Below are 115,343 nucleotides of genomic sequence, written 5' to 3'. Positions count from 1 at the left end.
GCGGGTAGCTGATAATTTCCCGCGTTTCGCCGCCGCCGTTGCGCCAGGGGGTGACCGGCAGGCTGGCGCTGTTAAATAAGTGGATCATCGCAGCGCCTCCAGCACCTGACGAAACTCAGCGTCAATCGACTCCTGCTGCGCGTGCTGGCCGTGACGGATACGCTGCACGCCCGCCACGAATACATCCTGGATCTGACCGTGATGCCCGGCAAACAGCCAGCGGTTGAGCAGGGCCTCATCGCCGGTTGCCCCCAATAGTGCATCGTCACTCAGTACCAGCCAGTCTGCGCGGTAGCCGGTTTGCAGGCTGCCCGTTTTTACGCCGCAGGCCTGAGCGCCTCCCGCCAGCGCCTGCCGATACAGCAGATCGCCCACCGACGGCTGATTGGCAGTAACAATACGGTTGCGGCGGCGATCGCGCAGCCGCTGGGCATATTCCAGCCAGCGTAATTCTTCTACGACGTCCAGCGAGACGTGGCTGTCGGAACCTATCCCCCAGCGGCCACCCCGGGCGATAAACTCGGTGGCCGGGAAGATGCCGTCGCCGAGGTTGGCTTCGGTGGTCGGGCAGAGACCGGCTACCGCCTGGCTTGCCGCAAGGCGCGAAATCTCGCTGTCGTCAAGATGGGTGGCGTGGATCAGGCACCAGCGCGGGTCCACCTGGAAGCGATCCAGCAGCCAGCTAACCGGCCGCTCGCCGCTCCAGGCCAGCGAATCGTTGACCTCTTTTTCCTGTTCGGCAACGTGAAGATGTACCGGCAGATGTGCAGGGCTGGCCGCCAGTACCTCATGCATCTGCGCTTCGCTGACCGCCCGCAGAGAGTGGAAACAGAGACCGTGGTTAATCAGCGGTTTGCCGTCAATCAGCTTCACCAGACGCTGCTGCTGAGCGAGATAGGCGGCGGTATCCTGAATAAAGCGCTTCTGGCCCGGCTGCGCGGGCTGGCTGCCAAATCCGGCGTAGCTGTAGAGCACCGGCAGCAGAGTCTGACCAATACCGCTGCGCTCGGCGGCGGCAATCAGCTCGGTCAGCATCTCATCCTGCGGATAAGGCTGGCCGTCCGGCTGGTGGTGCAGATAGTGAAACTCCGCCACCTGGCAATATCCGCCTTTAAGCATCTCAACGTACAGTGCTGCTGCAACGGCACCGACCTGCTGCGGCGACAGGCGCTGTACCATGCGGTACATCAGATCGCGCCATGTCCAGAAACTGTCCTGCGGGTCGCCAGCGACTTCGGCCAGCCCGGCCATCGCGCGTTGAAATGCATGCGAGTGCAAATTTGCCATAGCCGGTATGACAATACCGTCCAGGCGCTGCGCATCCTGCGGCTGGCTGTTGGCAGTCAGAGAGGCAATCTTGCCGTGGCTGTCGACGTCAATCAGTACATTATGCTGCCAGCCATCTTCAAGCAGGGCGCGGGGCGCAAAATAGCGAGTCATCGGTTGCTTCCTGTGCGTTGAGGTTGTATATACATATACATACTTATAGGTGAGCAGTAAAGCACACAACGTGGGAGAGGTGATGAACCAGCAACGTAACTGTGAGCATTTGTGGTACGGCGCAGATATTGTCACCATGCGCGACGGCCAGTACAACATCATCAAAGACGGTGCGATTGCCGTGGACGGGCAGCAGATCGTCTGGATCGGGCCCTACCAGGAGGCCGGGCAGTTTACTCCGCAGCGGTCCACCGATTTCGGCGGCGGCATCGTGACTCCGGGACTGGTGGACTGCCACACGCATCTGGTGTTTGGCGGCGATCGCAGCCACGAGTTTGAGCAGCGCCTGAACGGCGTCAGCTACAGTGAGATTGCTGCTGCGGGCGGCGGTATCCTCTCAACGGTCCGCGCCACGCGGGAGTCGTCGCTGGCACAGTTGGTCAGCAGCGCCCGGCATCGCCTTGACGTGCTGCTGGCGGAAGGGGTGACTACCGTAGAAATTAAATCCGGCTACGGGCTGGAAATCGCCAGCGAGCTGCGCATGCTGCAGGCGATCCGCCAGCTCGGGCAGCAGGTTCCGGCGCAAATCAAGGCGACCTGCCTTGCCGCACACGCGGTGCCGCCGGAGTATAAGCAGACGCCGGATGAGTGGGTTGACGTCATCTGCCGCGAGCTGCTGCCGCAGGTGGCTGCCGGACAGCTGGCGGATGCGGTGGATGCGTTCTGCGAGTATCTGGCGTTCACCCCCGCGCAGGTTGAGAAAGTCTTCCTTGCCGCACAGCAGTTGGGCCTGCCGGTTAAACTGCATGCCGAACAGCTCTCGTCCCTGGGCGGCGGTGCGCTGGCCGCGCGGTTTAACGCGCTGTCTGCGGACCATCTGGAATACGCCACCGAGAGTGATATTGCGGCGATGGCGCAGAGCGGCACGGTGGCGGTATTGCTACCGGGCGCATTCTATCTGCTGCGGGAAACTCAGCGTCCGCCGGTCGCGCTGTTCCGCCAATACGGCGTGCCGATGGCGCTGGCCAGCGATGCGAACCCGGGTACTTCACCTGCACTCTCCCTGAGGCTGATGCTCAATATGGGCTGTACGCTGTTTGGCATGACGCCGGAAGAAGCGCTGGCCGGGGTTACGCTTCGCGGCGCGCAGGCGCTGGGCCTTGCAGCCTCTCTGGGGTCGCTGGAGCCGGGCAAGCTGGCTGATTTTGTCCACTGGCCGCTGGAACGCCCGGCGGAGCTGGTTTACTGGCTGGGTGGGCAATTGCCCTGCCGGGTTATTTTCCGAGGAGAAGAACGATGAACGCTTTTGAATTTAGCGCCGGTAAGCTGCCGCTGCTGCTGAGCATTCCCCATGCCGGTACGGCGCTGACGCCGGAAGTTGAGGCCGGGCTGAGCGATGCAGCCAAAGGGCTGCCGGACACCGACTGGCATATTCCACAGCTGTATGAGTTTGCCCGTGAAATGGGTGCCAGCGTGCTGGTCGGCAATTATTCGCGCTTTGTGATTGACCTGAACCGTCCGCCGGATAATCAGGCGCTGTACACCACCGCGACCACCGGCCTGTATCCGGAAACGCTGTTCGACGGTACGCCGACCTTTAAGCCGGGTATGACGCCAACGGCGGCACAGCGGGCGGGCTATCTGCAAAACATCTGGCAGCCTTACCACGACCAGATCCGTCTGGAGCTGGAGCGTATCCGTCGCCAGTTTGGGTATGCGCTGTTGTTTGATGCGCATTCGATCGCATCAAGGGTGCCGCGACTGTTTGAAGGGCAGCTGCCGGACCTCAACCTGGGCACCAATGATGGCGCGAGCTGTAGCCCGGAGATTGCGGGGCATCTTACGGCTGTCTGTGATGACCAGTCTCGCTTCAGCTGGGTGATCAACGGCCGTTTCAAAGGCGGCTACATTACTCGCGCCTACGGTAAACCGGCGGAGAATCAGCATGCGGTTCAGCTGGAACTGGCACAGTGTAACTATATGGATGAGCAGCCGCCGTTTGCCTGGCGAGGTGATAAGGCCCGGCATTTGCAGGTGGTGCTGAAGCAGATTGTGGATACGCTATTGCGTGAAGGTAAACAGTAATCCCGCCCAATAGACCGGTATGCAGAAGATTTCTGAAGGGGGATTTTCAGCAGGTCGGTTCGAAAATACCGCCGCATAAACATGTGGCGGTTCACTCTTATTCTGACGTGGTTGCTGCCTGGATTCTTTAACGCCTGAATCCTGTTAGCGACAGAAATGTCTGCCTTTGACTACAGCAGCAGTGCTTCAACGTCGCGCCAGCTGTCCACGCGCCGGTAGCCGGTAACGTGCCTGTTGTGCGGGGCCGTGTAAAGAATGCCTTCTCCGCAGAAGTCGACAAAGTTAATCGCATTATCATCAATCATGTAGTCGGCGTTAATTATGCTTTTATTACCGCAGAACACGATATGGCTCGGCTTGATGGCGGGAAAATGGGTGTTCAGCCAGCGGAATTTTGCATTAAATGAGGCCGGGACCTGCATGGCCGCGGTGGTAATAAAAATCTCGTAGTGCTTGCTGAGGCTGGCAATAACGCGCTGGCTGTCGGGGATCACCGCCAGATCGGCAAAAAAATCCGGATGCCCGGCCAGTTCAAAGATCTCTTCCAGCTTTTCCGGATCGTCCTGATGCAGGTCAAAGAGGTTGAGTTCTTCAGTGGTCAGCTCCTGCGAAAAATGGCGGTTCCAGGTGTGCAGGATTTTAGAATGAAAGTCAGCGATAACCTCATCCATATCAATAGCAATGCGTTTCATAATCACTCCATGATGGGGTCTGAAGGCATAGCATATCAAAAAAAAGCCAGAAGCAGGGCTTCTGGCTAAAAAAGACTCAGGCACGGTCAGGAGGGTAATTTCGCAGTGTTCCTGCCGTGGCGACATCATACGCGGGCGGTGAAAAGAGAAAACCGCATAAGCTTGATGAAGACCTTCAAAAAATATGATGGATTTCGCCGATTTACCCTCATTTCAATTGTGGACAACCCCGATTTCGACTTGACCAATATCAGGTACATTTCGGGTCACTGTTATGTTGTTGAAATATTTATACACATCTATTTCCCTTTTTTTACTTAATCTCCACGAGATTTGGTCCCTGAAATTTGCTGCAATACTTAGTCGTAAGTGATAATCATTATTATTGTCTTTCTCTTTTCGTTTGTTGGCAGTGAAAATGAATTTTTACTTATAAAACAATAAGTAATTTTAAAAAGAAATCAGGGCATTAAGGGATGAGTATGGAATTCAATAGTAAAAAATTGAGCCTTATCAGTGTCGCTGTCGGACTGGCGCTGCTGCCGTTAAAGGGTTTCTCCGCAGAAGCCGTGGCCGCAGATGCGCAACAAATCAGCGATAGCGCTGAGGCAAAAACCAGCAAAAAAACCGAAAAAGATGCGACTTCCGGCGACCAGACGATGGTCGTTTCCGCCCGAGTACAGACCTTACAGGCACCGGGCGTTTCCACTATCAACGCGGAAGAAATCAAAAAACACCCACCGGAGCGCGATGTTTCTGAACTGATTCGCACCATGCCGGGCGTGAACCTGACCGGCAACTCCACCAGTGGCCAGCGCGGTAACAATCGCCAGGTCGATATTCGCGGTATGGGCCCGGAAAATACCATGATCCTGATCGACGGGATGCCGGTATCAAGCAAGAATTCGGTGCGCTACGGCTGGCGCGGCGAACGTGATTCCCGCGGCGATACTGCCTGGGTGCCACCGGAAATGATTGAACGCATTGATGTCCTGCGCGGCCCGGCGGCGGCGCTGTACGGCAGCGGTGCAGCGGGCGGGGTGATCAATATCATCACTAAACCGGCAACCAAAGACTGGCATGGTAGTTTTAATACTTACTACAACGTACCGGAGCATAAGGCTGAAGGTGCCACGCGCCGCTTTAACGGCAGCCTGACCGGTGAGCTGTTGGATAATCTGACCTTCAAACTGTACGGCGGCTGGGCCAAAACTCAGGCCGATGCGCAGTACATTAACTCTGGTCATGAAGCTCAGCGCACTGGCGCTTATATCGGCAGCGTGCCTGCTGGCCGTGAAGGATTGAAAAACGAAGATATTAACGGCTCTCTGCGCTGGGAATTTATTCCGGGCCAGGCGCTGGAACTGGGGGCTGGTTTCAGCCGCCAGGGCAATATCTACGCCGGAGATACGCAGAACACCAACACCAACACGCTGGTACAGAAGTACTACGGCAAAGAAACCAACATCCTGTATCGCCAGAATGTCAGCCTGAAGCATACCGGCTCGTGGGATAACGGCGTCACCACCACCAACTACATTCAGTACGAGCGCACGCGCAATACCCGTCTTAAGGAAGGTCTGGCAGGAGGAACGGAGGGGATCTTTAATACCACTGATGAAGGTTTCTCAACGATTAATCTTGCCGATACCAATGCGCATACTGAGGTAAACCTGCCGCTGGATCTGTTATTCCAGCAGACGGTAACCCTTGGCGCTGAGTGGAATCATCAGCAGATGAAAGATCCGACCTCGAATACGCAGAATGCCGCTACGGCAGGCAGCGTGTCGGGTGTGTCTGCAACCGATCGCAGCATTTATACTTCAGCCGATCTTTACTCAGTATTTGCTGACGACAATATTGAGCTGACCGACACCACGATGCTGACGCCGGGCCTTCGCTTTAACTACCACTCGATTACCGGTAGCAACTTCAGCCCGTCGCTGAACCTGTCTCAGGAACTGGGTAGTGATTTTACGCTGAAAATGGGCATCGCCCGTGCCTACAAGGCGCCGAACCTGTATCAGACCAACCCGAACTATATCCTGTACAGCAACGGCCAGGGTTGTTACGCCAGTACTGCAGCCTGTTATTTGCAGGGTAATGACGATCTGAAGGCGGAAACCAGCATCAATAAAGAGATCGGGCTTGAGTTCCATCACGACGATTATCAGGCGGGCCTGACCTACTTCCATAATGATTACCGCAATAAGATTGAAGCGGGTTACGCGCCGGAGTACAGCGTCGGTACGACCGATGTGTACAAGTGGGAGAACGTGCCGCGCGCGCTGATCCAGGGTCTGGAAGGTACGCTGAACTTCCCGATTACTGACAGCGTCTCAATGAAGAATAACTTCACCTACATCATTGAGAACAAGAACAAGAAAACTGGCGACTATCTGTCGATTATCCCAGAGTACACCATCAACTCGACGCTGGAATGGCAGGCGATGAACGATTTGTCCCTGCGCGGCACCATGGCCTGGTACGGCGTACAGAAGCCGAAGAAGTACAACTACAAGGGCGTGGCGGCAACGGGTAGCGAAACCAATGAGTTAAGCCCGTATGCACTCTTTGGTCTGAGCGCGACTTATACCGTGAATAAGTATGTGGATGTGACGGCGGGGATTGATAACCTGCTGGATAAACGCCACTACCGTGCGGGTAATGCATCGACTACTGGTAATGCGACGACCGGCGCGTATCTGTATGGTGCGGGTGCTGAGACGTACAATGAGTCGGGCAGAACGTACTTTATGTCGTTGAATACGCACTTCTGATAACAGCGGTGGGCGAGGGTTTCTCGTTCGCTGGCTGTGTGTGTTAAGGCCGCTATCCGTTTGGATGGCGGTTTTTTTCGCCCAGCCTCTGCGGTTGTCGGATGGTCCTTGCACCTGATGGCGTTTGCAGCAGTGGTGCTCTTCGCTGGCTGGCTGTTCCCCCGCCCGGACGGTCCTCACGCCGCTTCGCGGTCCCTTCTCTGTGTTCGTCAGCCGATCGGACCGGCTCAGACGGCACATCCGTGTGCCGACCGAGCCTTGCGCCCGCGTCCTGCGGGCTTATCCTGGCTTCCTTTCTCCGTTCAGCGCTGCGGATTATCCGGGCGGCGGAACAGCCAGCCTGCTGTATATCTTCTGTGTAATATGCAAAAAAAAGCAGCCGCAGAGGCAGGGCGACCTCCAACGATAGCACTCATTGTTTTTGAATCATTGAATACTGTGAAGAAGCCGATTTAGACAAGAGATCGTTAAGCAGTTTTTTTAGACAGGTAACTCAATGATTAACTCACAAACTGGTGGCTTCCCCGATTGTGAAATCCACCGAGCGGAGTGAAGGAAGGGAGTCAATATTTAATGGCAATGCAGGGTTAGTGTGACTTACCACAATTGGAGTTCAAAGCAGCTGCACGAAAAAACGATCGATTGAAGAAAGGTTTTGAACAGGCAACACAATGATTAACCAGCAGACTGGCGGCTTCCCCGAGCGGGCAATCCACAGCGCTGAACGAAGAGAGGAAAGCCAGGATTCTCCAGCAGGGAAGCTGGAGAAAGGTGCAGCCGGGCCATGGAGGGCCCGTCTGCACCGGTCCGACGGGCTGACGATTGTAGTGAGGGAACCACGCGGCGCGTGGCGCGAGGACCGCCCGAGCGGGGAAGCCGCCAGTCAGCGCAATCACCGCACTGACAGCAATCCCGGCAATCACCGCACTGACAGCAGTCCCAGCAGTCCCGGCAATCGCTCACCCCACAGAACACCCTCAGCCAGCTATTTATCAGAAACTGAATACCGGCCAAAGTGCGATCAGCTCCCGCCGCCCAGCGACTGCCACAGCGTAATCCGGTTATCATAATCCGTTTGCTGAAGCGCAATCAGCTCCAGCTGCGCCGACCACAGCGTACGCTGATTAGTTAACACGGTCAGATAATCCCCGCTGCCGGCCTGATAACCGTGCAGTGACAAATCTAGACTGCGCTGCGCTGCCGCCACGTACTCGCGCTGGGCATCCATCTGTTCGTTGAGCGTGGCACGGCGCGCCAGCGCATCGGCAACGTCTTTAAACCCGCTCTGAATCGCCTTTTCATACGCCGCAATCAGCCCCTGCTTCTCCGCCTCGGCATACTTCAGCGCCGCCACGTTGGTACCACCGGCAAACAGCGGCAGCGACAGGCTCGGTGCAAACGACCAGACGTTGGCACCGTGGCTGAACAGGCTGGAAAGCGACCCGCTCGCCACGCCCGCGCTGGACGTCAGCGACAGGGTCGGGAAGAAGTTGGCGCGTGCGGCACCGATATCCGCATTGGCGCTCTTCAAGCTGTGCTCGGCTTCCTGTACGTCCGGGCGGCGCAGCAGCAGCGAAGAGGACACGCCCGCAGGCACCAGCGCAATGGCATTATCGTTCAGCTTATCCAGCGGACCGGGCAGCAACGAATCCGGCAGGCTTTCACCCGCCAGCAGCGTCAGGGCGTTGCGATCCTGAGCAACCAGCGTCTGATAGCTGGCCACGCTGGCGCGCGCCGACTGATAAACGGTCATCGCTTCGTTCATATCCGTGCCGTCCGCCACGCCGGCAGCCTGGCGGCGTTTAGTGATCTCCAGCGTTTTACCGGCACTGGCCATCGTCTCCTGCGCGAGCTGCAAGTTGCTGTTATCCGCTGCCAGCGTCACCCAGGCGGTGGCGGTTTCGGCAATCAGCGTCAGGCGGGTGTTCTGCGCGGTAAATTCACTGGCCAGCCAGGTTTCCTTCGCCGCGCGGCTCAGGCTGCGGTTATGGCCAAACAGATCGATCTCGAAGCTGCTGACGCTGCCGCTGGCCTCCGCGCTGCCGGTTACACCCGCATCGGTGGTCCGGCTGCGGGTGCTGGTCAGCCCGGCATTCAGCGTCGGGAACAGGCTGGCGCGCTCTTCGCCGTACAGCGCCTTCGCCTGCTCGATATCGCTGATCGCTTTGCGCAGATCGCGGTTGCTGGCTAAGGCGCGTGCCACCACGGTTTTCAGTCGGCTGTCGCCCATGACCTGCTGCCAGTTGCTGAGCACGGCCGGTGCGCTGCCGTCCGCATTCTGCCCCGGCCAGGTGGCCGGAACCGGCGCGGCGGGGCGCTGATAATCGGGATCGAGAGACAGACAGCCCGCCAGCATCATCGACAGGGCTATCACGCTAATTCGGTACATCATTGTTTACTCCCGTGGCGTGAGGTGAACAGATGCTTCACCAGCACGAAGAACAGCGGTACAAAGAAAATCGCCAGAATGGTCGCGGCCAGCGTTCCGCCGATAATCCCGGTACCAATCGCAATACGGCTGTTGGCTCCGGCTCCGGTTGCCACCGCCAGCGGCAGCACCCCGGCAATAAAGGCCAGCGAGGTCATCACAATGGGCCGCAGGCGGATACGGGCGGCAGAAATCGCCGCTGCGCTCAGCGAGCTTCCCTGTTTTAGCGCCGCCTCGGCGAATTCCACGATAAGGATGGCGTTCTTCGCCGACAGCCCGATGGTGGTCAGCAGGGCAACCTGGAAGTAGATATCGTTGCTCAGCCCGCGCAGGCTGGCGGCCAGCGCGGCACCGAAGATACCCAGTGGGATCACCAGCAGCACCGAGAACGGCACAGACCAGCTCTCGTACAGCGCCGCCAGGCAGAGGAATACCACCAGAATCGAGATGGCGTACAGGCTCATGGCCTGGCCGCTGGCGAGTTTTTCCTGCAGTGACAGGCCGCTCCATGCCCAGCTGGAACCCGGTGCCAGCTGATTAGCCAGCTCTTCCATTTTGTCCATCGCCGCACCCGAGCTGTAGCCCGCGCTGTTTTCACCGGCAATTTCAAAGGCGGCCGAGCCGTTATAGCGTGACAGGCTTTCCGGGCCGTAGATCCAGTGCGTGGTGGCGAAGGCGGAGAACGGCGTCATGCTGCTGTCGCTGCCGCGCACAAACCATTTCGCCAGGTCCTCCGGCTTCGAGCGGAACTGGCTGTCGCCTTCGATATACACCTCTTTCACCCTGCCGCGATCGATAAAATCGTTCACGTAGGTGCCACCCCAGGCGCTGCTCAGCGTGTCGGTTACATCGGACAGTGACAGGCCGAGTGCCACCGCTTTGTTATTGTCGATATCCACCTGTAGCTGCGGCATTTGCGGCAGATCGCTGGCGCGCACCGATTGCAGCTCGGGGCTGCTGTTCGCCGCTTTCAGCAGGTCGCTGCGCAGCTTCAGCAGGGTGTTACGGTCGGTTGCGCCGCTGGCCAGCAGTTCAAAGGTAAAGCCGTTGCTCTGCCCCAGCCCCTGCACCGACGGCGGGGTCATGGCGAAGACTTTCGCGTCGCGGATATCACCCAGCGCCGCCATGGCTTCACGGGCGATGCCCTGCGCGCTGTTTTTCTCTCCGGAGCGCAGGCTCCAGTCTTTCAGTGAAACGAAGGCCATACCGGCATTCTGGCCGCTGCCGCTGAAGTTAAAGCCGTTAACGGTAAAGATAACGTTGGTATTGTCCTTCTGCTGGTTAAGGAACCAGTCGGTGACGCGCTTGTTGACCGCATCGGTACGGCTGATGGTGGCACCGGCGGGCAGGGTGTACTGCACCATGATTTCGCCCTGGTCTTCTTCCGGCAGGAAGCTGCCCGGCAGACGCCACAGCAGCAGCGCCATCAGTCCGGCAAACACGGCGTAAACCAGCATCAGTCGCACCGGACGGCCAAGGAGCCACAGTACGCGCTTGCGATAGCGCTTCTCACCGTTCTGATACAGGCGGTTAAAGCGGGCGAAGAAGCCGCGCTGCGGAGGCTGGGTATGCTTCAGCAGCATGCCGCACAGCGCCGGGGTCAGCGTCAGAGCGACCACCACCGACAGCATCATGGCGGCGATAATCGTCACCGAGAACTGACGGTAAATCACCCCGGTGGAGCCGCCGAAGAAGGCCATGGGCAGGAATACCGCCGACAGTACCAGCGCAATCGCCACCAGCGCACCGGCGATTTCACCCATTGATTTCTCGGTGGCTTCACGGGCGTTCAGTCCTTCGTTGCGCATGATGCGCTCGACGTTTTCCACCACCACGATGGCGTCATCCACCAGCAGCCCGATGGCCAGCACCATGGCAAACAGCGTCAGGGTATTAATGGAGTAGCCGAACAGCGCCAGCACGCCAAAAGTACCGAGCAGCACCACCGGCACCGCCAGCGCGGGGATCAGCGTGGCGCGCAGGTTTTGCAGGAACAGCATCATCACCGTCACCACCAGAACAATGGCGATCAGCAGGGTTTCGATCACATCCTGTACCGAGATTTTAATAAATTCGGTGCTGTCTTTCGGGTAGGCGATTTCATAACCCGCAGGCATATTGTGATGATATTCTTCGATTTTCGCTTTCACCAGGCTGGCGGTATCCAGCGCGTTGGCTCCGGGAGCCAGCATCACCGCCACACCGGCCGCCGGGTGGCCGTTCAGTTTCGAGCTGGCGCTGTAGTCTTCGCTGCCCATTTCCACGCGTGCGACGTCGCCGATGCGCACCACGGCACCGCCGGTGGCGCTTTTAATGATGATATTACGGAACTGATCGACGGTTTGCAGACGCGACTGCGCGCGCACCGTAGCCGTCAGCTGCTGGTTGCTGGCGGCGGGCAGGGCACCGAGTTTACCGGCGGTCACCTGTACGTTCTGCGCTTCAATCGCGCTCTGCACGTCCGACGGCATCAGGCTGTAGGAAGCGAGTTTGGCGGGGTCGAGCCAGATGCGCATGGCGTATTCGGCACCGAAAACCTGCAGGCTGCCGACGCCGCTGACGCGGGCCAGCGGGTCCTGCAGGTTGCTCACCAGCCAGTCGGCGATATCGGAGCTGCTGGCGCGGTCGTTTTTATCGTACAGCGCCATAATCAGCAGGAAGTTGGACTGCGTTTTGGTGACGGTAATCCCGGCGCTTTGCACTTCGCTCTGCAGGCGGGATTCGGCCTGCTGCACCTTGTTCTGCACCTGCACCTGCGCGGTATCCGGGTCGGTGCCCTGCTGGAAGGTGACGTTGATATCCACCGAACCGTCCGAGCTGCTGGACGAGGTGAAGTAGAGCAGGTTATCCAGACCGGTCATCTGCTGTTCGATCACCTGGGTGACGCTGTTTTCCAGTGTCTCCGCCGAGGCACCGGTATAGGTGGCTTTGATCTTGATCGACGGTGGAGCAACGTCGGGGTACTGGGCTACCGGCAGGGTGCGGATAGCCATAATCCCCGCCAGCATAATGAGTATCGCAATGACCCAGGCAAATACCGGACGGCGAACAAAGAAACGCGAAAACATCAGTTCGCTCCCTCGCTGCGGGTCACTTCTTCCGGCTTAACGCTGTCCCCGGCGGCGACTTTAGCGCTGCCTTCTACCAGCAGACGATCGCCCGCCTGCAGGCCTTTGGTTATCAGCCAGTTGGTTCCGGTGGCATCGGCGGTCACCACTTCGCGCTGTTCTACTTTGTTCTCTGCGTTGACGACCAGTGCGGTGGCGTTGCCTTTGGCATCGCGCGTAATCCCCTGCTGCGGAGCGAGAATCGCGTTTTCCACCACGCCTTCATCCACCAGGGCATGAACGAACATGCCCGGCAGCAGCACGTGCTGTGGGTTCGGGAACACGGCGCGCAGCGTGACCGATCCGGTGGCTTCATCCACCGCCACTTCGGTCAGTTCCAGGCGACCCTTTTCCGGGTAGGTGGTGCCGTCTTCCAGCGTCAGGGTGACGTTCAGCGTGTTGTTATCGCTGGCCAGCGCGCGCTTGCGCAGGTTGAGCAGTTCCACGCTGGAGCGGGTTAGATCAACGTACATGCTGTCGAGACTGCGGATGGTGGCCAGTACGGTGTCCTGCCCGGCGGTCACCAATGCGCCGGGCGTAACGGCGGAGATGCCGATGCGGCCTGCGATTGGCGCGGTGACGGTGGTCCAGTCAAGGTTGACGCGCGCGCTGTCCAGCGCGGCCTGTTTTTCCGCTACGCTGGCGCGGTCCTGGTCGCAGGTGGATTTCGCATCGTCGGCGTCCTGCTGTGAAACGCCCTGATACTGCACCAGTCCGGCATAGCGTTTGGCTTTCTGGCAGTCACCGATCACCAGCGCCTGGGCACTTTTCAGCGCGGCGGCAGCCTGTTGCCAGGTCGCTTTATAGCTGGCGGCATCAAGCTGATACAGCGGCTGTCCGGCTTTCACTTCGGCCCCTTCGGTAAACAGGCGCTTCTGGATCAGCCCACCCACCTGCGGCCTGACTTCTGCCGTCTGGGTAGCGGTGGTGCGGCCGGTAAGATCGCTGGTCAGGGTAAAACTGCTGGCTTTCAGCGTGACGACGCCGACTTCGGTCAGACCGGGGGCCGGGGCGCTGGAGGTGACGTTATCGCAGCCGGTCAGGCAAAAAAGGGTCAGCAGCGAGACTATGCGTAATTGCATATGGCTATTCCACTCAAATAAAAAAAGAAAATGGCACATCGGTGAGCCATCATTATTTAGCAATGGCTCAGGATACGTTTAATAAAATTTAGGTACTGCTGTTAATCGGTAAAGTAATTGCAATGAAATCGTTTTGATGATTGCGAAGCATGTTGCGATCTTCACTGTATCGTCATGTTTTAAAACCAGACGGGGTCATTGTTATTCTTTTTTTCTGGCATGTATACCCGGGCCTTCTCCATCAGCCCTTGTGCGGTAAGGCGCTTAGCTGAGTTGGTGTAAAGTTTTGTCTTCCTGTTCGCATTAAGTCGAAAGAAACTTATCGATTAATGACCATTCGGTTTTACGCCGAAGTGAATTAATTTCCATAACGAATTTTTTTATTAAGCCATCATGGAAGTGAGCTTATTTGTCCATGGCTTTTAAATTCGGCGTATTTTTTCGCTGGCTTCAATAATAGCGTCGACAATAGCCGCACGTTCTTCAATGTTAATGGTTCTGTTTGTCGTCAGCCTGCGCAGGCTGAATTTCAGCTTCTCAAACGCCTCTTCGATCAGCGGATCTTTCTGCGTCTGGCTGACCACCATCTTTTTCATTTTTATCAGCGTGTCGCGCAGCGCCTCATGATGCTGGGCGAGATAGGCTTCGCCCGCCGCCGTCAGCGAGTACTGCTTTTTACCGCCGCCGCTTTCAATGGTCGTGGCGTACTTCTCTTCTTCTATCGAGGTCAGAATCGGATAGATCACGCCGGGGCTGGGGCGGTATACGCCCTGCGAATAGTCCCTGATTGAGGTGATGACTTCATATCCGTGTGTCGGATTCAGCCGTATCAGATGCAGCACCAGCAGGACCAGTTCGGTGCGGTTAAAGGCTTTGCCGCGGCGAACCTGATTTTTGCCGGAGTCGCTCCCTTTTTTTGACTCATCGGCAGGTGATTCAGTGGGATGAAGCATCTCTTTCATGGTGACATTGCAGGTTAATGGCTGACCAAAATAAGATATATCTTGAGCAATAAACGCATCAAGATATATCTTGAGAGGATTCCGCCAGCAAAGAGTAAAAGTTTCGTTAAGACCCTATTTTATGCGCGCATCCGGGCGAACAAGGTCAAAACGCTGGGCTTCGCTGATGCCGTAATAGGCGCTGGGGCCACCGGCGCGCAGGATCGGTTCCGCACGGGCGGTCTGATAGATGCCGTTGTCCAGCAGATCGCTGTCGATATGAATGGCGATGGCTTCTCCCAGCACCAGCCAGTTGTCCAGCAGCCCGCCCTGTGCATTCTGCAACTGGATGCACTGGGTGAGCCTGCACTCGAAGTTGACCGGGCTTTCCGCCACCATACTGACGTTGACCAGGCTGGCGGGCAGGGTGGTCAGTCCGGCGTGGATAAATTCATCCTCGCCGCGCGGCAGCGAAGCCGAGCTTTCATTCATCGCTTCCGCCAGCGATCGCGTGGCCAGATTCCAGACGAATTCGCCGGTCTCAACGATGTTTGCCACACTGTTCTTCCAGCCGCTGCTGGCAAAGCCGATAATCGGCGGGCGATAGCTGAAGCAGTTAAAGAAGCTGTAGGGCGCAAGGTTGCGCTGCCCGGCGGCATTCTGTGAGCTGATCCAGCCGATCGGGCGCGGGCCGATAATGGCGTTGAGCGGATCGTGGGGCAGGCCGTGCCCCTCTTCCGGTCGGTAGGAATGGCGTGTTCGCGACATAAATCGTCCTTATCTGAGTAAAGTCAGCGGGAAATGTTTACCATTAATAGCACAGAGGGTATCTTACGCCGCTGCTGACAAGAGAGTTACTGATGAAAACCCCTGCCGAGAAAAATGTTCTCCACCCGCGTAACCGCCATCGCGGACGCTATGATTTCGCCGCGCTGATCGCCTGTCATCCGGCGCTGGCGCAGTTTGTTGCCGTGAATAACTGGGGCAGCGAGTCGATTGATTTCGCCAACCCGGAAGCGGTGAAAACCCTGAACCAGGCGCTGTTGCACCATTTCTACGGGCTGGCTCACTGGGATATCCCGGAAGGCTTCCTCTGCCCGCCGGTGCCTGGCCGCGCTGACTATGTTCACCATCTGGCCGATCTGCTGGCTGAAGATAACAGCCGCGTCGTGCCGCGCGAGATCAACGTGCTGGATATCGGCTGCGGTGCCAACCTGATCTATCCGATTATCGGCCACAGCGAGTACCAGTGGCGCTTTACCGGCACCGAGGTGAACCCGCAGGCGATGACCGTCGCCAACGGCATTATCGCCGCGAATCCGGGCATGAATCGTGCTATTCGCCTGCGTCGCCAGAAGGACAGTTCGGCGATCTTCAGCGGTATTATCCATAAAAATGACGTGTATCACGCCACGATGTGTAATCCGCCGTTCCACGCCTCTGCCGCCGACGCGCATGAAGGAAGCCAGCGTAAGCTGCGGAATCTTGGGCTGGATCGCAATGCGCCGCTGAACTTTGGCGGGCAGCAGGATGAGCTGTGGTGTGAGGGCGGTGAAAAGGCGTTTATCGGCCGGATGATCACGGAAAGCGCTAACTTCGCCCGCCAGTGCGTCTGGTTCACCTCGCTGGTTTCCCGCCGTGAGAACCTGCCGGAGCTGTGGCGCGCGCTGGAAGAGGCCGACGTGGCCGCCGTGCGCACCATCGATATGGCCCAGGGGCAAAAGCAAAGCCGCTTTATCGCCTGGACCTTTATGGAACAGCCGCAGCGCACGCGCCTGCTGGGCAAGTAAGCTGACTGTTGCTGCGCAGGCGTCATCAGTGCCCTGAACGCACGGGCCAGGACAATCGTGGAGCAGGGCGCGCTGCACTTAATCCCCGCTTTTCGGTGCAGAGTTGCGGGTAAGGTGGCTTCAAATGGCCTGGTCTGGAGCAGGCAGCGCAGCCTGCACCCCAGCGGCCCCGGTCACATCGTTGCCGCTCTGCATCACCTGCACCGTCTGGTAAGGCACTTTGATCCCTGCGGCATCAAAGTGCTTTTTCACCATGCCGTCCAGCGCGAATCGCACCGTCCATTGCTTCAGCGGTTGGGTGGTGAACGACACGCGTACGGTGAACGCCTGATTGGTTAAGCCGACCAGCCCGGCAAACGACGGTTCGCCGATCACCATGCCCCGAATGGTTTTATCCTCCAGAAGCTCCCTGACCGCCGCCTGTAGCGTGGCATTGACTCGATCGGTATCTTCTCGTCGATCGACGTCGTAGTTCGCCACAAACGAGCCGATGCCGCGCACGAAGTTGGCAAAGGTGGTGATCGAGGACCACGGGATGATGTGGTAAGCCCCGGTATCCTGCCGTACCCCAACGGAACGAATCGACATCCGCTCCACCGTGCCGGTAATCGGCCCGATGGTCACCAGATCGCCGGTGTTCATGCCGTTTTCAAACTGGATAAACACGCCGGTAATAATATCTTTCACCAGCGTCTGCGAACCAAACGACACCGCCAGCCCCAGCGCCCCGGCACCGGCCAGCAGCGGAGCGATATTCACACCGATCTCGGAAAGTACGATCATAATGGTGATGGTGCTGATCACCACTGCCAGCGCGTTGCGGAACAGCGTCAGCAGGGTGCGGGTGCGCGCACTGGGCATGGGTCTGCCGTGCGAATCCGAAGCCAGGCGGCTCTCAATAAGGCTGGCCAGCAGCGTCCAGCCCACCGCCGAGAAGAACAGGATCACCACGATGCGGATCAGAATATCCACCAGCTTTTCGCCTGCGCCGACGGTGAGCCAGTGCCAGAGGTCAAACAGGTGCCAGGCATTCAGCAGCATCAGGGTGACGGCAAACACGCTGATCACCCGTGCCAGCTTAAGCATCGCCGACAGCCAGCCGTTTACCCGCTGCTGAAGCTCAGGGTAGTTACGGCGCAGTTCCGGGGAGAGCACGATGGTTTTATTAATCCAGCGGGTCAGCATGCCGGACACCAGCGCGCCGATGGCAACGATCGCCAGCGATCGCACGCTGGCGGACATCATGAACTTCAGGCTGTTGCCGGGATCGAACAGCGAAAACAGGAACAGGGCGATAAAATAGGCGCTGGCCAGCCAGTGCCACACCAGCGCAAAGGCGCGGATAAACAGCGCGAAAAACGCCAGCGAGCGGTCCGCCAGCCGCGTCAGCTCCTGCTGAATATTGCGGCGGTTGTGGAAAATCAGATACAGCGCCCACACCGTGACCAGACCCATCACCAGCATGTTGATGACTGCCCCGACCTGCACATTCACCTGATTGGAGACGATCGGCACGATCACCAGCAGACCGTAGCCGATCAGCCCACTCAGCCAGCTGATACGCGTACTCCAGTAGGCGGCGCGGTCGTCGCTGAGGTGAAAGAAGCGCAGCTGCGGATAGCGCGGGCAAAACATCAGCCGCAGTATCGCTTTGAAAAACTCGATCAGCGCAAAGGCGTTAAGGAACAGCCCCTGCTGATAGGCGATGGTGCGGCTGCCGCCATTCATGTTGTCGCTGAGTATCTGCCCGACAAAGAGCGCCAGCGCCAGCAGCAGCAGGTCGATAACAAAGGCACCGGCAATCATCGCGGGCAGATGCAGCCAACTGGTGCGCTCGCTGTTTTTCCGCCGCCCCCAGGCACCCATCCGGCGATAGACTGGAGAGACTGCCCAGCGAACCAGCCAGTAAAAGGCGAACAGCGCGGCCGCCAGCATAACAAAGTGGCTCAGGGCGTTAAAAAAGGTCTGCTGGTTAAACGGTTTGTGTGGGGCATCGACGATGTTGCGCTGCAGGGTTTGCAGCCTGGAGGCGAACTCGCCGCCGAACTGACGGCTTACGTCGGTGACGCTTTGCAGGACGGTTTTATCTTCCTCTTCTTCCGGCGGTGTCAGAACCGGATCTGCTGGTGCTGCCGGGGGTTCTGAGGCTTTACGCAGCTGCTCAATCAGCTGCTGACGCGACTGGTCGTTATCCAGAATGTTGGCCAGTGCGGCCCACGCGGCGCGCTTTTCATCGGCATCGGGCGGTGTGGTATCAGCGGCGGCTGTCGTCTGCTGAGACTGGGCGGCAACGGCCGCAGCGGGTAAGGTCACTGCCTGAGCGGTGGAAAGAAATGTGCTGCACAGCATCAGCAGCAAAGCCTGTAACAGATAGCGCAGTGGGGAAGTGAGTCCGGGCATCCTGTTCTCCTGTTGTGACGCCAGCGTCAGCGGCAACAGAAAAGTATAGACGTCTGCTCAGGGCTGGCGGGTCACAAAGGGGATTTTAGGAATCAGACGAAAGCGGGGCGGCGGATGCCGCCCCGGCAGGATTACGATACGTGCTGCAGGAATTCGCGCAGACGGGCGCTCGGCGGGTTGGTGATCAACTCGTCCGGGTTGCCGTCTTCGGCGATGCGGCCTTTATCGATAAAGATCAGACGCGAAGCCACTTTCTGGGCAAAACCCACTTCGTGGGTGACGATGACCATGGTCATTCCCTCTTCCGCCAGGTCCTGCATCACTTTCAGGACTTCGTGGCGCAGTTCCGGGTCAAGGGCTGAGGTTGGCTCATCAAACAGCATCATCTTCGGCTTCACCGCCAGCGCGCGGGCAATGGCCACACGCTGCTGCTGGCCACCGGACAGCTCGGAAGGGAAGTGGTTCGCGCGCTCGGCAAGGCCCACTTTGCCCAGCAGCTCTTTTGCCAGCCGCTGTGCATCTTCCTTCTTCGCGCCACGAACGCGGATCGGGCCAAAGGCGACGTTGTCCAGCGCGCTCATCTGCGGGAACAGATGGAACTGCTGGAACACCATGCCGGCTTCCTGGCGGATCAGGCGGTCATCAACTTTTGGATCGTTAACCTTCAGGCCGTCAACGATCAGCTCGCCGCTGGTGATCTCTTCCAGCTTGTTGATGCAGCGCAGCAGGGTGGATTTACCGGAACCCGATGGGCCGATAATCACGACCACTTCGCCTTTTTCGATTTTCAGGTCGATATCGTGCAGGACCTGAGTGGCACCGAAGTGCTTGGAAACGTTCTTAAATTCAATCACAGGATTTTCATCCTTTTCTCAATGCGACGCAGAACAAAGCTCAGCACCAGCGTAATAATCAGATAGATAACGGCAACGGCGCTCCAGATTTCCAGCGCGCGGAAGTTACCGGCAATAATTTCCTGCCCCTGACGGGTCAGTTCGGCTACGCCGATAACGATGAACAGGGAGGTGTCCTTGATGCTGACAATCCACTGGTTACCCAACGGTGGCAGCATGCGGCGCAGGGCCAGCGGCATAATCACGTAGCGCAGCGTCTCGCGGCTGGACAGGCCCAGTGCCAGACCGGCTTCACGGAAGCCACGGTTAATGGACAGCACCGCACCACGGGTGATTTCAGCAATGTAGGCACCGGAGTTGATCATGATAGTGACCACGGCCGCGCTGAACGGGTCGATCCGCAGATCGTTAAATGCCATGGGCAGTGCAAAATAGATGAACATCACCTGCACCACGATTGGGGTGCCGCGAATCAGTTCGATAAATACCAGCGCGATGTTGCGTGACAGCCAGCCGCCGTAGGCGCGGGCAAAACCGGCAACCAGGCCGATAATCACACCGCCAATCAGACCGAGGACCGAAATCCACAGGGTCAGTTTGGCACCTTCAAGCAGGATTGGAATAGCAGGCCAGATGGCGCTCCAGTCAAACTGCATGTTTATTCTCCGGATCTAAAACCATTTTTGTTGATGTGGAAAAATGCGGGAACGCATCGGCTCCCGCATTAAGTACAGCCGTTCGACTCTTATTATTTAGGTTCGCTGCCGAACCATTTTTTGTACAGCGTGTTGTAAGTACCGTTCTCTTTCAGCGTTTTCAGCGCGCCGTTGACTTTCTCACGCAGGTCGTCGCTGCCTTTCGGGAAGGCAATACCGTACTGCTGAGCTTCAACCGGCTCGCCAACTGCTTTGAACTGGCCTTTGCCCGCGGTATGGATGAAGTACAGGATGTTTGGCGTGTCGTGCAGCACGGCGTCAGCACGGTTGGTGCCGAGCTCCATGTAGGCGTTATCGATGTTCGGGAACTGGCGCAGATCTTTAGTTTTGATGTGCTCTTTCGCATAGTCCACGGAACCGGTACCGCTCTTCACTGCCACAACTTTGCCGTTCAGGTCTTCAATACCCTTCACGCTGTCGTTGTTCGCTTTCACCATCACCTGCAGGCCGCTTTTGTAGTAGCCGTCAGAGAATTCGATCGCTTTCTTACGCTCGTCGGTAATCGTGATACCGGCCAGTGCCAGGTCAACGTTACGCGTTTGCAGCGCAGGGATGATACCGGCGAAATCCATCGGTTTCAGGGTGTATTCAAGATTCAGCTGTTTTGCAATTGCATCCCACAGGTCGATGTCGAAGCCGACATATTTATCACCCTGTTTAAATTCGAAAGGAACAAAAGCGGTATCTGTTGCTACGATCAGTTTCTTATCTGCAGCTGTGGAAGACACGGCGAACGCCATGGTCAGCGCAGCCAGAGTGACCTTAAAAATTGACTTCATCATTTTATCCTTATCGCTTCCCGGACGTCCCGGGTAAATGCCAGCAGCCCTATGAAAGAATCATGCCAGGTTTGCAATGATATGGAAAACAGCAGGTTAATGCGAGTTTTCCGAAAGGTGCCGACACGATACAGTGTGTTGCACTTGTTTGGGGCGTCATTTTGGTGCATCTCGTCCAGTGTGGTGCAATGGGCCGCCCCGCTTGCATTAGCAGTTGTAGCAAATTGCCGGATAAAAACAACAGATAGTGTCGTAGGGGATTAATTAATTGCCAGTGGGCTCTGATTTTTTGTGGGATTAGCGTCAGGTGTGCGCCGATGTGTGGGGATAAAAAAAGAGCAGACGGCGTGGCCATCTGCTCTTGTCGGTGGAAGGTATCAACGACGGTGTTTCAGGTTTATTCGATATTGGATTCGATAAACCACAGGAATTTATCCAGATCGCGGGACGCGGCGGTGAAGATATCGGCGCTGTCTTCATCAGACACTTCGCTGATGGCTTTACGCACATCGTTAGCCACTACCGCATAGCGGTCAGCCAGCGCTTTAAGGTGCTCTTGTACGCTGTGAATGTTAAGCGGGTAGCTTTTCAGCGGGGTTCTGTCGTGAACAATCTGCGTGGTGCCAAGGGCAACGCCGCCCAGTTGAACCACGCGTTCGGCGATAGTATCCTGGTGATCGGTAATCGCGGTGCGGAATCCATCCAGCATTTCGTGAACGGCGATAAAGTTGGCGCCGCGCATGTTCCAGTGTGCCTGCTTGGTGATCAGGGACAGGTCGATGAATTCGGTAACCAGACGATTAAGCACCTCAATGGTGGCTTTTTTCTCGTCATCGGCCACATCGTTACGGGTGTAAATCAGATCAGAAGATTTTGCTTTAACCAGTTTAGCGGTACTCATCATTAATATCCTCTTAATAGTCAGGTTGTCCTGTTAATTGACGGGAATAAGTATAGCACCGTTTTTTAAAGCTGCATTAAAGGTGGTTCCTATCGCTTTAATAGTGCGTGATGAGTTGATTTGGCGGGTATTTATTTGTTTTTTTCAGGGCGGATAATATTAACAAGAATGATTTTTATTTTCTTTTTTTATGCAGGTCGTTGAATTACATGGCTGTTTTTGTTTTTCATCTAAATGGTCATTCTTTGTAATTAATAATTAACGATTATTTTCATGTTAATTTATTGTTACTTTACAAAATAATATATCGATGAATTTCCCGCTTCGTTCTGGCAAAGCGGGAACATGTTCATTATTCGCGGTTCTCATTGACCGGCACGATTTTCGCCTTTGCCGGACGCAGAGTCATGGTCGAACCTGCCGATGCCACGATGATCGCCAGCAGCGCCAGCCACTGTACCAGGCTCAGTACTTCCCCCAGGAAAAGAATGCCGGAGATCGCTGCCATTGCCGGTTCCAGACTCATCAGAGTGCCAAACGTGCGTGCAGGCATGCGGGTCAGCGCCACCATCTCAAGCGAGTAGGGCAGCGCGCTGGAAAGGACGGCAATCGCCAGGCCAATCGGGATCAGCGACAGCGCCCAGCCGCCGCTGTTGGCAAAGGTAATGCCTAGCGGAACAAACACCAGTGCGCCGATCAGCGAACCCATAGCGGCGGTAGCCGGTCCGTGCTGGCTGCCCGCACGCTTGCCGGTAATGATATATACCGCCCACAGCGCACCTGCGCCGAGGGCAAGCAGCGCGCCGACGGGATCGACGCTGCTGACGTTTTCACCCAGCGGCAGCAGGAAAACCAGTCCCAGCAGCGCCAGTACCACCCAAAGGAAATCCAGCGGGCGGCGCGAGCTGGCCAGCGCCAGTGCCAGCGGCCCGGTAAACTCCAGCGCCACAGCAATGCCCAGCGGTACCGTGCGGATCGATAAGTAAAACAGATAGTTCATGCCGCCCAGCGACAGGCCGTAAATAATCAGCGGCAGGATCTGGCTGCGCTGGAAGCGCAGACGCCAGGGTTTAAATACGATGCAGAGGATTAACGTACCCAGCCCGAGGCGAAGTGCGGTAATACCCGGTGCGCCAACCAGCGGGAAAAGTGATTTTGCCAGTGCTGCCCCACCCTGAATTGACGTCATTGCGATCAGTAAAAGCAGGACCGGAAGCCAGATGGAATTTTTTAACTGTTGAGGGGACATCCTTAATCTCAGTCCTTATGTTCCGTTGTTAGTTGTTAACAGATGTAGAACGACAGTCTACTTGAATGACGACGATAATCTCAGCTTGCCGCGCTAAAAAATAAACGGAAGCTAAAGAAAACAAAAGAGTTAGGTAAAGAACTGTCAGGTTTCAATTAGGATTACTCTCAATGAACCTTTTTTTACAGGGGATAAAATAGCGAGCTGTGTCGCATAAATATAAGAAAAATGAATAACATATAAACTTTCATTAACTTTCTGTTACACCAAATATTCCGTTAGACAATGAAAATAGGGCGGAGTTTCTCACTATATTTTGTTATATTTTTAGCGTTGTCAGGATAGAAGTACTTTTTACATTTGAGGTGGTTATGAAAAAAATTGCATGTCTTTCCGCACTGGCTTGCGTTCTGGCAGTATCTGCTGGTTCAGCAATGGCACAAAGCACCGTTACCGCTGGTTATGCACAGAGCGACTACCAGGGAATTGCTAACAAAGCGAACGGTTTCAACCTGAAATACCGCTACGAAAACGGCAGCGATCCGCTGGGTTGGATTGGTTCTTTCACTTACACCGAGAAAGACCGTACTGACGCAGGCGATTACATCAAAGGCCAGTACTACGGCTTCACCGGTGGCCCGGCTTACCGTCTGAACGACTGGGCAAGCATCTACGGCGTTGTAGGTATCGGCTACGGTAAATACCAGTACAACGAACCAAACCGCGAAAAATATGATTCAAGCGACGTAGGCTTCTCCTACGGTGCAGGCCTGCAGTTCAACCCAATCCAGAACGTTGCTCTGGACGTGGGCTACGAGCAGAGCCGTATCCGCAGCGTTGACGTGGGTACCTGGACTGCTGGCGTAGGCTACAGCTTCTAAGTTGCCTTTGCCCGATTTGCTTCGGCGAATCTGCGCTGATAAATCCGCCCTTCGGGGCGGATTTTTTTTGGCTGCTATTTGGCGAAAGGGTCCTGCTTCAGCTGGCTGAACGGCAGGCGCTTGAGGGCAAAGTTGGTAACCTGAATCGCCGGGCCCTTGTCGTTAGAAATAAACCGATAGGTGGGGGTTATCTCTTTGGCACTGATGCCGGCCCACTGCGAAAACAGCAGCAAAAAGTCATTCGCCGAACGCGGCTGGCTGATGACCTGGTGGCGGCTGTCGTTGCTGGAGCTGATAAACATCGGCACCTCAAAATTCTGCCGGTACTTGTCATCGTGCGTCAGATACTCGTTGCGCGTGCCTTTTTCCTTAAACGCCAGACCGTGGTCGGAGAAATACATCAGCGAGAAACTCAGCCCGCTGCCGTGCAGCTGTTGCCACAGCTGGCTGAGAAAACCGTCGGTCTGCGTGATGCTGTACAGGTAGCAGGAGGTTTCACTGGAGTGCAGATGCTCCACGAAGCGCCCGCGAGTGCGATCGCAGGCTTTCGGGTGCGATCCTACCAGGTGGTACACCAGCAGGCGCGGTTTTTCCACCGGCCTGGCCAGCGCCGCGGCGGTAAAGCCCAGCAGATCTTCATCCCGCGTATTTTTATCCGCTTCAAAATCGCCCTGCTTGAGGAAATGCACCGTCTTCGCGCGGCGGGCGATACTGGCAATCGGCGTATCAAACTGCCCAATCTGCCCCTGATTCGACAGCCACCAGGTATCAAAGCCCGCACGGTTCGCCAGGCTGATAATATTGTTCTGGTACTGCGGCTGGCCGTTGACGACCTGATTCAGCGTCAGCCCCAGCGATTTCTGCGTGGAGGAGGCCGCGGATGTGTACTGGCTGAAAAACTGGCCGTTCAGCTGGCTGGCAAAAGGGGTGTTATCCCAGCGACCGCCAAAAGCGCCCATCGCATCACGACGCGCACTTTCGCCGATCACAATAACGTAAATTTGCCGATCGGGTTTGACCCCCAGCAGATGCCAGTCATCCTGCAGCGTGGCAAGCTGATTCATGCGGTCGATCTCTTTATCCACCGACACTTTGCTTTCAATCGTATCTTTCACGAAGCGCACCAGCGGATAGCCGGCATCTTTCAGATTGAATACGCCACCGGTGAGCTGGTTCAGCACCGGCTGGGTGAGCCAGGCCACCACGACGAAAGCCAGACAGGCGCTCTCACGATGCCCCCACCTGGCCTTTGGCTCGGGTTTGCGCTTCAGCGACAGTAAACCGGCGGCGATAATCGCCAGGCCAATCGCATAATCGTGCAGCGGGAAAATCATCAGCACCTCGCTGGCTTCTTCCGCATTGGTGGCGTGCAGGGCGAGCAGGGTGTTGAAATTGGGTGGGCCATAAACCTGACCAAACGGATAATAGAAGCCGGCGACCAACGTAGTTAGCACCAGTAGGATCTTTTGCCCACGAGGCAGTACGCGGGCAAGCAGCATCAACAGCGCGGTAAAGGCAAAAAGATAAAGCCACTGCAAAACGTAGCCAAATGCCTGGTTAATCATAAAGGAAAGCAGAAAATACAGCCCGGTATACGGGCTCAGTAAGCCACGGTAGCGGCTTAACGAAGCGGTTCTCAGCAGGGTCAGGTTCATACTCAATTCTTATAGAAAACGCTATAGCTCACCGCTTCAGATTGACTGAAGGGGCAGACCGCCTGATACAGATCGTCAGAAATGGGGGGCAGGTGAAGGGAGGGACCCGATCGGCCGGCACTCTTTACGAAAGGCTGGGAAGATAGTCGTTGTTTTAGCTGAAGGCAACCAGCAATATGAATAAGTTATGTGAAGCAGTATACAAAATGAATACGGACGGGGAAGGGATCAAGAGGCCGGGGTTGCCGGCCTGTTATTCAGCAGCATGTCCAGCAGCATCAGCCGCAGGGTGAACGGTGAACGACTTAATAGTTTCAACAGTAGCGGTACTCTCATTTTAAGCCCCTCCCAAACGTCAGGGTATGAACGAATTATCAACAGATATAGCACAGGCTATATCCCATAGCCAGAGCTAATACGCTAAATTTTGTGCTTCTTTGAGCTTCGTTTACAATGTCAGACGAACAGACCGCTGCACGCTGGTAAAAAGCAGCGGTGGATAATAAGAGGAAGCTGAATGAGTCGTCGCGCAAAAGTAGCAGTGCCCGCGCCACTGAAAGATATTGAAGAGCATGTCGAAGGCTTCCGCCAGGTACGTGAAGCCCATCGCCGTGAATTAATCGATGACTATGTTGAGCTGATTTCCGATCTGATCCGCGAGTTCGGAGAGGCCCGGCAGGTGGATATGGCTGCCCGTCTTGGGGTTTCACAGCCAACGGTGGCAAAAATGTTGAAACGGCTGGCAACCGCTGGCCTGGTGGAGCAGGTCCCCTATCGTGGCGTCTTCCTGACCCCGGAAGGTGAAAAGCTGGCGGAAGAGAGCCGCGAACGTCACCATATCGTTGAGACATTCCTGCTGGCGTTAGGTATCAGCCCGGATACCGCCCGCCGCGATGCCGAAGGGATTGAGCATCACGTCAGCGACGAGACGTTAGCTATTTTCCAGAAGTTTAGCGAAAGCCGTAAGTAATCTACTTCAACTCTGCGAGCCAGCATGACAACCCTGCTCAGGCCTTTTTTGCACGATCGTTTTCTGCATCTGTTAGTGGTTCTGGGCCTGTTGCTGGCCTGCTTTGTTCCTTTCTCCCTGGCCGAACTGCCCCGAGCAGTTGACTGGCCGACGATGATCACCCTCTGTGGTCTGTTAATGCTGACCAAAGGCATTGAGGCCAGCGGCTATTTCGATGCATTAGGACGACGTCTGGTGCAGGGCTTTCACCATCAGCGCCAGCTGGCGCTGTTTCTGGTGGCCGCCGCCGCGCTGCTGTCGACGTTTCTTACCAACGATGTTGCGCTGTTTATTCTCGTTCCCCTGACGCTTTCGCTGCGGAAATATTCGGCGCTGCCTATCGCGCGGCTGATTATCTTTGAAGCGCTGGCGGTGAATGCGGGATCGCTGCTGACGCCGATCGGTAATCCGCAAAATATTTTGCTGTGGCGTCATGGCGATCTGGGTTTCGGCGGATTTATCTGGCAGATGCTGCCGCTGGCGGCGTTGCTGCTGTTGAGTTTGCTGCTGCTAACCGTTTTTTGCTTCCCGGCCAGGCGGATTGAACGCCATCCGCATGAAGACGAGGCCCGCTGGCAGCGTCCTTTGCTGCTCGCCAGCGCGCTGCTTTATGCGGTGTTTATTGCAGCCCTGGAACTGGATCTGGCGGTCTGGGGATTAGGCCTGGTGTTTGCTGTCTTCCTGCTGATGGCGCGGCGTATTCTGCTGACCATCGACTGGAGCCTGCTGGTGGTGTTTATCGCCATGTTTATCGACGTATTTTTACTGACCCGGCTGCCGGTGCTGCATTCGTCGCTGCACGCCGTGGGTCAGCTGCCGCAGCTGGGGCAGTTTCTGCTGGCGGCGGGATTATCTCAGGTGATTAGCAATGTTCCTACCACCATTCTTCTGCTGAGCAGCCTGCCACCTTCGGTGCTGCTGGCCTGGGCGGTGAATATCGGCGGATTTGGATTATTACCGGGATCGCTGGCTAACCTGATCGCACTGCGCATGGCGAAAGATCGCCGCATCTGGTGGCATTTCCATCTTTATTCTATTCCGATGCTGCTGTGGGCGCTGGTCAGCGGCTGGATTCTTCTTTTGATTATTCGTGCTGCCTGAACCCTGGACAGTCTGGTTTCGTCAAGAAAGCCTGGTAATTGTCAATTTACGCTTTATGTTTAGATCAGACTGACTCATTGCGACTTAATTTTGAGTGCGCCTTCTGATCGATGGGAACTATGGCTAATCAAACGACACCAGGCTCGACTGATGAGACACCTCATCAGCATGACCAGCAATCCCCGAACTACGATGACAATGAAGCTCCCCGCAAACGGCCCGGTAAAAAACCACTGATTATCCTCGCGATAGTGGTGGTGGTGATGCTGGTTGTCGCGCTGTGGTTCTGGCTGACAACCCGTAATATTGAAACCACCGATGACGCCTTTACCGAGGCGGACGCCGTGACCATTTCGCCGAAAGCCTCAGGCTACGTCACCGAACTCCGGGTGAAAGATAACCAGCGGGTGAAGAAGGGCGATCTGCTGGTGGTGATCGACCCGCGCGATACCACCGCACAGCAGGCGCAGGCACAGGCACAGCTCAGTTTGGCGCAGGCACAGCTGCATCAGGCACAGGCACAGCTCAGCCTGGCGAAGGTGCAGTATCCGGCGCAAAAAGATCAGGCGCTGGCGCAGCAGGCGCGCGCCGAAGCGAACTATGCGAATGCACTGGCTGATGATAAGCGCCAGCGCAACGTCGATCCGCGCGCAACCTCACAGCGGAATATTGATTCTGCCAGCGCCCAGCTGCGCTCCGCAAAAGCGGAACTGGAAAATGCCAAAGCGCAGGTAGAAGTGGCCTCGCAGGTTGCTCTGCAAATTCGCCAGCAGGAAACCAACGTCGAAGCTCGACAGAGCCAGGTTGAACAGGCGCAGGCGCAGCTGAACGTGGCGAATCTGAACCTCTCTTACACCGAAGTGCGCGCGCCTTATGACGGCTTCGTTACCAAACGTAATGTGCAGGTGGGTACGCTGGTGCAGGCGGGATCGTCACTGTTCTCGCTGGTTTCGCCGGATGTGTGGATCGTCGCTAACTTTAAAGAGTCGCAGCTGCGTCGCATGAAACCGGGCGATAAGGTGGAAATCGGCGTGGATGCCTGGCCGGATCTGAAGCTGGAAGGGCACGTTGACAGTGTGCAGATGGGCTCGGGTTCGCGTTTCTCGGCCTTCCCGTCGGAGAATGCCACCGGTAACTACGTAAAAATCGTACAGCGCGTTCCGGTGAAAATCGTTATCGACAAGGGACTGGACCCGAATCAGCCGCTGCCGATTGGTCTCTCGGTTGAACCGAAGGTGACGGTGGAATGACCCCCGGCCAGAGCTGGAAGCCGTCCAGCAACCCCTGGCTGGTGGCCATGACGGTCACGCTGGCGGTATTTATGGAGATTCTGGATACCACCATCGTCAACGTCGCCCTGCCGCACGTGGCCGGTTCACTTTCTGCCAGCTATGACGAATCCACCTGGGTGCTGACCTCGTACCTTGTAGCCAACGGCATCGTGCTGCCGATCTCTGCCTTCCTCAGCCGCCTGCTGGGGCGCAAGCAGTTCTTCTTGATCTGCATTGTGATGTTCACCGTCTGTTCGTTCCTCTGCGGTATTGCCACTGAGTTGTGGCAGATCATTCTGTTCCGCGTGATGCAGGGCTTCTTTGGCGGTGGCCTGCAGCCGGTGCAGCAGTCGGTGCTGCTGGACTATTTTAAGCCGGAAGATCGCGGCAAAGCGTTTGGTCTTTCTTCGATTGCGGTCATCGTCGCCCCGGTTATGGGCCCGACGCTGGGTGGCTGGATCACCGACAACTACAGCTGGCGCTGGGTGTTCTTCATTAACATCCCGGTAGGGATACTCAGCGTGCTGGCAATTTATCAGCTGCTGGAAGATCCGCCGTGGGAGCGGAAGTGGGCGAAGGGCAAGCTGCGGGTAGATTATATCGGTATCAGCCTGATCACCCTCGGACTGGGCTGCCTGCAGGTGATGATGGATCGCGGTGAAGATGAAGACTGGTTTAATTCCAGCTTTATTGTCACCTTTGGCCTGCTGGCGCTGACCGGCATTGTCGGGGCTATCTACTGGCTGCTGTATGCCAAAAAGCCGGTAGTCGATCTGCACGTGCTCAAGGATCGCAACTTCGCGGTGGCGGGGCTGCTGATGGCGGGGATGGCCGCGATACTTTACGGCAGTTCGGTGGTGATCCCACAGCTCGCACAGCAGGATCTGGGCTATACGGCCACGCTTTCCGGGATGGTGCTATCGCCGGGAGCGGTGCTAATCGTGTTGTCGATCCCGCTGGTCCTGAAGCTGATGCCGCTGATACAAACCCGGCTGATTATCGCCTTTGGTTTTACGCTGCTGATGCTGTCGTTTATCTATTCGGCCACGCTGACCCCGGATATCGACTTCACGACGCTGGTGATGATGCGCAGCGCGCAAACCATCGGTCTGGGCTTCCTGTTTGTGCCCCTGACCACGATTGCCTTTGTCACTATCCCGCAGCGGCTTAACGCCGACGCCTCGGCGCTGTTTACCATGTTCCGTAACGTGGCCGGTTCGATCGGCATTTCGCTGTCAACGGCGATGATAACCGAGCGAACCCAGGCGCGCAGTGCGGAAATGGTGCATAACATGACGCCGCTTAACGAGCCGTTTAATCTTACCGTAGAGCGCTGGACGCAGGGCGTGCGTGACTTTGTCCATATGGCGGGCGATCCGATCGCCATCGCCACCGGGCAGCTCTACCAGCAGATGATCGTGCAGGCGAGGTTCCTCGCCTATATTGACGTCTTTATGGGCCTGAGCATTGTGGCCCTGATCCTGATTCCATTTTGTCTATTGCTGTCGCCAATTAAGAGCGAAGGCAGTGCGGGAGCACACTGACATGCACGTTTATTTCCCTCTGGCCCGTTCGCGAACGGCAATGCTGGTGGCTGCCGTGCTGGCGCTGAGCGCCTGTGCCGTTGGCCCGGATTACCAGGCACCCAAACCCTCCACACCGGGCAGCTTTAACAGCATGCAGTCGGGCAGCGCATCGCGCCCGCAGGCAACGGCGGTCAACGCCAGCTGGTGGAAATCCTTTAACGATCCGCAGCTGGACAGCCTGATTGAGCGGGCGATTGCCGGGAACCTGTCGCTACAGCAGGCGGTACTGCGCATTGCCGGTGCGCGTCAGCAGCTGAGCCAGGCACGCGGAGCTTGGGCTCCTTCCGTGAACGGCAACGCCAGATTTAACCGCCAGCAGTTGGGCATCAAAGGCGAGCTGGAGTCCGAAGGGGTTTATGATCGCGTTGATCAAATTGATACCGATACCGACTTAAAACCGGTGCTGGACAGTCTGTCTAAACCGGTCGGCCTGTACCAGGGCAGCTTTGATGCCTCCTGGGAGCTGGATATGTGGGGCAAAGTCCGTCGTCAGGTTGAGATGGCCGGTGCGCAGCAGCAGCAGTCGATAGAAAGCCGCAACGACGCGCTGGTGTCGCTGGAGGCCGAAGTGGCCCGGGCCTATCTGCAACTGCGCGGCGCGCAGGCGATCACCGCCACGCTCCAGACGCAAATCACCGTTGCGCAGCAGACGCTGGAGCTGACTCAGAGCCAGCAGCGTAACGGGCTGGCACCGCAAACCAACGTGGAGAACGCCCGCGCCCAGTACAACCTGCTGCGTTCTCAGCTGCCGCAGTACGAAGCGCAGATCCATCAGGCGATGAACGGACTGGCGGTGCTAACCGGTCGCGTACCCGGCGCGCTGGATGGCGAACTGGCGGCCAGCAAAGCGTTCCCATCGCTGCCGCAGGTGGTGCCGGTCGGCATCCCTGCCACGCTGGCCCGCCGTCGCCCCGATGTGCGCGAGGCGGAAGCCAGCCTGCATGCCGCCACGGCGAATATCGGCGTGTCGGTGGCCGAGCTGTTCCCCAGCGTGTCGCTGACCGGGCAGTTTGGTATGCGCAACAGCGATGCGGGCTATCTGGATAACTGGAGCAGCCACTTCTACAGCTACGGTCCGTCCGTCTCCATCCCGATATTTCAGGGGGGGCGTCTGGTATCGAGCGTTAAAGTGGCACGTGCACAGCAGGCCAGCGCCGCGCTGGGCTACCGGCAAACTGTGTTGACCGCGCTGCAGGATGTGGAAAACGCGCTGGTCAGCTACCGCAGCGATCAGCAGCAGGTGGTCGGTCTGGATGAAACGGTAAAAGCACAGCAGTCGGCGTTCAATCTGGCGAGCGACAGTTACCGCCAGGGGATCTCTTCGTTTATTGAGGCGCTCGACGCCCAGCGTCAGCTGGCGCAGGCGCAGCAGCAGGCCGAGCAGGCGAGGGTGCAGACCGGTCTGGATCTGGTTGCACTGTATAAAGCGCTGGGCGGCGGCTGGGAAAATTACCAGAACGTCAGCCTGCCGGAATATTCCGTATTTGGCCCGGCAGAAACCCCACAGTAATATTGCCTTCCCCACAGCCCCCTTTTCGGGGGCTAATCACTTTCCGTGTTAATCCCTTCCTGTCGCTGCCGGACAGTTGTTATATCCGCACAGGTTTAATCCCTGTTTTAATTCCGGTTATCTCCCATAACCCTCACTCCACAAGATAAAAGTGATAGCGATGATGATGAAATGATAAATAAACCATCACCTGCATAACTAATTGATTTTTAATTGATTTAAATATATTTTTGGTTGATTTTTATTGAGAGGATGAATGATAGATAGCTATCACCTCTATTTTGTAATGAAATTTATATTCTCTTTTGTTGTGATGTGAAATGAAACTGCAGGCATATTATCGGGCCAGTTCAACCTTAAAAGCGGATTAATGAGCGATGCGTCACAAATTAAAGGCAGTAATGGGATCAGTTTCTCAAAATTTAATTTTCATTGTTAATTAAAATGAAAAAAATGATCTAAATTGGTTATGCAGACGGTTGTTGTTAAAACAAGGTTGAGTTTTACCGCTCTGTCCCCTTACCAACCAGGTCGTTAAGAGGTCATTGAAGTCGCTATGGCAAAAGAACAATATATAACCGCTAACCGTGCGTCAGGTCCCAACAGCAACACCAAAACAGAACCCCTTGTTAAAGTGATTGCCGCAATCGCTACTTTAGGTGGCCTGCTGTTTGGCTATGACACCGGCGTTATTTCCGGAGCCCTGCTGTTTATGGGTGACGAGTTACACCTTACCCCCTTCACTACCGGACTGGTTACCAGTTCACTGCTGTTTGGTGCGGCATTTGGCGCACTGTTCTCCGGTCATTTTGCCGCCGCCGTAGGCCGCAGAAAGATCATTATTACCCTGGCGATTATTTTCGCGATGGGATCGATAGGCACCGCGCTGGCCCCTGACGTGGAGTGGATGATCTTCTTCCGCGTGGTTTTAGGCGTTGCCGTCGGCGGCGCGTCGGCCACGGTGCCGGTGTATATCGCGGAAATTGCACCCGCCAACAAGCGCGGGCAGCTGGTGACGATTCAGGAGCTGATGATCGTTTCCGGTCAGATGCTGGCCTATATCTCCAACGCCGGGTTTAACGCGGCCTGGGGCGGGCATGATACCTGGCGCTGGATGCTGTTCGTTGCCACGGTTCCCGCCGTACTGTTGTGGTTCGGCATGATGTTTATGCCGGATACGCCACGCTGGTACGCGATGAAAGGGCGGCTGGCCGAAGCGCGCAAGGTGCTGGAGCGGACGCGAGCGAAGGAAGACGTTGAATGGGAGCTGGAGGAAATAACCGAGACTCTGGAAGAGGAAGACCGCCAGCAGACGCGTTCCAGCGTTCGGGAACTGAGAAAGCCCTGGCTGTTTAAACTGTTCCTGATCGGCGTGGGCATTGCGGTAATTCAGCAAACCTCGGGCGTGAACACCATCATGTACTACGCGCCAACGATGCTGAAAGCGGTAGGCATGAGCACCGATGCGGCACTGTTCGCCACCATTGCCAACGGCGCAATCTCCGTCATCATGACCTTTGTCGGCATCTGGCTGCTGGGTCGTATTGGCCGCCGCACGCTGGTGAAAATCGGCCAGTTTGGCTGCACCGCCTGCCTGTTCTTTATCGGCGCGGTGAGCTACTTCATGCCGGAAACCATCAACGGCGAGGTGGATGTTCTGCGCAGCTATATGGTGCTGCTGGGCATGCTGATGTTTTTAAGCTTCCAGCAGGGTGCGCTGTCTCCGGTCACCTGGTTATTGCTTTCGGAGATCTTCCCAACCCGCCTGCGCGGCGTTTTTATGGGCGGCGCGGTGTTCGCGATGTGGATTGCCAACTTCCTTATTTCTCTGGCCTTCCCGCTTCTGCTCGCCAGCGTGGGCCTCTCCGGTGCTTTCTTTATCTTCGGTCTGATAGGCGTTTGCGGCGCGCTGTTCGTGATTAAGTGCGTGCCGGAAACCCGTAACCGCAGCCTGGAGCAGATTGAACACTATCTGCACGACTGGTTGAGTAACGATGAAGATGCCGCAACGCTGGCTCCAGCGAAGCATAAAGCGGAAAGTCACTAAGCCTATGGCCGGGTACTCACCCGGCCTTTTTACCTCCGCGCCCGCCTGCCGCACCAGTACACTGTATTCGCCGCGCCGTTTTTGGCATAATGCGCGCTGACTCACATCCTCATTACGTAAAATAAAGGCAATCCTGTGCTAGTTTCCAGCAACGTCACCATGCAGTTTGGCAGTAAGCCGCTGTTCGAAAACATTTCTGTCAAATTTGGCGGTGGCAACCGCTACGGTCTGATCGGTGCCAACGGCAGCGGTAAGTCCACCTTTATGAAAATTCTGGGTGGCGATCTGGTGCCTTCTGCCGGTAACGTCTCCATCGATCCTAACGAGCGTATTGGTAAGCTGCGTCAGGACCAGTTCGCCTTCGAACAGTATTCGGTGCTGGATACGGTCATCATGGGCCACGTAGAACTGTGGGCGGTGAAGGAAGAGCGCGACCGTATTTATGCGCTGCCGGAAATGAGCGAAGAAGATGGCTATAAAGTTGCCGATCTTGAAGAAAAATACGGCGAAATGGACGGTTATACCGCTGAAGCACGCGCCGGTGAACTGCTGCTGGGCGTGGGTATTCCGCTGGAGCAGCACTACGGTCCGATGAGCGAAGTCGCCCCCGGCTGGAAACTGCGTGTGCTGCTGGCGCAGGCGCTGTTCTCTAACCCGGAAATTCTGCTGCTTGACGAACCAACGAACAACCTGGACATCGATACCATTCGCTGGCTGGAGCAGGTGCTGAACGAGCGTAACAGCACCATGATCATTATTTCGCACGACCGTCACTTCCTGAATATGGTCTGCACGCATATGGCTGACCTGGACTACGGTGAACTGCGTGTTTATCCGGGTAACTATGACGAATACATGACGGCCGCCACTCAGGCGCGTGAACGTCTGCTGTCTGATAACGCCAAGAAGAAGGCGCAGATCAACGAACTGCAGTCCTTCGTCAGCCGCTTCAGCGCCAACGCCTCGAAATCCCGTCAGGCAACCTCTCGCGCCAAGCAGATTGATAAGATCAAGCTGGAAGAGGTCAAAGCCTCCAGCCGTCAGAACCCGTTTATCCGCTTTGAACAGGATAAAAAGCTGTTCCGTAATGCGCTGACGCTTGAAGCGGTCACCAAAGGTTTTGATAACGGTCCGCTGTTTAAAAACCTGAATATGCTGCTGGAAGTGGGTGAAAAGCTGGCGATCCTCGGCCCGAACGGTATTGGTAAAACCACCCTGCTGAAAACGCTGGTGGGTGAACTGGCTGCGGATAGCGGCACCGTGAAATGGTCTGAAAACGCGCAGGTTGGCTACTACGCGCAGGACCACGCCCATGACTTCAGCGACGATCTTACCGTATTCGACTGGATGAGCCAGTGGAAGCAGGAAGGGGACGACGAGCAGGCGGTTCGCAGCATTCTCGGTCGTCTGTTGTTTAGTCAGGACGATATCAAGAAGCCTGCTAAAGTGCTTTCGGGTGGGGAAAAAGGGCGCATGCTGTTTGGCAAGCTGATGATGCAGAAGCCGAATATCCTGATTATGGATGAACCGACCAACCACCTCGATATGGAATCTATCGAAGCGCTGAACATGGCGCTGGAGATGTACGAAGGAACGCTGATCTTCGTTTCTCACGACCGTGAGTTCGTCAGCTCGCTGGCGACCCGCGTCATTGAAATGGCACCGGGCAAGATCACTGACTTCACCGGCAACTACGAAGACTACCTGCGCAGCCAGGGTATCGTCTAAATTGCCGTTCGTGGGCCAGGTTCTTCTGGCCCACGCTTAATCATTATTCCGCTACCTGATTCTTCCCCGCGTTTTTTGCCACGTACAGCGCCCGATCCGCCCCGGCAATCAACGCCTGTGGCGACAGTATCTGATTTTCCTGGGTCATGACATGTAGTCCGACACTAACGGAGACCCTCTGCTGGCCGCAGCTATTGTGCTGATGGGGAATATTCAGTGCGCTAATCGCTTCGACCACCTGTTGCGCCAGACGACTCGCCACCTCACGATCGCCACCGGGCAAAATAATTGCAAACTCTTCTCCGCCGTAACGGGCCACAAGATTGTCCGGGCGGTGGGGCAGGTGGGCCAGCGCATCGGCAATGCGTTTCAGGCAGTCGTCTCCTGCCGGATGGCCGTAGCTGTCGTTAAACGCTTTAAACGAGTCGACGTCAATCATCAGCAGCGCCAGCGGGATCTGTAACTTATGTGCCCGATCGACACTGTGCTGCAAATAGAGATCGAACTGACGACGGTTAGCCAACCCGGTCAGACCGTCAACCAGCGCCAGCGTCTGTAACGTCCGGTTCATCGCGGTGAGCCGGTCGCGCACGGCGGTCAGTTCCAGCTGGTTTTTCTGGTTCAGGCTGATATGCCGTAACACCAGCATCCCCAACAGGAAAATGACCAGCAGCAGAATGGTACAAAGCGCGATGTAGACGCTCAGCGTAGAGAACCAGCCGCGCATCAGCTGCCCTTTATCGTAGCCGGCGGCCGTGACCAGCGAATAGCGCTGCAGGGCCGAATAGCCGAAGACGCGCTCTTTGCCGTCCAGTGCGGATTTATAAACGGCGGTGCCGCTGGAGGCGTTTTTCAGCAGGGTGGTGAACAGCGGGCTGTCAGAGATATTGCGGTTAATGGCGCTCTCAACATAGGGACGCACATACAGGATCGTACCGTCACTGAGCATCAACGCCAGTACGTTATGGCGACCCAGGTTGTAGTAGCCGTAAACAGTTTTGAAAAAACTAAGGTTGACCGACGCGAGTAGAATTCCGCGGAAGGAACCATCGCTGTTATTCAGGCGTAATGAAACCGGGATCACCAAATCACCCGTTGCGCGGCTGCGGATCACCTTGCCGATATGGACCTTGCTGTCGGCATGGGTGAGGTGATAACGGAAATATTCCCGATCGCTGTTATTGATCTGTTTTGGAATGTTCCCCCTGGAGGTGACTAACCAGTTACCCTGCGCATCATAGATCGCCATACCGTTAAGCTGCGGCAGTGAGCTGGTGCGCGAGCTGAGCAGCTCGCGCAGATAGCCGTGCTGTGCCTGATTTAACCCGATGAGCGAGATGCGGTCGCTGACGTCCTGTAACGTCAGATCGACCTGTAAGAACGTGTCCTCCGCCTGACGGGAGAGCGACTGCGAGAGATTATGCGCATCATTCTGCGCCGAGGCGATGGTCCGCTGCCAGGAGTTCCAGATCAGCCAGCCGTTTATCAGAATCACCACACTCACGATTGCCAGTAAAAAAATGATCATCATCTGGCGCAATGAAAGCTTACTGGAGTGGGTGGTCACGGCGTGCTGGTCTGCAATCATCTACGTCATCCTTCCTGCCACCGGGGCGGTCATACTTTATTATAGGTTCTGCCAGCCGAAACGCTTGTTTTTACTCCGTAAAAATTACGAAAAGCGTTTATTCCGATGCGCTGTCCGAGCAAACTTCACAGTGAGGATCGCGGGCCACTTTCATCGTACGGAACTGTAAGGTCATGGCATCGTACAGCAGCAGTTGACCGGCAACCGGGCTACCGTAGTCGGTGAGTGTGCGAATTGCCTCCATTGCCTGAAGAGAACCGATCACCCCGACCAGCGGTGCCATCACACCCGCTTCCACGCAGCTGAGCGTTGCGGCGCCAAACAGCCGGCTGATGCAGCGATAGCACGGTTCGTTATCGCCCCAGCGAAACACGCTGATTTGCCCTTCCATACGAATCGCCGCGCCGGAAACCAGCGGCGTTTTGCTGCTAAAGCACAGGCGGTTGAGCTGTTCACGCGTGGCGACGTTATCGCAGCAGTCGACCACCAGATGATGATCGGCAATCAGCTGCGCCAGTTCGCCATCGTCAAGCTGCGCATTTATCGTGCTGTAGCGGATCTGCGAGTTGATGGTTGTTAAACGCGCACGCGCTGACTCGACTTTCGCCATACCCAGCTGCGCTTCGCCGTGCAGCACCTGCCGTTGCAGGTTCGACAGTGAAACGCTGTCAAAGTCGAGCAGGGTCAGATGACCGACGCCCGCAGCGGCAAGATACTGGCTGGCGGCACAGCCCAGCCCGCCCAGCCCGACCACCAGCACGCTTGCCGCTTTCAGCTGCTCCTGGCCTTCAAAATCAAAGCCGCGCAGCACAATCTGGCGGTTGTAGCGCAGCATCTCTTCATCGCTGAGTTCGGGATGCATATCAGCCTTCCAGCAGTGCGTTAAACGGTTCAATCTCCACCCACTCACCGGGCTGTACAGTGCCGCGTTCGCGCTCAAGAACGATAAAGCAGTTGGCCTGATGCCATGAGCTGAAGACGTGAGAACCCTGATGGCCTGTGGATTTCACCTCCAGTTCTCCCTGCGCGTTACGTAGCAAGATCCCGCGCTGGAAGTCGAGGCGGCCCGGCGATTTTTTTAGCACATCGGCGCTGCGTACACGCTGGCGCGGCGGCAGGGCAGGTCCGCTTTGACCGGTAAGTTTAGCCAGCAGCGGCTGCACCAGCTGATAGAACGTGAGCATGGCCGAGACAGGATTGCCGGGCAGGCCGCAGAACCAGCTGTTTTGCAGTCGACCAAAGGCGAACGGTTTGCCCGGTTTGATCGCCAGCTTCCAGAAGGTGACTTCGCCCAGTTCTTCCAGCATCTCCCTGGTGTAATCGGCCTCGCCAACGGAGACACCGCCGCTGCTGATCACCACGTCAGCACGGGCATCGGCTTCATGAAAAGCGGCACGCAGCGCATCGCGATCGTCACGAATAATGCCCAGATCGATCACTTCACAGCCCAGTTTATTCAGCATCAGATGCACGGCAAAGCGGTTAGTGTCGTAAATCTGCCCGGCGGCCAGCGGCTGGCCCGGTGATTGCAGTTCATCACCCGTGGAGAAAATCGCCACGCGTAACGGGCGCAGTACCTGCACGCTGGCAATGCCCAGCGAGGCCAGCAGCGGCAGTTCGGCGGCACCGAGCCTGACACCGGCGGTCAGTACTTCGCTTCTCTGGCGGATATCTTCGCCAGCGCGGCGGATGTTTTGCCCGGCACTGACTTCGGCGGTAATCACCACCGCGTCACCCTGCTGTTCGGTCTGTTCCTGCATCACCACGGCTTCACATCCCGCAGGTATCGGCGCGCCGGTCATAATGCGGATACAGCTGCCGGCCGGCCAGTCACCGTTAAAAGGCGAACCGGCAAAGGCTTTACCCGCGACGGTCAGCGGCGTGCCGGATTGAACATCGGCCATGCGGACGGCATAGCCATCCATCGCAGAATTATCAAAAGGGGGAACCGCCATCGGCGATATTACCGGCGACGCATTGATGCGTCCTGCCGCCTGCGGCAGCGGTAAAAGCTCACTTTCATCAATAGGGGTAATGCGGCTCAGCATATTGCTCAGGGCATCGTCGAGGGAGATCAATCCCGATGTAAACGCTTCCATAACTTCTCCTCGGTTCGCGCCGCAGGGCGGGCGAAATGCTTTTGGCAGTATTATGGCGCGATTCGACAGCAGGGTCACGCATGCTGAAAACGGCGGTGCGAAAGTAAGAAACGCAGCTAAGTTAGAACCATTGGTTATTATCAGGGTGCGAACTTTCCGCTTTACAACCTCAGGTATGCTACCTATAGTCAAAACGGTATTTTTTCAAAAAATACCAGCTAACCCGGTGTTTTTCATGCTGATTTAACAGACAGGATAAATAATCATGGTCAGAGCGACGATTGCCATCCACGGTGGTGCAGGCACGATAACTCGTACCAGTATGGATGCAAAAGCCGAGCAATGCTATCGTCAGGCGCTGATGCAGATTGTGGCCAGCGCCCAGGCGATGCTGGCCAGCGGTGCGAGCGCGCTGGATGCGGTGACCGAAGCGGTCCGTCTGTTGGAAGAGTGCCCGATGTTTAACGCCGGAGTGGGATCGGTATTTACCCATCAGGCGACCCATGAACTTGATGCCTGCGTGATGGATGGCCGTACGCTTGAAGCTGGTGCCGTCGCGGGCGTATCCCATATTCGCAATCCGGTGCTGGCAGCGCGCGCGGTGCTGGAACACAGTCCCCACGTGCTGTTCACTGGCGCCGGTGCGGAATCGTTTGCGGCTGCCCAGGGGCTGGAAATGGTTGCCGCTGACTTTTTCTCTACGCCGGGGCGTCGCAAACAGCTTGAACGCGCGCAGAACCAGCAGAAAGTGGTGCTGGATCACGACGAAGCCCGTTCGGGCGAGCCGCTCGACCCTGATCGTAAAATGGGCACCGTCGGTGCCGTCGCGCTGGATTCCGCAGGAAATCTTGCTGCCGCCACCTCCACCGGTGGCATGACCAATAAACAGGTTGGCCGGGTGGGTGACTCTCCGCTGCCGGGCGCGGGCTGTTATGCCAGCGATACGGTGGCGGTTTCCTGTACCGGCACTGGCGAAGTCTTTATTCGTACTCTTGCGGCCTATGATGTTGCCGCACTGATGAACTACGGTGGCCTGTCGCTTCAGCAGGCGACCGAACGGGTCGTTATGGAAAAAATCCCTCAGCTCGGCGGCAGCGGTGGGCTGATCGCCATCGATCGCCAGGGAAATGTGCTGTTGCCGTTTAACAGTGAAGGGATGTATCGCGGTTACGGCGTGGTCGGCGAAGCGCCGGTGGCGGCTATTTTTCGCGAGGAGTATTGATGAGCGCGCTTCACCAGCACAATGAACTGGTGCTGACGGTCAACGACCTCAGCGTGAGTTTTCAGCAGGAAGGTCAGCGCATTCAGGCGGTAAATAATCTCTCGTTAACGGTTCGCGAAGGCGAAACGCTGGCGATTGTCGGCGAGTCCGGTTCCGGTAAGTCGGTGACTTCACTGGCACTGATGCGGCTGGTAGAGCAGGGCGGCGGCAGCATTGATAGCGGCAGTATTCTGCTGCGTCGCCGCAACCAGCAGCGGGTCGATCTGGCGACGCTCTCCTCCCGGAAACTGCGTGAGATACGCGGTGCGGATATCGCGATGATCTTCCAGGAGCCGATGACTTCTCTGAACCCGGTGTTTCCGGTCGGTGAGCAAATCGCCGAGTCTATTCGCCTGCATCAGGGTAAAGATCACCAGCAGGCGCTGGAGGAAGCGAAGCGCATGCTGGATCTGGTCCGCATTCCGGAAGCTAAAAATATTATGTCCCGCTATCCGCATCAGCTCTCCGGCGGCATGCGTCAGCGGGTGATGATCGCCATGGCGCTCTCCTGTCGCCCGGCGTTGCTGATTGCCGACGAGCCGACCACCGCGCTGGATGTGACCATTCAGGCGCAGATCCTGCAGCTGATCCGCGTACTGCAAAAGGAAATGCAGATGGGGGTGATATTTATCACGCACGATATGGGCGTGGTGGCGGAAATGGCCGATCGGGTACAGGTGATGTATCGCGGTAACGTGGTGGAAACCGGCGAAGTAGAAACGCTGTTTTCCGCACCGAAAGAGCCTTACACCCGTGCGCTGCTGGCGGCGGTGCCAAAACTCGGTGCAATGACCGGTCGCCCCTTTCCGCAGAAGTTTCCACTGGTGGGTGACGAGGTTGCAGCGAACGAGCCGCCGCAGGATACCGTGCGTAAAGACGGCCCGCCGCTGTTGCAGGTTCGCGATCTGGTGACACGTTTTGATATTCGCAGCGGTATCTTTAACCGAGTTACACGGCGAGTGCACGCGGTGGAAAAAGTCAGCTTCGATCTTCATCACGGCGAAACGCTGGCGCTGGTCGGTGAATCCGGCTGTGGCAAATCCACCACCGGGCGATCGCTGCTGCGGTTGGTAGAGAGCCAGGGCGGCTCGATTACCTTTGACGGTAAGCGCATCGATCTGCTCAAGGGCAGTGCGCTGTCGCATCTGCGCCGCGATATTCAGTTTATTTTTCAGGATCCTTACGCCTCTCTCGATCCGCGTCTGACGGTGGGCTACTCGATTATGGAGCCGCTGCTGGTCCACGGCATCGCCCGCGGGCAGGAGGCCGAGCAGCGAGTGGCCAGCCTGCTGGAGCGGGTCGGGCTGCTGCCGGAACATGCGCAGCGCTATCCGCACGAATTTTCCGGCGGCCAGCGGCAGCGTATCTGTATCGCCCGGGCGCTGGCGCTGAATCCCAAGGTGGTGATTGCCGATGAATCGGTGTCCGCGCTGGATGTGTCGATTCAGGCACAGATTATTAACCTGATGCTTGACCTCCAGCGCGACTACGGCATTGCGTTTCTGTTTATTTCCCATGATATGGCGGTGGTTGAGCGCGTCAGCCACCGGGTGGCGGTAATGTATCTGGGGCAGATCGTAGAGATCGGCCCGCGCCAGGCCGTCTTTGAAAACCCGCAGCATCCGTATACCCGCAAGCTGATGGCGGCCGTACCGGTCGCCCAGCCCGGCCATCGCCGCCGCGAGCGAGCGCTGCTTGTTGATGAAATTCCCAGCCCGATCCGTGCCCTTGGCGATGAGCCGCTGGTGGCCCCGCTGGTTGAGGTCAGTGCCGGGCATTATGTTGCCCGACATGTGATTAACCGCGCCTGATTATTTGATAATGAAAATAAGAGACAGGAGATTGAGATGATGGTTCTGAAAACGCGTAAGCTGTTGTTAACCGCCGGGCTGCTGGGCACTATTGCCGCTCTGCCTGCCTGGGCGGCGAAGGATGTCACTATCGCCGTGGCCTCCAACTTCACCACCCTCGATCCGTATGATGCCAACGATACGCTGTCGCAGGCGGTGGCAAAATCCTTCTATCAGGGCCTGTTTGGTTTTGATAAGGATATGAAACTGCAGAACGTGCTGGCCGAGAGCTATCAGGTCAGCCCCGACGGTCTGAACTACACCATTAAGCTGCGCAGCGGCGTGAAGTTCCAGGACGGTACGGAGTTCAACGCGGCGGCGGTGAAGGCCAACCTCGATCGTGCCAGCAATCCTGACAATCACCTCAAGCGCTTTAACCTGTTTAAAGTGGTGTCCGGCACTGAAGTTATCGACCCGACCACGGTGAAGATTACGCTTTCGCAGCCGTTCTCCGCCTTTATCAATACCCTGGCCAGCCCGGTGGCCGCGATGATTTCCCCGGATGCGCTGAAGAAGTACGGTAAGGATATCGGCTTCCACCCGGTGGGAACCGGTCCGTATGAATTTGTCACCTGGAACCAGACCGACTTCGTTAAGGTGAAGAAGTTTGACGGCTACTGGAAGCCGGGCTATCCGAAGCTGGATTCGATTACCTGGCGTCCGGTGGTCGACAACAATACGCGTTCAGCAATGCTGCAAACCGGTGAGGCGAACTTTGCTTTCCCTATCCCCTTCGAGCAGGCAAAACTGCTGGAGAAAAACAGCAAGCTCGATCTGGTCACCTCGCCATCGATTATGCAGCGCTACATCAGCCTGAATGTCACCCAGAAGCCGTTTGATAACCCGAAAGTGCGCGAGGCGATTAACTACGCGATTAATCGTGATGCGCTGGCGAAAGTGGCCTTTGCCGGTTACGCCACCCCGGCTACCGGCATCGTTCCGCCGTCTATTCAGTACGCACAAAGCTATCCGGCACCGGAGTACAACCCGGCGAAGGCGCGCGAGCTGCTGAAAGAGGCGGGCTATCCTGACGGTTTCAGCACCACGCTGTGGTCCTCCCATAACCACAGCACCGCACAGAAGGTGCTGCAGTTTACCCAGCAGCAGCTGGCACAGGTGGGGATCAAGGTACAGCTGACGGCAATGGATGCCGGCCAGCGTGCGGCGCAGGTTGAAGATAAAGGCCAGAAAGAGAGCGGTGTGCGGATGTTCTACACCGGCTGGTCGGCATCAACCGGTGAAGCCAACTGGGCGCTGACGCCGCTGTTTGCCACCCAGTCCTGGCCGCCAACCATCTTTAATACCGCCTTCTACAGCAATCCGCAGGTGGATAAAGATCTGACCGACGCGCTGAACACTACCGACGGCGAGAAGAAATCCGCCCTGTATAAAGATGCCCAGGATCGCATCTGGAAAGATCAGCCGTGGGTGCCGCTGGTGGTAGAGAAGCTGGTTTCCGCTAACACTAAAAACCTGACCGGTTTCTACGTGATGCCGGATACCTCGTTCAGCTTCGACGATGCTGACCTGAAGTAACGCCCGACAGCAAAACGCCCCCTGTTAAGGGGGCGTAGGAACATCGATGCTTAACTATTTTATTAAACGCCTGCTGGGCCTGATCCCGACGCTGCTGATTGTGGCGGTGCTGGTGTTTCTGTTTGTTCATCTTTTACCGGGAGACCCGGCGCGATTGATTGCCGGCCGAGAAGCGGATGCCGAAGTGGTGGCGATGGTACGCGAACAGCTGGGGCTGGATTTGCCGCTGCCGCAGCAGTTCTGGCGCTATATCACCAATGCGTTGCAGGGGGATTTTGGCCTGTCGATGGTGTCAAAACGCCCGGTGTCTGAAGAGATTGCGCTGCGCTTTATGCCCACTTTCTGGCTGACGCTGAGCAGTATGGCGTGGTCGGTTGTTTTCGGCATGGCGATTGGCATTGTTTCCGCCGTGTGGCGCAACCGCTGGCCCGACCGTCTGGGGATGACGCTGGCGGTGTCCGGCATTTCCTTCCCGGCTTTTGCCCTGGGTATCCTGCTGATGCAGGTTTTTTCCGTTGAGCTGGGCTGGTTGCCGACCGTTGGCGCTGACAGCTGGCAGCACTATATTTTACCCTCGATTACCCTTGGTGCCGCCGTAGCGGCAGTGATGGCTCGCTTTACCCGCGCATCGTTTGTCGAGGTGATGCAGGAAGATTACATGCGTACCGCGCGGGCCAAAGGCGTGCGTGAATCGCTGGTGGTGGTCAAACACGGCCTGCGCAATGCGATGATTCCGGTGGTCACCATGATGGGGCTACAGTTTGGCTTCCTGCTCGGCGGATCGATCGTCGTGGAGGTGGTGTTCAACTGGCCTGGGTTGGGACGGCTGCTCGTTGATTCCGTTGAGATGCGTGATTATCCGGTGATTCAGGCCGAAGTGCTGCTGTTCTCACTGGAGTTTATCCTGATTAATTTGATGGTCGATATGCTCTACGCGGCGATCAATCCGGCAATTCGCTACAAATAAGGATGGTTGATGCTTAACTGGCGACGCAAAGCTGCGCTATCCGCACTGCCGACAATCAGCCCCGATCGCCTGCGTACCCCGTGGCGTGAGTTCTGGCGGCGTTTTCGTCGTCAGCATCTGGCGATGGCGGCAGCCATATTTATCGTGCTGCTGGTCGTGGTGGCTGCATTTGCCCCCCTGCTGGCACCGTTCGATGCGGAAAACTATTTTGATTACGACAGGCTTAATGAAGGGCCGTCGATGCTGCACTGGTTCGGCGTGGATGCGCTGGGCCGCGATATCTTCAGCCGTGTACTGCTCGGTGCGCGTTTGTCGCTGGTTGCCGGGGTCTTTTCGGTGGCGGTGGGGGCCGCTATCGGCACGCTGCTGGGTTTGCTGGCCGGCTATTACGAAGGCTGGTGGGACCGCGTTATTATGCGCATCTGCGACGTGCTGTTCGCCTTTCCCGGTATCCTGCTGGCGATAGCGGTGGTGGCGGTGCTTGGTAACGGCATGTCCAACGTGATCCTCGCGGTGGCGATTTTCAGCATTCCAGCCTTTGCCCGGCTGGTGCGCGGTAATACCCTGGTATTGAAGCACCTGACCTATATTGAATCCGCTCGCAGCATCGGTGCGCCGGACTGGGTGATTATTCTGCGCCATATTCTGCCGGGAACGCTCTCTTCCATCGTGGTGTATTTCACGATGCGTATCGGCACCTCAATTATCTCTGCCGCCAGCCTGTCGTTTCTGGGGCTGGGCGCTCAGCCGCCAACGCCGGAGTGGGGCGCAATGCTCAATGCGGCGCAGGCGGATATGGTGATGGCGCCGCACGTGGCGATCTTTCCGAGTCTGGCCATTTTCCTGACGGTGCTGGCCTTCAATCTGCTGGGGGATGGTCTGCGCGATGCGCTGGACCCTAAACTGAAGCACTGATAGCACTTTGAGCGCGCAGGGAGAGCTGCGCGCTCAAACCATCCGGTTGACATTACCCAACGCACACCGTGCGGTTCACATTTTCCAGCTCAGAGCCTTTAACTTACATCGTCCTTCTCACACCACATCATCCAACTTACATCATGCGGCTGAACACGATCGCGGCAGCGTAAATTGCGATGGCAACAATGCTGATGCAGGTTCCGCAGGAAATCGCTTTCGCCGAGCGGCCGGTGCCGAGGTAGTGGGTTTCCAGCACGATAATATTCGCTGCGGGCGGCAGCAGGCAGAACAGATACAGCGTGGCCGTGTTATCGGTCAGTATCTGAATGTCATAAAAATGCCCACATAACAACAAGGTGCTGATCAGCAGGAAAATGGCCCCACCGCGCAGTAGAAAAGGGCGCAGCTCGTTACGGAAATCCGCTGCCGTCACCCGGACTTTCGCCAGCCAGACTCCCAGAATAGCCATCCCAAGGAAGCTCATCAGAAATTTGGCGGCATCGTAAAGTCCTTCCCCGAATTGGGTAATCTGCTCGCCGAAAGGGATCAGCACGATACCCGCACCCAGCGCCAGCACCGGCGGTGTTTTTAGCAGTCCTTTCAGATCCAGGCCTGCGCCGGAGAGCATACCTGCGCCAATGGCATTGCCAAAAATAGAGCTGCCGACGTACGCGGCGATAACGATCACTACCGCCTGAGCGGAGAACAGGGCGCTGACGATGGGCAGACCCAGCCAGCCGATATTCAGATAGAAAAAGCAAAGATGCTGCACCGGATCGCGGCTGAGAAGGTGGCCAACGCTCAGTAAAATCAGCATTAACAGCGCGGTGACCAGAATAATGCCGCTCATGGCGTGAAAGTGGCTGGAGACGTTATAGATGATGACCAGCGGAATGATGAGTCGGGTTAACAGCAGGGAAGCCAGCGTTTTGAAATCCCAGCGGCTGTGCCCCATAGCGTAACCCGCCAGCAGATAAATCAGCGGTAGGAAAATGGTCATCGGCGTTCCTTAGCGTTTTTCCGGCTGAATGATATAGCACTTTTGTTAATGAATTGTCATTGACTAATAGGCTGGCAGGAAAAAATTGCGTGGCATCTCACTGCCATAAAAGATTTTTTCGGCTGCCGTAGAGGAAATCAACATCCCTGCATATGATGAAAAAGACATCAATTCACGCTGTTTTCCACAACAAGGAACTTCTCCATGATAACGATGCATTTGAAGTGGTCTGCCGGGCTGGTCATGCTGAGTTTAATACTGGCGGGCTGTTCCTCTAAAGTGGCTGAGCCGACACAATTTTCAGGATTTCTCTCCGATTACTCGCAGCTAAAACCAACCAGTTCTCCGAGCGGTCATCAGACTTTGCGCTGGATTTCGCCAACCTTTAAGTCAGCGGATTACAGCGGAATTTATTATACGCCGGTGGTTTACTACCCTGCAGCCCGGCCGACGGCACGCATCAGCCAGCAGACTTTAGACCAGGTGCGTGGCTATGTGGACACTCAGCTTCAGCAGGCGGCGGCGCGACATAAGCCGCTGGTGAGTAAACCGGGGCCGGGAACGTTGATTTTGAAAACCGCCATTACTGCGGTGAGTGCGGAAAATCAGGATATGAAATTCTATGAGGTGGTGCCGGTTGCAGCGGTCGTTGCCAGTACAATGGCGGCTTCAGGCCACCGTACGCAGAACAGCGTTCTGTTCCTTGAGCTGGAGCTGCTGGATGCGCGTACCGGTGAGCCGGTGGTGAAGGTGGTCCGTAAGGCGTACGGTAAATCCGTTGCCAATAACAGTGCGCCGATTACCTTCGACGAGTTGCGTAGCGGTATTGATGAGATGGTACAGGATGCGGCGGCGTTTCCGGCGCTGCAATAGCGGGGCGGGTGATGTCTTAAGAAACGACGCTGGCTGGCTGTGCCCCCGCTCGGGCGGTCCTCGCGCCGCGTTGCGGTTCCTTCACTTCGTTCGTCAGCCTCGCGGCCCGGCACAGATGTGTGAGCTACCGTGAAGCTGTTTGCAGATTTGGTAGTTGGCGTTGGCTGGCCGTGCCCCCGCTCGGGCGGTCCTCGCGCCGCTTTGCGGTTCCTTCACTTCGTTCGTCTGCCTCACGGACCTGCCCAGACGCGCGTCCTGCGCGGCTGGGCCTTTCGCCTGCGTCCATGCAGGCGAATCCTGGCTTCCTCTCTGCATTCAGCGCTGCGGATTGCCCGAGCGGGGGCACGGCCAGCCTGCTTTCTGACTTTTGCGTTGCCTGATATTTAAATAACTCTGTAGGTTCATGCTTAGATCTAATGCTAAAACGACGTTCATGCAGCGATGATAAGCTCAAAAAGGAAAGCCTCTGCTGCTGCGTAAGGGCATCCGCAGCGCTGAGGTGGAGGCATTACGCCAGGAGAAGGCAGCAGGGACGCTGCCATCAGGCCGGGTTTGAACAGGGATGTTCAATCCTGGCCGGTCCGTCGGCGGAATGGCGTAACCGAAGGCACCGCAACGTGGCGCGAGGACCGCCCGGAGCAGCAGCAGAGGCTGAACCCCGGCACCCATTCCTCAGCGGCATGTGCATGAACTCATACCATACACGAATCAATAGTGATGGATTCCGTTCAGCGCTGCGGATTTCCCATTCCTCATTAAGGTTTTGTAAAAAGCCCGCCGCTTTAGCCCCGATTCGCTACGGTTATCTGATACATCCCGTTACGGAGAGAAAACAATGTTCAAACCTCTGGCCGCTGTTAGTCTGCTTGCACTGCTGTTCAGTCAGGCGGCGATGGCGGAAAACGTTACGGTTGAAGAGCTACAGGATGGCCTTAATCATCCCTGGGCACTGGCGTTCTTACCTGATAATCAGGGGATGTTAATCACTGAAAGATCCGGGGAGCTCCGGCGCTGGCAGGCCGGAAAAGGGCTATCTGCGCCGCTTAAAGGCGTACCGGAAGTCTGGACCCGCAGCCAGGGAGGCCTGCTTGACGTAGTGCTGGCCCCCGACTTTGCCGAGAGCCGCCGTGTCTGGCTGAGCTATACGCGGGGCGAGCCGGATGGACGCGGTGGGGCTGCCGTAGGCTATGGCAGATTGAGCGAGGATTATCAGCAGCTCAGCGATTTCCGCGAAGTCATCCGCCAGCAGCCGGGCCTTTCTGGCGGGGCTAATCTGGGTACCCGCATGGCGTTCGACGGCAGTGGCAATCTGTTTATCGCTTTCGGGGATAACTTTCAGGCTGAAAAAGCGCAGGATCTGAATGCGCTACAGGGAAAAATTGTGCGGCTGAAGGCGGATGGTTCAATACCACCGGATAATCCGCTAGTGGGTAAAGCAGGGGCGCGCCCGGAAATCTGGACGTGGGGAATGCGCAACCCGCAGGGGCTGGCGCTCAATCCCTGGACCCGGCAGATGTGGGAGAGCGAACACGGTCCGCGCGGTGGTGATGAAGTGAATATTTTACGTAAAGGGGCCAACTACGGCTGGCCACTGGCGACCTGGGGTATCGATTACAGCGGCGCGAAAGTTCCCGGCTCAAAAGGCGGCGAGGTTGAGGGAACGCTGCAGCCGATCTGGTACTGGAAGGTTTCACCCGCTATCAGCGGTATGGCATTTTATAACAGCGACCGCTTTTCGCAGTGGAAAAACTCGCTGTTTATCGGCGCGCTGAAGGAAAAGAATCTGATTCGGCTCAGCCTGAACGGCGAGCGGGTAGTCGATCAGCAGCGCCTGCTTGAGGATCGCGGCGAGCGTATTCGCGATGTCCGCGTGGGGCCGGACGGCTGGCTGTATTTGCTCACCGATGAGTCCGACGGCAAGCTGCTGCGGGTGGGACTGGCTCCCTGAAATAGCGCTCTAGCGCACCCAGTTACACACTTCCCAGCCGCGCTGCTGCGCCAGGGAGAGCAGTGTATCGGCCGGATTCACCACGTGCGGGCGATCGGCATTTTCCAGCATCGGCAGATCGTTTATTGAGTCGCTGTAAGCCCAGGTTTTCTCAAACTGACGGGTGCTGCTCTGCGACAGCCAGCGATTAACGCACTCCACCTTGCCTTCTTTATAGGTCAGCGGTCCGAAGATTTTGCCACTGTAGCGGCTGTCGACCACCTCGACGCCAATGGCCAGTGCGCAATCGGCACCCAGACGTTGCGCAATGGGGGCCACCAGATGCTCGCCGCTGGCGGAAATCACCATTACCGTATCGCCACGCTGCTGATGCCAGCGCATACGATCGCGTGCCGCCGGATAGACGCGCGGCACAATGTCACGCTGGATAAATCGACGTATCCAGCCGCTAACCGTCGAGGTCGCCAGGCCCGCCAGCGGTGCAAGCGTGGTATCCATATATTCTTCCATTGAAAGAGTTCCCTGATAGTACCGATCCATCAGCGCCTGCTCCTGTTGAAGGATCGCGGGAGGGGCGAAGCCCTGAGAAACCAGCCAGTGCAGCCATAATCCTGTGCTGTCTTCACAAATAATAGTTTCATCCAGGTCAAACAGTGCGAGATCCATGGTCACTCCTCCTCAGCAGATTGCTCTCAGAGTAGCGAATTATTGTGACAGGCTTAACCGTTTAACCCTAAATCAGAATTTGTCCTGGTGTAATCGTGTCGGGGTTGGTGATTATTTACCCATCATGACAGGCAAGGTTAAGATTTATCTAATAAACTCTAAGAAACTTTACGGTTCGAAGGTTCTTTTAAGTGATGTAACGTCTTAGTGTAGGGTGGCTCTGTACCCGATTGCGCTTCGAATACACGTCTTTCAAATGGATATCCGGTCACGCCATGAAGAAAAAACTCCTTTCTGCCAGCGTTTTTACGCTGGTCACTGCCACAACGGTGTTATTAACACTGCCAGCGGCCTACTCTGAACAGGCTCCTGCTGCGCCTCAGATTGATGCCAAAGCCTGGATATTGATGGATTACAACAGCGGCAAAGTGCTGACGGAATACAAGGCGGACGACCGCCTCGATCCGGCCAGCCTGACCAAAATGATGGCCAGCTATGTGATTGGTCAGGCGTTGAAATCCGGCAAGATTAACAAAGATGATATGGTCACCGTGGGTAAAGATGCCTGGGCGACCGGCAATCCAGTATTGCAGGGGTCATCGCTGATGTTCCTGAAGCCGGGGGATCGCATCCCGGTTTCAGAGCTGAACAAGGGCATTATCATTCAGTCCGGCAATGACGCCAGTATCGCCCTGGCGGATTATGTTGCGGGCAGTCAGGATTCTTTCGTTGGCCTGATGAACAACTACGTGAAGGCGCTGGGTTTACAGAATACCCATTTTAAGACCGTACACGGGCTGGATTCCGACGGGCAGTACAGTACCGCTCGTGATATGGCGCTGATTGGTCAGGCCCTAATTCGCGATGTGCCCGATGAGTATGCGATTCACAAAGAGAAAGAGTTTACTTTCAATAAAATCCGCCAGTACAACCGCAACCGCCTGCTGTGGAGCACCAATTTGCAGGTGGACGGTATCAAGACCGGTCATACTTCCGGCGCGGGAAATAACCTTGTCGCATCGGCGGTTGACGGCGATCAGCGGCTGATTTCCGTGGTGCTGGGGACGGCAACCGATGCGATTCGCATGCGTGAAAGCGAGAAGCTGTTGACCTGGGGGTTCCGCTTTTATGAAACGGTGACCCCGATAAAGGCCGGTAAACCGTTTGCCACGCAGCGCGTCTGGTACGGTGAGCAAAGCGAGGTCAATCTTGGTGTCGCTAAGGATGCGGCGATCACCGTGCCGAAGGGACAGATGAAGAATCTGAAAGCCAGCTTTACGCTGACTCAGCCGCAGCTCACTGCGCCGCTGGCAAAAAATCAGGTGGTTGGCACCATTGATTTCCAGCTGGATGGCAAATCCATCGATCAGCGTCCGCTGGTGGTATTGGATGAAGTGAAAGAGGCGGGATTCTTTGGCCGAATCTGGGACTTTATCGTGATGAAAATCACCGGGCTATTTAGCTAACGCTAATTGTTGCTGACTTGCGCTCGTGAAGCAGGGGCGGACCGATCGGTCCGCCCGCTGAGGAACATCAGATTAAATCGTAAACCACGGCGGAAATCGCCACCAGGCCTACCAGCACCACAAACACATTGCTCAGCTTGCCGCTGTACTTGCGCATTGCCGGAACTTTGTTAATGGCATACATCGGCATCAGGAACAGCAGCACGGCGATAATCGGGCCGCCCAGGCTTTCGATCAGGCCAAGAATACTCGGGTTCAGCGTGGCAACAATCCAGGTCGTTACCAGCATAAACAGCGCGGTAAAGCGGTTCAGTTTATTTTCAGCAATGGTTTTACCGCGGCTGCGCAGCATCTTATTCACCGTACCGTTGAAGCCTTCACGCGCGCCAAGATAGTGGCCGAGGAAAGATTTGGTGATCGCCACGATGGCAATCATCGGTGCCAGCCACGCCATCAGCGGTGTGCTGAAGTGGTTTGCCAGGTAGGACAGGATGGAAATGTTCTGCGCTTTGGCTTCCGCCAGGTTTTCCGGTGACAGGCTCAGCACGCAGCTGAACACAAAGAACATTACTGTAATCACCATCATGATATGGCTGCGGGCCAGGATGCGGGAGCATTTATTCTCGGCCATTTCGCCGTACTCACCGCGTTTGGCTACGGCAAAGGCGGAAATAATCGGTGAATGGTTGAAGGAGAAGACCATTACCGGGATCGCCAGCCACAGTGTCATCAGCAGGCCACTGCCGCTGCCGCTCAGGCTGACGTTGTTGAAAATCGAGCTGTTCCAGTGTGGGATCAGATAGAGCGCCAGCGCCATCAGCACCAGAACAAACGGATACACCAGCATGCTCATGGTTCTGACGATAATGTCTTTACCAAAACGCACGATGGTCATCAGACCGACGATCAGGATCAGCGACAGCAGCGCGCGCGGCGGTGCCTGCATTTGCAGCTGATGAGTCATAAAGCTTTCGACGGTGTTGGTAATCGCTACGCTGTAAACCAGCAGGATAGGGTAGATGGCGAAGAAATAGAGCAGGGTGATCAGCTTACCGGCACCCACACCAAAGTGTTCTTCCACCACTTCGGTAATATCGCCGTCAGGTTTGCTGCCTGAAAGCACGAAGCGGCACAGTCCACGGTGGGCAAAGAACGTCATCGGGAAGGCCAGCAGCGCCATAATGATCAGTGGGATCAGGCCACCGATTCCGGCGTTAATCGGCAGGAACAGCACACCTGCGCCAATGGCCGTGCCGTACAGGCCCAGCATCCACATGGTGTCGGTTTTACGCCACGTACTGGCATCCTGAGGGGCTACGGGATTGAGCACCGCTGTTTGGGATGAGTCCATCACTTTCTCCAGTGTTTAAAAACAATTAATTAAATCGCTTAACATCCGCACAGCAATTTTTAATTACCGATAACGGATTTAATTAATCACTCTGATTTTTATGGCGCACACTCTACCATCAGAAAAAATAGATGAAAGCACTGGATGATCTATTACCGGTGATCGCAGTCACAATTCCATTACCTTTTTTGGTGTGAACCTCTGTCGACGGAGGTTTTGCAGGGATTATCTACCAGGTAACTGCTTTCTTAGCAGGCATTTAAACTGAATTTAAGGTTTTTTAAATGGTTAAATAGTAGTCTTGTTGGCTGTTTTTTGTTAGTGCCTTTTTTTATATTTTATTAAAAACAATGAGTTATTTTAAATTTATGGATTGAAGTGTTGCTGGTTTAATCAATTGCGCAACGGCAGTGGGCAGGCAGCATTTAATTCGGACTTATTGCGCAATAAGAAAAGCGGAGAGAGGAAGAGGTTTATCCTGGCGTTGCGGGCCGGAGGATTCCGGCCCGTCAAATAATTAGTGGCGTACCCAGCCTTTACTGATTGGAAAAGCAAATACCGTCCGATAAACAGATGAGAGCAGCGGTAACAGGCGGCTACCGAACATCAGCCAGAAAATTTGTGCAAACAGGCAGGACAATACGCCGACCAGCAGCCCGCCCAGCATATCCATTGGCCAGTGGACGCCAAGGTAGATGCGCGACCAGGCGATAGCTGCACCGGTAGCCAGCAGAACGGCGCCGGACCAGATGCGATGCCAGGCAATAAACGCCAGTGCAAAGGTAAAGATCACCGTGCCGTGATCGCTGGGGTAGGAGTCATCAGGGGCATGGGCAAGATACTGGTGGCCAAGCCCGATTGCGAAGGGGCGAGGATGCGGGAAAAGATGGCCGAGGCTCCAGGATATTGCCAGCGCATACAGCAGCGCCACACCGGTTTTCACCACCAGCACGCGCTGTGAGGTCAGCTGGCTGCGTGGCCCCCACAGCCACAGTACGACGATCATCAGCGGGACGATGGCAATCACGTCGCGGGCTATAAACGTTGCCAGTGCGATCAGCCATCCCGGCGAGTCACCGTTGGCGTTGATCCAGAGAAACAGCGAGCGGTTAATCTCTTCCATCATTGTATTAATTTCCTCTTCACTTTAAACAGATGCGTCACGCACCCGAAAATTACACACTGCGTCAGCCAGACCCACCACGCGGCCCAGAGGTTGTGGGACATGAAGTGTGCGCCTCGCATAATCTGACCAAAGCCCATCGCCGTCCCCAGTACCAGCGCCGCCCACCAGCAGCACCAGGCGAGGCGCGGGCGACGAGGCCAGAACAGGAAAAACAGCGCCATCGCACTGAATCCGCTGGAGGCATGCCCCCCCGGGAAGCAGCGGCCCGGCCCGCTATTTTCGGGAATAGATCCGAATAGCGGATAGGAAACGGCATGACCACCAAACTGCACCAGGTCCCACGGGCAGGAATGCGCACTGCTGCTTTTCAGCACACCAACCACCAGCGGTCCGATACCCATCAGCAGTGCCACCAGTACCCAACGCCACTGACGGCGTACGATCCCGGTAATCAGCAGCAGTACGCCGCCGCCGATGACCAGGTCTTTTAACAGGCGGTGGTTAATCACATCCAGCCAGACGTTATCTTTCCATGGAAACCGCTGAGTCAACGGGTCATACCACATCTGGCTAATGGCCATGTCCCAGCTTTCACTGCGCGACAGCCAAATCAGAAACATCGCGCTCAGCACTAACAGCACGGATTGCTTAAAATAAAAGTCAGCCGGAAGAGGGTAAAGAGCTTCCCTCCTAATTACGCGCTTCGTTTCGGGTTTGTTGAGAATTGATGACATTTTTATGACGCTTTGACGATAAGTACAGGGAGTCTACGATGCCTGAAAGCGCTTAAGGCAACATTAAGAGCGGAAGGAAAGGAGGCTGTGGAAGTTACGGAGCAGAAAAGAAAAAAACCCGCTAAACATAATGTTTAACGGGCTCCTCAATTTGGGGATTTCAAAGAAAAGCAGTGGCATTAATTCAGACTGCACCCCGCCATAAAAGTTCTCTGAAGTCCCTAAATATTTTTTGTCAGCCGAAAATCGGCCAGATTACCACGATCAGCGTACCGGCGAGCGTAAGCAAAACGTTAGCAATCGCATAAGTTCCTGCATATCCCAGTGCCGGGATGTTGCTGCGCGCGGTATCGCTGATAATCTCCATCGCCGGGGCGCAGGTACGTGCCCCCATAATGGCACCAAACAGCAGGGCGCGGTTCATCTTCAGTATCAGCGCGCCAAACAGGAAGCAGATCACGACTGGCAGCAGGCTGACAATCAGGCCGGCAGCCAGCATCAGCAGACCGGTTTCACCGAGCCCCTGATTAATTCCGCTGCCCGCGCTAAGCCCGACGCCGGCCATAAACACCATCAGGCCAAACTCTTTCACCATCGTGAGTGCACCCTGCGGGATATAACCAAACGTTGGGTGGTTAGCCCGCAGGAAACCGAGCATGATCCCGGAAAACAGCAGCCCGGCGGCATTACCAATGCCAAAGTTGAAGCTGCTGAACTGGAAGTTAATCATGCCGATCATCAGACCGATGATAAAGAAGGAGCAGAAGGCCAGCAGGTCGGTTACCTGGCTGTGGATCGAAATAAAGCCAATGCGGTCAGCAACGGACTTCACGCGTTTTGCTTCACCGCTGATGTGCAGCACATCACCTTTATTCAGGATGATGCTGTCGTCGATCGGCATTTCAATCTGGCTGCGGATAACCCGGTTGAGGAAGCAGCCGTGATCGGTCAGCTTGAGCTGGCTGAGCCGCTTGTTAACCGCATTGTTATTTTTCACCACGATTTCTTCATTAACGATGCGCATGTCAAGCAGATCGCGGTCGAACACCTCTTTGCCGTTACGGAAGCTGGGATCGAGGCGCGAATGTGCATCCGGGTAACCCACCAGTGAAATCTCGTCGCCGGGCTGGAGTACCGCATCGCCATCGGGATTTGCCAAAATACCATTGCGGCGAATACGTTCGATATAGCAGCCGGTCTGCCTGTAAATGCCCAGTTCGCGCAGATTTTTGCCGTCGCTCCATGCGACTAATTCGGGGCCAACGCGATAGGCGCGGATCACCGGAAGGTAGACTTTCCGCTTGCTGTCCGGGTCGAGGCCGCGTTCGCGGGCGATTTGCTGAGCGCTGGTCGGCAGATCCTGGTGCTGCAGTTTGGGAAGATAGCGGGCGGCGACAATCAGACTGACGAGGCCAATCAGATAGGTCAGGGCATAGCCGAGGCTGAGATGATCCTGCGCCTGGCTGAGGCTGCCGCTTTCGGTCATCGTTTGCCGCAGGGTATCACCCGCACCCACCAGCACCGGCGTAGAGGTCATTGAACCGGCCAGCATCCCGGCAGTCAAACCGATGTCCCAGCCGAAAAGTTTGCCCAATCCCAATGCAAGAATCATTGCGCTGGTGACCATGACCACCGCCAGCATCAGATAATTTTTTCCATCCCGGAAAAATATAGAAAAAAAGTTCGGGCCCGCTTCAACTCCGACACAAAAAATAAATAACATAAAGCCTAAATTCAGGGCTTCGGTATTAATAGAAAAATGCTGTTGACCGAGCAGCAAAGAAACCACTAAAACGCCAATGGAATTACCCAGTTGTACCGAGCCGAGTCGTAATTTTCCTAAACACAGGCCCAGTGATAAAACAACAAACAATAACAGTATGTAATTTCTACTTAACAAGTCTGCGACGTTTATATTCACGGTTTAACTTCTTGTTTACCATTAACCTATTGATGAAAGGGCATTTATGCGCTAAATTTTACCCGCCAGGCCCCGTTGCAGTTCAGCCACAGCATGAGAGCTGCGGGCTAATTTTTAGCAATGATGTTTACGGATAAAGCGACGACTATTTTAATCGTTATACTGCCTTACAGCCAGCATCCGCCTGGTTTATTTTTAGCAATATCAAGATAATTAAATTTGTTGTTGTATAACAATCACACGCTCATTCTTTTTGAATTGATGTTGGGTTAAAAATAACCTGGAGAAGATTCTGATGTGGGTTAAAGCCTTCAGCTGGTCTGGTGTTATTGCCTGCAGCTCTCTTTATGGGTTGCTCTTTCTTGCCGTGCGTTATCTGATCGCTATCGGTGGGGCTAACCACGTCCAGTTTGGCCTGCTGCTGTTTATGATCCCCGGCGCTCTGGCGGCGCTGATGTCGAAAGAGGCTCCGTTTACCGTTTTACTGCTGGCGGTGCTGTTGGCGTCGCCGCCCTGCCTGGCGCTAATGCAGCTAAGCACTTTCCATAGCGTGGGGCTGGGTCAGGAGATCGCGATTATCACCAGCGCGGTTTTCTGGTGTGGCTCAGGGGCATTGGCGGTGATGCTTTGCCGAACGCTGGTGGAGATTCATCAGCGGCAGAGCAGAGGGTAAGAGGAGCGAAGAGGGAAGTACAGCATCAGGGGGTGCGATATCGCCTCCCCTGACGAACAAAGCCGTTAAGACTGGAACAGTCCCAGATTAGCTTTAGCGTAGGCTTCAAAATCAGTGCAGCCACCGATGTGAGTCTGATCGAGGAAGATCTGCGGCACGGTTTCAACAGGTTTACCCACGGTCTTCTCCAGATCTGCTTTGGTGATCCCTTCCGCGTGAATGTCCACATAGCGGAAGTTAAAATCATCACGCTCTTCAGTCAGTTTCTCAGCCAGTTCTTTAGCACGTACGCAGTAAGGGCAGCCCGGGCGTCCGAAAATCACAGCAAACATAGATGTCTCCTCAAGGGTTGGATTCTTTTATGTGACTTAAGTCACAACTTATTGCTCAATGCCGCCTATGATGCCCGCAACCCCTGTTGAATGAAAGAAGGAATTACCTGTTGGTATGATTCGTACAGGCTATACCCCTTGCGTTTTTCTGCTCTTTTAGGGCAGAGTGTGGCGGCGCGAGGCCGGGACTTTTGGGTTGATTAACAGAGCGTAAGGAGAGTCAAAATGCGTGCTTTTACTCAGTTACCGCGCCCGGTTCTTATTCTCGAAGCCCTGGGTGGAATCGTGTTGCTTATTGCCCTGCTGACGCTGCATGACGTGCTTCCTTTGCCACCCCCTTTCACCGGTAAACTGGCCGTAACCGGCATGATTTTCGCCGGGATTGTCCTGATGCTGCCCGCCGCCATCGTGATGATGTGGCGCACCGCTAAAGCTATGGCCCCGGACTTATTTAACACGCGCCGTTCGCATACCAGGAAAAAAGGAGATTCTCATGACGCCGACCATTGATTTGCTCTGCGCCCATCGTTCCATTCGCGCTTTTACCGAGCGGAAGATGACCGGGGAGCAGCGCGCTGCCATTCTTGCCGCTGCGCAGTCGGCTTCCAGTTCCAGTTTTTTACAGTGCACTTCAATAGTACGCATCAGCGATCCCGCACTGCGTGAGGCGCTGGTCACCCTGAGCGGCGGGCAAAAATATGTTGCTCAGGCCGCTGAGTTTTGGGTGTTTTGCGCCGATTTTAATCGCCTGCAGCAGATTTGCCCCGATGCGCAGCTGGGGCTGGCAGAGCAGCTGCTGCTGGGCTGTGTTGATACCGCACTGATGGCACAGAACGCAATGACCGCTGCGGAATCGCTGGGTTTTGGCGGCGTGTTTATCGGCGGTATTCGCAATAATATCGCCGAGGTGACGCAACAGCTTAAGCTGCCGAAATATGTGCTGCCGCTGTTTGGGCTGTGCCTGGGGGAACCCGCGCAGGACCCGGTTTTCAAGCCGCGCATGCCTGCAACAATGCTGGTGCATGAAAACCAGTATCGGGCTCTGGAACCGGCCGAGCTGGAAGAGTATGACCGCCAGCTGGAAAATTACTACCTGAGCCGTGACAGCAATCGCCGCGTTGAAAGTTGGAGTGACCATATTCGTAAAACGCTGGTGAAAGAAAGCCGACCGTTTATGCTTGATTACCTGCACCAGCAGGGCTGGGCTACGCGCTGATCTTCCCGCTTCCGGAGGTAACTGTTGAAAATTGCCGTGCTTTCTCGCGATGGTTCGCTTTATTCCTGTAAACGTCTGATGGAGGCTGCGCGCGCGCGTGGCCACAGTGTAGAGATCATCGATCCGCTCTCCTGCTATATGAATATCAACCCTGGTTCATCGGCGATTCATTATCGCGGTCGGCAGCTGGAACATTTTGATGCCGTGATCCCGCGTATTGGTCCTTCTACCACTTTTTATGGAACGGCGGTGCTGCGCCAGTTCGAGATGTGCGGAAGTTATCCTCTTAATGAGTCGCTGGCGATTGCCCGTGCGCGCGATAAGCTGCGATCTTTGCAGCTGCTGGCCCGCGCCGGGATTGCCATGCCAATTACCGGTTTTGCGCACTCGCCGGACGATACTAGCGACCTGATTAAAATGGTTGGCGGCGCGCCGCTGGTGGTTAAGCTGCTGGAAGGAACCCAGGGTATTGGCGTGGTGCTGGCGGAAACACGGCAGGCGGCGGAAAGCGTGATCGACGCCTTTCGCGGGCTGAATGCGCATATTCTGGTTCAGGAGTTTATTAAAGAAGCGCAGGGGCGGGATATTCGCTGCCTGGTGATCGGTGGCGAAGTCGTTGCCGCTATTGAACGGGTGGCGAAAGAGGGGGAATTCCGATCCAATCTGCATCGTGGCGGCAGCGCCCGACGCGTGGTCATTGACGATCGCGAGCGGGAAATTGCGGTTCGTGCGGCCGCAACGCTCGGTCTGGATGTGGCCGGGGTGGATATTCTCCGTGCTGAACGCGGCCCGCTGGTTATGGAGGTCAACGCCTCTCCCGGACTGGAAGGCATTGAAAAAACGACCGGTCTTAATATTGCTGCAATGATGATCGGCTGGATCGAAGAACAGGCTCGTCCAGGTTTCTGCCTCAAAACCGGTGGCTGATGTCTTATTTCTGTCGTAAACGTGGTTTTTATTAACGATTTTCCGTAAGCTAGTGCGCAATTTTATGGCGGCAAGAGATAAAGCATATGGATTCACTCATCGTCCCGGATCTCGACGTATTACGGCGTTGGCTGGATCAGCAAAGCATCACCTGGTTTGAGTGTGATTCCTGCCAGGCCCTTCATCTGCCGCATATGCAGAATTTTGATGGTGTGTTTGATGCCAAACTGGATCTGGTTGATAACGTGATCCTGTTTTCGGCGCTGGCCGAAGTGAAGCCTACTGCGCTGATTCCGCTGGTCGGCGATTTGTCGCAAATTAACGCCAGTTCACTGACGGTGAAGGCGTTCCTCGATATTCAGGATGATAATCTGCCAAAACTGATTGTCTGCCAGTCGCTCAGCGTGAGTGCCGGTGTGACTTATGCGCAGTTCGTTCACTTTATGAAGCAGAGTGAAGAGCAGATTTCGATGATTGTGATGGAAGCTTTTGCCAATCATCTACTGATGATCGGTGAAGACGAAGAGCGGGCACCGGTCATTACCGGGCACTCTATGCTGCACTGATTCTATTCTCTCCTCCCCGGGCAGTAAATCACACTGCCCGACAGCCCGACAGCCAATATCCCGGTTTCCGACTTTTCAGCATTCTGCTTAATTATTTGCGCGAGCTGTATTTTTCCTGCCTCTTACCGTCCGAACGCCACCACTTTTTATTCTGCATTTTGCCCTTAATTGCCAGATATCTATCGCTGTTTATGCCGCGAATGGCATATCACGTAGAGGAAACATGCATAGAAAATCGATAAAAGGCGTTTTTTACGCTAAGGTCTGGTCTGGACCAGTGAGTGGGGCTATTCTTGCGTTGCCGTATTCATGCGTGCAACGTCGCTACAAATATAGGTTTTTTCTATTAACGGCGCAGTGAATAATGATTCATTGTGGACCTGTATTTTGCGGCAAGCGCTCACCGGTTCGCTTGCTGAGAAATGTACCTCTGGGTACTGCTGTGATTATCCCTGTTCAGGAGAATGGAAGATGTTCAACCAACGCAAAAAATGGTTGTCAGGTGTGGTTGCGGGTGCGCTGATGGCGATCTCCGCTGGCTCTCTGGCGGAAGATAAAACGCTGCACGTTTATAACTGGTCTGATTATATTGCGCCAAACACCGTAGCCGATTTTGAAAAGCAAACCGGCATCAAAGTCGTTTATGACGTGTTTGACTCTAATGAAGTACTGGAAGGCAAACTGATGGCGGGCAGCACCGGCTATGACGTGGTGGTGCCATCTTCCAGCTTCCTGGCGCGTCAGCTGCAGTCCGGTGTGTTTCAGCCGCTGGATCGCAGCAAGCTGCCAAACTATAAAAACCTCGATCCGGATCTGATGAAAAAGCTGGAACAGCACGATCCGGGCAACAAATATGCTATTCCTTACCTGTGGGCTACCACCGGCATCGGCTATAACGTTGATAAAGTGAAGGCCGCGCTGGGTAAAGATGCGCCGGTTGACAGCTGGGATCTGGTACTGAAACCGGAAAACCTCGAAAAACTGAAAAGCTGTGGCGTGTCGTTCCTGGATGCCCCGGAAGAAATCTTTGCAACCGTGCTGAACTACCTGGGTAAAGATCCGAACAGTAGTGATGCAAAAGATTACTCGGGTGCGGCAACCGATCTGCTGTTGAAACTGCGTCCAAGCATTCGTTACTTCCACTCTTCTCAGTACATTAACGACCTGGCGAACGGTAACACCTGTGTGGCGATTGGCTGGGCGGGTGACGTTCTGCAGGCGAAGAAACGTGCGGAAGATGCGAAAAACGGCGTCAACATTGCCTACAGCATTCCTAAAGAGGGTGCCCTGGCGTTCTTCGATATGCTGGCGATCCCTAAAGATGCGAAAAATACCGATGCGGCCTATCAGTTCATCAACTATCTGATGGAACCGAAAGTGATGGCGCAGATCTCTAATACCGTCTTCTATGCCAGTGGCGTGAAAGCATCGATTCCGTTTGTTGATGAAGCTATCCGCAACAACCCGGGTATCTACCCAACTCCAGAAACCATGGCAAAACTGTTTACGCTTAAGTTGCAGGACCCGAAACTTGATCGTGTGCGCACCCGTGCATGGACTAAAGTTAAAAGTGGTAAATAACTGAGTAGTGAGTCTGACTCACTCTTGCTAAGCAGCAGAGGCCGGTTATCGGCCTCTGTTTGTTATTTTTGGGCCTGTCCCACAGCGGGAAGGCTCTTTAGCGCCGGAGAGTAATGGTAGTGAACGACGCGATCCCCCGTCCTCAAAGCAAGGCTGGCAGGGCGTTAACGCCGCTGCTGGAAATCCGTAATCTGACGAAATCGTTTGATGGTCAGCACGCGGTAGATGATGTCAACCTTACCATCTACAAAGGCGAAATCTTCGCCCTGCTGGGTGCTTCTGGCTGCGGTAAGTCTACGCTGCTGCGTATGCTGGCCGGGTTTGAAAGCCCGACGCAGGGGCAAATCCTGCTGGATGGCCAGGACCTCTCCCACGTGCCGCCCTATCAGCGCCCAATCAACATGATGTTTCAGTCCTATGCGCTGTTCCCCCATATGACGGTGGAGCAGAATATCGCCTTCGGACTCAAGCAGGACCGCCTGCCCAAAGCGGAAATCGCCAGCCGCGTGGCCGAAATGCTGACCCTGGTACACATGCAGGAATATGCTAAACGTAAACCGCACCAGCTTTCCGGCGGTCAGCGTCAGCGTGTGGCACTGGCACGTAGCCTGGCGAAGCGACCTAAACTGCTGCTGCTGGATGAGCCAATGGGCGCACTGGATAAAAAGCTGCGCGACCGTATGCAGCTGGAAGTCGTCGATATTCTTGAGCGTGTCGGGGCTACCTGCGTGATGGTGACGCACGATCAGGAAGAAGCGATGACCATGGCGGGCCGTATTGCCATTATGAACCGCGGCAAGTTTGTGCAGATCGGCGAGCCGGAGGAGATTTACGAGCATCCGACCACCCGTTTCAGCGCTGAGTTTATTGGATCGGTTAACGTCTTCGAAGGCCTGCTGCGCGAACGCCAGGAAGACGGGCTGATTATTGACAGCCCGGGACTGGTACATCCGCTGAAAGTGGCGAGCGATGTGTCGGTGCTGGACGGCGTGCCGGTGTACGTGGCGCTGCGCCCTGAAAAAGTGCTGCTGTGCGACGATGTTCCGGCCGACGGCTTCAATTTTGCCGTGGGTGAGGTGGTACATATTGCCTATCTGGGCGACCTGTCTATCTATCACGTGCGCCTGCGTAGCGGACAGATGATCAGCGCTCAGTTGCAAAACGGCCAGCGTTTCCGCAACGGTACGCCGACATGGGGTGATGAAGTTCGCCTGTGTTGGGATGCCGATAGCTGTGTGGTTCTGACGGTATAAGCGGGGGGAATAATGAGCCAATTTTCTGAACGTACCACCAAACCACCGAGCGTGCGGCGCATCGGCGTTTCGCTGCTGACCCGGCTGCAGATGGCCCACGGCCGCAAGCTGGTGATAGCACTGCCTTACATCTGGCTGTCGCTGCTGTTTTTACTGCCCTTCCTTATCGTACTGAAAATCAGCTTTGCTGAGGTGGCGCGCGCGATCCCGCCCTACACCGAACTGCTGACCTGGGCTGACGATCAGTTGAGTATGGTGTTGAATCTCGGCAACTACTTTACTCTGACCGACGATCCGCTTTATATCGATGCCTATCTGCATTCGCTTCAGGTTGCGGCCATTTCAACGGGCATCTGCCTGCTGATCGGCTATCCGCTGGCCTGGGCGGTGGCGCATGCCTCACCCTCAACGCGCAATATCCTGCTGCTGCTGGTGATCCTGCCATCCTGGACCTCTTTCCTGGTCAGGGTATATGCGTGGATGGGTATTCTGAACGATAACGGTATTTTAAACCGCTTCCTGATGTGGACTGGCGTGATCGATCACCCGATCGCCATTCTGTACACCAATATGGCGGTGTATATCGGGATTGTTTACTGCTATCTGCCGTTTATGGTGCTGCCAATTTATACCGCACTGACCCGCATCGATTATTCGCTGGTGGAAGCGTCTCTCGACCTCGGCGCGCGTCCGCTGAAGACCTTCTTCAGCGTGATTGTGCCGCTGACGAAAGGCGGCATCATTGCCGGTTCAATGCTGGTATTTATCCCGGCAGTGGGCGAGTACGTGATCCCGGAACTGCTGGGCGGACCGGACAGTATTATGATTGGCCGCGTGCTGTGGCAGGAGTTCTTCAACAACCGAGACTGGCCTGTGGCTTCTGCGCTGGCGGTGATTATTCTGCTGATCCTGATCATGCCGATCGTCTGGTTCCACAAGCATCAGAACAAAGAAATGGGGGATAAGGCATGAACAGTTTGCCGACCATTCGCTCGAAGTGGCGTACGGCGATCCTCGCTGTTTGTTTCTTCTTCCTCTATGCGCCGATGCTGCTGCTGGTGATCTATTCGTTTAACTCGTCGCAGCTGGCCGCGTGGGAAAGCTTCTCGTTCCACTGGTATAACGTGCTGTTCCACGACGATGCGATGATTAGCGCCGTCACGCTCAGCCTGTCGATTGCCGCACTGTCGGCAACGGCGGCGGTGATCCTCGGCACCATTGCCGCCGTGATCATTGTGCGCTTTGGTCGCTTCAAGGGATCGACCGGTTTTGCTTTTATGCTGACGGCACCGTTGGTCATGCCCGACGTGATTACCGGTCTTTCGCTGCTGCTGCTGTTTGTGGCGATGGCGAACGCCTTTGGCTGGCCTGCCGATCGCGGGATGTTGACCATCTGGCTGGCGCACGTGACCTTCTGTACCGCGTATGTGGCGGTAGTGATCAACTCGCGCCTGCGGGAGCTGGATCGGTCAATCGAAGAAGCGGCAATGGATCTGGGTGCGACACCGCTGAAGGTGTTCTTTGTGATCACCGTGCCGATGATCGCGCCGGCCATTGTCACCGGCTGGCTGCTGGCCTTTACGCTGTCTCTGGATGATTTAGTGATTTCCAGCTTTGTTACCGGACCGGGGGCTACAACGCTGCCGATGCAGATCTTTGCCACCGTTCGTCGCGGTGTGAATCCGGAAATCAACGCGCTGGCTTCGTTAATTCTGTTTGTGGTTGGGCTGGTGGGCTTTATCGCCTGGCGTCTGATGGCACACGAAGAGAAGCAGCGAATCAAGGATATTCAGAAGGCCCGTTCCGGGCATTGAGTTGTCAGGCGGGGGCGTTCGTTTTCAGCATCCGGTTGACGAAGCACCAGGGCGCGGGCTTCCTGCCCGCGCCCGACCTGATGGCCGCATCTCTGCGGTTCTCTCCTGGCCGTGGTTTTCGCTACCGTGCTGCGGAATCCGGCAGCTCTCGCAAAAGCCTGGCAGCCTTTACCCCAGCACCCTTCGAACGCAGGCTTTAAATATTTTCACCCCGACCGGTAGCGAAGCCAGATCGAAATGCATATCGGGATGATGCAGCCCCGGCAGCAGACCCGTGCCCAGCCCCCAGAAACCTGCCTTCACTTCCGGGCGCTGTACCGGATACTGGAAGAAATCTTCGCTGCCTGGCGTTGAACGTACCGGCATCAGCGCAGCTTCACCCTGTACATCAACAATCGCCTGCGCTATCAGTGCGGTCATCTCGTCATCAATCACTGCCGCAGGCATGCTTTTCACCACCGTCACATTGGTTTTGGCACCGTAGGCCGCCACGCTGTGCTCAACGGCCCGCTGAACGCGCGCCTGTAGCTCAACCATATCTTCATTTTTGGCTGTACGCAGATCGAACACCACTCGGGCTTCATCCGGGATGGAATTGGTTACGCCAGCATCGCAGATAAAGCGAGTGGCTTTTACACTCCAGCCACTGTCCGGGGCCAGATGTACCGCATTCACCGCCTGTACCGCGCTGACGGCGGCATCCAGCGCGTTGACACCCAGATGCGGCCGTGCACCGTGTGCCGCCTGTCCATAAATAATGGCTTCCAGTGTGACGCATGCCGAATAGTGTACCGCCGGAATGGCCGTACCCACGGCGCATTCCTGGGCCGGGCGCACATGGAAGCCTAAAATCATATCCACATCGTCAATTGCGCCTCCGGCGATCATCGCCAGCGCACCGGCCCCCAGCTCTTCCGCCGGTTGGAAAATCAGCTTCAGCCGACCGCGTTTCACTTCATGCCCGGCGATCAGCTCCTCGGCGGCGCTCAGCACGACGGAAGAGTGGCCATCGTGACCGCAGGTGTGCCGCGCGCAGTGTACTCCGTCAATAATGTGCCCCAGTGCATCCATATCCGCCCGCAGCGCCAGAGTCGGGCCTGGAATACCGCTGTCAAGGATCGCCACAATACCGGTAGTCCCATTGAAATTATCCTGTACGACAAAGCCCGCGTTTTTTAACTGCTGGCTGATATAGGCCGACGTTTTAAATTCCTGGAATCCCAGCTCCGGGATTTCATGCAGGTAGTTATAGTGCTCCAGAACCCTTGACACGTTTTCCACTCCATTCAGAAATAATTAAAGTAATACGCTTACCAGTGGGCGATTACCGTGCGGTAATCATGCATCTGGCCATCCTCAGCCTACGGGTACGGCGTTTTCCTGAGAGATTAAAATATATTCAGATGCAGAAATATACGTTTTGTCTGGTTTTATTTTGGGATAATTAATGACCGAAAATAATTTTATTTCGTGGAGTGGAATTATTGGCGCGTATAGGCTAAAAATAGTTGAATTAATCTGTCTGAATACGTGTTGCAGATTAATAACCAGACAGTAGCAGTACGGATTGACGATATTTAGCACAGGGCAGGAGAGGGATATGTCAGAGGTGTTCAGAGGTGGTGGTACATTGTCCGGCGACCGGATGGCTATCCCTGTACCGGTGCTGATTGCTGGCAGCGCGGTGATCGCGACTCGTGTGCTTAGCGTGCTGCTTCTGGCCAATGAACTGGGCTATGAAGAGGTGATGAACTTTATTCACCGCAGCGCACAATCCTGGGATTCCACTTTAATTTTTATTGCCAGCCAGCTGATCTTCTTCCTTGAGCTGCGCTGCGCGATTGCCATGATCCGTGGGCGGAACTGGGGGCGCTGGACGTTCCTTGCCACTCAGGTGGTTGTGCTGCTGTATATGATGGTCGCAACGCTAACCGGGATCTATCCGGAGATTTTCAGCATCAGCGGCGAAGATAACGTCCGTATTATCAGCTCGCTTATCGCCCAAAAACTCCCGGATATGCTGGTGTTGCTGTTAGTGTTTGTGCCGGTGAGCAGCCGACACTATTATCGCTGAGCCGCATTTCGTCTGAGACTGCACCCGGCGCGAATTTGGGTATATACTGTCGCCCTGCATTTCGCACTCCCAATCAACAGGCTTTAACATGCATTGCGCGCTCTACGACGCCGGTCGTTGCCGATCCTGCCAGTGGCTGGAAACGCCGTACACCCAGCAACTTTCGCAAAAACAGGCTCATCTGCAGCAGCTGATGGCTTCTCTGCCGGTGGCAAACTGGCTGGAGCCGGTGATCTCTCCGCCGGAAAAATTCCGTAACAAGGCGAAAATGGTGGTCAGCGGCAGCGTTGAGCGCCCGCTGCTCGGTATGCTGCATCGCGACGGTACGCCGGTCGATCTCTGTGACTGCCCGCTTTATCCTGACAGCTTTACCGATGTGTTTGCCGCGCTGCGCCCGTTTATTGCCCGCGCCGGGCTGACGCCCTATAACGTTGCGCGCCGTCGCGGCGAGCTGAAGTTTATTCTACTGACGGAAAGCCGCTACAGCGGTGAGCTGATGCTGCGCTTTGTGCTGCGCTCCACCACTAAGCTGGCGCAGCTTAAGGCTGCACTGCCGGAACTACAGCGCACGTTACCGCAGCTGGCGGCGATTTCCGCCAATATCCAGCCGGTGCCGATGGCGATTCTCGAAGGGGATGAAGAGATCCCGCTTACCGATAATCAGGCACTGGCCGAGCAGCTCAATGACGTGCCGCTGTGGATACGGCCGCAGAGCTTTTTCCAGACCAACCCGGAAGTGGCGGCATCGCTGTATGCCACCGCGCGCCGCTGGGTGGCGGAATTAGGCGTTAACAGCATGTGGGATCTGTTCTGCGGCGTCGGTGGCTTTGGCCTGCACTGCGCCACGCCGGACATGCAGCTGACCGGCATTGAGATCAGTAAAGAAGCGATTGCCTGTGCGAAACGTTCCGCCGAACTGATGGGATTAACGCGGGTGAATTTTGCGGCGCTGGACTCAACGGCATTTGCCACCGGAGAGGGCAGCGTGCCGGAACTGGTACTGGTGAATCCGCCACGACGCGGTATCGGTGCGGAGCTGTGCGACTATCTCACCCGAATGGCGCCGCCGTGGATACTCTATTCCAGCTGTAATGCGGTGACGATGGCAACGGATCTTGCCCGGCTAAGTGACTATCGTATTGTGCAGGTGCAGCTGTTTGATATGTTCCCGCATACGGCGCATTACGAAGTGCTGACGCTGTTACAGCGGAAAGCATAAAGCGGGCAGGCGAGATATTCGCCTGCCGTTTGCGTATTACTCCGGGAACCAGCGCTGATTAATTTTCTCAATCGTGCCGTTTGCGCGCAGCGTATCCAGCGCGGTATTCAGTTTTGCCAGTAACTCCGCGTTATCCTTACGCACGGCAATCCCTAAGCCCGTACCAAAATAGCTGCTGTCGGTAACGTGCTTGCCCACGGTGCCAAGATTCGGACTGGTTTTCAGCCACTGATTGACCACTGCGCTGTCGCCAAAAATACCGTCCAGGCGGTTATTTTTCAGGTCCAGAATAGCGTTCTGATAGCTGTCATAGGCCACGGCGGTAATCTCAGGATGCTGCTCCTGTAGATACTTCTGATGCGTGGTGCCGTTTTCCATACCAACGCGTTTGCCTTTCAGCTGCGAAAGGTCGGTAAATTTACCCTTTGGCGCAATCAGAATCGCGGAGTTAGCGTAGTAAGGCTTGGTGAAGCTGACCTGCTGACTGCGCTCCGGGGTGATATCCATGCCGGAAATCACGGCGTCGTAACGGCGAAACTTCAGGGCCGGAACCAGGCTGTCAAACGGGTTATTGGTGAAGGTACATTCTGCTTTCATCTCTTCGCACAGCGCTTTGGCCAGATCGATATCAAATCCAACAATCTGATTCTCACTGTCCAGCGATTCAAACGGTGGATAGGTAGCAGAGGAAGCAAAACGAATTTTATCTGCGGCTACAGCCCCAAAGGTCATGCTGGCCAGAACCGTGGCCAGAATAATTTTTTTCATGTTATCAGTTCCTTTTTTAGAAATCGTTCGCTCAGCTGCGCTGCTCAAAGGCTAATGCCCGGCGTTCAATCAGCCGCATCAGCAAGGTTAGCAAGCCATTGACGATGAGATAAATTACCCCGGCGGCGGCAAACACCGTCACGTCATAGGTTCGGCCGTACAGCAGCTGCCCGTGGCCCATCACTTCCATCAGCGTAATGGTGTAAGCCAGCGAGGTACTCTTAAACACCAGCACCACCTCGTTCGAATAAGAGGAGAGGGCGCGTTTAAAGGCATACGGCAGCAAAATGCGCAGCGTATCCTTGCGGTTCATGCCCAGAGCCGCACAGGATTGCCACTGCCCGGCAGGGATTGCCCGCACGGCACCGTGGAACAGCAGCATGGTGTAGGCGGCACTGTTTAACGACAGCGCCAGCAGGGCACACAGCCACGGCTGTGACAGTAAATGCCATAGCCAGGGAATATTTTGTATGGAAGGAAACTGGCCCGGGCCGTAGTAAATCAGGAATATTTGCACCAGCAGCGGCGTACCGGTAAACAGTGTGATATAGCCACGGGTAATCAGGCTGAGAACCGGCACCTTCAATGCCAGAATCACCGTGAAGATCAGCGCCAGCAGGAGTGCCAGCAGCAGCGATGCCACGGTAAGCGTCAGGCTGGTTTGCAGCCCTTTAAGCAGTTCGGGGAAGTAACTCAGCATCAGGAATCTCCGCGCTCAAAGCGCGTCGTGCGCAGTTCAATACGCTTCAGCACCTGCTGACTGAACAGGGTGATTAGCAGATAAATCGCCGCCGCAATAACGTACCAGGTAAACGGCTCCTGGGTACGGGTGGCAATGCTTTTGGTCTGCAGCATAATATCGTTCACGCTAATCAGTGAAACCAGTGCGGTATCCTTGAGCAGCACCAGCCACTGGTTGCCTAAACCGGGCAGGGCGTGTCGCCACATTTGCGGCATGATTAACCGGAAGAATATCGCCGCTTTTTTCATTCCCAGCGCCTGGCCGGATTCCCACTGGCCAGCAGGCACCGCTTTCAGCGCGCCGCGCAGGGTTTGTGAAGCATAGGCAGAGTAGAGGATAGCCAGCGCAATCACGCCGCACAGGAACGGGCTGACGTCAAAGTTTTCAATGGTGACCTGAATCGGGATCTGCACCACGCCGAGATTCAGGGTGAAGCCATCCGAGAGCGTCAGCAGCAGCTGCGAGGCGCCAAAGTAGATAAACAGCACCACAAGAATTTCCGGCAGCCCGCGAAACAGGGTAACCAGCAGCGTGCCCAGAAACGCCAGCGGCCGCCAGCGTGCGGATTCCCACACGGCGAAAACCATCGCGAGAGCCAACCCGACCACCAAAGCGCAAACGGCAAGGCCGACGGTCATCCCGGCGGCGCTGGCAAGAGAATAAAATTCGCTCATTAATTACTGCTGAAACCACTTGCTGTAGATAGTTTTATAGGTGCCGTCGGCTTTCACCTTGTCCAGCGCCGCATTGAATTTGCCCTGCAGCTCGGTATTGCCCTGACGAACGGCGATGCCCAGGCCGGTACCGAAGTAAGACTTATCGGTCACTTTCTCACCCAGCGCGGCCAGGTTCGGGTTCTGTTTCAGCCACTCGTTAACCACCGCGGTATCACCAAATACCGCGTCGATGCGGCCATTTTTCAGATCGAGGATGGCGTTTTGATAGCTGTCGTAAGGGACCAGTTGAATATCAGCCTGTTTTTCGCTGAGGTATTTCTGGTGCGTGGTGCCGTTCTGCACGCCAACGCGTTTGCCTTTCAGGGCGTCGATGCTGGCAACTTTACCTTTCTGCACCACGAACAGCGCGGAGTTGTCGTAGTAAGGGTTGGTAAACAGGACCTGCTTTTCACGCTCTGGCGTGATGTCCATACCGGCCATTACCGCATCAAAGCGACGGAATTTCAGGCTGGGGATCAGGCTGTCAAAAGCCTGGTTGCTGAAGGTACATTCTGCACCCATTTCACGGCACAGTGCGTTAGCCAGATCGACATCAAATCCCTGGATCTTGTTGTCGGCGTCAACAAACTCAAACGGAGGGTAGGACGCTTCTGTCGCAAAACGAATGGTCTGGGCAGCGCTGGCTCCCAGGCTGATGGTGGCTAAAAGTGCGGCAAGTACAACTTTTTTCATCATTATGTCCTGCGTTAGTGCGAAAGGTAATTTGCAAACGCCTCGGTTTGCGGCTGTGTAAAGCGGCTGGCATCGCCCTGTTCGACGATGTACCCATTTTCCATGTACACCACGCGGCTGGCGGTTTTACGCGCGACTTCCACCTCGTGGGTGACGATAACCTGAGTGATATTGGTTTCCGCCAGTTCGCGAATAATGCTGACAATCTGCGCGGTAATTTCCGGGTCCAGTGCTGCGGTTGGTTCATCGAACAGCAATACCGCCGGCTCCATCATCAGCGCGCGAGCAATGGCCACGCGCTGCTGCTGACCACCGGAAAGATGCAGTGGAAAGCGATCGGCAAAGGGCGTCAGGCGCAGGCGATCGAGCAGTTTACTGGCCCGTTCATGGGCCTGTTCTTTACTCAGCCCCAGCACGCGGCAAGGCGCTTCAATCAGATTCTGCGTGACGGTCAGATGCGGCCAGAGATTATACTGCTGGAAGACCATACCGACGTTCTGCCGTAGTTCACGAATGGCACTTTCAGTTGGTGGCTTGCTGAAGTTGAAGTGATTACCGGCGATATCAAGCGTTCCGGAACGCGGCATTTCGAGCAGATTCAGCACGCGCAGAAGTGAGCTTTTCCCGGCACCGCTTGGCCCCAGCAGAACCAGCGTTTCGCCCTGCGGGCACGCCAGCTGTATGTCAAATAGCGCCTGGTGGGCACCGTAATAGCAGTTAATACCGTTTAGTTGAATACTCATGCGCAAAAAGTGAATAGCAATTGATGCCGCAAATCTTAACGTCGACAGAATAGTTATGCAATCATCGTGCGTTAAAATTTATAATTGTTGGCGAGGTGATTAAAGCGTAGCACAAGATAGGGCAATGTTGCTGTTTAACATGAAAAGCTTTGCTGTTGTTATGCAAATGTGTGAGTGAGATCGTGCCGCCGGGTCTGACGGCACGGAAGGATTGGTCACTCTTCGAACCGCTGGCGCAGTGAACCACCGGTAATATGGGGAACGGGGCCGAGGTAGCGTATGTCGTCCACGGTCCAGCAGGTGCCTTCCCGCGCCATCAGGATTTCATCCTGCCATAGAACTTCCGGCTTTCCGGTATGGCTGAGATTCACCCGCAGGGCAATATTACGCGCATCGGTATTGGGGATAGTGGATGAGTCGTTCACGCTGGCGCTGGTCGCTCCCGCAGAGCGGCTGCTGAACAAGTCTCCCCGCAGTGGAGTTTTAGGCGATTTCTCTCGGCTGGCTTTCAGTAAATCCTGATAAAGCGGCCCGCTGAGCCAGGGACGGTATTTAGCCAGCTGTTGCTTATCGGGAACGCCGAAGGAAGGTTGCTCCAGGCGCATATCGTAGAACTGCTGGGCGACCTGGTCCGGCCCGCCGCTAATACAGGGAGCATCACGTGAACCGATATCCTTATAAGCGGGTTCGACAGTGGTACAGGCGCTGAGTAGTATAGTCAGGGGAATAACAGCAGCAAAGACTTGGTATTTCATCTTGATTTCCTTATTGTTCTGCTTGAATGCTTTTACCACCGACGGCATTTGCTCTTCTTCACAGTAAGAGCGTTGTAATTTACACAAGGAGAGATGCATGAAAATTTCAATGCCCCCATCACCGGAAAGGAATCCGTTCGCCTACGGCGATGCATTTATTGCTGAGATGAAACTGAGCCGCCCATGACCCCGCTGTCCTTTATTCGCCCACTGCTGGTTCTGCTGGCAATCTATTTGCTGACCTCTGTTACGCCGCAGGGGCTGCATGAACAGAAGGGATATACGGTGGATACCCGCCAGGAGGCCTGGGGGGCGCGTCCGCGTATTAAAGTGCTGGTTATCCACTATACGGCAGGTGATTTTTCCCCTTCACTCAATACGCTGACTAACCACTCGGTGAGTGCGCATTACCTGCTGCCGGCATCACCCCCGAAATATGATGGGCAACCACTGGTCTGGCGGCTGGTGCCGGAATCGATGCTGGCGTGGCATGCGGGAATCAGCTACTGGCAGGGAGCCACGCGGCTTAACGACACCTCGATTGGTATTGAGCTGGAAAACCCCGGCTGGCGGCGGGTGGGCAAAGAGATGGTTTTCGCTCCGTTTCCCCCTTCACAAATGGCTGCACTGCTGCCGCTGGCTCGCGATATTGTGCAGCGCTACGGTATTCGTCCGCAGGATGTGGTGGCGCACAGCGATATTGCGCCGATGCGTAAGCAGGACCCCGGCCCGATGTTTCCCTGGCAGTGGCTCGCGGAGCAGGGTGTGGGTGCCTGGCCAGATGCTGACCGGGTCGCGTTTTATCTCGGCAACCGCTCACCCGCCCAGCGGGTAGATAAAAGTAAGCTGCTTGGCCTGCTGGCAAGCTACGGTTATGAGGTCACTCCGCAGATGACACCGTACCAGCAGCAGGTGCTGATCGCGGCGTTCCAGATGCACTTTCGCCAGAGCGACTATCGCGGCTTTGCCGATGCGGAAACGGAAGCTATTGCTTCGGCGCTGATTGAAAAATATGGGACGGGTTCGGGTTAATACGGCCGGATACTGGACGGGCTTGTACTGGCCCGTTCAGCGTCCCTCATACTGGCATCAATATCGCCTGGCCTGGGGTTAATCAATATTGTGCCAAAAATGCCTGCCATACTTTGACGAGGGTTTGCAGCGCATCGCGATTGACATCCAGATGGGTCACCAGCCGTGTTACAGCCCCCGGGCTGAGCAGAATGCCGCGCTCGCGCATCCACGGCCCCAGCGCGGCAATCTGATCTTCCGGCAGGCGCAGGAACAGCATATTGGTGTCGTGACGGGTAACGTCCACGCCGATTTCACGCAGCGCACCGGCCAGCCAGGCCGCGTTATCATGATCTTCCCGCAGGCGTTCAACGTTGTTTTGCAGCGCATAGCGCCCGGCTGCGGCGAGGATACCCGCCTGGCGCAGGCCGCCGCCGGTCATTTTCCGCCAGCGGCGTGCGCGCTGGATAAATTCCGCACTGCCGCACAGCAGGGAACCGACCGGCGCACCCAGCCCTTTAGACAGGCAGATGGTTAAGGTGTCGCAGTATCGGCTGATTTCTTCCAGCGGCACGTTCAACGCCACCGCAGCATTAAAGATGCGTGCACCGTCAATATGCAGTGCCAGCCCGCGCTGGCGGGTGAATTCCCACGCCTGTTGCAGATAGCTCAGCGGCAGCACTTTGCCGTTATGGGTATTCTCCAGGCTTAGCAGGCGGGTGATGGCGAAATGCAGGTCGTCTGGTTTAATAAACTGTGCGACCACATCCAGCGGCAGCGTGCCGTCACCGGCGGCTAAAATCGGCTGCGGCTGGATGCTGCCAAGCACTGCAGCTCCGCCCGCTTCATATTTGTAGTTATGGGCCAGCTGGCCGACGATGTATTCTTCGCCGCGCTGGCAGTGACAGAGCAGCGCCACCAGATTTGCCTGAGTGCCGGTGGGCAGAAACAGCGCCGCCTCTTTGCCGCTGAGCGCTGCGGCTTCCGCCTCCAGCAGATTTACCGTCGGATCATCACCATAGACATCATCACCGGTTTCAGCGGTCATCATTGCTGCCAGCATTGCCTGGCTCGGGCGTGTTACGGTATCGCTACGCAGATCGATCACGCTTGTTCTCCTTTACACATGAAAACGGGCGCCGCAGCGCCCGTAAATTAACGACAATTCTGTTTTACCTTAGCCAGTTAGTTTTTGCCAGTTCGACCACTTCATCGCCACGGCCGTTGATAATCGCCCGCAGCATGTACAGGCTGAATCCTTTGGCCTGTTCCATTTTAATCTCCGGCGGCATTGCCAGTTCTTCTTTGGCGGTCACCACATCCACCAGGGCCGGGCCATCGTGTGCAAATGCCTGCTGCAGTGCATCATCAAGGTCGGAGGCTCGCTCCACACGAATTCCCTTAACGCCGCAGGCTTCGGCGATTGCCGCAAAGTTAGGATTATGCAGTTCGGTGCCGTCGGTCATATAGCCTCCGGCTTTCATTTCCATCGCCACAAAGCCCAGCACGCTGTTATTAAACACCACGATTTTCACCGGCAGTTTGAGCTGGGCCAGCGAAAGAAAATCGCCCATCAGCATGCTGAATCCGCCGTCGCCGCACAGAGCGATAACCTGCCGCTGTGGATCGATGGCCTGCGCGCCCAGCGCCTGCGGCATGGCGTTAGCCATGGAACCGTGGCTGAACGATCCCAGCAGGCGACGCTTGCCATTCATTTTCAGATAGCGGGCAGCCCACACGGTTGGCGTACCGACGTCACAGCTGAATATGGCATCGTCAGCGGCGAACCGACTGACCTGCTGCGCCAGATACTGCGGGTGGATCGCCTGTTTATCGTTGGCGGTGGCCAGATCGTCGAGATCTTTGCGGGTCCTCGCATAGTGCTCCAGGGCTTTGTCCAGGAACCGTCGCTCGCTTTTTACGCTGAGCTGCGGCAGAAGCTCGCTCAGCGTGGCTTTGATATCGCCCACCAGCGCCATATTCACATGGCTGTGGCTGCCAAGGCTGCCTGGATTGATATCAATCTGAATAATCTGTGCTTCAGGCGGATAAAACGCGCGATAGGGGAACTGGCTGCCGAGCACCACCAGCGTATCGGCATTCATCATCGCGTGATATCCCGATGAAAAACCGATCAGTCCGGTCATACCGACATCATAGGGGTTGTCATACTCAATGTGTTCTTTACCGCGCAGGGCGTGAACAACCGGCGCTTTCAGGGTTTCGGCCAGTTTCACCACCTCGGCATGGGCTCCGGCGCAGCCGCTGCCGCACAGCAGGGTAATATTGCTGGCGGCGTTAAGTTTTTCAGCCAGCGCGGAGAGCTGCCCGGCCGTAGGGCGCACCAGCGGCTGCTGCGGCGGGTACCAGTCACCGCTGGCACCCTCCGGAGCGGGCTGAAGGGCGACGTCACCCGGCAGAACCACCACCGAGACGCCCCGGTTGAGTATCGCTTTACGCATTGCAATACCGAGTACCTGCGGCAGCTGTTCGGGATTGGAGACCAGCTCGCAGTAGTGGCTGCATTCGCGGAACAGCTCCTGCGGATGGGTTTCCTGGAAATAGTTGCTGCCGATTTCGCTTGAGGGGATATGTGCGGCAATGGCCAGCACCGGAACATGGTTGCGATGACAGTCAAACAGGCCATTGATCAGATGCAGGTTACCCGGCCCGCAGGAACCGGCACAGACCGCCAGTTCACCGGTAAGATGCGCTTCTGCCCCGGCAGCAAAAGCCGCGACCTCTTCATGGCGGGTGGGCATCCAGCGAATGGTTCCCATCTTATTAAGGCTGTCACTCAGTCCATTAAGCGAGTCACCGGTCACGCCCCAGATGCGCTTTACTCCTGCACTTTCAAGGGTTTTCGCGACCAGTGCCGCAACAGTTTGCTTCATGCTTTCCTCCTCGTTCAGCACGATCGAATTAAAATACCGTGATTAATTCCTGGCAAAAGCATAGTTGAAGACGAACAGGATCGGGAAAGCGTGTGCAACAAGCTGTTTCACACGCGGTGTGTTAGCCAATAACAATATCGCTGTTTGGCTGGCAGCTGCACGCCAGCACATAACCCTGGGCGATCTCGGCATCACTGAGCGTCAGCGTGCTGCTGGTTGTGTAGTTACCGCTGGCAACGCGCGTTTTACAGCAGCCGCAAACGCCCGCCCGGCATACGGCGGTGACCGGCAGATGATGGGCTTCCATGGCGGCCAGCAGTGACCAGCCAGCGGGGAACGGTGCCGCAGCAGCAAGCGATGGGCCGCTGATGGTCAGAGTAGCGCCTGCTTCGGAGGCTGGTTCAACATGTGCAGTAGCGGCAACGGGCGTAAACCGTTCTGTGAGTATTTTCCTGGCGCCCAGCGCGGCGGCATCGCTCTCCATCAGATCCATATAGGGCTGAGGTCCGCAGATCATCACCGTTGCGTCAGCAATATCCGGTGCTATTGCGGCAAGGCGTTCACGGTCCAGGCGACCTGCCAGCATGTCCGCTGCGGGTTGATTTTCCGCTACTACGGTCAGTTTCAGCCAGGGCTGCATGGCGGCCAGTTCACCGGCAAAGATCACATCGCTGGCGGAACGCACACTGTAAATCAACCGCACGCTGCATTCCGGCCGATGCTGCCGCAGCCAGCGGCACATTGACATCACCGGCGTGATGCCGCAGCCCGCGGCCAGAAACAGATAGTTTGCGGCCGGATACTTTTCACAGCTGAATTCGCCCTGCGGATCGGACAGCCAGAGGTGATCGCCCGGTTTCAGCTGCTGCGTCAGCCAGCCTGAGCCTTTGCCCTCGGCAATATGGCGTACGGTCAGCGTAATCAGCGCGCTTTGTCCGGGCGTGGAGGAGAGGGTATAGGCGCGGAGTTCATCGCTGCCCGCAATGCTGACCAGTGCATACTGTCCTGCCTGCCAGCGATAAAAATCGTGGTTAATCAGCGCGATGGTCCAGACATCTGGCGTTTCCTGATGCAGGTGATGAACCTGCATCCGCCACTGACACAGGGGATGCATGTCCATGATTTATACCTCTTCGCCCAGCGCGATAGCCATATCCTGTTCGGCAGTGTTGACCGGCATCAGGCCAAACTGTTCGTTGAGGATGGTCAGCAGGTTTTCTGTCAGGAATGCCGGAACGGTTGGGCCGGTGCGCACATTCTTAACCCCCAGCGCCAGCAGCGTCAGCAGCACCACGATGGCCTTCTGCTCAAACCAGGAGAGCATCAGCGACAGCGGCAGATCGTTCACCCCGCAGTTAAGTTTTTCGGCCAGCTTCACCGCCAGCATAATTGCCGAGTAGCTGTCGTTGCACTGGCCGACGTCCAGCAGGCGGGGTAGCCCTTCGATGGTGCCGAAGTCGAGCTTGTTAAAGCGATACTTGCCGCAGCCGAGCGTCATAATCAGCGCGTCTTTCGGGGCTGCCAGCGCCAGTTCGGTGTAATAGCTGCGCTGGTCGCGGCTGCCGTCACAGCCGCCAATCACAAAGACGTGACGCAGTTTTTTACGGCTGACCAGGTCTATAACGCTGTCGCACGCATCCTGTAACACTTTTCGGCCAAATCCGACGGTGATCTCATGGGGAATTTCACTGTAAGGGAATCCGGCCATCGACAGCGCCTGATGGATAACGGCAGTGAAATCATCACCTGTAATGTGGTTCACGCCCGGCCAGCCAACGATGCTGCGGGTCCAGATGCGCTGTTGGTAGTCGCCAACGGAGGGATCGATGATGCAGTTGGAAGTCATGATGACCGGGCCGGGGAAACGGGCAAACTCGGTCTGCTGATTTTGCCAGCCGCTGCCGTAGTTTCCGACCAGATGCGGGTGTTTTTTCAGTTCCGGGTAGCCGTGAGCGGGCAGCATCTCGCCGTGGGTATAGATGTTGATGCCCTTGCCTGCGGTTTGTTCCAGCAGCAGCTGGAGGTCTTTCAAATCGTGGCCGGAAATCAAAATTGCTTTACCGGCAACCGGGCGGACGTTCACCGTCGTAGGCTGCGGGTCGCCGTAAACGCTGGTTTGTGCTTCATCCAGCATGCCCATAATGGTGAAGTTCATCTTGCCGATTTGCATCGCGCAGTCGACCAGTTTCGCGCTGTCGTTCGGCTGGGTGCCGAGCCAGGCCATGATCTGGTGATAATGGGCGTAGACGTCATTGTCGAAACGACCGTGTACGTGAGCATGCTCCATATAGGCCGCTGCGCCTTTCAGACCGTACAGATTCAGCAGGCGTAAGCCGAGGACATCGGGGTGGGTGTTCGCATCCCGCAGGGCAAACTTCGCCGCCTGCTGTTGCAGAACGCTGACGTCGTGGCTTTCCAGCCGCAGATTTGCCAGCGGATGATGCGGTGCCGCGTTTCCGGCCACCAGCTCGCAGCGCTGGCGCAAATCCTCACGCAGGCGAATCGCTTCGAAGGCGTAATCGATAATACGATGGGAATCAAAGTTGACGTTGGTCAGCGTGGAGAAGAAGGCGCGGGGTGAAAAGCTGTCGACCTGGTGATCGATGATGCCCAGACTACGTGCTTCCAGCGCCCACGCCGACAGGCCCTGCAGTACGGCGACCAGCAGATCCTGCAGATCGGACGTTTCCGCCGTTTTACCACACATGCCCTGTGCATAGGCGCAGCCGTCACCGGCTGGCGTACGCATTGTTTGCTCACATTGAATACAAAACATGATCTCATCCTTATAAGATGTATTTTAAATGCACCTTATAAAAGATCGTGCAGCCGATGATTGCAAGCTCCAGCCGGGTTAATCAGGTATCGACTTGATCTGGCTCAAATTCATGCGCAAATGGAAATAATAGTAATCTGCATTACGAGCCTTGACCTGACGCTGTCCGCCGACCATTCTCATTAAAACGGACGAGTTGAGGCGGATATGATTCTGGAACAAATTGACGTCATGGGCTTTCGTGGCCTGAGTCGACTGGTGCTGCCGCTGGAACAGCACAATGTACTGATTGGTGAGAATGCCTGGGGTAAATCCAGCCTGCTGGATGTACTGTCGCTGCTGTTAGCGCCGCAGCAGGAGCTGTATCAGTTTACCCCGCATGATTTCTATTATCCGCCAGGGGAGCAACAAAGCCGCGAGCAACGTCTGTATGCAACCTTTACCTGGCGCGAGGAGCAGGGCGATGTGCAGTCCGATCGCTATCAGCGTTATTCGTCGTTGTGGCGTAAAGGAGACGATCGTCTTCAGCGGATCAGATTACGCTTTGAAGGGCGTTTACAGGCCAACGATCGTGTGACGACGCGACGCCAGTTTATCGATAGTGAAGGGCTGCCGCTGCTGGAAGGCAGCGCCTGCAATGAGCGGGTGAAATTGCTGATACAGCTGCATCCGGTACTGAGGTTACGGGATGCGCGCTTTAGCCGACGTCTGCCGCGTGAAGCGATTGCCGAGGCAGGAGAGCGGCAGTTTGGTGAGCTGGTCAGCCAGATAAGCGATCTGACGCGCGACGTGGTTTCCCGACCGCAAAATCTTACTGACAGCGCGCTCCAGCAGGGGCTGGGCACGCTGCAACAGCTGCTGGAGCACTATTTCTCCTGGCAGCAGTCCGTGGATGATGTGCCGCAAAAGCGGGCACCTCATCATCATCGTGCTTCCCGGCTTGGCTGGCGGCATCTGGCCGAAATCAATCAGATGATTGTGGCCGCCGACAGCCGCAGCCGGCGGCTGATCCTGCTACAGATGTTTGCACAGCTGGTGCAGGTTCGCGGCGTTCAGCAGCTTGCACCGCAGGCGCGGCCGCTGCTGCTGCTGGAAGATCCTGAAACGCGGCTTCATCCTATTATGCTGGCGGTAGCACAGGAGCTGCTTGCGGTGCTGCCGCTGCAGCAGATTGCCACGACCAACTCCGGTGAGCTGCTGGCGCAGGTGCCGGTTGAACATGTTTGCCGTCTGGTGCGCGACAGCGGGCGGGTTGCCGCCTGGCGACTGGGTGAGAGCGGACTGAGCAGTGAAGACGCACGGCGTATTGCCTTCCATATTCGCCTGAACCGGCCCTCGGCGCTGTTTGCCCGCTGCTGGCTGCTGGTGGAGGGCGAAACGGAAGTCTGGGTGATGAATGAGCTGGCGCGGCAGTGCAATTATCATTTTGCCGCTGAAGGGATCAAAGTCATCGAGTTTGCACAGTCGGGGCTGAAACCGCTGCTGAAATTTGCCCGACGCATGGGCATTGAGTGGCACGTGCTGACCGATGGCGACGAAGCCGGGAAAAAATATGCCGCCACGGCGCGCAGTCAGATATCAGCAGAAGAACATGAAGCGAACTATCTGACGCAATTACCCGCACTGGATATGGAGCATTTCCTGTACAGGCAGGGATTCTCGGCGGTATATCATCGTGTAGCGCGTTTACCCGAGGGCGTGCCGATGAACCTGCGGCGGGTTATCGTCAAAGCCATCTCCCATTCGTCAAAGCCTGACCTGGCAATTGCGGTGGCGGAAGAGGCTGCCGTTCGCGGCACTGAGGCGATTCCGCCGCTGTTGCGTAAAATGTTTGCCCGCGTGCAGTGGCTGGCAAGAGGGAAGGCGGACTGAAGGAAAACGGGCGCGGTGGCGGGTTGAAAAGCGACTATTCAGCCCAATATTAATACCGTTGTGCAGTTATCGCATAAAAATGCCAGCATCGCTGGCTGGCATTTTGTCGCAGGGTTGTACAGAATGAGTTAGAAAGGTCAGGCGCTTACCGCGACTGCCGTTTCCACAGGGACGATCAGGCTGGCATGATTGCCTTTTGGCCCCTGATGCACATCAAACTGGACTTGTTGCCCGGCTTTCAGCGTTCTGTATCCATCCATCTGAATCGTTGAGTAGTGCGCGAAGATATCGTCGCCACCCCCTACCGGGCAGATGAAACCGAAGCCTTTGGCGTTATTAAACCATTTAACAGTACCCGTCTCCATGCTTCTACATCCCTCGCAAGACATTCAAAATTGGTGGGGAAATATCAGGCAATACGCCCGATGGCTGTTTAAAACACATTCAGCCTGTTTGAGTACTGTAGAGAATTAGCAGGGCCGGTCAAGCAAACGAGCGGTGCACTCAGGGACAAAATCATCAAAATTTGAGGTAGTTAACGCTATTGCGAATTTTGTGATGAAGGTCGCGAATGTTACCTTTTGTTCACAATATCAACGATATTGCACAACATTTTGGTCATGTAAAACATAACCTGAATGATGTTAATCTGGCAGAAGTAAGTAATGTTGATCACACTGGATATGTATGGGAAAGACTAACGACTGGCTTAATTTTGAACAGCTTGCGGATGACAAAGTTCGCGAGGAACTTAAGCCGCCCTCCATGTATAAGGTCATTCTGCACAACGATGACTATACGCCTATGGAATTTGTTATTGACGTACTGCAAAAGTTCTTTTCTTATGATGTTGAACGTGCAACGCAACTGATGCTTACGGTGCATTACCAGGGGAAGGCGATCTGTGGCGTATTTACCGCCGAAGTTGCAGAAACCAAAGTGGCACACGTGAACAAGTATGCCAGGGAAAACGAGCATCCGTTGCTATGTACGCTGGAAAAAGCCTGAATAAGGCGATCTATTGGGGGAGGTGCCTATGCTCAATCAAGAACTGGAACTCAGTTTAAATATGGCTTTCGCCAGAGCGCGCGAGCACCGACATGAGTTTATGACCGTCGAGCATTTGTTACTGGCGCTGCTCAGTAACCCGTCGGCCAGAGAGGCACTGGAAGCCTGCAGTGTCGATATCGTTGCGCTCCGTCAGGAGCTTGAAGCGTTTATCGAACAAACCACCCCGGTTCTGCCGGTCAGCGAAGAAGAGCGTGATACACAACCTACGCTCAGCTTCCAGCGCGTACTGCAGCGTGCAGTATTCCATGTCCAGTCATCAGGCCGTAGTGAAGTGGCTGGCGCAAACGTACTGGTCGCTATTTTTAGCGAGCAGGAGTCGCAGGCAGCTTATCTGCTGCGCAAACATGAAGTCAGCCGCCTTGATGTGGTGAACTTTATTTCTCACGGCACGCGTAAAGATGAGCCAGGCCCGTCATCCAGCGCAGAAAATCCGGTTAACGAAGAGCAAGCAGGCGGGGAGGAACGTATGGAAAACTTCACCACCAACCTTAACCAGCTTGCCCGTGTCGGGGGCATCGATCCCCTGATCGGCCGCGATAAAGAGCTGGAGCGCGCCATCCAGGTACTGTGCCGTCGCCGGAAAAATAACCCGCTGCTGGTGGGTGAGTCCGGTGTAGGTAAAACCGCGATTGCCGAAGGTCTGGCATGGCGTATCGTGCAGGGTGATGTGCCGGAAGTCATGAAAGAGTGCACCATCTATTCGCTGGATATCGGTTCACTGCTGGCGGGTACTAAATACCGTGGCGATTTCGAGAAGCGTTTTAAAGCGTTGCTGAAGCAGCTTGAGCAGGACACCAGCAGTATTCTGTTTATCGATGAGATCCACACCATCATTGGTGCAGGTGCGGCTTCCGGTGGCCAGGTTGATGCGGCTAATCTGATCAAACCGCTGCTTTCAAGCGGCAAGATTCGGGTGATGGGCTCAACCACCTATCAGGAATTCAGCAATATCTTTGAGAAGGATCGTGCGCTGGCGCGTCGCTTCCAGAAAATTGATATCACTGAGCCTACGGTTGAAGAAACGGTGCAGATCCTTAACGGGCTGAAGCCGAAGTATGAAGCGCACCACGATGTTCGCTATACGGCGAAAGCCGTGCGTGCAGCCGTGGAGCTGGCGGTGAAGTACATCAACGATCGTCATCTGCCTGATAAGGCGATTGACGTGATTGATGAAGCCGGTGCGCGTGCACGTCTGATGCCAGCCAGCAAACGCAAGAAAACCGTTAACGTGGCGGATATCGAAAGTGTTGTGGCACGCATTGCACGCATTCCGGAAAAAAGCGTTTCTGCCAGCGATCGCGATACGCTGAAAACGCTCGGCGACCGCCTGAAAATGCTGGTGTTCGGTCAGGATAACGCTATCGAAGCGTTGACCGAGGCGATCAAGATGAGCCGCGCGGGTCTGGGTCAGGATCGCAAGCCGGTAGGTTCATTCCTGTTTGCCGGGCCAACCGGTGTCGGTAAAACCGAAGTTACGGTTCAGCTGGCCCGTGCGCTGGGCATTGAACTGTTGCGCTTTGATATGTCCGAGTATATGGAACGCCACACCGTCAGCCGTCTGATCGGTGCGCCTCCGGGCTACGTTGGCTTCGATCAGGGTGGCCTGCTGACCGATGCGGTGATTAAGCATCCGCACGCTGTGGTGCTGCTGGATGAAATCGAGAAGGCCCACCCGGATGTCTTTAACCTGCTGTTGCAGGTGATGGACAACGGCATGCTGACCGATAACAACGGCCGTAAGGCGGACTTCCGTAACGTCGTGCTGGTGATGACCACCAACGCCGGGGTGCGGGAAACCGAACGTAAATCGATCGGCCTGATCCAGCAGGATAACAGCACTGATGCGATGGAAGAGATCAAAAAGATCTTTACGCCGGAGTTCCGTAACCGTCTCGATAACATTATCTGGTTCAAACACCTGGATCGCGTGGTGATCCATCAGGTTGTCGATAAGTTTATCGTTGAGCTGCAGGCACAGCTGGACCCGAAAGGCGTATCGCTGGAAGTCAGCGATGATGCAAGGGAATGGCTGGCGGATAAAGGCTATGACAAAGCGATGGGTGCCCGTCCGATGGCCCGTGCCGTTCAGGAGAACCTGAAAAAACCGCTGGCGAACGAGTTGCTGTTCGGCTCGCTGGTTGACGGCGGTTCGGTATCCGTTGGACTGGACAAAGAGAAGAATCAGCTGACCTATCACTTCCTCAGCGCTGAGAAGCGTAAAGCGGAAGGGACCGTACACTAACGGTTCAGTTCAGTAGATAAAATAAAGGCCGGATAATTATCCGGCCTTTTTAATGGTTGCTGCCAGGCAGAATTCTGCGGGCAGCAACGGAATGGGGCTAATCAGCGACTACGGAAGACAATGCGGCCTTTGCTCAGGTCGTACGGGGTCAGCTCTACAGTGACTTTGTCACCCGTCAGGATGCGGATATAGTTTTTGCGCATTTTACCGGAGATATGAGCGGTAACCACGTGACCGTTTTCCAATTCAACGCGGAACATGGTGTTAGGTAACGTATCAAGTACGGTACCCTGCATTTCAATATTGTCTTCTTTGGCCATCGAATCCTCTAGGTGGACTACCTTAGTTTTGAACCGGCAAGATAATGCCGAATTTCACGTATTAAGTAAAGAATTGCAGATGATTTCATCACCCACATCAACTCCTCTCATGCCATTTAAGCACAGAAAAGTTACGAATAAGTCGTATTGAATAGCGTCTGCGTGGGGGAACAGCGGGCTAAGAATCTGTTTAAATCAGCTTTGTCGCACGATGAAAAACAGTTCTGACAGGTGCGTTGAGATTCCCAGCCTGGGATTCCGCATCACCATCTTGTACCGGTGAAAAGCGGACGACATACCAAACGCCGGGGATTATATCACTTTTATTCGCCGGGTGCTGGAAAACATCAGCGTCAGGGTCTAAAAAAGCCGCTTTGGCCGCCAGCAGTCGGGTAAAAGTGCCTGCCTGGCGTAATTTTCTACGTATTGCAAATAGCTGGCGCGGGATATTTCCCTGGCACCCAGCGAAGCGGTATGAGGATTAAGTATCTGGCAGTCAATTAATTGCCCACCCTGCTGCTGAAACCAGCGGCTGAATATCAGCAGAGCCGTTTTAGACGCATTCTCGCTGCGGCTGAACATCGATTCACCGCAAAAAATCTGCCCCAGCGCCAGGCCGTACATACCGCCGACCAGCTCGTCCCCTAACCAGACTTCAACCGAGTGTGCATAGCCCTGAGAATGTAATAATTGCCAGGCCTGCCTGACCTCCGGGGTAATCCAGGTGCCTTCATCACGTTCGGCTGCACAGCCTGCTACAACGTCGGAAAATCGCTGATTAAGCGTAACGGTGTAGGGGGATTTATGATGAAAACGCTTCATACTGCGGCTGAGATGAAATTCCCCCGGGAGCAGTACAGCACGCGGGTCAGGTGACCACCAAAGAATCGGATCGCCCGGGGAAAACCAGGGGAAAATACCGTGATGGTAGGCATTAAGCAGGCGGGCGGAGCTGAGATCGCCCCCCATTGCCAACAGTCCGTTAGGTTCCCGCAGCGCCATTTCTGGCGGCGGGAAGTTTAACGAATCGCGTGATAGCTGGATCAAACGCATCGTGATATCCGCAGGTTTTCTGAGCTAAAGACTATAGCGCAAAGCGTTGTAAAAATGTCCAGTAGCGGCCACGATCCGCCACTAATTTCTGATGATCGCCCTGTTCGATGATCCTGCCGCTATCCATCACGCAGATCCGATCAAAGTTTGCCAGGCCACGCAGGCGATGCGTTACCATGATCAGGGTTTTACCCTTCGACACTTTACGTAGCAGTGACAGTATTTGCTGCTCGGTCTCGGCATCCAGCCCCTCGGTCGGTTCATCCAGGAGCAGAAGGTCACCGTTGTGCAGCAGCGCCCGGGCAAGACCAAGACGCCGCAGCTCACCGCCTGACAGCTGGCGACCGCCTTCACCCAGCCATGCATTTAGCCCCTGTTCATTATCCAGGAGCTTATCCAGCCCGACCTGATGCAGAGCGGTGCTGAGTTCTTCATCGCTGGCATTCGGTGCAGCAAGCAGCAGGTTGTCGCGCAGCGTACTGGTAAACAGGTGAACGCGCTGAGTCACCACGCTGGTGCGGCTCCGCAAGTCGGCCTCACTCCAGTTAGTGAGTGGGATACCATTCAGCATGATCTCACCCTGTTGCGGGTCCCATGCGCGGGTTAACAGCTGCAGCAGCGTGGATTTTCCGCAGCCGGTTCGGCCCAGCAGTGCGATGTGCTCACCGGATGCAATATCCAGAGAAACGCTCTCCAGCGCAAGCGGATCGCTACTGGCATAGCGGAAACTGACGTCACGTAGCGTTACCGCTGCGCCGCCTGCGTTCTGCGGTGACGTTGCCGTAAAGGTTACCGCCGGTTCTTGCTCGATGATTTGCGTTACCCGCTGCGCTGAGGCAATAACATGGCCCAGATGCTGGAAAGCGGTGCCCACCGGCCCCAGTGCTTCAAAAGCGGCCAGCGCACAGAATACAAACAGTGCAATATACGCGCCGGGATGAGGATCGCCGCCGATGCCTGCGGCACTCAGCCACAGCATCAGGGTGACGGCAATGCCTCCCATCAGCATCACCAGCGCCTGCGACAGCCCGGTCAGACTGGCCTGGCGAAGCTGCACATTCAGCCACTGTTGTTCCGTACCGTCCAGCGCGTTGCGGAACTGAGCGGCGGCACCATACAGTCTCAGCTCGGCCTGCCCCTGTAACCAGCGTGTGAGGCCGCTGCGATACTGCCCGCGTAAACGGGTGAGGTCTTGCCCAACGGGCAATCCGGCACGATAAAATACCGGGGGAAGCAGCAGCAGGGTTAACAGCATCAGTGCGGCGAGTGTCAGCGCCAGGCCGACGTCGAGCCAGCTCAGACCAACTGTTACCACGGCAACCACCACCAGCGCGCCGACCAGCGGCGAAATGACCCGCAGGTAAAGGTGGTCCAGAGTATCCACATCGGCGACCAGACGGTTAAGCAACTCACCCTGACGGAAGCGGTCAATACCGGCAGGGGAGAGCGGTAGCAGTTTGCTGAAGGTAAACACCCGAAGATGTTGCAGTACGCGGAAGGTGCCGTCGTGGCTAACCAGGCGCTCGACGTAACGCGCAACGGTACGGCTAATGGCGGCACCCCGCACGCCCGCCGCCGGTAACATGTAGTTAAAGCTGTAGATACCCGCCACGCCCGCCAGCGAGGTGGCCGCAAGGAACCAGCCCGACAACGTCAGTAAGCCGATGCTGGCTAACAGCGTGACTGCGGCCAGCAGCATGCCAAACAACAGCCGCCAGATGTGGCGACGATAAAGCTTCAGAAAGGGCAGCAGAGTTTTCATTCCAACGATCCTCCTCGCTGTGCCAGTAGTTCAGCAAACGGTCCCGGGGTATCAGCCAGCGTTGCCCAGTCTCCCTGTTGCACAAGAGTACCGTTGCGCATCAGCCAGATTTCGTCCCACTGCGCCAGGCGGTCCAACTGGTGGGTGATCAGCAGGGTGCTCTGGTCATGAGAAGCCTGCAACAGTGCATGATTCACATGCTGCTCGCTTTGCGCATCCAGACTGGCATCGGGTTCATCCAGCAGCATCAGACGGCAGGGTTTCATCAGCGCACGCGCAACGGCAACGCGCTGCGCCTGCCCTACAGACAGGCGCGCGGCCTGATCGCCCGTCTCACTGTCCAGACCCGCAGGCAGCCGGGGGAGAAATTCATTCACGCCGGCCAGCTCCAGAACCTGCTGCAGGCGCATTTCGTCCTGACTACCGTTAAGCTGAATATTTTCACGCAGCGTGTTCGCCGGGAGATGAGGGTTTTGCCCGACCCAGGCCAGCTGCGCCTGCCAGTGGTCCTGATCGATATCGCGTAGCTCCGTATCGTTCACCAACAGCGAACCCGTATACGGCAGATAACCGAGCAGGGCATTCATCAGCGAGGTTTTACCGGCACCGCTTTGCCCCACGACTGCAATTCGTTGTCCCGGTTGCAATTCGAAGTTCAGCGGGCCGGCCAGCACCGTGCCGTCGGTGGTGGTCACGGTCATATCGCGCGCTATCAGGCTGAAGCCGGCGCTGAGGTCTGGTTTCAGTTCCCCGTGCTTAATAGCAGCATCCTCGCTCTCTTCCAGGAAGGTTTGCAGTGCATCGGCACCGCCGACAGCTTGGGCTTTGGCGTGATAGAAAGCGCCCAGATCGCGCAGCGGCTGGTAAAATTCCGGAGCCAGAATCAGCACCAGGAAGCCTGCAAACAACGTGACCGGACCGCTGTAGTGGCCGAAGTCGAACACGCCGAGGTAGGAGAAACCGAAATAGACGGCGATCAGCGCGATAGAAATAGAAGCAAAGAATTCCAGCACTGCCGAGGAAAGAAAGGCCATGCGCAATACTTCCATCGTGCGCTGGCGGAACTGCTCGGAAGCATCACGAATTGTTTCGGTTTCAGCTTTGGCGCGATTAAACAAACGCAGCGTTTCCAGCCCGCGCAGGCGATCGAGAAACTGACCGCTCAGGCGGCCCAGCGCGAGGAAATTACGGCGGTTTGCATCCGCCGCGCCCATCCCGACCATCGCCATAAACAACGGAATGAGAGGAGCCGTGGCCAGCAGGATAAGCGATGCTGCCCAGTTAACCGGGAACAGCAGGATCAGCACCATGCAGGGGATCACGCCGGCCAGCATCATCTGTGGCAGATAGCGTGCGTAGTAATCCTGCATCTCTTCAATCTGTTCCAGCAACAGGGTGGCCCAGCTTCCGGCTGGTTTGCCCTGAATCCACGCCGGACCCAGCTCGGTCAGTCGGTCCAGTACGCGCTTGCGCAGTGCCAGACGGATCGCCTGTCCGGCTTTAAAACCCGCCTTTTCCCGCAGCCATGCCAGCAGGGCGCGTGCAGCGAAACAGGCCAGTAACAGGATAAAATCAACCTGCTGCGTTTCGCGAGGGAGGTGATCGATGATTAGCGCCTGCAGCAGCGAGGCCAGGAACCATGCCTGAGCCAGGATAAGCAGCGCGCTCAGCGTACCGAGCAGGGATGAGAGCCGCAGCCAGCGATGGCCGTGAACGCTCTGACTTTTCAGCCAGCGCGTGAGTTGTTGTTGTCGAGTTTTATTCATGTTTTGCCGAGTTGCCCTGACGTAAACAGTAGTGAGGCGGAAGCCCCCAGGAAGATCGGTGTCAAGCGCGGCAATGTTACAATGCGGAGGGTAAAAAGGCGACAATTGCTCGTCGCCTTAAGCAAGATAAGCTCAGAGTTTTAACAACTTACTGATTATTTTTAACCAAACCGTCCAGATAACGCTCTGCATCAAGCGCAGCCATACAGCCGGTGCCCGCAGAAGTAATCGCCTGACGATAAATATGGTCCATCACGTCACCGGCAGCGAATACGCCGGGAATGCTGGTTTGCGTGGCGTTACCGTGGATACCGGACTGTACTTTGATATAGCCGTTTTCCAGCTCAAGCTGACCGTTGAAAATGCCGGTGTTCGGGCTGTGGCCGATAGCAACAAACAGGCCCGCCACTTCCAGAGTTTCGGTTTGCGTTTCATCATGAGTTGAACGCAGGCGCAGGGAGCTGACGCCCATCTGATCGCCGAGCACTTCATCCAGCGTGCGGTCGGTGTGCAGCACGATGTTGCCGTTCTTCACTTTTTCCATCAGCCGGTCAATCAGGATCTTTTCCGCGCGGAAGCTGTCACGACGGTGGATCAGATGCACCTCAGCGGCGATGTTTGCCAGGTAAAGCGCTTCTTCAACGGCTGTATTACCGCCACCGATAACGGCGACTTTCTGATTGCGATAGAAAAAGCCGTCGCAGGTTGCGCAGGCAGAAACGCCACGGCCCTTAAACTCATCTTCAGAAGGCAGGCCCAGATAACGCGCGGAGGCACCGGTAGCGATAATCAATGCGTCAGCGGTGTATTCGCCTTCATCACCGGTAAGACGGAACGGGCGATTCTGCAGATCTACGCTGTGGATATGGTCGAAAATGATCTCGGTGTTAAATTTCACCGCATGTTCGTGCATGCGTTCCATCAGCAGCGGGCCGGTCAGCTCGTTAGCGTCTCCCGGCCAGTTTTCAACGTCGGTCGTGGTAGTGAGCTGACCGCCTTTTTCCAGACCGGTAATCAGCACCGGATTCAGGTTGGCCCTGGCCGCATAAACGGCGGCAGTGTAACCAGCCGGACCCGAACCAAGAATCAGTAACTTACTGTGTTTAGCCGTACCCATGAGATCCTCATTAATTAACTGACGAGCATGATTGCGGATTGTAGGGAATTTAGCGGGGCAAAAAAAGCATTCTGCGATTTTGTTAACGATTAATGAAAAAGGCTAAACCAATCATCCTTATCTGAAGAGGGAAATCTGGGTGAAAATTCAGCGGTTGTTATCTTGTCATGGCACAAAGGGAGAAAAATTGTCATTGAAAAACAGAGAGCCAGCCTCTTATCTGGAATGTTGTACTGGTTTTGATTGTTTTACTTTGACAATCGGCTGCTGTTTTGCGAAAACATTATTGGAAGCGGAGAATATTTAAGAGAGCGCAGCGGCGTTTTTGCCTGTTTTGTGTTCATCGTCGAATAAACTCAGTCTGTCATTTGGAATGACGCATGGTGTGGACAGACAACATGCGTCATGCAGATGAGGCGTGCAATATCGCAGCAGGCTCTATGTCTTCACTTAGAACGACTCTGTAAACGACTCAGCGTGCAGGGTAGGCAGGTAAAGGGAAGGATTTAAGAGAGACAATAATAATGGTAGACAATAAAAAACGACCGGGTAAAGACCTTGACAGAATCGACCGCAACATCCTGAATGAATTACAGAAGGATGGGCGTATCTCTAACGTTGAACTATCCAAACGCGTGGGACTATCCCCAACGCCGTGTCTGGAGCGTGTGCGTCGCCTGGAACGCCAGGGCTTCATTCTTGGCTATACCGCGCAGCTGAATCCACACTATCTTGACGCTTCTCTGCTGGTTTTCGTTGAGATTACTCTGAATCGTGGCGCGCCAGACGTGTTTGAACAATTTAACGCCGCCGTGCAAAAACTTGAGGAAACTCAAGAGTGTCACCTCGTTTCCGGTGATTTCGACTATCTGTTGAAAACGCGCGTACCTGACATGTCCGCCTATCGCAAATTACTCGGCGAAACGCTGCTGCGCCTGCCGGGAGTGAACGATACGCGTACCTATGTAGTCATGGAAGAAGTGAAACAAAGTAACCGTTTAGTGATTAAGACCCGGTAACACAGGACAGGTGCAAAACCTGGTAGGTTTCGATACACTCCTGTGAATTCATACAGGTTCAGCGTCGGGTTAACCTCGACGCTGTTGCCTTCATAGTTTACAGGCACCTGGAGAGTACTCTTGAGCCAGGAATATACAGAAGATAAAGAAGTTTCGTTACAACCGCTAAGCAGTGGACGCCGTCTGCTGGAAGCGTTACTGATTATTGTTGCTCTTTTCGCCATCTATCTCATGGTTGCGCTGTTGAGCTTCAATGCATCCGATCCAAGCTGGTCGCAAACTGCCTGGCACGAGCCTATCCATAACCTCGGTGGTGGAGTGGGTGCGTGGCTTGCCGATACGCTGTTTTTCATCTTTGGCGTGATGGCATATGCAATTCCTCCCGTTATTTTAGGCCTGTGTTGGATCACCTTCCGTCAGCGTAGCTCCCAGGAATACATCGACTATTTTGCCGTTGCTTTACGGCTTATCGGCGTACTTGCGCTGGTGGTGACCTCCTGTGGCCTGGCTGCGCTAAATGCTGATGATATGGGGTACTTCGCTTCCGGTGGCGTGATTGGCAGTCTGTTAAGCAATGCCATGGCTCCGTGGGTGAACGGCCCGGCCGGAACTTTAATCCTGCTTTGCGTCTGGGCGGCAGGCCTTACGCTGTATACCGGCTGGTCCTGGTTGACCATCGCTGAGAAAATTGGCGCGGTGGTGATGGGCGTGTTGACGTTTGCCAGTAATCACTCCCGTGCGGATGAAAAGTGGCAGGAAGACGATGATTACGAGGAAGAGGATGCACCGGTCATCTCTCCACGGGCAACGCGTAAAGACGAGGGTGACGACGTTCTGTTGGCAAAACACGCTTTGCCGGATGCTGAGGACGACGAACACGATCCGCTGTTGGCTAAACCGCTGAAGGCAGCATCAGACGAATCCGCAGCACCTGCGGTTTCGGTGGCGGAAGTGGTTTCCGCAGGTCAGGCTGCGGCAGTCAGCGCTGTTGCATCGACGAACGCCTATGCTGCAGAAGCGACGAATACCGATGCTTTGCAGCATACCCCTTCGGCGCACCATGAACCTGTTGTCGCGCAGCCGCAGGCATCTGCTCTGTCGCAGCCGACTTCGCCTCCAGCACAGTCCGCTACACAACAGACTGCTCAACCGCCGGTCTATCGCTTCGAAGTTCCGCAGGAAGTGCAGACCCCGCCGCCGGTTGCACCGTCTTATCAGGATGAGGATGACGGCCCACAAATGGGGAACTGGCGTGAAGCTTCTTCCTCACCGTTTGAATTCTCACCGCAGTCGACCTCACATGCTGCTGCGACGATAGCGACAGCGGCAGGTGCCGGCGCTGCCGTTGTGCAGGCCTCAGATAACGCGATGCCGTTTATGCCTGGCCTCAGTGCGACCAGCGATGATGACGATAATCCGCAGGTGAAGCAGGGGATTGGCCCTGAACTGCCACGACCGAAACCGGTTAAACTCCCGACGCGGCGTGAACTGGCTTCCTATGGCATTAAGCTGCCTTCGCAGCGGATGGCCGAAGAAAAAGCCAGAGAAGAAGAACTGCGTCAGCAGCAGGAACAGCAGCAGGCCGCAGCCCGTTATGCTGTGCCACAACTGAGTGATGAACAGGATAACGAAGCCGAAGAGGCAAGCCTGCGCGCAGCATTCCTTGCTCAGCAGCAACAGCGCTATGGTGAAGCTCTTTCTCCTGAGGAAGAGGATCTGGTGCAGCAGGCCGCGCTGGCCAGCCAGTTTGCTGCACAGCAGCAACAGCGTTACGCGGCTGAAAGCGCACCGACGGCGCCGGCTGCGTCGTCCGCACCGTCTGCATCAGAACCTGCAGCTCCAACGTTTACTCTGGATACCTCTTCTGCATTCGATTTCTCACCAATGGACGATCTGGTGGATGACGGTCCTGCCGAGCCTCTGTTTATGCCATCGGCAGTCACAGAACCAGAGCACGTTGCGCCTCAGTGGCAACAACCGCCGGTAAGTACATATCAACAACCGCAGTCTTCAGTCAGCGCTCAGCAGCCTCAGGCTTTGGTTACTGCGCCACAGCAACAGTGGCGTGAAGAACCTGCTTCCCAGTGGCAGAAAGCGGAGCCAGAATCGCAGCGGCAGCCGGAGCCAGATAGCTGGCAGCCAGCACGGGAGCAAGCGGCCGATCCGGCACCCGCTTCAGCCTGGCGACCTGTGCCAGCCGCGCAGGCCGTTCAGCCACCGGCAACCGTTGAGCCTGTCGCAGCCGAACCGGATATGGACAGCCTGATCCATCCGTTCCTGGTTCGTCACGAGCAGCCGACATATAAGCCGACGACACCACTGCCTAGCCTCGATCTGTTAACCTCTCCGCCAACGGAAACCGAGCCGGTCGATCACTTTGCGCTTGAGCAGACCTCGCGTTTGATCGAAGCACGACTGGCCGATTATCGCGTTAAAGCGGAAGTCGTGGGTAACTCGCCAGGACCGGTAATCACGCGCTTTGAGCTGGATCTGGCACCTGGCGTGAAAGCGGCGCGAATTTCTAACCTTTCCCGCGATCTGGCCCGTTCCCTTTCTGCCGTCGCCGTGCGTGTGGTGGAAGTGATCCCGGGGCGGCCTTACGTTGGCCTGGAGTTGCCTAACCAGAAACGCCAGACGGTTTATCTGCGAGAAGTGCTGAACTGCCCGGCATTCCTGGACAACCCGTCGCCGCTGTCTATCGTTCTCGGTAAGGATATTTCCGGCGAGCCGGTGGTGGCCGATCTGGGTAAAATGCCTCACCTGCTGGTTGCCGGTACAACCGGTTCCGGTAAGTCTGTGGGCGTTAACGCGATGATCCTCAGCATCCTGTATAAAGCCACGCCGAAAGAAGTGCGCTTTATCATGATCGACCCGAAAATGCTTGAACTGTCGGTCTACGAAGGTATCCCGCATCTGCTAACCGATGTGGTTACGGATATGAAAGATGCGGCAAATGCCCTGCGCTGGTGTGTGGTTGAGATGGAACGTCGTTACAAGCTGATGTCGGCGCTGGGCGTGCGTAACATTGCTGGCTACAACGAAAAAGTCGATTTGGCAGAAGAGATGGGGCGCCCGATTCCCGATCCGTTCTGGAAGCCAACCGACAGTATGGACATGACGCCACCGGTGCTGGAGAAAGAGCCTTACATCGTGGTGATGGTCGATGAATTTGCCGACCTGATTATGACCGTAGGTAAAAAGGTGGAGGAGTTGATCGCTCGCCTGGCGCAGAAAGCCCGTGCCGCCGGTATTCACCTGGTACTGGCGACTCAGCGTCCCTCGGTGGATGTGATCACCGGTCTGATCAAGGCGAATATTCCAACCCGTATCGCCTTTACCGTATCGAGTAAAATTGACTCGCGCACGATCCTCGATCAGGGCGGCGCGGAGTCGTTGCTGGGTATGGGCGATATGCTTTATCTGGCCCCGAACTCATCAATCCCTGTCCGTGTGCACGGTGCTTTTGTTCGCGATCAGGAAGTTCACGCGGTGGTGAAAGACTGGAAAGCGCGCGAGCGGCCAAAATATAAAGAAGGTATTCTCAGCGGCGGCGATGATGGTGAATCCGCAGGCGGCGGCATGGAAGGGGATGAAGAACTCGACCAGCTGTTTGACCAGGCCGTTGCCTTCGTGGTGGATAAGCGCCGCGCCTCAATTTCCGGGGTGCAGCGTCAGTTCCGTATCGGCTATAACCGCGCCGCGCGCATCATCGAACAGATGGAAGCGCAGGGCATTGTGTCATCGCCAGGTCACAACGGGAACCGTGAAGTACTGGCACCGCCACCGCATGAAATGTGATGGTTGTTTAGTTAATCAATGCTTTATTTTGAGCGTGATATCAAAGCGTTATTAAGGATGCCGTAATGAAAAAATTTGTAATCTCATGCTGTCTGCTGGCGGCCTTTACCTCGGCCAGCGTGCTGGCAGATGCCTCCAGCGAGCTGAAGCAGCGCCTGGATAAGGTAAAAAGCTTCCACGCCACGTTCAGTCAGAAAGTGACTGACGGCAGCGGCGCATCCGTTCAGGACGGCGAGGGGGAAATGTGGGTGCAACGGCCAAATCTGTTTAACTGGCATATGACGGCCCCCGATGAGAGCACGCTGATTTCCGATGGTAAAACGCTGTGGTTCTACAATCCTTTTGTTGAACAGGTTAGCGCCAGCTGGCTGAAAGACGCCACCGGCAACACGCCGTTTATGCTGATCGCCCGCAATCAGGCCAGCGACTGGAAGCAGTATAATATCGCGCAGAAAGGAGACAACTTCTCACTGACGCCGAAATCTATCGACGGCAATCTGAAGCAGTTTGATATCAACGTATCAACCAACGGTACGATCAACCAGTTCAGCGCAGTAGAACAGGACGGCCAGCGCAGTAGCTATGCGCTGAAAAGTCAGCAGAACGGGGCTATCTCCGCTGATAAGTTCACCTTCACGCCACCAAAAGGCGTAACCCTGGACGATCAGCGTCAGTGAGGTTCGCGTGAGTAACCTGTCTCTCGATTTTTCCCGTAACGAATTTCAGCCTCTGGCCGCGCGCATGCGGCCACGCAATCTGAATGAATATATTGGTCAACAGCATTTGCTGGCGGTGGGTAAACCACTGCCGCGTGCCATTGAGGCCGGTCATCTTCATTCGATGATTTTATGGGGACCGCCGGGGACAGGAAAAACTACGCTGGCTGAGATTATCGGTCACTACGGCCAGGCGGATGTTGAACGTATTTCCGCCGTGACATCCGGCGTGAAAGAGATACGCGAAGCTATCGAACGCGCCAGACAGAGTCGTAATGCGGGCCGCCGTACCATCCTGTTTGTCGATGAGGTGCATCGCTTCAATAAAAGCCAGCAGGATGCCTTCCTGCCGCATATTGAGGACGGCACCATTACTTTTATCGGTGCGACAACTGAGAACCCCTCGTTTGAACTCAATTCGGCACTGCTTTCGCGTGCCCGCGTCTATCTGCTTAAATCGTTAACCAGCGATGATATCGCCGCTGTGCTCGATCAGGCGATGCATGATGCTGAACGTGGCTTCGGCAAAGACAACGTCATTTTGCCGGATAATACCCGCAGTATGATTGCCGAACTGGTTAATGGCGACGCCCGCCGGGCGCTTAATACCTTGGAAATGATGGCGGATATGGCCGAGGTTAACGCAGAGGGCAAGCGTGAACTGACGCCGCAGTTGCTTAACGAAGTTTCAGGGGAACGCAGCGCCCGCTTCGATAACAAGGGCGACCGTTTTTACGATCTGATCTCTGCACTGCATAAGTCCGTGCGCGGTTCCGCACCAGATGCGGCGCTGTACTGGTATGCAAGAATTATTACCGCGGGTGGCGATCCGCTGTATGTTGCTCGCCGGCTGCTGGCAATTGCTTCTGAGGACGTCGGCAATGCTGACCCGCGCGGAATGCAGGTGGCTATTGCCGCCTGGGACTGCTTTACCCGGGTTGGCCCGGCTGAGGGTGAACGTGCGATTGCCCAGGCGATTGTCTATCTGGCCTGTGCACCGAAAAGCAATGCCGTTTACACTGCGTTCAAAGCGGCCATGCGCGATGCACGTGAAAATCCGGATTACGACGTGCCTGAACATTTGCGCAATGCACCAACGAAGCTGATGAAGGAAATGGGGCTGGGAGCAGAGTATCGCTACGCCCATGATGAACCGAACGCCTACGCGGCCGGTGAGGACTATTTCCCCCCGCAGATGGCGCAGACGCGCTACTATCAGCCAACATCTCGCGGGCTGGAGGGCAAAATCGGTGAAAAGCTCACCTGGCTTGCCGCTCAGGATCAAAATAGCCCGACAAAACGCTACCGCTGACCGGGGCGTTGCGGTAAGGTTACCTGCGAATTCAACGCATTCACTATGGTGAATGCGCCTTTTCTTTAATTCCATCACAACAAGCACAGGACAAGCATGCTCGATCCCAATCTGCTGCGTAATGAGCCAGACGCAGTCGCTGAAAAACTGGCACGCCGGGGTTATAAACTGGACGTTGACACGCTGCGCGCTCACGAAGAGCGTCGTAAAGTGTTGCAGGTAGAAACTGAAAATCTGCAGGCAGAGCGTAACTCGCGATCCAAATCCATCGGGCAGGCCAAAGCACGTGGGGAAGACATCGAACCGTTGCGTCAGGAAGTGAATGACCTGGGCGAACGCCTGGATGCAGCTAAAGCAGAGCTGGACGCACTGCAAAACGATATTCGTGACTTCTCACTGGCTATTCCTAATCTGCCTGATGATGTGGTTCCGCTGGGTAAAGACGACACTGAAAACCTGGAAATCAGCCGCTGGGGTGAACCGCGTAAGTTTGATTTTGCGGTGCGCGACCACGTAGAGCTGGGTGAAATGGCCGTAGGCCTGGATTTTGCCGCGGCGGTTAAGCTGACCGGTTCACGTTTTATCGTGATGAAAGGGCAAATTGCGCTGATGCATCGTGCGCTGAGCCAGTTTATGCTCGATCTGCACACAGAACAGCACGGCTATCAGGAAACCTACGTTCCTTATCTGGTGAACCACGCCAGCCTGTATGGTACGGGCCAGCTGCCTAAGTTTGGTGAAGATCTGTTCCATACCCGTCCGCTGGAAGAAGAAGCGTCCAGCAGCAATTATGCGCTGATCCCAACTTCAGAAGTCCCGCTGACCAACCTGGTTCGCGATGAGATTCTGGAAGAAGAGTCGCTGCCGCTGAAAATGACCGCGCATACGCCATGCTTCCGCTCCGAAGCCGGAGCCTATGGGCGCGATACCCGTGGCCTGATTCGTATGCACCAGTTCGATAAAGTCGAAATGGTACATATTACTCGTCCTGAAGATTCCATGGATGCGCTGGAAGAACTGGTCGGCCACGCGGAGAAAGTGCTGCAGTTGCTTAATCTGCCGTACCGTAAGGTGCTGCTGTGTACCGGTGATATGGGCTTTGGTTCAACCAAGACTTACGATCTGGAAGTCTGGCTGCCGGCGCAGGATACCTACCGTGAAATCTCTTCCTGTTCTAACATGGGTGATTTCCAGGCGCGTCGTATGCAGGCACGCTGCCGTACCAAGACTGAGAAAAAACCACGTCTGGTCCATACTCTGAACGGTTCCGGTCTGGCAGTGGGGCGTACTCTGGTTGCGGTGCTGGAAAACTACCAGCAGGCCGATGGTCGTATTGAAGTGCCGGAAGTGCTGCGTCCATATATGAAAGGCCTTGAATACATCGGCTAATAGCGATCGATATTCATGCTGAAAAGGCCGCCTGTGACATTACGTCTCAGGCGGTTTTTTTTCATTGTTATCAAGCAAAATTTGTTATGGATATTTTCGTTCTCTGCTGCTTAATTTGATGCAAATTCAATGAGATATTTTTTGCTGCTGTGCCGGTTTTAATTCTGCTAACTCCTTGTAGATAAAAAAATTAAATCATTTAGCAGCAAATCGTGCTGCGACTATTTTTTGGTGCTTTTACAAACCTTCCCGCAGTGGCATGATGCGCACAAAATCCTTCCTTATTCTGGTTTCTCACTACTATGTCCATCTGGTCGCGTCCTGTAATAGTGCTGCTTTGCGGTCTGCTGTTGCTGACGATTTCTATTGCTGCGCTGAATACTCTGGTTCCGCTGTGGCTGACACACGACGCGTTACCGACCTGGCAGATTGGTGTTGTCAGTTCCTCCTACTATTGCGGTAACCTGTTGGGTACGCTGATTGCCGGCTGGCTGATTAAGCGCCTGGGCTTTAACCGCAGCTATTATCTGGCTTCGCTGGTCTTTGCCCTTGCTACAGTTGCGCTGGGTCTGCAAAGCGGTTTCTGGATGTGGACCTTCTGGCGGTTTGTGGCTGGCGTTGGCTGTGCGCTGATTTGGGTGATTGTGGAGAGTGCGCTGCTGTGTAACGGCACTTTACGCAATCGTGGCCGACTGCTGGCGGCCTACATGATCGTTTATTATGTTGCAACCGTTGCCGGACAGCTGATGGTCAGCCGCGTATCCACCGAGCTGATGCAGGTACTGCCATGGGTAAGCGGTCTGATTCTGGCGGCCATTATGCCGCTGGTATTTACCCGAATTACGGCTTCTGCCTCAGAAGAGAGTGAGGAAGGTGCTTCTGGCCGTCTGTGGCCGATGCTGCGCCGTCGCAATGCTCGCTTAGGTATCAACGGCTGTATTATTTCCGGTATTGTGCTGGGCTCATTGTATGGCCTGATGCCGCTGTATCTGTCGCATCAGGGAATGACCGATTCCAGCGTGGGCTACTGGATGGCACTGCTGGTCAGCGCCGGTATTATCGGGCAGTGGCCAATCGGTCGCCTGGCGGATCGCTATGGGCGTCTGCTGGTGCTGAGAGTGCAGGTATTTGGCGTGATCCTCGGTGCGTTGGCCATGTTGGGTAATGCGGCGATGGGCCCGGCGCTATTTGTTCTTGGCTGTGCGGGTTTTACCCTGTATCCGGTCGCGATGTCCTGGGCCTGCGAAAAGGTCGCTCATCATGAACTGGTCGCGATGAACCAGGCGCTACTGCTCAGCTATACCGTTGGCAGCCTTGCCGGTCCGTCCATGACTTCAATGCTGATGCAGAATTATTCAGACCGTCTGCTGTTTGTGATGATTGCCGTGGTTGCGTTGATTTATCTTGCTATGCTGCTGCGCAAGGCAGACCACCATATCAATCCGGTGGCTCACGCCTGAGAAGAACGGGTGTAGTGAGCTGAGTCTTTAGCGACCGTTTTCATCGTTGAATGTGCTCAGGCGTTATTGAAGATGTGTGTAGTGTTGAATGGTTTACGGTAAAAGGGCGATCCTGCGGATCGCCCTTTTATTTTGGCTCAGTACATCACGTAGTGACCGTAGCTTTCCAGGATATGTTTAATCCGCTCCATGGTTTCCGCTTTCGGCGGGTGAACACCGTCCAGCTTGTATTCCTCACCCATCGCAACCCATTTGTGCTTGCCTAATTCGTGATAGGGCAGCATTTCAATTTTCTCTACGTTGCCCATATCGCGGGTAAACTCACCGAGGCGGTGGGCAGAATCATCATCATCCGTATAGCCGGGCACCACCACATAACGTATCCAGGTGCGAATTTTCCGCTTAGCCAGATAGCGGGCAAAATCCAGCGTGCGGTGGTTTGAAACGCCAACCAGCACCTGATGGATATCATCATTAATCTGCTTCAAATCGAGCATCACCAGGTCTGTAACGTCCAGAAGTTCATCAATGACCGGGTCGTAGCGCCGCACGAAACCATTGGTGTCGAGGCAGGTATTAATCCCTTCTTCCTTACAGGCGCGGAACCAGTCGCGGACGAATTCAGCCTGCAGGATAGCCTCGCCGCCGGAAGCGGTAACGCCGCCGCCGGATGCATTCATAAAGTGACGATAGGACACTACGTCCTTCATCAGTTCCTCGACCGTAATTTCTTTACCGCCGTGAGTATCCCATGTATCCCGGTTATGGCAGTAGAGGCAGCGCATCAGGCAGCCCTGGAAGAAGGTGATAAAACGAATGCCGGGACCATCAACGGTTCCGCAAGATTCAAATGAGTGAATACGTCCGATTACTGACATTGCGATGAATTCTCCACGTTGACGCAGTCTTAAGCTGCGTTAAGTCTGTTTTGACAGTGCCCTGCAAGATGAATAACAGGCCACTGGCGAAACCGACTTCTCACGGCGGCCCCCCGAAGAGGGCCGCAGGGTTATTACATGGTCTGCGTGAAGGTACGGGTAATCACGTCCTGCTGCTGTTCTTTGGTCAGCGAGTTAAAGCGAACGGCATAACCAGAAACACGGATGGTCAACTGCGGATATTTTTCCGGATCTTCCATCGCTTCCAGCAGCATCTCACGGTTCATCACGTTGACGTTAAGGTGCTGACCACCTTCGATGCTGGCTTCGTGGTGGAAGTATCCATCCATCAGGCCCGCAAGGTTGGTTTTACGCACGTCATCGTTTTTACCCAGCGCGTTTGGCACGATAGAGAAGGTATAGGAAATACCATCCTTAGCGTAAGCAAACGGCAGTTTGGCAACGGAGGTCAGAGAAGCAACGGCACCTTTCTGGTCGCGACCGTGCATTGGGTTAGCACCTGGTCCGAATGGTGCACCGGCGCGGCGTCCGTCCGGGGTATTACCTGTTTTCTTACCATATACCACGTTTGAGGTAATGGTCAGTACGGACTGAGTCGGTACGGCGTTACGGTAGGTGTGCAGTTTCTGAATTTTCTTCATGAAACGCTCAACCAGGTCGCAGGCAATATCATCAACGCGGGAGTCATTGTTACCGAACTGCGGATATTCACCTTCAATTTTAAAGTCAACCGCCAGGCCATCTTCATCACGAATGGTGGACACTTTGGCATACTTAATTGCTGAAAGTGAGTCAGCGGCAACCGACAGACCTGCGATACCGCATGCCATGGTGCGATAAACGTCACGATCGTGCAGCGCCATCAGTGAGGCTTCATAGCTGTATTTGTCATGCATATAGTGGATGACATTCAGCGCGGTGACATACTGTTTTGCCAGCCAGTCCATAAAGTGATCCATACGCGCCATCACTTTTTCGTAATCCAGCACCTCATCCATCATTGGTGCTTCTTTCGGACCTACCTGCATTTTCAGTTTTTCATCCACGCCGCCGTTAATTGCGTACAGCATGGTTTTCGCCAGGTTGGCACGGGCGCCGAAGAACTGCATCTGTTTGCCAACGATCATTGGGCTAACGCAGCAGGCGATAGCGTAGTCATCGTTGTTAAAGTCAGGGCGCATCAGATCGTCATTCTCATACTGCAGAGAAGAGGTGTCGATAGAGACTTTCGCCGCGAATTTTTTAAAGTTCAGAGGCAGTTTTTCAGACCACAGAATGGTCATGTTAGGCTCAGGTGACGGGCCCATGGTGTAGAGCGTATTCAGGAAGCGGAAGGTGTTTTTGGTCACCAGGGTACGGCCATCAACACCCATACCGGCCAGTGATTCCGTTGCCCAGATTGGGTCACCGGAGAACAGCTCATCGTATTCAGGGGTACGCAGGAAGCGTACCATACGCAGTTTCATCACCAGATGGTCAATCAGCTCCTGCGCTTCTTCTTCGGTAATTTTGCCGGCTTTCAGATCGCGGCTGATGTAGATGTCGAGGAAGGTCGACACGCGACCGAAGGACATCGCTGCGCCGTTCTGCGATTTCACCGCAGCAAGGTAACCAAAATAGGTCCACTGCACGGCTTCCTGAGCGGTTGTTGCCGGGCCAGAGATATCAAAGCCGTGTTTTGCCGCCATTTCTTTAATCTGCTGCAGCGCACGATGCTGGTCAGCAATTTCTTCACGCAGACGGATGGTGGCTTCCAGATTGACGCCATTTTCCATATCGCTCTGCAAAGAAGCGAACTGGGCAAACTTGTCTTTCATCAGGAAATCGATGCCGTACAGCGCAACGCGACGGTAGTCACCGATGATACGACCACGGCCATAGGCATCCGGCAGGCCGGTCAGCACGCCTGACTTACGGCAACGCAGGATATCCGGGGTGTAAACATCAAACACGCCCTGGTTGTGGGTTTTACGATACTCGGTAAAGATTTTTTTCAGTGATGGATCGAGTTCACGGCCATATACCTTACATGAACCCTCCACCATTTTGATGCCGCCGAACGGGATCAGCGCACGTTTTAATGGGGCTTCGGTTTGCAGGCCAACAATCTTTTCAAGGTCTTTTTCGATGTAGCCTGCATCATGGGAGGTAATGGTTGACGCAAGGTCGGTATCAAAATCAACCGGCGCATGGGTTTTGTTTTCCAGCTTGATGCCTTCCATGACCTTATCCCACAGGGTGGTGGTCGCCTGGGTGGCACCGGCCAGGAATGACTCATCGCCTTCATACGGAGTGTAGTTTTTCTGGATGAAGTCGCGAACGTTAACGCTGTTCTGCCATTCACCTTCCGCAAAACTGTCCCAGGCTTTAGCCATGTCTTTATTTAGCTCGGTCATGTGATACCTACCTTTATAACGTGAAGTTCGTTGTACGTTACCGTCAGACGGTGTTCGGTCTGCGGCTGTATAAGATTCTGTTACAGAGACTCAGTGGTGATCGCCGTCGCGCAGATAGATCACCCAGTACGTTAACCCTACCAGCAGGCCGCCACCGATAATGTTGCCGAGGGTAACGGGGATCAGGTTGTCAGTAACAAAGTTGCTGACGGTAAGGTGTGAAAACTGTTGGGCTGTTGCCCCGGTTGCCTGCCAGAACTCCGGCGAAGCGAAATCTTTGATGACAATGGCCATGGGAATAAGAAACATATTGGCGATGCTGTGCTCGAAACCGCTGGCCACAAACATGGCAACCGGCAGAACCATAGCAAACATTTTATCCATCAGGCTGCGGCCGGAATAACTCATCCATACCGCCATACACACCATCAGGTTAGCCAAAATACCCAGACATACTGCTTCTATAAAGGTGTGGTGCATTTTATGGTCAGCGGTCTGAAGGACGTTCAACCCCCATGCGCCATCGGCTGTCATGTACTGTCCTGCGAACCAGATCAGGGCGACGAAGAAAACGGCACCGATAAAATTACCTACGTAAACGTTGATCCAGTTACGTGCCAGTTGGCCCCAGGTGATCCTGCCGCTGGCTTTGGCCACTACGATGAGAACGGTAGAGGTGAAAAGGTCGGCACCGCAAACAACAACTAACATCAAGCCCAGTGAAAAGCAGATACCTCCAACCAGTTTTGCCAGCCCCCAGGGTATGGTGCCGGTACCGGTGGTTGCCGTGATGTAAAAAGCGAAGGCGATAGAGATAAATACGCCCGCGTTAATTGCCAGAAAGAAGGTGGTGAACGGTTTTTTTGTCGCTTTGTAGACGCCAGCGTCTTCAGCAACTTTGGCCATTTCAGCAGGTAGTAATAGATCAAAGAGGTTGCCAGCTTTCACACTAACGTTCTCCAAAAATTAGTCAGCAAGGAAAGTCTAACAAACGAGTATAGAAGGGAAATTGACATGGATCATAGTGGCCTGGCAATTCAGCCATTCCGATCGTAATCAGAGGGTTGGTTTCGTTGTATGTTGATGATAAATATCAAATAAAACTTTTTTAATATTTAAAAAAATAATTTAATTATTATTTTCAGACGCCATGGAAAGGTAAAAAAATGGCGGTGATTAATTCTAATTTGTGAAAAATAAAAAGGTAACAGCTATTAACTGTTACCTTTTTTTAACTTATCGCCTGCGCTACATTTTCAGAAAGAAATTACCCGCATCTGACGTTATTAGGTAAGGTTGCTGAGTTATTTCCAGTAACGGCGTTTTGCCGCCTGTAATTTCTCATAAGCTGCCAGCAGCGACTGGTGTGCAGGGAATGCCAGCAGATCGCTATCTACATTTTGCAAACCGTAGAATGGCGCTTCACCGCTAATCGCTGCAGAAGCGTTATCGACGGCTTCCTGGCCGTACATGCGCACGAATGCTGTATGGTACTGCAGCGGATCGCGTTCATCTTCCTGGCTCAACAGCAGCAGGGTCTGCAGGCAACGGTAGTAGTTTGCACGCGCCGGGCTGAATACAGACTGGTTGAATTCCATCGTCCACTCGGTCCAGATCAGCGCCTGATCGAGGTCGCCACCAGCCATGGCCAGCATGGCCTTCAGTTCACCGATACGCAGGGTGTACCAGCCGTTATCTTTACCAGTTGCCAGACCCAGCAGCTCACGTACGCGGGTAAAGTCGTCGTGTCCGTCTTCATCCAGCTGTTCCAGCAGCGCCAGGTAGTCTTCTTTTTCCCAACTGCTGTCAGGCAGATTGAGCAGGGTATCGCGCAGGTAGGCACCCATGCTGTTATTGGCCAGCAGCAGGTCTTCTGCCGGATAAATGTCTGACATGCCCGGAACGATGATTCGGCAGGCATAAACATCCAGATGCTGATAATCGGCAATATAAACTTCCTGGCCTTCCGCATCGAAGATTGCCATCAGAGTGGCGAACTCTTCTTCCGTTGTCCCCTTGAAGCTCCAGTCAGCGAACGGATAGTCGGCATCGTCTTTAAACAGGTCCCAGGAGATCAGACCGCTGGAATCGATAAAGTGGGTTTCAAGGTTAGCGTGTTCGGCCACTTCTTCATCATCAAAGGTCGGTGGCGTAAAGACATCAAGGTCCTTCAGGCCGCGTCCCTGCAGCAGTTCGGTAACAGTACGTTCCAACGCTACGCCAAAATCAGGATGCGCGCCGAATGAGGCGAAGCAGGTGCCATTTTCCGGGTTAAACAGCACCACGCAGATCACCGGGTATTTTCCGCCCAGAGAAGCGTCGTAGGAGAAGATAGGGAAACCTTCGGCTTCAAGACGATCGATGGCTTCAACCACGCCAGGATAGCGGTTCAGCACATCCTGCGGAATCGCCGGCAGGCTGATGGACTCAGCAATAATACGATTCTTAATATAGCGCTCAAAGACTTCAGACAGACCCTGTACGCGGGCTTCGTTAGCGGTGTTGCCCGCTGACATACCGTTGGATACATACAGGTTGCCGATGATATTCATCGGAATATAGACCGTCTGCTGGTCTGACTGGCGCGTAAACGGCAGACCAACAATACCGCGATCGGCATTACCGGACTGAAGGTCGATAAGATCGCTGGCGCTCAGCTCATTTTCCGGATCGTAAAACTTACGCAGGCGCGCGTCGAGAATACCTTCAGGCAACTGGTCATCTTCTGGCAGCGGGAACCACTTTTCATTGGGATAATGAACGAAATCGCCGTTGGCAATCTGCTTACCCAGCCAGAAATCGGCAAAGAAATAGTTGGTAGAAAGGCGTTCAAAGTATTCACCCAGTGCGGAAGCCAGCGCAGCCTTCTTGCTGGCGCCTTTACCGTTGGTGAAGCACAGTGGGCAGTCGCGATCGCGAATATGCACTGACCAGACATTGGGAACCGGATTCAGCCAGGACGCTTCTTCAATATTGAAGCCCAGATCCTGTAGTTTTTGCTGAAAGCGCGCGATGGAATCTTCCAACGCGGCGTCTTTGCCTGGAATATAAGTTTGAGTCATTTTGCCCACTCGTTATTGATTGTGCGGAAAGCGCGCAATGATACGGGTTTTCCGCTGGAATCGCCATCAGGCAACCTAAAATTCATCTGCTGAAGAATGCCATATTCCGCCGAAACAGTAACAGAGGCGTTTACAACGGTGGAAAACGCCTCACAAAATATCGTTTGCTGTTTCATTTCCCCTACAAGCTGTTGCGGCCGTGGCCTGAAAACTGGTCGGTTGACCGGATAAATCATTGCAGCATTGGGGTGGCAATGATAAAACCGATAAAGGAATCAAAACCGATTGATCTGAAAGTGGTGAGGGGAAATGAGTCAGGTTTTCAATTTTAGCTCTGGCCCGGCAATGCTGCCGGTAGAAGTGCTCCGTCGTGCTGAGCAGGAACTCTGCAACTGGCAGGGGTTAGGCACCTCCGTAATGGAGATCAGCCACCGCAGTAAGGAATTTATTCAGGTGGCGGAAGAGGCAGAAAAAGATTTTCGCGATCTGCTGAAAATCCCCTCCAACTACAAAGTTTTATTCTGCCATGGTGGCGCGCGTGCGCAGTTTGCCGCGGTTCCGATGAACCTGCTGGGTAGCCATACGACTGCAGACTATGTTGACGGTGGTTACTGGGCGGCTAGCGCTGTAAAAGAAGCGCAGAAGTACTGCACGCCGAATGTGATCGACGCGAAAACTACGGTTGATGGCCTGCGTGGCATCACCCCGATGAGCAGTTGGGCACTGTCCGATGACGCCGCCTATGTTCACTACTGCCCGAATGAAACTATTGATGGTATTGCCATCAGTGAAACGCCTGATTTTGGCGACAAGCTGGTTGTAGCCGATCTCTCTTCAACCATTTTGTCCTCACCGATTGATGTTAGCCGCTACGGCGTACTGTATGCCGGTGCTCAGAAAAACATCGGCCCGGCTGGGCTGACGCTGGTTGTTGTGCGTGAAGACCTGTTAGGCAAGGCCCGCAAAGAACTGCCTTCTATTCTTGACTATAAGGTGCTGGCTGATAACGACTCGATGTTCAACACGCCACCGACCTTCGCCTGGTATCTTTCTGGCCTGGTATTCAAGTGGCTGAAAGAGCAGGGCGGCGTGGCTGAGATGGACAAGCGTAACCAGCTCAAAGCCGATCTGCTGTACGGCACTATCGATAAAAGTGACTTTTATCGCAACGATGTCGCCGTAGCAAACCGCTCGCGTATGAACGTGCCTTTCCAGCTGGCCGATGCGTCACTGGATAAGCTGTTCCTGGAAGAGTCCTTCGCGCACGGCCTACATGCGTTGAAAGGCCACCGCGTAGTCGGCGGCATGCGTGCTTCAATTTATAACGCGATGCCACTGGAAGGTATCAAGACGCTGACTGATTTCATGATCGACTTCGAGCGTCGTCACGGTTAAGGATTTAGCCGAAACTGCAGTACGTTTTTAATCTGAAACCCCGCCTTGCTGCGGGGTTTCATTGTAATTTTTTTGGAGAGTACGTTTCACATGCAGGATTCCCTGACGTTACAACCTATCGCCCTGGTCAACGGTACCGTTAACCTTCCTGGTTCCAAGAGCGTATCGAACCGCGCGCTTCTGCTGGCTGCGCTGGCTAATGGCACCACCCGTTTGACTAACCTGCTGGACAGCGATGACGTTCGCCACATGCTCAACGCTTTGCAGCTGCTTGGCGTTCACTACACGCTGTCTGCTGACCGCACGGTGTGTGAAGTGGTGGGTCAGGGGGGAGCGCTAAAGGCTGATGGTGCGCTGGAGCTGTTCCTCGGTAATGCCGGTACGGCGATGCGTCCGCTGGCAGCAGCCCTGTGCCTCGGCAGCAATGATATTGTGCTGACCGGTGAGCCGCGCATGAAAGAGCGTCCGATTGGCCATCTGGTTGATGCACTGCGACAGGGTGGTGCGGTCATTGAATACCTTGAACAGGAAGACTACCCGCCGCTTCGTCTTAAGGGCGGTTTTAGCGGCGGTGATGTATCCGTTGATGGCAGCGTATCCAGCCAGTTCCTGACGGCACTGCTGATGACGGCCCCACTGGCGGCAAACGATACGCATATCGTCATCAAAGGCGAACTGGTATCGAAACCGTACATTGATATCACGCTCAATCTGATGGCAACCTTTGGCATTGAGGTCGAGAACGACAGCTATCGCGCGTTCCACATCCGTGGGCAGCAGCAGTATCAGGCTCCGGGTGATTATCTGGTTGAGGGCGATGCTTCCTCGGCTTCCTATTTCCTCGCGGCGGCGGCCATCAAAGGCGGCACCGTTAAAGTCACCGGCATCGGTCGTAAGAGCATGCAGGGCGATATTCGTTTCGCCGACGTGCTGGAAAAAATGGGTGCAAGTATTGAGTGGGGCGATGACTTTATTGCCTGTACGCGTGGCGAACTGAATGCTATCGATCTGGATATGAACCACATTCCCGATGCGGCAATGACCATCGCGACGGCCGCGCTGTTCGCCAAAGGCACCACGGTAATGCGCAACATTTACAACTGGCGTGTTAAAGAAACCGATCGCCTGGCGGCAATGGCCACCGAACTGCGTAAAGTTGGCGCTGAAGTTGAAGAGGGGCACGATTACATCCGCATCACGCCACCTGCAGCGATCCAGTATGCCGAGATTGGTACCTATAACGATCACCGTATGGCGATGTGTTTCTCGCTGGTCGCACTGTCGAGCACCCCGGTCACCATTCTCGACCCAAAATGTACTGCGAAAACGTTCCCTGACTACTTTGAACAGCTTGCCCGTATCAGCCAACTGGCATAACAAACTCTTCCGCCGCACTGAGGTGCGGCGGAAGCTGCGTTTATCTCATTCTATTCTGCTGCATTACCCGCCTGTTGTTTGAACCCGTCTAAAATTTTGTAGCTGACTATGTTTAAGGGGTAACTATCCCGGTTTTTGCAGCGTATAATGCGCGACGATATTTGTCCGGGCACTGATAGCCGCAGACATTCCACCGACAGGAGAACGACATGACGGCAATAGCCCCAGTGATCACCATTGATGGCCCAAGTGGTGCGGGTAAAGGCACATTATGTAAAGCGATGGCCGAAGCATTGCAGTGGCACCTGTTGGATTCTGGCGCAATTTATCGCGTGCTGGCGCTGGCAGCACTGCATCATCAGGTTGATATCACTTCTGAAGAAGCGCTGGTCCCGTTGGCTGCTCATCTTGACGTGCGTTTTGTGTCCAGTGAAGGCGAGATGGAAGTCATCCTTGAAGGTGAGGATGTTTCCGCAGAGATCCGTACTCAGGATGTCAGCAACACCGCGTCAAAAGTTGCCGCATTTCCACGCGTGCGTGAAGCCCTGCTGCGCCGTCAGCGCGGTTTTCGTGAACTTCCGGGCCTGATCGCCGATGGGCGCGATATGGGTACCGTTGTATTCCCGGATGCGCCAGTGAAAATTTTCCTTGATGCCAGTTCGGAAGAACGCGCGCATCGCCGTATGCTACAGTTGCAGGAAAAAGGCTTTAGTGTTAACTTTGACCGCCTTTTATCCGAGATAAAAGAACGCGATGAGCGCGATCGTAACCGGTCGATTGCACCTTTGGTGCCTGCGGATGATGCCTTAGTGCTTGATTCGACAACAATGTCTATTGAGCAGGTCATTGAAGTTGCGCTAAAATATGCGCGCGAAAAGCTTGCTATTGCGTAATAGGTAATTCCGACGAGAGTGCACTATACTGTGCACCTGTTCGCAAAATTTAATTAACCCTGTGATATGGATGTTATGGGGCATGTGAAACAACCCCACCCGTCAGGATGTCAGGTGGACGTTAAATTGAAGAATCCTGAAGATTATCAATATGACTGAATCTTTTGCTCAACTATTTGAAGAATCCCTGAAAGAAATCGAAACCCGCCCGGGTTCCATCGTTCGTGGCGTCGTTGTTGCTATCGACAAAGACGTTGTTCTGGTTGATGCGGGCCTGAAATCTGAATCTGCAATTCCTGCAGAGCAGTTCAAAAACGCAGCCGGCGAACTGGAAATCCAGGTTGGCGACGAAGTTGACGTTGCTCTGGATGCAGTGGAAGACGGCTTCGGTGAAACCCTGCTGTCCCGTGAGAAAGCTAAACGTCACGAAGCTTGGATCACGCTGGAAAAAGCTTACGAAGATGCTGAAACTGTTACCGGTATTATCAACGGCAAAGTTAAAGGTGGCTTCACAGTTGAGCTGAACGGTATTCGTGCGTTCCTGCCAGGTTCACTGGTAGACGTGCGTCCAGTGCGTGATACTCTGCACCTGGAAGGCAAAGAGCTTGAGTTCAAAGTAATCAAGCTGGATCAGAAGCGCAACAACGTGGTTGTTTCACGTCGTGCGGTTATCGAATCCGAGAACAGCGCAGAGCGCGATCAGCTGCTGGAAAACCTGCAGGAAGGCATGGAAGTTAAAGGTATCGTTAAGAACCTCACTGACTACGGTGCATTCGTTGATCTGGGCGGCGTTGACGGCCTTCTGCACATCACTGACATGGCCTGGAAACGCGTTAAGCATCCAAGCGAAATCGTCAATGTTGGCGATGAAATCAACGTGAAAGTGCTGAAATTCGACCGCGAGCGTACCCGTGTTTCTCTGGGTCTGAAGCAGCTGGGCGAAGATCCATGGGTTGCTATCGCTAAACGTTACCCAGAAGGCACCAAGCTGACTGGTCGTGTAACCAACCTGACCGACTACGGCTGCTTCGTTGAAATCGAAGAAGGCGTTGAAGGCCTGGTACACGTTTCTGAAATGGACTGGACCAACAAAAACATTCACCCATCTAAAGTTGTTAACGTGGGCGACGTTGTTGAAGTTATGGTTCTGGACATCGACGAAGAACGTCGTCGTATCTCCCTGGGTCTGAAGCAGTGCAAATCTAACCCATGGCAGCAGTTCGCAGAAACCCACAACAAGGGCGACCGTGTTGAAGGTAAAATCAAGTCAATCACTGACTTCGGTATCTTCATCGGCCTGGACGGCGGCATCGACGGCCTGGTTCACCTGTCTGACATCTCCTGGAACGCTACCGGAGAAGAAGCAGTTCGTGAATATAAGAAAGGCGACGAAATCGCAGCTGTGGTTCTGCAGGTTGACGCAGAGCGCGAGCGTATCTCCCTGGGCGTTAAGCAGCTGGCAGAAGATCCGTTCAACAACTACATCTCTCTGAACAAGAAAGGTGCAATTGTTAACGGTAAAGTGACTGCAGTTGATGCTAAAGGTGCTACAGTTGAATTAGCTGACGGCGTTGAGGGTTACCTGCGTGCTTCTGAAGCCTCGCTGGACCGCGTTGAAGACGCAACTCTGGTTCTGAATGTTGGCGACGATGTTGAAGCCAAATTCACCGGTGTTGACCGTAAAAACCGCGTTGTTAGCCTGTCTGTACGTGCGAAAGACCAGGCAGACGAGAAAGAAGCCATCAATACTGTTAACACCAAACAGGAAGAAGGCAACTTCTCTAACGCTATGGCTGAAGCTTTCAAAGCAGCTAAAGGCGAGTAATCTTCGCTTTAAGGGCAGCGTAAGCTGCCCTGTATCGTCGATAACTGCCAGAGCTATTCCTACAAGGGATTAACCGGAGGTTTTATGACCAAGTCAGAACTTATTGAAAGACTTGCTGGCCAGCACTCTCATATACCGGCGAAAGTCGTTGAGGATGCGGTAAAAGAGATGCTTGAGCATATGGCGACGACCCTGTCGCAGGGCGAGCGCATTGAAATCCGGGGATTTGGCAGCTTCTCTTTGCATTATCGCGCACCTCGTACCGGCCGTAACCCGAAAACGGGCGACAAAGTGGAGTTGGAAGGTAAATACGTTCCACACTTCAAGCCAGGTAAAGAACTGCGCGATCGCGCCAATATCTACGGCAGCTGATAGCGACGAAACGATAAAAACGACACTCAGGTGTCGTTTTTTTTTGCTCATATACGGTGATTCGGCCGCGATACGATAACAGGCCGCATTGTAGAATCTGAACCCGACGCACAATAATCCCTTCCTGTTGCTGTAAAACAGAAAGAATTTTCGGCACGTCTCTTAGCTCTGAACCGACGCTAATGCCTGTCTCTCACCTGCATGTCACACTTTGACCTGCTATCAGGGAGGAAACATGCGCATAACGGCAACACAGCTGGCTGGCAGTCTTATTATCGGCACTTTGCCGCTCACGGTCATACCCCGTTTACCCGGATATGGGTACGATATCGCTGCGATCGTACTCTCATTTTTACTTATGCGCTGTTCACAACGCGTTGCTATTTTCACTGCAATGGTTCTGCTGTTCTCTCTCTGGCCGTTGAATACCGCCCGATCTCTTCAGGAGCAGATTGACTGGCTTACGCAGGGGATTGTGCGGGCAGAGGTGCAAATTGACACTGTCCTGCCCGGTGCTGAACGCGCCAGAGTGCGTCTGTTTCGTCAGGATGGCCGGCTACTATTTCCTCCGATTTATGCTTCCTTGCGATTACCTGGCGACGAAAAGACTTTCTGCCAGGGGCAGCGATGGGATATGACCCTGGCGCTTCGTCCTCTTCATGCCCAGCTAAATGAGGGAGGGTTCGATCGGCAGCGATTTACTCTGGCCAACAGCATGCCGCTTACAGGGCGAGTAATTAGTGCGGAAGTTCGGCAGCCCCGGTGTAGCTGGCGTGGCGCTATCATGAATTCTACCCGGCAAAACTATGGTCATTTACCCTGGCAGGCACTGATTTCCGCGCTGGCATTTGGCGACCGTTCAGAGGTTAAGCGTGAAATTACCCAGCTGCTAAGAGAAACGGGTACGGCACATCTGATGGCAATTGCCGGGATGCAGATTGGACTGGCTGCAGGATTTGGCTGGTTGGTTGCCAGACTCATTCAGTTCTTTTTCCCTGCATGGATGATTAACTATCGCTTTCCTTTGTACTGCAGTTTGCTGGTGGCACTGATCTACTGCTGGCTCTCCGGCAGCAATCCACCAGCGATGCGCGCGATGCTGGCATTACTGATGTGGAGCACATTAAGGTTGAAGGGGATTAACTGTAGCAGCTGGCAGGTATGGCTATTTTGTATTGCACTTATCCTGTTTCTGGAACCGCTCAGTATTCTGTCAGACAGCTTGTGGATGTCGGCGCTGGCCGTTGCGGGGCTGCTGATATGGTATCAAGGCTTCGCACTTCCTATCCGTTTCCGCAGGAGGAAGCGTTGGCTGCCACTCCGACTGCTGCATTTGCAATTGGGCATGCTGCTGCTGTTAATGCCGCTACAGGTATTTATTTTCCATGGTTTTAGCCTGAGTGCGCTAGTGGCTAATCTGTGGGCCGTGCCGTTGATATCTCTGGTTACCGTACCGCTGATACTGACATCGCTGTTGGTAAACTTCCTGCCGTTGGTCGGCCCTTTTATATGGTGGCTGGCCGATCGCTCACTGGCACTGGTTTTTTTCCCGTTGCAGCAGTTACCGAACGGCTGGTTTCCTCTGGAAAGCACATTCGCCGCCGGTTCGCTGGCGTGTTGGCTTCTGCTGCTCGCGTTTCGCTTTGGCTGGTGGCGTAGCTCTCCATTCACTCTGGTGGCGTGCACGTTGCTGTTGCTGAGCTGGCGTAATTTTAGCGCTAAACCCGAGTGGCGGGTGGATATGCTGGACGTTGGTCACGGGTTAGCCGTGGTGATTTCACAACATGGCAAGGCAGTTTTATATGATACCGGCAATCGCTGGCCAGGAGGGGATGTCGCCCACAGTCAGATCATTCCCTGGCTGGAATGGCAGGGGTTAACGCTGACCGACGTGGTTATCAGCCACGCGCATCTTGACCACATTGGCGGATTGCCGAGCATACAGTCTGCATATCCCGATGCCCGGGTGCGAAGCGCTTTAAAGCGCCCGGGTCATTTACCCTGTCATCGCGATGCAGGCTGGCGCTGGCAGGGGTTGACGTTTCAGGCGCTGTGGCCGCCAGAAAATATGCCCGGTGAAGGTAATAATCAGTCCTGCGTGGTGATGGTTAGCGACGGGCGATGGCGCGTGCTGCTGA

94 protein-coding genes (2 of these 94 running past the window's edge) are annotated in these 115,343 nt (G+C 55.2%); 47 read left to right on the top strand and 47 right to left on the bottom strand.

Features of this window, described 5'->3' with window-relative positions; genetic code table 11:
- On the bottom strand, positions 1–88 hold the beginning of the coding sequence (locus OMR58_RS09790; protein WP_264545805.1) for a HutD/Ves family protein. It extends 473 nt beyond the left edge of the window; only the first 88 of its 561 coding nucleotides appear in the window; its start codon is at positions 86–88; the stop codon falls past the left edge of the window.
- On the bottom strand, positions 85–1,440 hold the full coding sequence (locus tag OMR58_RS09785; protein ID WP_264545804.1) for a formimidoylglutamate deiminase: 1,356 nt from the start codon (positions 1,438–1,440) through the stop codon (positions 85–87). The genes OMR58_RS09790 and OMR58_RS09785 overlap by 4 nt, the downstream gene beginning before the upstream one ends.
- Positions 1,441–1,522: 82 nt before the next feature.
- Between OMR58_RS09785 and hutI the strand changes: the two genes are divergently transcribed.
- Both hutI and hutG read left to right on the top strand, forming a co-directional pair.
- Entirely contained in the window at positions 1,523–2,740 is a 1,218-nt protein-coding gene (hutI, locus tag OMR58_RS09780; protein ID WP_200562240.1) for an imidazolonepropionase, read from the top strand.
- Positions 2,737–3,525 carry an N-formylglutamate deformylase gene (hutG, locus tag OMR58_RS09775; RefSeq protein ID WP_200545716.1) on the top strand — a complete coding sequence of 263 codons (789 nt, stop codon included), beginning with the start codon at positions 2,737–2,739 and terminating at the stop codon, positions 3,523–3,525. Before hutI ends, hutG begins: the two co-directional genes overlap by 4 nt.
- A gap of 170 nt (positions 3,526–3,695) precedes the next feature.
- Here the strand turns inward: hutG and OMR58_RS09770 are convergent, their stop codons facing one another.
- Positions 3,696–4,217 (bottom strand): 5' nucleotidase, NT5C type, encoded by a 522-nt coding sequence (locus OMR58_RS09770; protein ID WP_105593524.1) that lies wholly within the window; start codon positions 4,215–4,217, stop codon positions 3,696–3,698.
- Positions 4,218–4,699: 482 nt separating this feature from the next.
- On the opposite strand from OMR58_RS09770, the gene OMR58_RS09765 reads away from it, so the two are divergent.
- Entirely contained in the window at positions 4,700–6,997 is a 2,298-nt protein-coding gene (locus OMR58_RS09765) for a TonB-dependent siderophore receptor (RefSeq protein WP_264545803.1), read from the top strand.
- Between the two features lie 1,021 nt (positions 6,998–8,018).
- On the opposite strand, the gene OMR58_RS09760 is transcribed toward OMR58_RS09765, so the two are convergent.
- The 5 genes from OMR58_RS09760 to OMR58_RS09740 form a co-directional block, all read right to left on the bottom strand.
- Positions 8,019–9,386 carry an efflux transporter outer membrane subunit gene (locus OMR58_RS09760; protein ID WP_200562283.1) on the bottom strand — a complete coding sequence of 456 codons (1,368 nt, stop codon included), beginning with the start codon at positions 9,384–9,386 and terminating at the stop codon, positions 8,019–8,021.
- Positions 9,386–12,493 carry an efflux RND transporter permease subunit gene (locus OMR58_RS09755; protein ID WP_264545802.1) on the bottom strand — a complete coding sequence of 1,036 codons (3,108 nt, stop codon included), beginning with the start codon at positions 12,491–12,493 and terminating at the stop codon, positions 9,386–9,388. Before OMR58_RS09755 ends, OMR58_RS09760 begins: the two co-directional genes overlap by 1 nt.
- Positions 12,493–13,614, bottom strand: coding sequence for an efflux RND transporter periplasmic adaptor subunit (locus OMR58_RS09750; RefSeq protein WP_264545801.1), 1,122 nt, complete (start codon positions 13,612–13,614; stop codon positions 12,493–12,495). Before OMR58_RS09750 ends, OMR58_RS09755 begins: the two co-directional genes overlap by 1 nt.
- Before the next feature lie 422 nt (positions 13,615–14,036).
- The gene (locus OMR58_RS09745) at positions 14,037–14,576 is read right to left on the bottom strand and encodes a PadR family transcriptional regulator (protein ID WP_234471991.1); all 540 of its coding nucleotides are present in this window, start codon (positions 14,574–14,576) and stop codon (positions 14,037–14,039) included.
- Between the two features lie 114 nt (positions 14,577–14,690).
- Positions 14,691–15,323, bottom strand: coding sequence for a flavin reductase family protein (locus OMR58_RS09740; protein WP_264545800.1), 633 nt, complete (start codon positions 15,321–15,323; stop codon positions 14,691–14,693).
- A 92-nt stretch (positions 15,324–15,415) separates the two neighbouring features.
- On the opposite strand from OMR58_RS09740, the gene rlmF reads away from it, so the two are divergent.
- Positions 15,416–16,345 carry a 23S rRNA (adenine(1618)-N(6))-methyltransferase RlmF gene (rlmF, locus tag OMR58_RS09735; protein WP_264545799.1) on the top strand — a complete coding sequence of 310 codons (930 nt, stop codon included), beginning with the start codon at positions 15,416–15,418 and terminating at the stop codon, positions 16,343–16,345.
- Between the two features lie 120 nt (positions 16,346–16,465).
- Here rlmF and ybiO read toward each other — a convergent pair whose 3' ends face one another.
- The 6 genes from ybiO to rhtA all read right to left on the bottom strand — a co-directional run bounded on the left by ybiO (position 16,466) and on the right by rhtA (position 23,244).
- Positions 16,466–18,745: a mechanosensitive channel protein gene (ybiO, locus tag OMR58_RS09730; RefSeq protein WP_264545798.1), complete on the bottom strand. Its 2,280-nt coding sequence runs from the start codon at positions 18,743–18,745 to the stop codon at positions 16,466–16,468.
- A 131-nt stretch (positions 18,746–18,876) separates the two neighbouring features.
- Entirely contained in the window at positions 18,877–19,599 is a 723-nt protein-coding gene (glnQ, locus tag OMR58_RS09725) for a glutamine ABC transporter ATP-binding protein GlnQ (RefSeq protein ID WP_105593516.1), read from the bottom strand.
- Entirely contained in the window at positions 19,596–20,255 is a 660-nt protein-coding gene (gene glnP, locus OMR58_RS09720; protein ID WP_200562226.1) for a glutamine ABC transporter permease GlnP, read from the bottom strand. The genes glnQ and glnP overlap by 4 nt, the downstream gene beginning before the upstream one ends.
- 92 nt (positions 20,256–20,347) lie before the next feature.
- Positions 20,348–21,094: a glutamine ABC transporter substrate-binding protein GlnH gene (gene glnH, locus OMR58_RS09715; RefSeq protein ID WP_200545816.1), complete on the bottom strand. Its 747-nt coding sequence runs from the start codon at positions 21,092–21,094 to the stop codon at positions 20,348–20,350.
- A 397-nt stretch (positions 21,095–21,491) separates the two neighbouring features.
- On the bottom strand, positions 21,492–21,995 hold the full coding sequence (gene dps, locus OMR58_RS09710; protein ID WP_105593513.1) for a DNA starvation/stationary phase protection protein Dps: 504 nt from the start codon (positions 21,993–21,995) through the stop codon (positions 21,492–21,494).
- A gap of 352 nt (positions 21,996–22,347) precedes the next feature.
- Entirely contained in the window at positions 22,348–23,244 is an 897-nt protein-coding gene (gene rhtA / locus OMR58_RS09705) for a threonine/homoserine exporter RhtA (RefSeq protein ID WP_200545725.1), read from the bottom strand.
- Positions 23,245–23,615: 371 nt separating this feature from the next.
- Between rhtA and ompX the strand changes: the two genes are divergently transcribed.
- Positions 23,616–24,125, top strand: a complete 510-nt coding sequence (gene ompX, locus OMR58_RS09700) for an outer membrane protein OmpX (RefSeq protein WP_105593511.1) — start codon at positions 23,616–23,618, stop codon at positions 24,123–24,125.
- A 74-nt stretch (positions 24,126–24,199) separates the two neighbouring features.
- On the opposite strand, the gene OMR58_RS09695 is transcribed toward ompX, so the two are convergent.
- A complete protein-coding gene (locus OMR58_RS09695) occupies positions 24,200–25,780 on the bottom strand; it encodes a phosphoethanolamine transferase (RefSeq protein WP_264545797.1) in 1,581 nt (526 codons plus the stop codon).
- 517 nt (positions 25,781–26,297) lie between these two features.
- Between OMR58_RS09695 and mntR the strand changes: the two genes are divergently transcribed.
- The 7 genes from mntR to OMR58_RS09660 all read left to right on the top strand — a co-directional run bounded on the left by mntR (position 26,298) and on the right by OMR58_RS09660 (position 36,032).
- Positions 26,298–26,750: a manganese-binding transcriptional regulator MntR gene (gene mntR / locus OMR58_RS09690; protein ID WP_105593509.1), complete on the top strand. Its 453-nt coding sequence runs from the start codon at positions 26,298–26,300 to the stop codon at positions 26,748–26,750.
- 24 nt (positions 26,751–26,774) lie between these two features.
- Entirely contained in the window at positions 26,775–27,890 is a 1,116-nt protein-coding gene (locus OMR58_RS09685; RefSeq protein WP_264545796.1) for an SLC13 family permease, read from the top strand.
- Positions 27,891–28,000: 110 nt separating this feature from the next.
- Positions 28,001–29,140, top strand: coding sequence for an HlyD family secretion protein (locus tag OMR58_RS09680; RefSeq protein ID WP_264545795.1), 1,140 nt, complete (start codon positions 28,001–28,003; stop codon positions 29,138–29,140).
- On the top strand, positions 29,137–30,705 hold the full coding sequence (locus OMR58_RS09675; RefSeq protein WP_264545794.1) for a DHA2 family efflux MFS transporter permease subunit: 1,569 nt from the start codon (positions 29,137–29,139) through the stop codon (positions 30,703–30,705). Before OMR58_RS09680 ends, OMR58_RS09675 begins: the two co-directional genes overlap by 4 nt.
- 1 nt (position 30,706) lies before the next feature.
- Complete coding sequence (locus OMR58_RS09670; RefSeq protein ID WP_264545793.1) at positions 30,707–32,257, top strand: efflux transporter outer membrane subunit; 1,551 nt, start codon at positions 30,707–30,709, stop codon at positions 32,255–32,257.
- 556 nt (positions 32,258–32,813) lie between these two features.
- Entirely contained in the window at positions 32,814–34,304 is a 1,491-nt protein-coding gene (locus OMR58_RS09665; protein WP_264545792.1) for a sugar porter family MFS transporter, read from the top strand.
- 135 nt (positions 34,305–34,439) lie between these two features.
- Complete coding sequence (locus tag OMR58_RS09660; protein ID WP_105593503.1) at positions 34,440–36,032, top strand: ABC-F family ATPase; 1,593 nt, start codon at positions 34,440–34,442, stop codon at positions 36,030–36,032.
- Between the two features lie 43 nt (positions 36,033–36,075).
- Here OMR58_RS09660 and OMR58_RS09655 read toward each other — a convergent pair whose 3' ends face one another.
- The 3 genes from OMR58_RS09655 to moeA all read right to left on the bottom strand — a co-directional run bounded on the left by OMR58_RS09655 (position 36,076) and on the right by moeA (position 39,719).
- The gene (locus OMR58_RS09655) at positions 36,076–37,620 is read right to left on the bottom strand and encodes a sensor domain-containing diguanylate cyclase (protein ID WP_264545791.1); all 1,545 of its coding nucleotides are present in this window, start codon (positions 37,618–37,620) and stop codon (positions 36,076–36,078) included.
- A 97-nt stretch (positions 37,621–37,717) separates the two neighbouring features.
- Positions 37,718–38,482: a molybdopterin-synthase adenylyltransferase MoeB gene (moeB, locus tag OMR58_RS09650; RefSeq protein WP_264545790.1), complete on the bottom strand. Its 765-nt coding sequence runs from the start codon at positions 38,480–38,482 to the stop codon at positions 37,718–37,720.
- 1 nt (position 38,483) lies between these two features.
- Entirely contained in the window at positions 38,484–39,719 is a 1,236-nt protein-coding gene (gene moeA / locus OMR58_RS09645; RefSeq protein ID WP_264545789.1) for a molybdopterin molybdotransferase MoeA, read from the bottom strand.
- Positions 39,720–39,984: 265 nt separating this feature from the next.
- On the opposite strand from moeA, the gene OMR58_RS09640 reads away from it, so the two are divergent.
- From OMR58_RS09640 to gsiD, 5 genes are read left to right on the top strand one after another with little or no spacing between them, the layout of a single operon-like run.
- Entirely contained in the window at positions 39,985–40,941 is a 957-nt protein-coding gene (locus tag OMR58_RS09640; protein ID WP_264545788.1) for an isoaspartyl peptidase/L-asparaginase, read from the top strand.
- Positions 40,941–42,791: a glutathione ABC transporter ATP-binding protein GsiA gene (gene gsiA, locus OMR58_RS09635; RefSeq protein ID WP_264545787.1), complete on the top strand. Its 1,851-nt coding sequence runs from the start codon at positions 40,941–40,943 to the stop codon at positions 42,789–42,791. Before OMR58_RS09640 ends, gsiA begins: the two co-directional genes overlap by 1 nt.
- A gap of 36 nt (positions 42,792–42,827) precedes the next feature.
- A complete protein-coding gene (gene gsiB / locus OMR58_RS09630) occupies positions 42,828–44,366 on the top strand; it encodes a glutathione ABC transporter substrate-binding protein GsiB (protein WP_105593497.1) in 1,539 nt (512 codons plus the stop codon).
- Between the two features lie 46 nt (positions 44,367–44,412).
- Positions 44,413–45,333, top strand: a complete 921-nt coding sequence (gsiC, locus tag OMR58_RS09625; RefSeq protein ID WP_105593496.1) for a glutathione ABC transporter permease GsiC — start codon at positions 44,413–44,415, stop codon at positions 45,331–45,333.
- 9 nt (positions 45,334–45,342) lie between these two features.
- Positions 45,343–46,248, top strand: coding sequence for a glutathione ABC transporter permease GsiD (gsiD, locus tag OMR58_RS09620; protein WP_264545786.1), 906 nt, complete (start codon positions 45,343–45,345; stop codon positions 46,246–46,248).
- Positions 46,249–46,384: 136 nt separating this feature from the next.
- On the opposite strand, the gene OMR58_RS09615 is transcribed toward gsiD, so the two are convergent.
- Positions 46,385–47,251: a permease gene (locus OMR58_RS09615; protein ID WP_264545785.1), complete on the bottom strand. Its 867-nt coding sequence runs from the start codon at positions 47,249–47,251 to the stop codon at positions 46,385–46,387.
- 204 nt (positions 47,252–47,455) lie between these two features.
- On the opposite strand from OMR58_RS09615, the gene OMR58_RS09610 reads away from it, so the two are divergent.
- Entirely contained in the window at positions 47,456–48,124 is a 669-nt protein-coding gene (locus OMR58_RS09610) for a DUF3313 domain-containing protein (protein ID WP_234471990.1), read from the top strand.
- An 835-nt stretch (positions 48,125–48,959) separates the two neighbouring features.
- The gene (locus OMR58_RS09605) at positions 48,960–50,072 is read left to right on the top strand and encodes a PQQ-dependent sugar dehydrogenase (RefSeq protein ID WP_279355977.1); all 1,113 of its coding nucleotides are present in this window, start codon (positions 48,960–48,962) and stop codon (positions 50,070–50,072) included.
- 9 nt (positions 50,073–50,081) lie between these two features.
- Here the strand turns inward: OMR58_RS09605 and OMR58_RS09600 are convergent, their stop codons facing one another.
- Complete coding sequence (locus tag OMR58_RS09600) at positions 50,082–50,738, bottom strand: HAD family hydrolase (protein ID WP_264545784.1); 657 nt, start codon at positions 50,736–50,738, stop codon at positions 50,082–50,084.
- Positions 50,739–51,013: 275 nt separating this feature from the next.
- Here OMR58_RS09600 and OMR58_RS09595 point away from each other — a divergent pair, with 275 nt between their 5' ends.
- A complete protein-coding gene (locus OMR58_RS09595; protein WP_264545783.1) occupies positions 51,014–52,204 on the top strand; it encodes a serine hydrolase in 1,191 nt (396 codons plus the stop codon).
- A gap of 67 nt (positions 52,205–52,271) precedes the next feature.
- Here the strand turns inward: OMR58_RS09595 and OMR58_RS09590 are convergent, their stop codons facing one another.
- The 4 genes from OMR58_RS09590 to OMR58_RS09575 form a co-directional block, all read right to left on the bottom strand.
- Entirely contained in the window at positions 52,272–53,555 is a 1,284-nt protein-coding gene (locus OMR58_RS09590; RefSeq protein ID WP_105593490.1) for an HAAAP family serine/threonine permease, read from the bottom strand.
- Positions 53,556–54,072: 517 nt separating this feature from the next.
- Positions 54,073–54,678, bottom strand: coding sequence for an undecaprenyl-diphosphate phosphatase (gene ybjG, locus OMR58_RS09585; protein ID WP_264545844.1), 606 nt, complete (start codon positions 54,676–54,678; stop codon positions 54,073–54,075).
- Entirely contained in the window at positions 54,678–55,421 is a 744-nt protein-coding gene (locus OMR58_RS09580; protein ID WP_264545843.1) for a phosphatase PAP2 family protein, read from the bottom strand. The genes ybjG and OMR58_RS09580 overlap by 1 nt, the downstream gene beginning before the upstream one ends.
- Positions 55,422–55,650: 229 nt before the next feature.
- On the bottom strand, positions 55,651–57,336 hold the full coding sequence (locus tag OMR58_RS09575; RefSeq protein WP_200562193.1) for an aspartate:alanine antiporter: 1,686 nt from the start codon (positions 57,334–57,336) through the stop codon (positions 55,651–55,653).
- A 295-nt stretch (positions 57,337–57,631) separates the two neighbouring features.
- Here OMR58_RS09575 and ybjM point away from each other — a divergent pair, with 295 nt between their 5' ends.
- Positions 57,632–58,009, top strand: coding sequence for an inner membrane protein YbjM (ybjM, locus tag OMR58_RS09570; protein WP_105593487.1), 378 nt, complete (start codon positions 57,632–57,634; stop codon positions 58,007–58,009).
- 65 nt (positions 58,010–58,074) lie between these two features.
- On the opposite strand, the gene OMR58_RS09565 is transcribed toward ybjM, so the two are convergent.
- Positions 58,075–58,341 (bottom strand): GrxA family glutaredoxin, encoded by a 267-nt coding sequence (locus tag OMR58_RS09565; protein WP_105593486.1) that lies wholly within the window; start codon positions 58,339–58,341, stop codon positions 58,075–58,077.
- Positions 58,342–58,566: 225 nt separating this feature from the next.
- Between OMR58_RS09565 and OMR58_RS09560 the strand changes: the two genes are divergently transcribed.
- The 8 genes from OMR58_RS09560 to potI all read left to right on the top strand — a co-directional run bounded on the left by OMR58_RS09560 (position 58,567) and on the right by potI (position 65,698).
- Positions 58,567–58,851, top strand: a complete 285-nt coding sequence (locus tag OMR58_RS09560; protein WP_200562192.1) for a YbjC family protein — start codon at positions 58,567–58,569, stop codon at positions 58,849–58,851.
- The gene (gene nfsA, locus OMR58_RS09555; RefSeq protein WP_264545782.1) at positions 58,835–59,557 is read left to right on the top strand and encodes an oxygen-insensitive NADPH nitroreductase; all 723 of its coding nucleotides are present in this window, start codon (positions 58,835–58,837) and stop codon (positions 59,555–59,557) included. The genes OMR58_RS09560 and nfsA overlap by 17 nt, the downstream gene beginning before the upstream one ends.
- Positions 59,558–59,581: 24 nt before the next feature.
- The gene (gene rimK / locus OMR58_RS09550; protein WP_105593483.1) at positions 59,582–60,484 is read left to right on the top strand and encodes a 30S ribosomal protein S6--L-glutamate ligase; all 903 of its coding nucleotides are present in this window, start codon (positions 59,582–59,584) and stop codon (positions 60,482–60,484) included.
- Positions 60,485–60,570: 86 nt separating this feature from the next.
- On the top strand, positions 60,571–61,050 hold the full coding sequence (locus OMR58_RS09545; RefSeq protein WP_105593482.1) for a YbjN domain-containing protein: 480 nt from the start codon (positions 60,571–60,573) through the stop codon (positions 61,048–61,050).
- Positions 61,051–61,521: 471 nt separating this feature from the next.
- Positions 61,522–62,631 (top strand): spermidine/putrescine ABC transporter substrate-binding protein PotF, encoded by a 1,110-nt coding sequence (potF, locus tag OMR58_RS09540; RefSeq protein ID WP_105593481.1) that lies wholly within the window; start codon positions 61,522–61,524, stop codon positions 62,629–62,631.
- A gap of 119 nt (positions 62,632–62,750) precedes the next feature.
- Positions 62,751–63,884 (top strand): putrescine ABC transporter ATP-binding subunit PotG, encoded by a 1,134-nt coding sequence (gene potG / locus OMR58_RS09535; RefSeq protein ID WP_200545819.1) that lies wholly within the window; start codon positions 62,751–62,753, stop codon positions 63,882–63,884.
- A 12-nt stretch (positions 63,885–63,896) separates the two neighbouring features.
- Positions 63,897–64,856, top strand: a complete 960-nt coding sequence (gene potH, locus OMR58_RS09530) for a putrescine ABC transporter permease PotH (RefSeq protein ID WP_105593479.1) — start codon at positions 63,897–63,899, stop codon at positions 64,854–64,856.
- Positions 64,853–65,698, top strand: a complete 846-nt coding sequence (gene potI / locus OMR58_RS09525) for a putrescine ABC transporter permease PotI (protein WP_105593478.1) — start codon at positions 64,853–64,855, stop codon at positions 65,696–65,698. Before potH ends, potI begins: the two co-directional genes overlap by 4 nt.
- Positions 65,699–65,866: 168 nt before the next feature.
- Here potI and OMR58_RS09520 read toward each other — a convergent pair whose 3' ends face one another.
- Positions 65,867–66,970 carry an amidohydrolase gene (locus OMR58_RS09520; RefSeq protein ID WP_264545781.1) on the bottom strand — a complete coding sequence of 368 codons (1,104 nt, stop codon included), beginning with the start codon at positions 66,968–66,970 and terminating at the stop codon, positions 65,867–65,869.
- A gap of 328 nt (positions 66,971–67,298) precedes the next feature.
- On the opposite strand from OMR58_RS09520, the gene OMR58_RS09515 reads away from it, so the two are divergent.
- Together OMR58_RS09515 and rlmC are read left to right on the top strand one after the other, a co-directional pair.
- The gene (locus tag OMR58_RS09515) at positions 67,299–67,772 is read left to right on the top strand and encodes a YbjO family protein (RefSeq protein ID WP_105593476.1); all 474 of its coding nucleotides are present in this window, start codon (positions 67,299–67,301) and stop codon (positions 67,770–67,772) included.
- Positions 67,773–67,860: 88 nt separating this feature from the next.
- Positions 67,861–68,991, top strand: a complete 1,131-nt coding sequence (gene rlmC / locus OMR58_RS09510) for a 23S rRNA (uracil(747)-C(5))-methyltransferase RlmC (RefSeq protein WP_200561480.1) — start codon at positions 67,861–67,863, stop codon at positions 68,989–68,991.
- 36 nt (positions 68,992–69,027) lie between these two features.
- Here the strand turns inward: rlmC and artJ (OMR58_RS09505) are convergent, their stop codons facing one another.
- From artJ (OMR58_RS09505) to OMR58_RS09480, 6 genes are all read right to left on the bottom strand, one after another.
- Positions 69,028–69,759: an arginine ABC transporter substrate-binding protein gene (gene artJ, locus OMR58_RS09505; RefSeq protein WP_105593474.1), complete on the bottom strand. Its 732-nt coding sequence runs from the start codon at positions 69,757–69,759 to the stop codon at positions 69,028–69,030.
- Positions 69,760–69,790: 31 nt separating this feature from the next.
- Positions 69,791–70,459 (bottom strand): arginine ABC transporter permease ArtM, encoded by a 669-nt coding sequence (artM, locus tag OMR58_RS09500; RefSeq protein ID WP_264545780.1) that lies wholly within the window; start codon positions 70,457–70,459, stop codon positions 69,791–69,793.
- Positions 70,459–71,175 (bottom strand): arginine ABC transporter permease ArtQ, encoded by a 717-nt coding sequence (gene artQ / locus OMR58_RS09495; RefSeq protein ID WP_105593472.1) that lies wholly within the window; start codon positions 71,173–71,175, stop codon positions 70,459–70,461. The genes artM and artQ overlap by 1 nt, the downstream gene beginning before the upstream one ends.
- Positions 71,176–71,178: 3 nt before the next feature.
- Positions 71,179–71,910, bottom strand: coding sequence for an arginine ABC transporter substrate-binding protein (artJ, locus tag OMR58_RS09490; protein WP_264545779.1), 732 nt, complete (start codon positions 71,908–71,910; stop codon positions 71,179–71,181).
- A 14-nt stretch (positions 71,911–71,924) separates the two neighbouring features.
- Complete coding sequence (gene artP / locus OMR58_RS09485) at positions 71,925–72,653, bottom strand: arginine ABC transporter ATP-binding protein ArtP (protein ID WP_105593470.1); 729 nt, start codon at positions 72,651–72,653, stop codon at positions 71,925–71,927.
- A 215-nt stretch (positions 72,654–72,868) separates the two neighbouring features.
- Positions 72,869–73,408: a lipoprotein gene (locus tag OMR58_RS09480; RefSeq protein WP_264545778.1), complete on the bottom strand. Its 540-nt coding sequence runs from the start codon at positions 73,406–73,408 to the stop codon at positions 72,869–72,871.
- A 183-nt stretch (positions 73,409–73,591) separates the two neighbouring features.
- On the opposite strand from OMR58_RS09480, the gene OMR58_RS09475 reads away from it, so the two are divergent.
- Positions 73,592–74,440, top strand: a complete 849-nt coding sequence (locus OMR58_RS09475; RefSeq protein WP_105593468.1) for an N-acetylmuramoyl-L-alanine amidase — start codon at positions 73,592–73,594, stop codon at positions 74,438–74,440.
- Positions 74,441–74,522: 82 nt separating this feature from the next.
- Here the strand turns inward: OMR58_RS09475 and ltaE are convergent, their stop codons facing one another.
- The 4 genes from ltaE to hcp all read right to left on the bottom strand — a co-directional run bounded on the left by ltaE (position 74,523) and on the right by hcp (position 80,089).
- Positions 74,523–75,527 carry a low-specificity L-threonine aldolase gene (ltaE, locus tag OMR58_RS09470; RefSeq protein WP_264545777.1) on the bottom strand — a complete coding sequence of 335 codons (1,005 nt, stop codon included), beginning with the start codon at positions 75,525–75,527 and terminating at the stop codon, positions 74,523–74,525.
- Positions 75,528–75,591: 64 nt separating this feature from the next.
- The gene (gene poxB / locus OMR58_RS09465; RefSeq protein WP_200561473.1) at positions 75,592–77,313 is read right to left on the bottom strand and encodes a ubiquinone-dependent pyruvate dehydrogenase; all 1,722 of its coding nucleotides are present in this window, start codon (positions 77,311–77,313) and stop codon (positions 75,592–75,594) included.
- Between the two features lie 121 nt (positions 77,314–77,434).
- Positions 77,435–78,433: an NADH oxidoreductase gene (gene hcr, locus OMR58_RS09460; RefSeq protein ID WP_264545776.1), complete on the bottom strand. Its 999-nt coding sequence runs from the start codon at positions 78,431–78,433 to the stop codon at positions 77,435–77,437.
- A gap of 3 nt (positions 78,434–78,436) precedes the next feature.
- On the bottom strand, positions 78,437–80,089 hold the full coding sequence (gene hcp / locus OMR58_RS09455) for a hydroxylamine reductase (protein WP_200561469.1): 1,653 nt from the start codon (positions 80,087–80,089) through the stop codon (positions 78,437–78,439).
- A 207-nt stretch (positions 80,090–80,296) separates the two neighbouring features.
- Here hcp and OMR58_RS09450 point away from each other — a divergent pair, with 207 nt between their 5' ends.
- Entirely contained in the window at positions 80,297–81,961 is a 1,665-nt protein-coding gene (locus OMR58_RS09450) for an ATP-dependent nuclease (protein ID WP_200561467.1), read from the top strand.
- Positions 81,962–82,098: 137 nt separating this feature from the next.
- Here the strand turns inward: OMR58_RS09450 and cspD are convergent, their stop codons facing one another.
- Entirely contained in the window at positions 82,099–82,326 is a 228-nt protein-coding gene (cspD, locus tag OMR58_RS09445) for a cold shock-like protein CspD (RefSeq protein WP_105593464.1), read from the bottom strand.
- A 322-nt stretch (positions 82,327–82,648) separates the two neighbouring features.
- On the opposite strand from cspD, the gene clpS reads away from it, so the two are divergent.
- Both clpS and clpA read left to right on the top strand, forming a co-directional pair.
- Positions 82,649–82,969, top strand: coding sequence for an ATP-dependent Clp protease adapter ClpS (gene clpS / locus OMR58_RS09440; RefSeq protein ID WP_105593463.1), 321 nt, complete (start codon positions 82,649–82,651; stop codon positions 82,967–82,969).
- A gap of 28 nt (positions 82,970–82,997) precedes the next feature.
- The gene (clpA, locus tag OMR58_RS09435; RefSeq protein WP_105593462.1) at positions 82,998–85,274 is read left to right on the top strand and encodes an ATP-dependent Clp protease ATP-binding subunit ClpA; all 2,277 of its coding nucleotides are present in this window, start codon (positions 82,998–83,000) and stop codon (positions 85,272–85,274) included.
- Between the two features lie 101 nt (positions 85,275–85,375).
- On the opposite strand, the gene infA is transcribed toward clpA, so the two are convergent.
- The 5 genes from infA to trxB form a co-directional block, all read right to left on the bottom strand.
- Positions 85,376–85,594, bottom strand: coding sequence for a translation initiation factor IF-1 (infA, locus tag OMR58_RS09430; protein ID WP_002211347.1), 219 nt, complete (start codon positions 85,592–85,594; stop codon positions 85,376–85,378).
- A gap of 360 nt (positions 85,595–85,954) precedes the next feature.
- Entirely contained in the window at positions 85,955–86,647 is a 693-nt protein-coding gene (gene aat / locus OMR58_RS09425) for a leucyl/phenylalanyl-tRNA--protein transferase (protein ID WP_264545775.1), read from the bottom strand.
- 31 nt (positions 86,648–86,678) lie between these two features.
- Positions 86,679–88,409, bottom strand: a complete 1,731-nt coding sequence (gene cydC, locus OMR58_RS09420; protein ID WP_264545774.1) for a heme ABC transporter ATP-binding protein/permease CydC — start codon at positions 88,407–88,409, stop codon at positions 86,679–86,681.
- Positions 88,406–90,175 carry a heme ABC transporter permease/ATP-binding protein CydD gene (cydD, locus tag OMR58_RS09415; protein WP_264545773.1) on the bottom strand — a complete coding sequence of 590 codons (1,770 nt, stop codon included), beginning with the start codon at positions 90,173–90,175 and terminating at the stop codon, positions 88,406–88,408. Before cydD ends, cydC begins: the two co-directional genes overlap by 4 nt.
- A 148-nt stretch (positions 90,176–90,323) precedes the next feature.
- Entirely contained in the window at positions 90,324–91,292 is a 969-nt protein-coding gene (gene trxB / locus OMR58_RS09410) for a thioredoxin-disulfide reductase (protein ID WP_200561458.1), read from the bottom strand.
- Positions 91,293–91,816: 524 nt separating this feature from the next.
- On the opposite strand from trxB, the gene lrp reads away from it, so the two are divergent.
- The 6 genes from lrp (at position 91,817) to OMR58_RS09380 (ending at position 100,986) form a co-directional block, all read left to right on the top strand.
- Entirely contained in the window at positions 91,817–92,311 is a 495-nt protein-coding gene (lrp, locus tag OMR58_RS09405; RefSeq protein ID WP_006118610.1) for a leucine-responsive transcriptional regulator Lrp, read from the top strand.
- 120 nt (positions 92,312–92,431) lie between these two features.
- Positions 92,432–96,109 (top strand): DNA translocase FtsK 4TM domain-containing protein, encoded by a 3,678-nt coding sequence (locus tag OMR58_RS09400; protein ID WP_264545772.1) that lies wholly within the window; start codon positions 92,432–92,434, stop codon positions 96,107–96,109.
- A gap of 65 nt (positions 96,110–96,174) precedes the next feature.
- Complete coding sequence (gene lolA, locus OMR58_RS09395) at positions 96,175–96,786, top strand: outer membrane lipoprotein chaperone LolA (protein ID WP_105593456.1); 612 nt, start codon at positions 96,175–96,177, stop codon at positions 96,784–96,786.
- A 7-nt stretch (positions 96,787–96,793) separates the two neighbouring features.
- A complete protein-coding gene (locus OMR58_RS09390) occupies positions 96,794–98,137 on the top strand; it encodes a replication-associated recombination protein A (RefSeq protein WP_105593455.1) in 1,344 nt (447 codons plus the stop codon).
- 96 nt (positions 98,138–98,233) lie between these two features.
- Complete coding sequence (gene serS / locus OMR58_RS09385; RefSeq protein ID WP_264545771.1) at positions 98,234–99,526, top strand: serine--tRNA ligase; 1,293 nt, start codon at positions 98,234–98,236, stop codon at positions 99,524–99,526.
- A 302-nt stretch (positions 99,527–99,828) separates the two neighbouring features.
- Complete coding sequence (locus tag OMR58_RS09380; RefSeq protein WP_200561452.1) at positions 99,829–100,986, top strand: MFS transporter; 1,158 nt, start codon at positions 99,829–99,831, stop codon at positions 100,984–100,986.
- A gap of 137 nt (positions 100,987–101,123) precedes the next feature.
- On the opposite strand, the gene pflA is transcribed toward OMR58_RS09380, so the two are convergent.
- From pflA to OMR58_RS09355, 5 genes are all read right to left on the bottom strand, one after another.
- Entirely contained in the window at positions 101,124–101,864 is a 741-nt protein-coding gene (gene pflA, locus OMR58_RS09375) for a pyruvate formate lyase 1-activating protein (RefSeq protein ID WP_105593452.1), read from the bottom strand.
- A 134-nt stretch (positions 101,865–101,998) separates the two neighbouring features.
- Complete coding sequence (pflB, locus tag OMR58_RS09370) at positions 101,999–104,281, bottom strand: formate C-acetyltransferase (RefSeq protein WP_200561449.1); 2,283 nt, start codon at positions 104,279–104,281, stop codon at positions 101,999–102,001.
- Positions 104,282–104,371: 90 nt separating this feature from the next.
- Positions 104,372–105,229, bottom strand: a complete 858-nt coding sequence (focA, locus tag OMR58_RS09365) for a formate transporter FocA (RefSeq protein ID WP_200545772.1) — start codon at positions 105,227–105,229, stop codon at positions 104,372–104,374.
- Positions 105,230–105,585: 356 nt separating this feature from the next.
- Positions 105,586–107,343, bottom strand: a complete 1,758-nt coding sequence (gene ycaO / locus OMR58_RS09360; RefSeq protein WP_200545773.1) for a 30S ribosomal protein S12 methylthiotransferase accessory factor YcaO — start codon at positions 107,341–107,343, stop codon at positions 105,586–105,588.
- Positions 107,340–107,519: a hypothetical protein gene (locus OMR58_RS09355; RefSeq protein ID WP_146114143.1), complete on the bottom strand. Its 180-nt coding sequence runs from the start codon at positions 107,517–107,519 to the stop codon at positions 107,340–107,342. Before OMR58_RS09355 ends, ycaO begins: the two co-directional genes overlap by 4 nt.
- Before the next feature lie 133 nt (positions 107,520–107,652).
- Here OMR58_RS09355 and serC point away from each other — a divergent pair, with 133 nt between their 5' ends.
- The 6 genes from serC to OMR58_RS09325 form a co-directional block, all read left to right on the top strand.
- Complete coding sequence (serC, locus tag OMR58_RS09350) at positions 107,653–108,738, top strand: 3-phosphoserine/phosphohydroxythreonine transaminase (protein ID WP_105593448.1); 1,086 nt, start codon at positions 107,653–107,655, stop codon at positions 108,736–108,738.
- 90 nt (positions 108,739–108,828) lie between these two features.
- Positions 108,829–110,115 carry a 3-phosphoshikimate 1-carboxyvinyltransferase gene (gene aroA, locus OMR58_RS09345; RefSeq protein ID WP_105593447.1) on the top strand — a complete coding sequence of 429 codons (1,287 nt, stop codon included), beginning with the start codon at positions 108,829–108,831 and terminating at the stop codon, positions 110,113–110,115.
- Positions 110,116–110,324: 209 nt separating this feature from the next.
- On the top strand, positions 110,325–111,008 hold the full coding sequence (gene cmk, locus OMR58_RS09340) for a (d)CMP kinase (protein WP_105593446.1): 684 nt from the start codon (positions 110,325–110,327) through the stop codon (positions 111,006–111,008).
- 151 nt (positions 111,009–111,159) lie between these two features.
- Positions 111,160–112,833: a 30S ribosomal protein S1 gene (rpsA, locus tag OMR58_RS09335; RefSeq protein ID WP_105593445.1), complete on the top strand. Its 1,674-nt coding sequence runs from the start codon at positions 111,160–111,162 to the stop codon at positions 112,831–112,833.
- An 84-nt stretch (positions 112,834–112,917) separates the two neighbouring features.
- Positions 112,918–113,205: an integration host factor subunit beta gene (gene ihfB, locus OMR58_RS09330; RefSeq protein WP_105593444.1), complete on the top strand. Its 288-nt coding sequence runs from the start codon at positions 112,918–112,920 to the stop codon at positions 113,203–113,205.
- Positions 113,206–113,440: 235 nt separating this feature from the next.
- Positions 113,441–115,343, top strand: partial view of a ComEC family protein gene (locus OMR58_RS09325; RefSeq protein ID WP_264545770.1) — the 5' portion only. Its footprint extends 362 nt past the window's final position; only the first 1,903 of its 2,265 coding nucleotides appear in the window; the start codon lies at positions 113,441–113,443; the stop codon falls past the right edge of the window.

It is taken from the genome of Erwinia sp. INIA01 (assembly GCF_025947915.1).
GTDB classification, from domain to species: domain Bacteria; phylum Pseudomonadota; class Gammaproteobacteria; order Enterobacterales; family Enterobacteriaceae; genus Erwinia; species Erwinia coffeiphila.
Note: the sequence above shows the minus strand (reverse complement) of the source record. Positions and strands in the feature narration are given on the sequence as shown.

Excerpts from the sequence above, each read along its gene's own strand:
- OMR58_RS09785 (WP_264545804.1), bottom strand. The coding sequence starts at position 1,440 with ATGACTCGCTATTTTGCGCCCCGCGCCCTGCTTGAAGATGGCTGGCAG.
- hutI (WP_200562240.1), top strand. The coding sequence starts at position 1,523 with ATGAACCAGCAACGTAACTGTGAGCATTTGTGGTACGGCGCAGATATT.
- hutG (WP_200545716.1), top strand. The coding sequence starts at position 2,737 with ATGAACGCTTTTGAATTTAGCGCCGGTAAGCTGCCGCTGCTGCTGAGC.
- OMR58_RS09770 (WP_105593524.1), bottom strand. The coding sequence starts at position 4,217 with ATGAAACGCATTGCTATTGATATGGATGAGGTTATCGCTGACTTTCAT.
- OMR58_RS09765 (WP_264545803.1), top strand. The coding sequence starts at position 4,700 with ATGGAATTCAATAGTAAAAAATTGAGCCTTATCAGTGTCGCTGTCGGA.
- OMR58_RS09760 (WP_200562283.1), bottom strand. The coding sequence starts at position 9,386 with ATGTACCGAATTAGCGTGATAGCCCTGTCGATGATGCTGGCGGGCTGT.
- OMR58_RS09755 (WP_264545802.1), bottom strand. The coding sequence starts at position 12,493 with ATGTTTTCGCGTTTCTTTGTTCGCCGTCCGGTATTTGCCTGGGTCATT.
- OMR58_RS09750 (WP_264545801.1), bottom strand. The coding sequence starts at position 13,614 with ATGCAATTACGCATAGTCTCGCTGCTGACCCTTTTTTGCCTGACCGGC.
- OMR58_RS09745 (WP_234471991.1), bottom strand. The coding sequence starts at position 14,576 with ATGAAAGAGATGCTTCATCCCACTGAATCACCTGCCGATGAGTCAAAA.
- OMR58_RS09740 (WP_264545800.1), bottom strand. The coding sequence starts at position 15,323 with ATGTCGCGAACACGCCATTCCTACCGACCGGAAGAGGGGCACGGCCTG.
- rlmF (WP_264545799.1), top strand. The coding sequence starts at position 15,416 with ATGAAAACCCCTGCCGAGAAAAATGTTCTCCACCCGCGTAACCGCCAT.
- ybiO (WP_264545798.1), bottom strand. The coding sequence starts at position 18,745 with ATGCCCGGACTCACTTCCCCACTGCGCTATCTGTTACAGGCTTTGCTG.
- glnP (WP_200562226.1), bottom strand. The coding sequence starts at position 20,255 with ATGCAGTTTGACTGGAGCGCCATCTGGCCTGCTATTCCAATCCTGCTT.
- glnH (WP_200545816.1), bottom strand. The coding sequence starts at position 21,094 with ATGAAGTCAATTTTTAAGGTCACTCTGGCTGCGCTGACCATGGCGTTC.
- dps (WP_105593513.1), bottom strand. The coding sequence starts at position 21,995 with ATGAGTACCGCTAAACTGGTTAAAGCAAAATCTTCTGATCTGATTTAC.
- rhtA (WP_200545725.1), bottom strand. The coding sequence starts at position 23,244 with ATGTCCCCTCAACAGTTAAAAAATTCCATCTGGCTTCCGGTCCTGCTT.
- ompX (WP_105593511.1), top strand. The coding sequence starts at position 23,616 with ATGAAAAAAATTGCATGTCTTTCCGCACTGGCTTGCGTTCTGGCAGTA.
- OMR58_RS09695 (WP_264545797.1), bottom strand. The coding sequence starts at position 25,780 with ATGAACCTGACCCTGCTGAGAACCGCTTCGTTAAGCCGCTACCGTGGC.
- mntR (WP_105593509.1), top strand. The coding sequence starts at position 26,298 with ATGAGTCGTCGCGCAAAAGTAGCAGTGCCCGCGCCACTGAAAGATATT.
- OMR58_RS09685 (WP_264545796.1), top strand. The coding sequence starts at position 26,775 with ATGACAACCCTGCTCAGGCCTTTTTTGCACGATCGTTTTCTGCATCTG.
- OMR58_RS09680 (WP_264545795.1), top strand. The coding sequence starts at position 28,001 with ATGGGAACTATGGCTAATCAAACGACACCAGGCTCGACTGATGAGACA.
- OMR58_RS09675 (WP_264545794.1), top strand. The coding sequence starts at position 29,137 with ATGACCCCCGGCCAGAGCTGGAAGCCGTCCAGCAACCCCTGGCTGGTG.
- OMR58_RS09670 (WP_264545793.1), top strand. The coding sequence starts at position 30,707 with ATGCACGTTTATTTCCCTCTGGCCCGTTCGCGAACGGCAATGCTGGTG.
- OMR58_RS09665 (WP_264545792.1), top strand. The coding sequence starts at position 32,814 with ATGGCAAAAGAACAATATATAACCGCTAACCGTGCGTCAGGTCCCAAC.
- OMR58_RS09655 (WP_264545791.1), bottom strand. The coding sequence starts at position 37,620 with ATGATTGCAGACCAGCACGCCGTGACCACCCACTCCAGTAAGCTTTCA.
- moeB (WP_264545790.1), bottom strand. The coding sequence starts at position 38,482 with ATGCATCCCGAACTCAGCGATGAAGAGATGCTGCGCTACAACCGCCAG.
- moeA (WP_264545789.1), bottom strand. The coding sequence starts at position 39,719 with ATGGAAGCGTTTACATCGGGATTGATCTCCCTCGACGATGCCCTGAGC.
- OMR58_RS09640 (WP_264545788.1), top strand. The coding sequence starts at position 39,985 with ATGGTCAGAGCGACGATTGCCATCCACGGTGGTGCAGGCACGATAACT.
- gsiA (WP_264545787.1), top strand. The coding sequence starts at position 40,941 with ATGAGCGCGCTTCACCAGCACAATGAACTGGTGCTGACGGTCAACGAC.
- gsiB (WP_105593497.1), top strand. The coding sequence starts at position 42,828 with ATGATGGTTCTGAAAACGCGTAAGCTGTTGTTAACCGCCGGGCTGCTG.
- gsiC (WP_105593496.1), top strand. The coding sequence starts at position 44,413 with ATGCTTAACTATTTTATTAAACGCCTGCTGGGCCTGATCCCGACGCTG.
- gsiD (WP_264545786.1), top strand. The coding sequence starts at position 45,343 with ATGCTTAACTGGCGACGCAAAGCTGCGCTATCCGCACTGCCGACAATC.
- OMR58_RS09615 (WP_264545785.1), bottom strand. The coding sequence starts at position 47,251 with ATGACCATTTTCCTACCGCTGATTTATCTGCTGGCGGGTTACGCTATG.
- OMR58_RS09610 (WP_234471990.1), top strand. The coding sequence starts at position 47,456 with ATGATAACGATGCATTTGAAGTGGTCTGCCGGGCTGGTCATGCTGAGT.
- OMR58_RS09605 (WP_279355977.1), top strand. The coding sequence starts at position 48,960 with ATGTTCAAACCTCTGGCCGCTGTTAGTCTGCTTGCACTGCTGTTCAGT.
- OMR58_RS09600 (WP_264545784.1), bottom strand. The coding sequence starts at position 50,738 with ATGGATCTCGCACTGTTTGACCTGGATGAAACTATTATTTGTGAAGAC.
- OMR58_RS09595 (WP_264545783.1), top strand. The coding sequence starts at position 51,014 with ATGAAGAAAAAACTCCTTTCTGCCAGCGTTTTTACGCTGGTCACTGCC.
- OMR58_RS09590 (WP_105593490.1), bottom strand. The coding sequence starts at position 53,555 with ATGGACTCATCCCAAACAGCGGTGCTCAATCCCGTAGCCCCTCAGGAT.
- ybjG (WP_264545844.1), bottom strand. The coding sequence starts at position 54,678 with ATGGAAGAGATTAACCGCTCGCTGTTTCTCTGGATCAACGCCAACGGT.
- ybjM (WP_105593487.1), top strand. The coding sequence starts at position 57,632 with ATGTGGGTTAAAGCCTTCAGCTGGTCTGGTGTTATTGCCTGCAGCTCT.
- OMR58_RS09565 (WP_105593486.1), bottom strand. The coding sequence starts at position 58,341 with ATGTTTGCTGTGATTTTCGGACGCCCGGGCTGCCCTTACTGCGTACGT.
- OMR58_RS09560 (WP_200562192.1), top strand. The coding sequence starts at position 58,567 with ATGCGTGCTTTTACTCAGTTACCGCGCCCGGTTCTTATTCTCGAAGCC.
- nfsA (WP_264545782.1), top strand. The coding sequence starts at position 58,835 with ATGACGCCGACCATTGATTTGCTCTGCGCCCATCGTTCCATTCGCGCT.
- OMR58_RS09545 (WP_105593482.1), top strand. The coding sequence starts at position 60,571 with ATGGATTCACTCATCGTCCCGGATCTCGACGTATTACGGCGTTGGCTG.
- potF (WP_105593481.1), top strand. The coding sequence starts at position 61,522 with ATGTTCAACCAACGCAAAAAATGGTTGTCAGGTGTGGTTGCGGGTGCG.
- potH (WP_105593479.1), top strand. The coding sequence starts at position 63,897 with ATGAGCCAATTTTCTGAACGTACCACCAAACCACCGAGCGTGCGGCGC.
- potI (WP_105593478.1), top strand. The coding sequence starts at position 64,853 with ATGAACAGTTTGCCGACCATTCGCTCGAAGTGGCGTACGGCGATCCTC.
- OMR58_RS09515 (WP_105593476.1), top strand. The coding sequence starts at position 67,299 with ATGTCAGAGGTGTTCAGAGGTGGTGGTACATTGTCCGGCGACCGGATG.
- rlmC (WP_200561480.1), top strand. The coding sequence starts at position 67,861 with ATGCATTGCGCGCTCTACGACGCCGGTCGTTGCCGATCCTGCCAGTGG.
- artJ (WP_105593474.1), bottom strand. The coding sequence starts at position 69,759 with ATGAAAAAAATTATTCTGGCCACGGTTCTGGCCAGCATGACCTTTGGG.
- artM (WP_264545780.1), bottom strand. The coding sequence starts at position 70,459 with ATGCTGAGTTACTTCCCCGAACTGCTTAAAGGGCTGCAAACCAGCCTG.
- artQ (WP_105593472.1), bottom strand. The coding sequence starts at position 71,175 with ATGAGCGAATTTTATTCTCTTGCCAGCGCCGCCGGGATGACCGTCGGC.
- artJ (WP_264545779.1), bottom strand. The coding sequence starts at position 71,910 with ATGAAAAAAGTTGTACTTGCCGCACTTTTAGCCACCATCAGCCTGGGA.
- artP (WP_105593470.1), bottom strand. The coding sequence starts at position 72,653 with ATGAGTATTCAACTAAACGGTATTAACTGCTATTACGGTGCCCACCAG.
- OMR58_RS09480 (WP_264545778.1), bottom strand. The coding sequence starts at position 73,408 with ATGAAATACCAAGTCTTTGCTGCTGTTATTCCCCTGACTATACTACTC.
- OMR58_RS09475 (WP_105593468.1), top strand. The coding sequence starts at position 73,592 with ATGACCCCGCTGTCCTTTATTCGCCCACTGCTGGTTCTGCTGGCAATC.
- poxB (WP_200561473.1), bottom strand. The coding sequence starts at position 77,313 with ATGAAGCAAACTGTTGCGGCACTGGTCGCGAAAACCCTTGAAAGTGCA.
- hcr (WP_264545776.1), bottom strand. The coding sequence starts at position 78,433 with ATGGACATGCATCCCCTGTGTCAGTGGCGGATGCAGGTTCATCACCTG.
- hcp (WP_200561469.1), bottom strand. The coding sequence starts at position 80,089 with ATGTTTTGTATTCAATGTGAGCAAACAATGCGTACGCCAGCCGGTGAC.
- OMR58_RS09450 (WP_200561467.1), top strand. The coding sequence starts at position 80,297 with ATGATTCTGGAACAAATTGACGTCATGGGCTTTCGTGGCCTGAGTCGA.
- cspD (WP_105593464.1), bottom strand. The coding sequence starts at position 82,326 with ATGGAGACGGGTACTGTTAAATGGTTTAATAACGCCAAAGGCTTCGGT.
- clpS (WP_105593463.1), top strand. The coding sequence starts at position 82,649 with ATGGGAAAGACTAACGACTGGCTTAATTTTGAACAGCTTGCGGATGAC.
- clpA (WP_105593462.1), top strand. The coding sequence starts at position 82,998 with ATGCTCAATCAAGAACTGGAACTCAGTTTAAATATGGCTTTCGCCAGA.
- infA (WP_002211347.1), bottom strand. The coding sequence starts at position 85,594 with ATGGCCAAAGAAGACAATATTGAAATGCAGGGTACCGTACTTGATACG.
- aat (WP_264545775.1), bottom strand. The coding sequence starts at position 86,647 with ATGCGTTTGATCCAGCTATCACGCGATTCGTTAAACTTCCCGCCGCCA.
- cydC (WP_264545774.1), bottom strand. The coding sequence starts at position 88,409 with ATGAAAACTCTGCTGCCCTTTCTGAAGCTTTATCGTCGCCACATCTGG.
- cydD (WP_264545773.1), bottom strand. The coding sequence starts at position 90,175 with ATGAATAAAACTCGACAACAACAACTCACGCGCTGGCTGAAAAGTCAG.
- trxB (WP_200561458.1), bottom strand. The coding sequence starts at position 91,292 with ATGGGTACGGCTAAACACAGTAAGTTACTGATTCTTGGTTCGGGTCCG.
- lrp (WP_006118610.1), top strand. The coding sequence starts at position 91,817 with ATGGTAGACAATAAAAAACGACCGGGTAAAGACCTTGACAGAATCGAC.
- lolA (WP_105593456.1), top strand. The coding sequence starts at position 96,175 with ATGAAAAAATTTGTAATCTCATGCTGTCTGCTGGCGGCCTTTACCTCG.
- serS (WP_264545771.1), top strand. The coding sequence starts at position 98,234 with ATGCTCGATCCCAATCTGCTGCGTAATGAGCCAGACGCAGTCGCTGAA.
- OMR58_RS09380 (WP_200561452.1), top strand. The coding sequence starts at position 99,829 with ATGTCCATCTGGTCGCGTCCTGTAATAGTGCTGCTTTGCGGTCTGCTG.
- pflA (WP_105593452.1), bottom strand. The coding sequence starts at position 101,864 with ATGTCAGTAATCGGACGTATTCACTCATTTGAATCTTGCGGAACCGTT.
- pflB (WP_200561449.1), bottom strand. The coding sequence starts at position 104,281 with ATGACCGAGCTAAATAAAGACATGGCTAAAGCCTGGGACAGTTTTGCG.
- ycaO (WP_200545773.1), bottom strand. The coding sequence starts at position 107,343 with ATGACTCAAACTTATATTCCAGGCAAAGACGCCGCGTTGGAAGATTCC.
- OMR58_RS09355 (WP_146114143.1), bottom strand. The coding sequence starts at position 107,519 with ATGAAACAGCAAACGATATTTTGTGAGGCGTTTTCCACCGTTGTAAAC.
- serC (WP_105593448.1), top strand. The coding sequence starts at position 107,653 with ATGAGTCAGGTTTTCAATTTTAGCTCTGGCCCGGCAATGCTGCCGGTA.
- aroA (WP_105593447.1), top strand. The coding sequence starts at position 108,829 with ATGCAGGATTCCCTGACGTTACAACCTATCGCCCTGGTCAACGGTACC.
- cmk (WP_105593446.1), top strand. The coding sequence starts at position 110,325 with ATGACGGCAATAGCCCCAGTGATCACCATTGATGGCCCAAGTGGTGCG.
- rpsA (WP_105593445.1), top strand. The coding sequence starts at position 111,160 with ATGACTGAATCTTTTGCTCAACTATTTGAAGAATCCCTGAAAGAAATC.
- ihfB (WP_105593444.1), top strand. The coding sequence starts at position 112,918 with ATGACCAAGTCAGAACTTATTGAAAGACTTGCTGGCCAGCACTCTCAT.